Here is a 115,343-nt window from a genome sequence, read left to right on the forward strand (position 1 = left end):
ATACATATTAGCTTTAAACAACATTCAAGATGTTGTCGACTTTGAACGAAGCGTTATAGAAGTATCACCAAACAGTGGGAACCTAATCGTCCACCGATTGTTTCTAAGTCCAGAAAAAATATTAAATGTCCCTTTCCATAAACGGGTGGTGTATAGGGCTGAAGGAGCTGATACTGCAGTATTTTTTTCTCCAGAAATCTATGATTTGATTAGTAATGATTCAAGGTTTTCTCTAGTTAGGAAAATGAAGAAGAATACATCTACGCGTGCACCTAAGTTTTAGGAAAAAATAATGAAAGAAGACTATATTATTTTAACAAAGCAAAGCTTAACTAACTTCCCATTCCAACAAAGCCCTAAGCCAATAGTGCCAGTAGAGCCCGATTTGCTTTTGGAAATGACCTTTTCTCCAAAGCTATTTATCATCAGTGATATAGCGTCAAAAGTAGAGAAACTGGTCGTACATGGAGTAGAGTGGTTAGACGCTCGCGTGGATTGTTCTCCAAGCCAACCATCTGATGATGAAATTAAAGTTTACGAAGATTATCGTATGCCTTATATCTATCAAACTTATAAATTGACGGACAAAGAAAAACAATACGGCAAGTTAAACTGGCTAGACATTGAATCAACAGAGTTTGATTTCTCTAAATTAGAAAATATTCCCTTAGAAGAACGATTAATATTTAAGCTAGAAGAAGACTTTGGATTAGTTTTTATTCACCAGAGTGTGATTGACCTTCTTAAGAAAGACGTCAAAGACGTTTGGCTAAGGGATGTATAATTAATAGCGCCGAAAGGCGCTTTTTTCATTCAACACAAGATTTAATCTGTAGATCAAGTAAATGCAACGCTCCCAGATGTTTGTTTAACTAAGGTCGGCAAGCCGATCGTTCCTATCCCTTATGGCAACAATGCTAAATCAGCAGACCTTGCTGGTGGGACTACGACGGTCTCTATGGATGGCGGTAACAGTGTTGCTATCAAGGGCAGTACGTTCTCAAAAAGTACCGGCGATGCGGGCGGTGACAGAAAAGGCGTTGCCTCAGGCACGATAGAAGCCGAAGCAAAATTCATTTCAGCTTCACCAACGGTTAAGTTTGAAGGTAAGGGCGTATGTCGCCTGTCCGATCAAATGACCATGAATAAAGCCAATACCATGTGTCTTGGCGGCGCACAAAACCCATCGGTTTCTGTTACGGAAGACCAGGAAGGGACGTATACGCTGGATATAGAATGCAAATATCCAAATGGGCTCCCTTACTCTAATGCACAATTTTCTTTAGTCGAACCTTCAGGTGCTGTCATTGGGAGTGGAGTGCTGGATTCTAGCGGAAAAGCATCTGTTAATGGTCTCGCTCTAAAAGAATGTAAGTTAGTGCTCAGCGAAACTCAAGACTCTTACACTCCGAACCAATCTTTAGCTGAAAATATTGTGACGGAAACTTACCCTGATCCGAATGATTTTTGTACGTTTGTCGCAGGTCGCCGCTCGCCATTTTGGGAAGATCGTGTTGGGGTTGCTAATGACTGGGGCATATTGATGTCCCCATCCTTCAGTGATGATGACTTTAAAGATATTGTGTTAGAGCAAAGCCGTATATTGTCTCCTTATGCGATTAGTCAAAATCACTCTAAAGACTTTTCTGATGCTTATGTTTCGGCACTTTATCACATCCAAACTGATACAACTGCGCTAGAGAAATATGAACCTTTAGTTGAACTGCTCTTGGAGAAAGTGCACGAAAATGGCGATATATTGAGAGTCTTATATCAAGCTGATGTGTTTGAGCCTCCCTATGAATTATTAGCGAAGCTTCGCTTTTTAGGGACTGGGAACACTGTGAAGTATTTGCAGTTTGTTTTATGGACGTTGATAAACAATCAAATCTGTTCATACATCGATGAGCTAAACAGTGAAATCATCGGTCGTTTAGATTTCATACAAAGCCAAGCTTCTGCAAGATCGTTGAGTTCTGTTGAAGAGGGTATAAACGGTTATAAAAAAGCACTTAACCACTTCAAACAAGCACTTCCTGACGTCATTAGCCAAATTTTCGAGACCAAAAATGACACCCTAATCTCTATATCGGCAATGGCCCTTGGGAGTACCGTTAACATAGCGAGCCAATCTAGCTTTGCTACTAATTTAGGTAGGGTTAATGCGGTGGTGTACACGAAGTCAAACAATTTGAACCGCCCATCATTTGTCACTTTTGACGATAACTTTTCTGACTAGGACATTTAAATCATGGATGCAGTTTTTCCGATAGCGCAACGAGAAGGTGACGCTTACTACACGCTCAGTGATTTTACGAAATTGTTTGCTCAAGCTAAGAGTGGTCGTTATTTAATAGGACAAGGATATGGTTGGCATAGTGGTGTTCACTTAACATCAAAAATGTTACCGTGGGGGAAAGGGCTCAGACCTATTCAAGCGATGCTTGATGGAAGAATAGTGGCATTTCGCATAAATCCTGATTACTTAACATCAACGTACCAAGAGCAAGAGTTTAAATACAGTAATAACTTTGTGCTTATCGAGCATGAGGCTGTAAACCCCGAAGATAGTGAAGATGTATTTAAATTCTATACACTTTATATGCACCTTGCGCCACCTTCAGATATTGGCGCTAATTCATCAATAAACACGCGTTATCGCTTACAAGAAAGGCGTAATGTACGCATTTTCGAACATAGTGATGTGCCTACTAACTCTAGCGTAAAAGTAAAAAAACGGTCGATGTCTAAAGGGACATTACTTGAATACTTGTATGCTGAAGAGAAGGAAACCCACCCATACCAGATCGGCAAAAATACCTACAAAATGATAAAGTGCCGTGTGGTAGAGAATGGTGAATCGGCAAGTGGTAGCGAAAAAGCACTGTTAAACAAGATTGTTTGGTTTGCTTCGGGTCTCAATAGTGACTTTGACATTTTAGAAGATTCCTCTGCTGTCCTATCAGAACCAGTTTCAGAACCTAAATGGATGTCGGACAACGCGGCAATGATTAGGGACGGTAGTGTGGTTTGTTTACTCCCGATCTTATTTAGAGAGGGAATAAAAGTTTCAGCTGGGGAAGATATCGGCTACATGGGACTGCATGAGTACAGTAACGATGCAATTGGAACTAAGAAAGATGACAATCGCGTGCATATCGAGATGTTCTCTTATGAGGAGCCGCCCGAATTTTTCAAAAAACAGATTTCTCCCAAAAATGCGGAAGAAAATCCACTCGTTGTTATCGATGGGGCCGATAGTAGCGGTGCCGTTGATATGAGTAATTCGTTTATTCAGCAATTACTTGAATCTGTGACAGAAGATCAAGTAACGGACTTCTCCTCGTTCACTGCTCGCGACGCCAAAGTATACTTAGACGGTAAGCGTAAACACTTTGAGCGATTTATTGTGAAACACCCTACAGATTGGCATACAGAATCGTCACAAAGTCTTTATGAATCAATCCATCAGACCGCGAAGGAAGCTCTAGATATTAAGTGCTCCGCTGGTTTTGTGACTGAAGAAGACTACCGCAACTCCCCATGGCGCGATCAAGTGATGGATAGCTTTGATCTTTTCTCGCAATTCGAACTGGAAAGAGCAGATAAGTTCTCATGGATGCAGGATTTACAAGGTGATTTGCAACTAAGCGGTGACAAGAGTCTTTGGCATTATTGGCCTTTTGTTAATTCTTTTGTTTCGGGTTACTACGTGACTCAAAAGCAAATGAATCTGATGTTTCCAGATTCTTCCCTCAGTAAAAGAGAAGAAGTGCGTGACTTATTTAATAAATATGCCAGTAGCTTTGAAATAAATACCAATGAACGAGCAGCACAATTTTTTGCTCAGATAAGAGCTGAAGTTGGTTCGAAACTAGAAGGTAATGAAGAGGACTTATGGTATTCTGTCGATAGGTTAAAAGAAATGTTTAAGCGTTACTTCAATAAATACCCTGAAGAAGCAGCTAGTCTTGGCTACATACGAATTGATGAAAGTGAATACAAAGCACTTTCACAGGCGGATAAGAAAAAGTATGTGAGAAGAAGAAGCTATTATTATAGCCAGCTTCCTCAGGAAGATGAGATAGCGAAACGTGTTTATTCTTGTGACTCACCAGATGGCCATTTTGTACTCGTCAAGGGAGGAGACGTTTCTGGATTGAGGTATAAGGGGAAGGGGTTTATACAGTTAACTTGGAAATACAACTATGACGCTGTTCAAACTAGATTGGAAAATAAAATTCAAGACTTGGGTTTTAATATTTCAGATGACCCTTACTCGGTTTTGAAAACCAAAGAAGGGTTTTTAGCTGCTCTTGGCTTTTGGGATGTTAATAATTTGAATGAGAAAGTGTCCGGAAGTATAGCTAGTACAAATAGTATCACTAATGTTGTTAACTCACGCCTTCCACGTTCTCACAAAGAAAAAAGAACAAAGTATTTTTTGGATATATATGAGGTTTTATGTAATGAATAAATTTTTAGTAAGGTTGATCGTGTTTATATCCTCAGCTTTATTGAGCTTTAGTTCTTTTTCTCAAGTTGAAGATTTATTTTTAATAGATCTTAAAAATAAAAAAGTTGAAATTGAGGTAAATAAAATTGATGGAGATTATTACTTTTCAAAATCTGAGCAACGTTTTTTAGGTCAAGATATATTGCTTGGTGATAATCAAATATCAACGATTTCAGGCAATGAGAGTAATTATCCTGATGTGTTAGAAAATGATATTAATTACAAATTGATTATATCAAATACTCTAGTGAAGAAATTGGGTTATTCAGCCAACCAAAATGTTGGAAATAATATTATATTAACAACAACACAGGAAGATAATTCTAATTATAGTTTTATTTTGGTTTATTCTTACAAAAATAATAAAATTGTTCTAACCGATGTTTTATATCTCGAAGAGAATTTTGATAAAAGAGAAGGTGAAAACACGATATATAAAGTCAATGTACAGTCTCCAGAGAGTATTATTAATTTGGAAAATTATGATAGAAGAGCACTCTCTGATTTTATAGTTAACAATTTATATAAATCTGTACAAGATATGACGATCGACATTAACTTATGAACAGTATAGAAGACTAGAGTAGATGTTGAGGAATGTTTCATTTTTGGAATATCCGATGTATATTCGCGATCTCTATTTTGACAAGGCTCTGTATTGTCTTTATTTTTTAATCCAGTCGATACACTTAAGTTTAATATGGTTTATAAATTTATTAAGGTAGTGAGTTTTTTATTTATTTTGCCATTACCATTTTTTGTAAATGCATGCTGCGAACAAGACTCTGTTGTATTCACATGTGATTTAGAAAATAAAGGTGGCAGTTTGAAAGCTTGCTTTAATCAAGCCGAGAATTCGATGTATTTTTTTGTTGACGAAAATGGGTTGAAAACAGTTTATACTCCAAGACAAGGGAAGAGTTTAGATAACTATAAATGGATAGATATTTCTTTTGAAGAACCTGAATTCATTCCTTTGAAGTTTGAAGTAAATGAAAACAAGAATGCGTATTTTTCATTGACTAGAGGTGGTGGGCGGTTGAGTGTCGTTGCTAACTCCGTTGACATGATTGAAGATGAAAATGCTGTTGAGTACTACTGTGAATTGGAAACTGAAACAGCTCTGGATCCCAACGTTAGATTAAAAATAAAACACGTAAAGCCCAATGAGTTTGAAGCTTGGGATTAAATAGCAATAGATTCCAGTGAGAGCCTAAATAAAATTCATTTTAATAAAGAGTTAGCTTTTCTAGAAAATTTACTCGAGATGTTTGGATAAGAAATGTTCAGATAAAAAGCGCCGAAAGGCGCTTTTTATTTTCTTTAAAATAAAGTATGGTCTCCCTCCTTTTAAAATGGTAAGTGTTGAATAATTATACAGTGGTTAGGTAAATGAATAAAATAACTAAACTCGCTTTGGCTTTGTCCGTATTGACATCTGTTGTTGGGTGTCAACTGGTGTCAAATACGCCGATGCAATCGACAGCAACGAAGGAAATAATTGAAAAAGCAAAGGCAGAGTTTGATGGACAACGTTTTTATAAGTTGAATGAATATGATGAAGAAATCAACGTTTCAGATGACGGTGTCATTACCTTCAAGTCTTACTTACCACGCAGCGGCGGCTATGAATGGGTACCAATTGTGATACGCGATACTAGTTTTCGTGTTTCTTGCGATTATTTCAGTGAATATGTTGAAGCTGGAATGGTTGTTCAGGTTCAGTTTGTGGGTAAACGCGGGCGCATTGAAAATTACGACAAGCAACGTTGTGAAGAGTTTGGCGAGCCAACATGGCAATAAGATCTATGGATAATTAAAGCGCCGACAGGCGCTTTTTATTTACGCCTTAATTAACGTTAGAAGAGGTTTAGACCAATCTTCGGAAGATTAGGCAAGCAATGCGTAGTATCTGGTTAACGAAAAAATACGAAAGTTGCAACAATGTACGTGTCAGTAAAGTAGGAGCGATAAAGCCTCCGCGTACTGTACTCATCGTGTGTTACGTTAATTAGGAGTGTCTACCATGAAAAGCCAGAACGACAATCAAGCAAGTTACCAAGATGAACCTGATGAAGGTCGTCGCAATATGATGAAAATGACGGGTGCCAGCGTGGTTGCTATGGGAGTCGGATCGCTCTCAACGAGTTCTGTTCAAGCTGAGACGCAAATAAATCTTGGTGACACCTGGGATAAAACATTTACGAAAAGTAACCAAGTTCAACATCGCAAAGTGAGTTTTAAAAACCGTTATGGCATCATGTTGGCAGCGGATCTTTATCGACCTAAAAATAAAAGTGGCAAGCTTGCGGCTATCGTCATTAGTGGTCCATTTGGCGCTGTGAAAGAGCAGTCTTCAGGGTTATATGCTCAAACATTAGCCGATCGAGGCTTCATTACTTTAGCGTTTGATCCGTCGTATACCGGAGAGAGTGGTGGTGAACCAAGAAACGTTGCATCACCTGATATCAATACAGAGGACTTTAGCGCAGCTGTGGACTTTATTGGCCTACAGAAAGACGTTGATCGTCAGAAAATTGGTGTGATAGGCATATGTGGTTGGGGCGGCATGGCGTTAAACGCAGTTGCTGCAGATAAACGCGTCAAAGCAGTCGCAACCAGTACGATGTATGATATGACCCGTGTAATGTCTAAAGGCTATAACGACAGTACGACGTTTGAGCAGCGCACGCAAACGTTAGAGCAGCTAAGCCTGCAACGATGGGAAGACGCCGAAAATGGAACACCTACTTACGGGCCAGTATCGCTTGAGTTAGTTGGAGGTGAGCCCCAATTTGTTATTGAGTATGCAGCCTATTACAAGTCTCCTGAACGTGGCTTTCATCCACGAGCGATTAACTCAAATGCTGCATGGACACTCACAACGCCGCTGTCGTTTATGAATATGCCAATTCTGACCTACATTGAAGAGATATCTCCACGCCCAGTGTTGTTCATTCATGGCGAAAAGGCGCACTCTCGCTATTTCAGTGAAACGGCGTATGAAGCGGCGGCAGAGCCTAAAGAATTGATGATCATTCCAAATGCGAATCATACGGATCTCTACGATCAATTGGATGTGATCCCATTTGATAAATTAGAGAGCTTCTTTAAGGTTAATTTAGTTTAGATCGCCCTCTAGAAGACAACTGAGGAGCGGTTACTATTGTGCTCCTCAGTTCCTATTGATTGAAAAATTCTCTAGATTCTCGGTGAACCATTACGGAGAGTATTTCATTATTATACTCACAAGTCGGTATGAACTTGTTTTGTAGAAAACGCTAATAAAATTGCTAAACAGCTACATGCTAATAGAACGACACCTAAGTTTTGTACTGTTCCAGCCATCGCTAATCCCGTCCCGATCATGATGTAGTACATGAGCCCAAATAAAGCGCCTGCGCTACCTACCTGTTGTTTATAATCAACGAGTGCGTCACTGAGTATATTGGGTATCGCAATCCCATACGACATGACGACTAACATCATTGGAGCAACAAACCAGATTGATTGGCTCAGAATCAACACACCGACTGATCCCAAACTAAGCAATACTGCTGAGAGCCAAAGTAGTTGGTTTTTTCGTACATTTTTAGACACTAGGGATTTGTTTAAATAACTCCCAAGCAGAGTGCCTAACCCCAGTACTATGCCACTGTATCCAAATTGTTCGGAGCTATACCCAAGTGCTGAGAAAGTAAATGCGCCAAGCTGGTAATAAGAAAATAGAGCAATGTTATACAAAGCAACCAGTAATCCTGAGCGCCAAATTCGCGCGTCTCTTACCATTTTCCAGCTAAGTTGACGCAACCGTACTGGTGTGTGTTCCTTCTGTGTTTCAGGAAGCTTAATAACGTTATAAGCGAGCAATACTAGCGCGATTAAAAATAAGGCAAAAAACACATAACGATATCCACCAAGCCCTGTAAGCTGTCCGCCTAATAGCATGCCTACTACCGGGCTGATTGATATACCCATCCCCATTAAGCTGAAGACTTTACTCAGTTCTTGACCGTCAAACGCGTCACGAAGCATGGTCTGTGTGACAACGGAACCTACCGCGATACCAAATGCGCTCAGGGCTCGCGCAGCCATGACAACAGCAAAACTCTCGGTTTGAGTTGCGAGTAAAGACGCAAAACCATAGATAAAGAGCCCAATTAACATGGTAGGCCTTCTTCCCAGTTTATCTGCGAGCATTCCCCAAACAACGACGCCAATGGCAAACGCTAGGAAGTAAATCGACAGTGTTTGTGCTGCTTGTGCGTGGTTTACATCAAATGATAGAGCGATTGAGCTCAACGCTGGGCTATAGATGGTTTCTACAATTTGCGGAAACATCAACATAACCAGCATGAGCCATAAAGAGGGCTTAGTATTCATATTGTTACCCATTGTTAATGAAGTTGGCGGGCAGTATAAATGAGGCTACGATTGGGCCAATAACAACATAAAAACCAAATACATCAATATTCGGACAAAATGGCACTTATTGACGAAGAAACACAGTTTGACGCAGACAAAATTTCTAATTGTGTAGTGGGAATTGCTGCGGATATTGGCAAGCACGACTCGGGTATGCATCAGCACAAGAAAGGGCAATTGTTGTACGCACCTCAAGGTTGTATGAGTTTTGCTCTGAAGGACTCGATTTGTATTCTGCCCCCGACAAAGGCGGTTTGGATCCCACCTAATACGCCGCATCGCGCACTGATGACGAATGTGGTTGCGTATCGATCTTTGTATTTTGATTGTGAGGTGTTTTCGTGTCCGAGTAAGATCACGATGATAGAAGTGAATAATTTACTCCAAGCCCTCATTGATAAAATGTCATTTTGGGAGTGGGATAAGCCTAACAGCGAGATGCTAAATACGACAGCACTCTTCTGGGAGGAGTTTTATGCTGCGAAACGTTATTCGTTTCAGTTGCCTTTGCCATCACATCGGCGCTTAACAACATTTCGTCGAGAGTTGGTTGAACCTTCATTTCTAGCTCCTTCGCTTACTACTCTTGCAAGCAAAGTGGGGGCAAGCACCAAGACGGTAACACGATTATTTAAGTCGGAAACGGGTATGAATTATCAAGATTGGCGTCAACAGTGGAGGCTCTTAAAAGCAGTTGAATTGTTATCAACGGGAATGCAAGTCAGCGCCGTTGCTGATTGGCTGGCGTTTTCGTCAGACAGTGCTTTTATTGCATTTTTCAAAAAGCAAACTGGGCAAACACCGCTAATGTTTATGAAAACTAGACCTTAAAACATCACGATGCTTACGCATTTCTTTAGTACAAATTTGGGCTTTATAGATTCCGTATATATTGGTTCACATAGGGAAATGCTATCGTGCACGTTACTTGTGTTTACTCGGCAGCTGACGAAAATATCGAGTAGCAAAATCAACAAAGGCTCGGATGCGTTTTGGTTGATGTCGGTCGTGATGGTAAAGGAGTGAAAACTCCACACTCGGAATGCTCCAGTCGGTAAACACTTCTTTTAGCTTGCCTGTCTGGAGTTCTTGTTGGCAATAAAGTGCTGGTACACGGATGATACCATTTCCCGCCAACGCTGCTTTTATCATTACTCTGCCACTCTTACATCGTAACTGTCCACGTATCTGGTGTTCCGTTGACTGCTTTGTATTTGTGTTCTCGAATGCCCAGCGTGTCACACTACCTGTCAAACAAATGTGTTTTTCTAAGTCTTTTGGATGCGAAGGATAGCCATGTGTTTCTAAATAACTTGGGCTTGCGTACGTCCCCATTTCCACATCAATCAGTTTGCGAGCGATAAAGTTGGAGTCGTCTAACTTTCCCATTCGAAAAGCGATGTCGAATTCATCCGCGATTAAATCGACACGATGGCTGCTAAAATCTAAGTTAATGTTCACTTGTGGGTGTTGGATTAGAAACTGAGCAACGATATCTGCGACAACGTCTTCCCCTAAATAACCCCCCACGCAGTTGATACGAATTTCGCCTCTTAATTCTTCTACATCATCAACCACTGCCATAACAGCTTGATCAATATTGTGAAGGGCGGTTTCACACTGTTTATACAGAACCTTGCCTGCTTCGGTGAGCTTCAGTGTTCGAGTGGTTCTTTGTAGCAAAGTGGCACCAATCTGTTGTTCCAGATTTGTTATTTGACGTGAAACGTGTGAGCGAGAAACGCCAAGTTGCTCTGCTGCTTTCGTGAAGTTTCCTAGTTGAGCGATTAGGACGAAAGAGCGGATATCCGCAAGGTTGATGTGTGTTTGCATGATGACTTCTGCGTAATTCAAAAAAGTATTGTTGCAGTATAACAACAGTGTTTCAACTAGGTCGGTATATATCAACAAACAAAGTTTTCTTAAACTTATCGCCATTGAGGTAAACCGTTCTATTAAGGATTCAAAATGAAAAAGTTAATTGTTATTACAGGCGCTAGTTCAGGCATTGGTGAAGCGATTGCACGTCATTTCAGCGAACAGGGCCATGCTCTTCTTTTGTTAGCAAGACGTGTAGAACGTTTAGAAGCATTAAACTTACCAAATACGCTTTGTGAAAAGGTAGATGTGACCGATAAAGCTTCTTTTGAAGCGGCAATTGAGAAAGCAGAAGCGTTGTATGGTCCGGTAGATGCACTTGTAAATAACGCAGGCGTTATGCTTCTAGGCCAGATAGATACTCAGGACGCATCGGAGTGGAAGCGCATGTTTGATGTGAACGTACTTGGCTTGCTAAATGGCATGCAGTCCGTTTTAGCACCGATGAAAGCGCGTAACAGTGGTACGATCATTAATATCAGCTCTATTGCGGGCAAGAAAACATTTCCTGATCATGCCGCTTACTGTGGTACCAAATTTGCGGTTCATGCGATTTCTGAAAACGTACGTGAAGAAGTCGCATCATCGAATGTTCGTGTTACGACTATTGCACCTGGCGCAGTGGAAACTGAATTACTTTCACATACTACGTCTCAAGATATTAAAGATGGCTATGATGCTTGGAAAGAGGATATGGGGGGCGTGTTGGCAGCCGACGATATTGCACGAGCAGTGCTGTTTGCTTATCAGCAACCGCAAGGTGTATGTGTTCGCGAAATTGCTTTGGCACCAACAAAACAGCAACCTTAACATTAATTTACAGCGACTTCTGGATCATTAGGGCTGTGAATATTTGCACACTGATTCGTGATTGATATGGCATCTTTCAACTAAGTCGTATGAAAATTTAGGTTACCCATTTAAGTCCGTAGCCTAAGTGTGTTATTGCTTATACCCAAGTTACTCAAGGTGAGAAAAAACTTTGAGTAATTTGGGTTTTTATTTGGTCTCAATTTTTAGTATGTAGCTCTATTGGGGTCAGCGGGCCACAGTCGTAAAGAAAAGGAGAAGGTGACGTAAAGCAAAATGAAGCAATATCCATAGCTTAATGAGAATTGATTTCATCAACGTCACAAGCCGTTACAATTATCCGTTAGGTATTATACTTTGTGGGTGGTTAATATTTAACCAAACAAGGAGGTGTGTATGAAACGATTCGCGAACATACTTTTTGCAACACAAGGATTGCCTGGTCATAGTGAGGCGCTCGAACAAGCGATGAGGATCGCATCCAGCAACAAAGTGCCTGTTTCAGGGCTAATTGCGTGCCCCGACTTCCCCGCGGATATGCTCCAGTATCAGCAAAGTTATGAGCAATCGCTACAAGACTCCCTCAAACAAAGCATTCAGGAATACAGACAGAAGCTCGATCTTTCTGAAGATGATCTGGCATTTCCTCTTACTGTGAAAAGCAGTGAAAAACCCGCTGTCTGTATCATTAAAGAAGCATTAGCTGACAACAAAGATCTTATCATCAAAGAAGCTGAACCACTCGGTGAAGGCGCTGAAGGCTTCAAAGCCATTGATATGACACTGTTACGCAAATGTCCTTGTCCATTATGGTTACACCGACCGATTGATAAGCCGAGAGACAAACGCCGTGTGGCTGTTGCGATAGATCCGTTAACGGCGAGCGATGAACAGCACTCATTAGCGGTGCGTTTACTTGAATTATCTCGTTCAATAGCCGACACCTGTGACAGTCGTTTACATGTGATTTCTTGCTGGGAATATTACTTAGAGAATTACCTACATGACAATGCTTGGATTCAGGTCGACGATGCTGAGTTGAAACATGAACTCGACAAAGCAAAAGCCGATCATAAACAAGCTCTACAACAACTGCTGGAAGAGTCGGGGATTACGGGTGAAATTGTGATTCATCATTTACACGGAAAGCCTGATGAAAAAATCCCGGATTACGTAGAAAGCATAGAAGTGGACGTTCTAGTCATGGGTACCTTAGCGAGAACAGGGATATCTGGCTACGTCATTGGTAATACGGCTGAAAACATTTTGCAATCTATAAACTGTAGTTTGGTCGCTCTTAAGCCCGATGGTTTTGTATCGCCGATTCAGTAATTGGTGTGTAACAAACCTGGGTTTAAGTGGTTGTTTTAGGTAAAGGAGGGAGACGGAGTTCTAGAACATGGAATTATCAGTGTATCAATAAGTTATCAGAGGAGAGTGACATGAAAAACCTATGCCCGAAATGCCACACAGAAATGATAGAACGTTCGAACGTTTATGTTTGTCCGAGAAATGATATCGGTGACTGCACCTACGATGCGTTCGAGTTAACTGATGACGATAATCCATACACATTCAGTCGAGAACACGTAAGTAGTGATCTACGTTCTTACACCGTAGCGGACAGCAAGTAGCTGTTTGTATTAACGTTCCTTTAAGTAGCATTCAGTGATTGCTGTTTGCTACTTATCCCTTGGTTTTATGATCTTTTTTGAAATACTTGGGCTAAAACAATCAAGTGGAGCTTTTTATCTTTGCGCCAAATAGGGCGAACTTTCTTATAAAAATGAATGGGCTGCGATGTTGAATAGCATAACGGGTAAAGAAAACCTGCCGAAAAATCCCGATAATCAGTTGGTCTTACTGATTTTCCCTGTGCTGCCAATTTTAATCTTCTCTTTTCTTTTTTACATCTACACACCCGCAGGCGTAAGCTGGAATGCGGAATGGATACCTGGCCTCGATATTAACTTCAGCTTTAGGTTAGATGGTCTGTCATTCCTTTTTGCCGGGCTGATCAGCGGGATTGGCGCACTGATCCAAATATATGCTTTGGCTTACTTACGAGAGAGTGATAGCCGATTTTCCTTTCATTTATACCTAACCCTATTCATGCTTGCCATGCTAGGGATTGTGATGAGCGATAACATCCTATTGTTGTTCGTTTTCTGGGAACTCACCACCATCACTTCTTACTTACTGATTGGTTTTAATCACGAAAACAAAACGTCACGAAAAAATGCACTGCAGTCGTTGATCGTTACAGGTGCTGGTGGATTAGCGTTGTTAGCTGGCCTTATCTTGTTGGGAGCGATGGCAGGGAGTTATGAGTTACATACGATCATCGCTCAGGCGGACACGATTGCGCAGCACGAATGGTTTATGCCATCTCTAGTGCTCATACTACTTGGTGCATTTACTAAATCTGCGCAGTTCCCGTTTCATTTTTGGCTACCTAACGCGATGGCAGCGCCCACTCCAGTCAGTGCGTATTTACACTCGGCAACAATGGTAAAGGCGGGCATTTACTTGTTAGCGCGTTTATCGCCAGTTTATGCTCATAGCGAGGTTTGGTTTTATGCCTTAGTGATCACAGGGAGTATCACCGCCGTTTGGTGCACGTTTGTCGCATTAAAACAAACTGACTTGAAGCTGATGCTAGCCTACAGCACGAACGTGGCTTTGGGGAAACTAACATTATTGTTAGGTATGGGCACAGATTTGGCCGTGAGCGCAGTATTGATGTTTATTCTCGCTCACTCTTTCTATAAAGCAGCGCTGTTTATGGTGGTGGGCAATATCGACAAAGCGACAGGAACACGAGATATCGATCAACTGTACGGCTTGAAGTCAGTGCTCGTCATCAGCATGGTTGCGGGGAGTTTGGCTGCATTGTCTAAAGCGGGATTCCCGCCGTTGTTAGGCTTTTTGAGCAAAGAATACATGTACAAATCCGCCGTAGAGCTCAATAACTGGATCGCCTTTGTACTTTTAATCGTGAATATACTGATGGTTGCGCTAACTATTATGCTTATTGCGAGACCATTCTTTGCTCACCGTGATCTCGTGCCAATTGAAACGAAGCCGATTGAGGCCCAAAAGGCTATGTGGGTTTCACCTTTACTCTTGGCACTTGGCAGTCTCATCGTTCCTTTAGTCGGTTTAAATTGGTTAGATCGCAATATCATTTTTCCGGGCTCTGCTGACATTCTGCCCACAGCTGCTCTTAAAGCGACATCATTATGGCATGGTGTGAATGTACCGCTGGTCCTAAGCGTTATCACGCTAGTATTGGGGTATGTGGTGTACCGTGTTTATCCTACTGTGTCTGCATTTTTTCAGCGGTTACATCTGTTCGTACCTAAAGCGGAGAACGCTTTTGAACGACTATTAGATGGCATGATGACACTGGCGAAGTGGCAAACTGCGCTGTTGCAGCAAAAGCAGTTGAGTCGTTATGTTCTGCTATTTTTCACGGTACTCGCCGTCGCTTTGCTTGGTCAGGTAGCATTTATTCCTCTGCCTTTGTTTGAACAGCTTTCAAACGTGGCTTTCTATGAGATTGGCATTGCCTTATTGCTGATTGGTGCAGCGATCGTATGTACGTTGTCTCACTCAAGGCTTCTTGCGATTTCTGCGCTAGGTATGATTGGTTTTATGACCACGCTTGTTTTTATGATCTACAGTTCTCCGGACGTCGCGAAGACTTTACTGTTAGTGGAAACATTAATGGTGGTCTTTTTAGCATTGTTAATGCGTCATATGCCGCGTTTAACCACCGTGCCCAAGCATTCAATAAAACGCAAATTGGCGAATGTTTGTATAGCGGGCGTGATAGGTGTTTCGATTACTTTCCTCTTGTTAGGAATCACGTCCCAGCCGATGGATTCATCGGTGTCGGAATTCTTTGCGGAAAATAGTGTCCCAGGCGGGCATGGGCGCAATATTGTCAACGTCATTCTCGTCGACTTTCGTGCGTTCGATACATTGGGAGAGGTTGTCGTCGTTGTCATTGCTGGGATTGCAGCAGTGAGCTTGCTTAAGACAAGAGCGAAAAAGCAAAACCGTATTCAATCATTAATTTTTGCAACCACGGCACATATCGTCGCGGCGCTCATGCTCGTGTTCTCAGTGTATCTGTTATTACGTGGTCATAACGAACCGGGTGGTGGCTTCATTGGTGCATTGATTGCCGTTATTGGCTTATCGCTTCTCATGTTCGCGGAATCACCGAAATACGTTCGTTCTAGATTGTATTTCAAGCCGTTTTTCATTGCGTTATTTGGCATCGCATTGAGCTTGATATCAGGAGCTTTGAGCTTTGCGTTTGATAAACCGTTTTTAACCGGGTTGTGGTGGAAAGATGTGATACCGCTGGGTACGCCGTTGGTTTTTGATGTTGGTGTTTATCTTGCCGTTATAGGTGGCGTGATGGGGATGCTGCTTCGTATTAATGAGGAGCTAGAGTGATGGAAATAGTCTGGAGTGTTGTCGTTGGAGTATTTGTCGCCGCAGGCATTTACTTAATGCTAGAAAAACATATCTTGCGTCTTTTGTTCGGTATCATGTTACTCAGCAGTGCGGTTAACCTTGCTATTTTTACAGCGGGAAGGCTGACTCCTGGAGAGCCGCCATTGATTGGCGATAATGCACTTTTTCCACCAGATGGCGCGGCAAACCCATTACCTCAAGCGCTGATTTTAACCGCGATAGTCATCGGTTTTGGGCTACTTATTTTTGCTTTAATGTTGTTCTATCGAGCTTATAAAGATTCTGGAACCGCAGACGTCGATGAAATGCAACGTTCTGAGGAGGGTCAATGAGTTCGATTTTACTGACGTTACCTGTTGTTCTTTCATTGAGTACGGCGCTGACCATTTTCTTTGTACGTCGCTCAACAAAAAGTGCTGAGTGGTTAAGTGGCGCGAGTGCGATGTTGAACCTTGTTGTCGCAGGACTTCTCACAGAAAACATCATAAGTAATGGTATTCAAGCCGTTGCTTTTGGCCAGTGGCAAGCACCGTTTGGTATCGTTTTTGTCGCAGATTACTTCAGCGTTGCCATGGTGATGATTACGGCAGTGATTGGTGCGATATGTGTTTTCTATGCCATGGCGGACCTTCACCGAAAACCTTCCTATAGCAATTACCATGCGTTGACGCACGTGTTGCTTGCTGGTGTTTATGGCGCGTTCCTCACCGGAGATATTTTTAATCTGTATGTTTGGTTCGAGGTCATGCTCATCGCGTCATTTGGTTTAATGGTATTAGATGCAACGAAAACTCAAATTGATGGGGCAGTGAAGTATGTAATGTTGAACCTGATTTCGACGCTAGTGTTCTTACTTGCCATCGGTTTGTTGTATGGCGCAACGGGCACCTTGAACTTGGCAGACCTCTATACCAAAGCGGGAGAGAGCGAACTGAGCATCAACATGATGTTGTCCGCCTTGTTTTTGTTTGCCTTCTCTATTAAGGCAGCACTATTTCCTTTATTTGCTTGGTTGCCAGCTTCTTATCACACTTTACCAAGTGGTGTGGTTGCGCTGTTTGCTGCGTTGCTTACTAAAGTCGGCGTATACGCGTTAATACGAGTCTTCACATTAGTATTTCCGCTCGCCGAGAGTGGTTGGCAGCCGACGTTGATTTGGATTGCTGGCCTCACCATGTTAACGGGCGTTTTGGGGGCGGCAAGTCAATTCGACATTAAGAAAATTCTTTCTTTTCACATCATTAGCCAAATAGGTTACATGATCATGGGGTTGGCGATTTACACTCCCTTAGCTTTGGCTGGTGCCATTTTCTACATTGTCCATCACATCATTGTAAAAGCGAATTTGTTCTTAATCGGTGGCTTTATTGAGCGCAAATATGGCTCTAGTCAACTTGAACAGTTGGGCGGGGTATATAAAGCAATGCCTTGGTTAGCGTTCTTGTTTCTTGTCCCTGCGTTTTCTCTGGCAGGATTTCCGCCGCTCTCTGGTTTCTGGGGCAAATTTTTGGTGATCAAATCGAGTTTACAGGCTGAATATTACTGGTTAGCAGGTACCGCGCTATTGGTGGGGCTGCTTACCGTCTACTCGATGACGAAAATTTGGAGTGAGGCATTCTGGAAAAAGCCGGTTAGGGAGAAAACAGAACAGACTCTGCAAGTCAAAGTACATTGGTTGTATTGCGTTCCAATTGCCGTATTGACCATGTTCACGTTGATCATAGGCTTAGTGGCGGAGCCTTTTTATCAGTTTTCTGTTCAAGCCGCTGAACAACTGTTAAATCCAAATGAATACATTCGAGCGGTATTGGGAGGAAATCCATGATCTATCTATTCCTCAATCTTTTCTTAGCATTAGCATGGATGATGTTAAACGGAAGTTATTCGAGTTTGAATTTTATTGTCGGATTTACGGTCGGTTTTTTTGCCTTACGGTTGAGCCAACCATTTGGATTAAAAACCAGCTACTTTCGACGTTTTGCGTCGGCATTAAAGTTACTGGTGTACTTCGCTTATGAAATGATCATATCGGTTGCAAGAGTCGTGTGGGATGTCGTGACGCCAACGCATTTGAGCCAGCCAGATATCGTCTATGTCCCTTTGGACGTCGATTCAGACCTTGAAATCACCTTACTTGCGAATATGGTTTCTTTAACACCGGGCACGCTCAGTTTGGACGTTACGCCTGATAAAAAGCATCTTATCGTTCACGCCATGTTTGCACCTGAGCATGAAGAAGTTATTCGTGGAATTAAAAACGGATTAGAGCATCGAATTTTGGAGGTGACGCGTGGATAGTTGGCTGCAAATAAGTGTCACTTTTGCCTATGCAGGGCTATTACTCAGTTTTGTTATGGCTTTCTTCCGTTTAATTTTAGGACCAACGCTGGCTGACCGAGTTGTGGCGTTAGATTTGATTTCATTTATCACCATCGGCTTTATTACGGTTTACACCTTAGACAGTGGTGAGGATGCTTTGTTAGATATCGCCATTACATTAGGTTTGGTCGCATTTCTTGGCACAATCGCATTTGCGCGTTTGATCGTTAAAAGGAAGGAGAAAGAATAATGGATGTGTTGATTGGGCTGTTTTTATGTTTAGGGACGTTATTGATCCTAAGCGCTAGTTTAGGTGTGTTGCGGTTGCCAGATCTATATACCCGAATGCATGCCGCAACCAAAGCCGGTACCGTTGGAGTTAGTTGCTTACTACTAGCGGTTGCCTTCTCACTCCCTGAAGTTACTGTGATCTCTCGGGTTATCGGTACGATGTTGTTTATCGTTCTCACGGCGCCAGTTGCCTCCCACCTACTCGGAAGAGCAATGCGAGAGGTCGGATATAAGATTTGGCGCAATGATTAAGTTTTTTCTTGTTTAACCAATTGTCACTATTGATTAAGCTGGCTAATTTCTTCCAGCACTTCTGGGTTAGCAATGGCACCAATATTTTTTACAGCTTGCCCGTTCACCAGTTGTTTCACGGCTAGTTCAACCAGTTTTCCTGATCGCGTTTTAGGAATATCACTGATAGCAAAAATTTGGCGTGGCACATGGCGTGGTGAACATTTTGTTTTTAGTGTTTGGCGAATTGAATCGGTGAGTTGTTGGGTTAACTCGACGTCGTGAGCGAGTTTTACTAGTAACCAGATTTCTTCAGACTGCTGGTTTAACTTGCCGACGGCGATGGAATCTTCGACCTCGGGTAACGCGTTCACTTGCTGATAGATCTCAGCGGTGCCGATTCGTACGCCGCCGGGATTCAATGTCGCATCGCTACGGCCATAAAAAATAAAACCGCCATGTTCGGTTTGCATCACATCGTCGCCGTGGTGCCAGATATCGGTAAACTTGCTCCAATAAGCGTTGTGATAGCGTTCTCCGTTGTCGTGCCAAAACCCAATAGGGAAGTTAGGTAGTGAGTTATTGCAAGTCAGTTCGCCGCGTTGCTGTGTAATGGTTTTTCCCTCGTCGTCCAAAACACGCACGTCGATTCCAAGCCCCGAACCTTGGCATTCGCCTTTGTAAACTGGTGAGATAGGGTTTCCAAGTACAAAACACCCACAAATATCAGTGCCGCCAGCGATAGAAGCTAGATGTAAATCCTGCTTGATGTGCTGATAGACATAATTAAATTGTTCTGGGTAAAGCACTGAGCCAGTCGAACACAGGGTTGTGAGTGATTTCAGGTCATGTTCTGACTTGGGAGAGTAACTCACATGTTCCAGTGCCTCTAAGTATTTCGCTGACGTACCAAACAGTGACACGTTATGTTCTTCCGCTAAGCGCCATAAGACGGAGTGATCAGGGTAAACCGGACTACCATCGTAAATCACTAAGGTAGCACCACTCGCAAGTGCTGAAACATGCCAGTTCCACATCATCCAGCCACATGTTGTGTAGTAGAAAACCTTGTCTTGTGGTTTGATATCGCAATGTAGTTGATGTTCTTTGAGGTGATTGAGCAAGGTACCGCCCACGGAATGGACAATACACTTAGGTTGCCCCGTTGTGCCAGAAGAATACAAAATGAATAACGGGTTATTAAACAGTGTTGGTTGATATTGAATTGGTTGTGGAGAAAAGTGGTGAGTAATATCGGACCAATAAACAAAGTCAGAAGTGCTAGCACTCTTAGCGTTTTGTAAATATTCGATTTGGCATACGCTAATAGTAGCGTCTTCGGAGGTACTGCTTAACTTACTACTAAGAGTGGTGTTTTTGTCCGTCATATCGAAAGTTTTACCTCCGAACTGGTAGCCATCACAGCAAAAAAGAACTTTCGGTTTGACCTGACCAAAACGCTCTACGACGCTATCGATACCAAAATCAGGCGAGGTTGAAGTCCAAATGGCACCAAGGCTGGTGGTTGCCAGCATGGCAATAACGGTTTCTGGAAGGTAGGGCAAATAACCCGCAACGACGTCGCCTTTACCAACATCACAAGTGAGTAGCCATTGCTGAACGACGGAAACTTGTTCCAGCAATTGCTTACCCGTAAGTTGTCGGTGTTCTCCGCTTTCATTGCTAAAAACAATAAACTCACGCTCTGGTGTTTGTTCGGCCTGAGATAGGAGGTTCTCTGCGTAGTTAAGCGTGGCGTCAGCAAACCATACTGTGTCCCTATTTACATGGCTCTGAGTAGAATCTGTCTGTGTCCACTTGGGAGCACCAAGGCTTTTGACTTGCGAGCCAATATTTCCAATGACGTTACAGAAATGCCAGGTATGTCGCCAAAATTCGTCATGGTGGTCAATGGACCACTGGTGTAAAGACGTGTAATTATTGATTGAGATATCTTCGGTTTGGTGCGCATTAACCGTCTCGATAAATCGTAGCAAGTTGCTATTGCTGATGCGCTCAGCAGATGGTGACCAAATAGGTGCAGAATTTTGCATAGGTCCCTCTAATTTCAATTCTTTTTGAATATGACCAAAACAAAATAAAGGGGCGAACATAGCAGTGTTCGCCCCTTATCTGATTGTTTAAAGTTGTTCGGCAAGCTGAGGTAGTACCTCAAATAAATCACCAACCAATCCATAGTCGGCAACTTCAAAGATAGGAGATTCTGGATCTTTGTTGATCGCGACAATCACTTTGGATTCCTTCATTCCTGCAAGATGCTGGATGGCACCGGAAATCCCAACCGCTATATAAAGCTTAGGTGCAACGATTTTACCGGTTTGACCCACTTGCAAGTCGTTGGCAACAAACCCGGCATCAACTGCCGCACGAGAAGCGCCAATGGCAGCACCTAGTTTATCGGCAACTTGTTCGATCAACGCGAAGTTCTCTTTGCTACCGACCCCGCGTCCACCTGACACAACCACCTCTGCCGCGCTTAATTCAGGACGTTCTGACACGGTTTTATCGACAGAAACCAATTCAACCATTGGAGCTGAGATAGTGACCTGCTGATGCTTAATACCAGCTTGGTTGTGACAAGTAACCGGCTCAAACGCAGACGCGCGCACGGTGATGACGCGAACCTTGTCGCTGGTGGTCACTTTGGCAAATGCGTTTCCTGCGTAAATAGGGCGGATAAAAGTGTTTTCATCGATAACTTGGACAATATCAGAAATTTGCCCAACGCCGAACTTCGCTGCTACTCGCGGTGCAAGATCTTTCCCTTTTGATGATGAGCTCGCCCAGATTGCGTCAAAACCTTCAGCAATACTCACTACAGTAGGTGCGATACTCTCGGCAAATTGATGCTTAAGTTGCTCATCATCGATACAAATTACGTTTGATATACCATCAACGCGACAAGCTTGCTGAGCGACTTCTTCACACTGGTGGCCCACTACGATCAAAACATTGTCTTGGCTGACTTGTTTTGCTGCATTAACCACTTTGAGTGTGTCCGCATGCAATTGGTTATTGTCATGTTCTGCTATGATTAAGTTCTTCATGAAATCACCTTCGCTTCGTTACGTAGCTTATCGAGAAGCTCTGAGACAGATTCAACCTTGATGCCACCTTTTCTTTGCGCTGGAGGTGTGACTTCTTGAATGGTTTGGCTAAATACCACTTCAACACCCAGACTGTCAGGTGTGATTGTATCTAACGGCTTGCGCTTAGCTTTCATGATATTAGGCAAAGAGGCAAAACGCGGTTCATTCAGGCGTAAGTCAGTACTGATCACAGCAGGTAGGTTCATCGCGACCGTCATCAAGCCGCCATCCACTTCTCTCACGACCTGAACTTTTTGATCTTCTATCTTAACGTCGGAAGCGAAAGTTGCTTGAGGCCAGTCAAGTAGGGCTGCAAGCATCTGAGCCACTTGGTTGTTGTCCGTATCAATGGATTGTTTACCCGTAATCACAAGCTGTGCTTGTTCTTGCTCAACCAGAGCTTTGAGCAGCTTAGCGACAACTAATGGCTCTATTTTGTCTTCAGTATCGACATGGATAGCGCGATCGGCACCTAATGCAAGCGCAGTACGTAGTTGCTCCTGACATTGGCTACCGCCGGCACTGACAACGATGACTTCATCTGCAATACCTTGCTCTTTTAGTCGTACGGCTTCTTCAACGGCTATTTCGCAAAATGGATTAATCGTCATCTTGACGTTATTGGTTTCAACATCGCTATGGTCCGCTTTCACGCGAACTTTAATGTAGGGATCAATGACCCTTTTGATTGGCACTAGTATTTTCACGTTAGATTCCTTTTTACAGTGAAGACTATGTGTTTACAGGGAAGACGATGTGATGACGTCTTTAAAATGATGTTAATTTACCTTTACGTTTGCGTCAACTTTAAATATATTGTTGCTTAACAAGTTGGCAACATGCAAAGAAAAAGGAATGCAATCATGGAAAGAGACTGCATGGAATTTGATGTTCTGATTGTAGGCGCTGGTCCCGCAGGTTTGTCTGCGGCATGCCGAATCAAACAATTAGCAGCAGAAAAAGAACAAGACCTCTCTGTTTGCGTGGTAGAAAAAGGCTCTGAAGTTGGAGCGCATATTTTATCGGGTGCAGTGTTTGAAACGCGAAGTTTGGATGAACTGTTTCCTGATTGGCAGGAAAAAGGCGCACCGCTCAATACCAAAGTAAACCAAGATAAAACCTACTATCTAGGCAATGAAATTAATGGTCATGAACTGCCTTCTTGGGCGGTGCCTAATACGTTACATAACAAAGGTAATTACATAATAAGTTTGGGCAGTCTATGCCGATGGATGGCGTTGCAGGCTGAGAACTTAGGGGTGGAGATCTACCCAGGTTTTACCGCCAGTCAAGCCATCATTGATGAAGACAACCGTGTTTGTGGCGTTATCACTGGCGATATGGGGTTAGACAAAAATGGCGAACAAAAAGCCAATTTCGAACCCGGTATTGAACTGCGTGCGAAGTTTACCCTGTTTGCTGAAGGCGCGCGGGGTCATATTGGTAAGCAATTGATTAACCGATTTAATCTTGCTGAAGAGAAAACGCCTCAACATTACGCTATCGGTTTTAAAGAGCTGTGGGAAATACCACCAGAGCAGCATCAACAAGGGTTAGTGGTTCACGGCTTAGGCTGGCCGTTAGCGAACGAAGCCACAGGTGGCAGCTATCTCTACCATTTAGAGGGAAACCAAGTTGCCGTCGGGTTGATTGTTGACTTGAACTATAAGAATCCGCACTTGAGTCCATTCGATGAGTTTCAACGTTTTAAACATCACCCGTTGATTGAGCAATACCTCAAAAATGGTAAACGCATTAGTTATGGCGCAAGAGCGATCACCAAGGGCGGTTTCCATTCGCTTCCCACGCAACAGTTTGCTGGTGGTTTGTTGATTGGCTGTGATGCAGGAACGCTTAACGGCGCTAAAATTAAAGGCACGCACACCGCAATGAAATCAGGCATGCTTGCCGCCGAAGCAGTATGTGAAGCCCTTGAGAGTCAGTCAGTTACTGCTGATTATCAAAAGCATTTCAAACAGTCTTGGCTGTATGAAGAGCTTTATCAAGCACGTAACTTCTCAAGTGGCATTCACCGCTTTGGATCGTGGCTGGGCGGTGGCTTAGCGCTGCTGGAACATAACGTGTTAAAAGGCAAAGCTAAGTGGCATATCTGTTGTGATAAGCCCGACCATCAGTCTCTGCTATTGGCGGAAAACAGCAATGAAATTGTCTATCCAAAGCCTGACGGTGTGTTAAGTTTCGATCGCCTTTCTTCTGTCTATCTATCCAATATCTTCCATGAAGAGGATCAGCCGTGCCACTTACGTTTGGCGAACCAGCGCATTCCCATCGAGCAGAATCTTGAGTTATATGCAGAGCCAGCACAGCGCTATTGCCCGGCTGGCGTTTATGAAATCGTACAGGGGGATCAGCAGCCAGAGCTGCAAATAAATGCGGCGAACTGTATCCACTGTAAGACCTGCGACATCAAAGATCCAAGTCAAAATATTACCTGGACACCGCCGGAAGGTGGTGGTGGCCCTAACTATCCGAATATGTAGTCGTCTGAGAATAATTTTTATTAACAATTTATTTACTTAAAGTTTGCGTTAGTTCAAATCTTTCTCGATGAACTCGATTGCAACTTAATCTTTCAAGCACTATTCTGATTTTAAATTGACGTTTACGTAAACTGAATACAAAGTTGATGCATAGGTGTAAAAGCGGTTACCAGTATCAAAGTTAGGTTTGATCAAATAGTGCTCAATGGAACGCACTTAAATAACGAAAGGGAGATCAACTATGGTATCGGAATCGCCTCTGTTGCAGGTAAACGATATTTCATTGGCTTTTGGTGGGGTGAAAGCTCTAACTGACGTGAGCTTCCATGTGAATGAAAAGGAAATCTTTTCAATCATTGGTCCAAACGGTGCAGGTAAAACCTCAATGCTCAATTGCATCTCTGGTCGATACACACCAAACAAAGGCTCTGTAATCTTCGCTGGAGATGATGTAACCAAACGAACACCTAGCCAACGAGCTGAGTTAGGGTTGGGAAGGACCTTCCAGAACTTAGCTCTCTTTTCTCATATGTCGGTACTCGACAACATTATGGTTGGTCGACATCACCTACTGAAAAACAACTTCGTCACAGGACCACTTTACTGGTTCTCTAACGCGCAGAAAGAAGAAATGGCGCACCGTAAATACGTAGAAGACGTAATCGATTTTCTTGAAATTCAGCACATTCGTAAAGCCACCGCTGGCACACTTTCTTACGGTTTACGTAAACGTGTAGAGCTTGCTCGTGCCATTGCCTTAAAACCTAAGTTACTGCTGCTTGATGAACCAATGGCAGGCATGAACTTGGAAGAAAAGGAAGACATGGCGCGTTACATCATGGATTTAAACGAAGAGTTAGACATCACCATCATCATGATCGAGCACGATATGGGCGTGGTGATGGATATCTCTAATCGCGTATTGGTGTTGGATTTTGGTAAACACATTGCGATGGGCGAGCCAGAAGAAGTGATGGCCAACCCACATGTGAAACAAGCGTACTTAGGCGAAGAGCTACCGACATTAGAGGAGAGTGCATAATGGCACAGCAACATAATGATTGGGCAGATATAACCCGCTTAGATACCTTTCCAAAAGTATTGCAGCACAACGCCAAGCACTGGCCCGAGCAAGTCGCAATGCGTGAAAAGGAGTTTGGTATTTGGCGAGAGTTCACTTGGCAAGATTATGAAAACCGAGTGAAGTGGATGTCTCTGGCACTGCAAGATTTAGGTGTTGGTGAGCAAGACGTTGTTGGTTTGCTGGGTGATAACCGCCCGGAATGGGTATGGGGCGAGTTGGCCGCACATGCGATCAAAGGTTTCTCGCTGGGCATCTATCAAGATTCCATGCACGAAGAAGTGGCGTACCTCATCAACTATGCCAAAGCAAAAGTCGTGGTTGCGGAAGATGAAGAGCAATGCGATAAGCTACTTGAGCTCGGTGATGAGATCCCAAGCGTAGAATTCATTATCTATTGTGACCCGCGTGGAATGCGCAAGTACGACGACCCACGACTGATTGACGTTGAAAAGGTCTATAAAAAAGGTCAACTGATCGACAAAGCTGATCCCGATAAATATCTCAATATGGTTGCGGCAACCAAAGGCAGTGATCTTTCGATTCTTTGTACCACGTCGGGTACGACTTCCAAACCAAAGTTGGCTCAGCTACACAGCGGCACGTTCTTGGATCACTGTGCGGCTTATCTGCGTGCAGACCCGCGCTCCCCAGGCGACAACTACGTTTCTGTTCTGCCTTTGCCTTGGATTATGGAGCAAGTGTACGTGGTTGGTCAGGCGTTGATTTCTCGTCAAATCGTTAACTTCGTGGAAGAACAAGAAACCATGATGTCTGACTTGCGCGAAATTGGCCCGAACTTCGTGCTGCTTGCGCCGCGAGTGTGGGAAAACATTGTGGCAGACGTGTCTGCACGAATGATGGATTCCACACCGTTTAAGCAGAAGATGTACAAACTGGGCATGAGCTTAGCGAATAAAGCGTTGGAGCAGGGTAAACGTTCAAAACTCGCTGAATGGATTTTGCTACGTGCTCTGCGTGACCGCTTAGGTTTCTCGAATCTAGCATCTGCTGCGACGGGTGGTGCGGCGATGGGACCTGATACTTTCCGTTATCTGCAAGCGATCGGCGTACCACTCAAGCAGCTTTACGGTCAAACCGAAATGTGTGGTGCGTACACCGTCCACCAAGCCGATGACGTGGATTACGATTCCGTCGGCGTCGCGTTTGACAATGCAGAAGTGAAAGTCATCAACCCAGACAGCAATGGCGTGGGTGAGATCATCGCGAAAAGTACGGGCATGTTTACTGGCTACCTGAACAACCAGGAAGCGTATGACGAAGACGTACAAGACGGATGGATGCACACAGGCGATGCGGGCTATTTTAAAGACTCTGGCCACTTGGTGGTGATTGATCGTCTGAAAGATATGTCGGAAACCAGCCATGGCGACCGCTACTCTCCGCAGTTCATTGAAAACAAACTCAAGTTCTCGCCGTTTATTGCAGAAGCCGTAGTGGTGGGCAAAGGTCGACCTTGGCTATCCGCCATCATCTGTATTCGCTACGCGATTGTTGCGAAGTGGGCAGAGCAGCGCGGTTTGGCATTTACTAACTACACCAACTTATCCGCTCAACCAGAAGTGTATCAAGCGATTCGTGAAGAAGTGCTGAAAGTGAACGAATCCCTACCGGATGCACAGAAGATCAGCAAATTCATTCTACTTTACAAAGAGTTGGATGCCGACGATGGCGAGCTAACTCGTACGCGTAAAGTACGCCGTGGTGTGGTTGCAGAGAAATACGGAGACATCATCGAAACCATCTACAGCGACGATCCAAAAGTCGATGTCGATACAGTGATCACTTATCAGGATGGCACCAAAACACGCATTCAAACGTCGCTAGTTATTGAAACGCTTATTGAACATGAGCCAACACTGGTGGATAGCGAACAACGGAGGATCGCATAGTGAATACGGATTTATTACTGCAACTCGTCATTAATGGCGTGATCGTTGGCATGTTGTATGGCGTGGTCGCCATGTGCTTTGTACTGATATACAAATCGACCCAGGTGGTCAACTTCGCTCAGGGTGAGTTCTTGCTGATTGGCGCGTGGGTATGTTGGGCGGCGCTTGTTCATCTTCAACTGCCATTTTTTATCGGCTTTTTACTCACGCTCGCGTTCATGATGGTGTTCGGTATCGCCGTGCAAACCATTGTGCTTAGACCGTTAATTGGTGAACCGATTATCTCTGTGATCATGGTGACCATCGGTCTGTCTATGTTCTTCCAAGCATTGATGAAATGGATATTTGGTGTCTCGGCTGTGTCGTATCCGCAAGTGTTCGAAACAAATGTGGTGAATATCGGTGGTTTGAACGTTGAGTTCGCTTACATTCTGAGTTTGATCTTCTCAATGTTCATCATGGGGGCGTTCTACTGGTTCTTCAAATTCAGCAAAATGGGTTTGGCGATGCGCGCAACGGCATTTAACCAGCAAGTCGCCCAGAGTCTTGGCATTTCCATCAAGAAAGTGTTCGCCATCAGTTGGGCTATTTCGGCAATGGTATCCGCGACAGCAGGGATTGTTATCGGGATCGTAAACGGCGTATCTGACGCGCTATCCATCATCGGTATCAAAGTCTTCCCAGCCGTTATTTTGGGTGGTTTGGACTCGGTGGTCGGCGCGATTGTCGGTGGTATCACCATTGGGGTGCTAGAAAACTTGGCTGAGTTTTTTGATAGCCAATACCTGCAAGTGGGTAACTTATACAACATCGCACCATTCTATGTGCTGTTAATCATTCTCGCCTTCAAGCCATATGGCCTGTTTGGTACCAAAGATATTGAGCGTATTTAAGGAGAAATAACATGGTTCAACTTAGCATGCGCCCATGTGGGGATTTTCGAACCACATACAAAAGCGATACGCCAATTTTTGAAACCAAAACCATTAGAAGCCTAGCGATTGCAGGTGTGATCGCCATGTTGGCTGCGCCTTTGGTATTGGATATCTATTTTCTTAACCTGTTTATTCAGATTGCGTATCTCGGTATCGCGGCGCTGGGTTTAAACATTCTGGTTGGTTTTACCGGACAAATTTCCCTAGGTCACGGTGCGTTCTTTGGCTTTGGTGCCTTTGCATCGGCTTGGCTGAATAACCAGTTCAACATTCCAGTCGTGTTTGCGATTCCGCTCGCGGGTTACTTAACCATGATTGTGGGGATGCTGTTTGGTCTGCCGGCTGCGCGAATTAAAGGCTTATATCTCGCGATTGCGACTTTGGCTGCGCAGTTTATTTTAGAGGACTTCTTTGCTCGTGCAGACTGGTTCAGTGGCGGCTCATATGGTGCTGGTGCAAACCCTATCAGTCTGTTTGGCTTTGAGTTTACGACCGATGAAAGCTTCTTCTACATTGCTCTGTTTGCGTTGATCTTTATGTACATGTGGGCATCAAACTTGATCCGTTCTCGTGATGGTCGCGCGTTTGTCTCGGTACGAGATCACTACCTGTCGGCAGAAATCATGGGTATCAACCTAACCAAGTATCGTCTGCTCTCATTTGGAGTGTGCGCATTCTATGCGGGCATCGGGGGCGCACTCTACGGACATTATCTAGGTTTTGTATCAGCAGAAGGTTTCACCATCATGATGTCTATCCAGTTCTTGGCAATGATCATCATTGGTGGCTTGGGTTCAGTCAAAGGCACATTGATGGGTACGATATTTATCGTATTGCTGCCTGAAGTTTTGGAGTTTGGTGTGACGGGGTTGGCTGCGTTTAGCAATAACACTTCGTTCGTTGATGGGCTTGCTTACTTCAAAGAAATGGCGATCGGCTTGGTCATCATGCTGTTCCTTATTTTCGAACCTCAAGGGTTATCGCATCGCTGGCAACAGATTCGAGCATATTGGAAACACTATCCGTTTTCTTACTAGGGTCTGTTGACCTTTCGAGCTGATTTTTGCAGCAGTTTGTGGGTTCGTTATACAAGGCAGAGGCTTTGAAATGTAGTGCACTACCTGATAAGTCGATAACGCAGTAGAAGGGACCCACAAACGCTGCCCAAAGGGTTCGGCTAAAAGCGTTCTACTCTTTGTTGAGAGGTATTTTGCTTAGAATGACTAGGCTACAAACCTCTCGCCGCGATTATAACGCTTTTATCTCGAACAAAAATTAATCACGAAAGATAAACAGACCCTCCGGGTACTTAAGTGGAATATACCTCAATAACAAGGACAACGAGTTATGAACAAAGGACATTTAGCGACAACGTTGGTGCTATCTTCGGCACTGTTTACTACCGCCACTTGGGCAAAAGACTCTGTATTTGTCGGGCAATTGGTCGACTTTTCTGGACCAACAGCCTACGTGAGCAAGCCCTATGGTTCTGGCGTACGAGACGCATTGCGTTGGATTAACCAAAACGGTGGCATTAACGGTACCGAGCTTGAATTTGAAACAGTAGACATGGCGTACAAAGTACCAGTGGCGATTTCTAACTATAAACGTTGGGTGGCGCGTAAAGACATGGTTGCGCTACAAGGTTGGGGCACGGCAGATACCGAAGCACTCATCTCGTTTGTGACCAAAGACAAAGTGCCAGTGTTCTCTGCCTCTTATTCAGGTCACTTAACGGACCCAACCGGCAAGAACCCAAAAACCGCGAAACCAGCGCCTTATAACTTCTTCTATGGTGCGTCGTACTCAGATGCGTGTCGTGCACTAGTGAAGTGGGCGAAAGAAGATTGGGAATCAAAGGGCAAGCAAGGTGCGCCGAAATTTACCCATATTGGCGATAACCACCCATTCCCGAATGCGCCAAAAGAAGCGTGTGCAGAATATGCTGAAGAGCTTGGTTTTGAGGTGCAAAACCCAGTCGTTGTGTCACTAAAACCAGGGGACTTCAAAGCGCAATGTTTGTCGCTGAAAGAGTCAGGCACCAACTACGGTTACATTGCCAATATCGGTAGCTCGGTTATCTCACTAGTGAAGTCTTGTAACACGGTTGGGACAGAGTTCCAGTACATGGCAAACATCTGGGGAGGTGACAAGCCAGTGCTTGAAGCAGCAGGCGATGGCCTTAAAGATTACGTTTTCCCAGGTATGACGGCGTTTTGGGGAGATGATAATGAGGGCATGAAGCTGGTTCGTGAGATTTCTAAGCAGTCTGAATCAGAGCCTGGCGAGTTTAGAACTCACCACTACATTCGCGGCATTTGTTCTGCGTTCTACATGAAAGAAGCGATGGAGTGGGCGAAAGACAACGGTGGCATCACGGGTGAAAACATCAAGAAGGGCATGTATGTCCATGACAACTGGGTCCCACAAGGCTTAGAAGGTGTTTGTGTACCTGCGAACTGGAAACCGGAAGATCACCGTGGCACAACAACCGTGAACGTGTTTATGGGTAACAACAACGGCGGCGCAGTAGATATAAAGAAAGTGTCTCAAGTGACATTGTCACGTCGTGACGATTGGCTAGGTTACTAATCTACGACTTATTAATAACAAAGCTTACTGAAAATAAGGATGGGTGAGAGGACACTCTCACCCTAGCAAGGAGTAGCTTGATGGCTGAATTAGCAACGAATATCGAACCGGCAGAAATACTGCTTTCAGTGAACAACATTGAAGTCGTCTACGACGAAGTAATACTAGTACTTCGCGGTGTGAGCTTAGAAGTTCCAAAAGGGCAGATTGTGACCTTACTGGGCGCCAACGGTGCGGGTAAATCCACGACGTTAAAAGCTATTTCTGGTTTGTTGAAAACCGAAGATGGTGAAGTGACGCGCGGTGAAATCAACTTCATGGGCGAGCGCATAGACAACAAAAGCCCGGAAGAGATCGTCCGTTCGGGCATCTTCCAAGTTATGGAAGGGCGCCGAATTGTTGAAGATATGACGGTAATAGAAAATCTTCGCTTAGGCGCTTACACGCGCACGGACAACGAAGTCGAGCAAGACATCGAAATGGTGTTTGATTATTTCCCTCGCCTTAAAGAGCGCACTGGTCTAGCGGGTTATTTGTCAGGTGGTGAGCAGCAAATGCTAGCGATTGGTCGTGCACTGATGGCTCGTCCAAAAATGATCTTGTTGGATGAACCTTCGATGGGGCTTTCGCCGCTGTTGGTGAAGGAGGTGTTCAGCATTATTAACAAGATTAATAAAGATCAAGGCATTACCATGCTTTTGGTTGAGCAGAATGCCAACTTTGCCCTTCAAGCGGCCGATTACGGTTACATCATGGAATCAGGTAAAATCGTTCTGGATGGTAGCAAGCACGAACTGCTAAACAATGAAGATGTGAAAGAGTTCTACCTTGGCGGTGGCGATGAAGATCGCAAGAGCTTTAAGAACCTGAAATCTTACAAACGTCGTAAGCGTTGGTTGTAAGGAGCGATGATGAACGAACTATTTGATGCGAAAGAGTCTTTGTCTCCGCAGGCACGAGAAGAATCGCTGTTTCAACGTCTGCCGACACTGATTGAAAATGCAAAAGCCAACAGCGAACATTATGCGGCGCATTTTGCTGAGTTAGAGCCTACGTTGGCAAATAATCGTGAAGGGCTTACCCAGTTTCCAATTACGCGCAAATTCAATATGCCAAACCAGCAGCAACTTAAACCGCCGTTTGGTGGTTTAAATAGTGTTGCGATTGGTCAGATGGCGCGTGTATTCCAATCTCCGGGGCCGTTGTATGAGGCACAAACGGATGAGGCGGATTTCTGGCGTATGGGGCGCGCGTTCCATGCGGCTGGATTTTGTGCGGGCGACTTAGTGCATAACACGCTCTCTTACCATTTCTCGCCGGGTGGCTTTATTATGGACGGTGGTGCAAGAGCTTGTGGTTGCGCGGTATTTCCGGCCGGTGTCGGGAATACCGAGGCACAAATTGAAGCGATTAAACAGCTTCAGCCAACGGGTTATACGGGCACGCCTTCTTACTTGCTGACGTTGTTACAAAAGTACCAAGAACAATACGGTGAGTCGCCGAGTTTTACCAAAGCGCTGGTCTCTGGTGAAGCGGTCACCGCAGACATGCAACAGATGTTTGAGGACAAAGGCATTGCAGTCTCTCAAGCCTACGCAAGTGCTGAGCTTGGTTTGATTGCTTATCAAGTGTCTGGTGAGCAAGGCTTGGTGATTGCCGAAGATATTATCGTTGAAATCGTTAATCCTGATGGCATTCCTGTACAACCGGGAGAAGTCGGCGAAGTGGTCGTGACATCGCTCGATGAGAAGTTTCCGCTGATTCGCTACGCAACGGGAGATTTATCGGCATACCTAGAAACGGGCTCGGATTCGCCACGCACGAATGCGCGAATTAAAGGCTGGATGGGGCGTGCGGACTCAGCGGTGAAAGTGAAAGGCCTGTTTGTTTATCCGCATCAGATCCAAGAAGTCTGTCGTCGCCACGATATTAAAGGCTCCTTGAAAATTGAGCGTGATGGCTTCAACGATACCATTACTTTCTGCTGTCATGATGCTCACGTATCGGCAGAGGACATTCAAGCGACACTCCAGTCTGTCACCAAACTGAAAGGCAATATCCAGTTCGTGCCGAACCAGGCTGAGCAGCCGTTAATTAATGACCTGCGCAGTTAATCCGTCATTGTAAACCGCAGTTATAAAAAGCTAACAACGTAAAAATCAAAGGCTAGGAGAGGGGATACCACATTGTGCTGCGTATCCCTTTCTTTTTGTGCCAGTACAATCAAGAGGGCGATAAATGAAGCAGGCACCGACCATCAATCAACAGTTTTGGGATAATTTGTTTACCCAAGGCACCATGCCGTGGGATGCCAAAACCACACCTCAAGAGCTAAAAGCTTACCTAGAAAACGCGCTTCATAGCGGTCAGTCTGTATTTATCCCTGGCTGTGGTGCTGCTTATGAACTCAGCTCTTTTATTCAATATGGGCATGATGTGATCGCGATGGATTACAGCCAACAAGCAGTAAAAATGGCGCAATCGATGTTAGGCAAGCACAAAGATAAAGTCGTGCTGGGGGATGTATTTAACGCTGACTCTACGCACTCATTTGATGTGATTTACGAGCGTGCCTTTCTCGCTGCACTACCGAGAGACCAGTGGCCAGATTACTTTGCTATGGTGGATAAATTGCTGCCAAGAGGCGGTTTGTTAATTGGTTATTTCGTTATAGATGATGATTACCACTCTCGCTTCCCTCCATTTTGTTTGCGAAGTGGGGAGTTGGAGGGTTATCTAGAACCGGAGTTTAAGCTTGTGGAATCCTCAGTGGTGGCAAACAGTGTTGAGGTTTTTAAAGGTAGAGAGCACTGGATGGTGTGGCAGAAAAGTTGCCGTATTTAAACGCTATGGCATCAAATAATGAATACCAAATCAGCGTCACATAATGCATATTTTAAAGACAATTATTCTTGTGGTAACGATAAGTGTTGTGAATTGGCGAAGTTGTGAGAAATGTAGATCATGTCCTTTGAAAACATAAGGATATATAATATGGACAAATCATTTTCTCTCATCGATAAGCCTACCTTCTTAGGCTCACTCTTTCTTTTACTCAGCGTCGTTATACCTTTAATTTTATTTCCCACACAAGGTGCGGATTGGATAGCTTCGGCCAAATTTTTCATGACCGATAAGCTTGGTGTGTTATACCTCGCACTGGGTATCGCAGCAATGTGTTTTATGATTTACACCGTGTTCAGCGATCTTGGCCAAATCAAACTTGGTGAAGCCGACGAGCAACCAGAATTTGGTAACGCCTCATGGGCTGCAATGCTATTTTGTGGAGGTATTGGCGCAAGTATTCTGTATTGGGGGTGTATCGAGTGGGCATACTACTATCAATCACCACCATTTCAGTTGGAAGCTGGCAGTGAAGAAGCCATTCGCTGGGCCGCGACTTATGGTCTGTTTCACTGGGGACCGATCGCTTGGTCAATTTACCTTATTCCTGCTCTGCCTATCGCTTACTTCTTTTATGTACGCAAACAACCTGTTTTGAAAATCTCTAGTGCGTTAATGCCTGTATTAGGAGAAAAGCGCGCAAACGGTGGTATTGGCAAGTTTATTGATGTGCTGTTTATTTTTGGTATGTTGGGTGGCGCGGCGACTACGCTTGGCTTAGCAGCGCCTCTTATCAACGGTGGTCTATATCATATCTTCGGTCTTCCAAACAATACCTTCAGCCAAGTGGCTGTATTACTTCTCTGTACTGCGATTTTTGGTTACTCCGCGTATGCAGGGCTTGAGAAGGGGATCAAATTCCTTAGTAACATTAACTTCTGGGGTGCGATGGGCTTGTTACTCTTTGTACTCGCCGTTGGGCCAACCGTGTTCATGTTAGAGACAGGCTTAGATTCTATTGGTCGTATGTTGTCTAACTTCTTTGTTATGGCCACCTGGGCGGAGCCGTTTGGTGGTTATGGTGAGTTTACAGATACACACTTCCCGCAAGACTGGACTATTTTCTACTGGGCATGGTGGTTGGTCTTTGCTCCTTGCATGGGATTGTTTGTTGCGCGTATCTCGCGTGGAAGAACGATCAAACAGATGGTCGTAGGTTCGATATTTTACGGTTCTTTAGGTTGTTTCTTATTCTTCATTGTTTTAGGTAACTACGGGTTATCGTTGCAATTGACGGGTGAGCTTGATGTCATCGCAATCCTCAACGAATCAGGCGCACCAGCGGCTATTTTTGCAACGTTAGATACACTGCCGTTAGGGCCAATCGTTATTGGTGTTTTTACACTATTGTGTATCATTTTTACGGCGACGTCGTTTGACTCTATCTCGTACATTCTTGCGTCAGTGGTTCAAAATGATGTGACGGAAGAACCGATGCGCTGGAACCGTTTGTTCTGGGCGTTTACTTTGTCTTTTCTGCCAACCGTCCTAATGTTCATGGGAGGTTTATCGACATTACAAACCGCTGCGATCGTGGGCGGTTTACCGTTGTTAGTTATCTCGGTGATGTTGATGGTGTCCTTTGTTCGCGCGGCGAGCCTAGATATTAAACATCAAGCAGAATACGAAGAGCCAACCATTAACATTGAAGAACTGCCGGAAATTGACCCTTGGTCAACAGAGGGAATGGCTTTGGCGAAATTTGAGCGCTTTAAAGACTTAGCTCAACAGGCGGCTGAAGAAGAGCGCGAAGCAATGGCGGCCCTGATGAGCATGCGTAAGAGAATTCGCGCATTTGCCTTAGAGCACTGCTGTGAATCTGGGTTTTCGGACCATCATTTACCAGAAGAGATGCAAACAGAGCTACAGCAACTAACCGAAGCGCTTGAGTTGGCTCAACAGAAGAAGCAAGAACTGTCTGAACAAGCCCAAGAATCTCGAATGGAGTTTAATCATGTGTTATTAGGTGGCGCGTCGGCAGGTTTAGCAACGTCGCAGGCTTAAGAACAGACACACAAGAGCCGAGTACAAACTCGGCTCTTTTTTGGCGTAGATACCTTACAGTTAAAAATTCTGCTCAGTCAGTGTTAATGCTTATACTATTTTAGGTTGACCATCTGATGCGGTGGCACCGCCGTCTACAGGTAGGTTTACGCCATTAATGAAAGATGCGTCATCACTTGCCAAGAAAGTCACGACGGACGCAATTTCTTCAGGTTCTGCTGCTCGGCCAAGCGCAATGCGCTCATTGAATTTATCGCGGATTTCCTGCGGCCAGCCGTTCGTCATGTTGGTTTTTACTAAGCTTGGGCATACGGCGTTAATTCTTACGCCCTCCGCACCATGGTCCAATGCCATCGCTCTAGTAAGGTTGACCACAGCGCCCTTACTCGCGCAATAGAATGCGGCACCCCAGTCACCACCCAAACCAGAAACGGACGCGGTATTCACCATACAACCTTTCGTTTTTAATAGTTCAGGTAACGCAAACTTCGCGCAATAAACGACGCCGTCAATGTTTACACCAGAGATCTTCTTCCAGTCTTCCACACTACCTTCAATCACGGATCCTGGGACATGTACGCCAGCATTGTTTACTAAAATATCCAGTTTACCGAAACGGGTAACAACATCAGAAATCAGTGCTGCGACTTTGTCTGGATCAGAAACGTCAATGGAATGCGCAGACACGCGCTGTTTATCAAAGCCCTCAACAGCGTTTGCCAACTGCTCTTCATTCCAATCGGCAAGAGCGACGTTTGCGCCTTCTTCATACAAACGTTTTGCGATGGCCAAACCAATACCATTGGCAGAACCAGTGACGAGTGCGACTTTATTTTTTAATCCTCTCATGCGATTTCTCCTTCGAAACTTACAAAAACGGGATCTTGATTTTTCTCTGTGCGCGGCAACATCAGTTTGTCGTTGTCGCTGTAATCTACGGGGATAGCCACCACTGCTGGTCCTTCAACGTCCATGGCTTTATTCAATGTCGGTAGCAATTCGTGTTGACTAGTCACTGCGAAGCCTTTCGCGCCAAATGATTCGGCGTACGCCTTGAAATCAATTGGTCCAAATTTCACACCAGAGCAGCGCTGATATTTGTTGATCTCTTGCATTTCTACCATGTTGTAGGCGTTATCAACCCACACAATATGGACGATATTGCAGTTCAGTCTAACCGCGGTTTCTAACTCCATGCTCGATTGCATAAAACCGCCGTCTCCCGATATCGATACCACTTTGCTGCCAGGTTTCAGTAGGCTGGCACCAATGGCCCATGGCAGTGCAACGCCCATCGTTTGTTGGCCGTTAGACACCAGCATTTGGCGAGTTCGAAAACAACTTAAGTAACGAGCGATCCAGATGTGGAAGCTCCCCATATCAAGACATAACGTGGTATCTGGTGTGATGATAGATTGCATGGCTTTAATCAGTGCCAGTGGATGAAATCCTTGCTTGTTATAGACATTGGGATAGGTTTTGATCACTTGCCGTTGCAGTGCTACCTCTTCCAGTACTGAAAGTGCCGTTGGGGAAAGGCGAGCATATTCAGAGATGTAGCTGCCCATTTTGTCTAATGACTGCGCAATGTTTCCGACGATTTCAACACAAGGCTGATAATTAAGTTGGTATTCTGCCGGTTCAATATCGAGGTGAATCACTGGGTTGCGGTGGCTGTTCCAAAGCTCAGGGTCATACTCTATTGGGCTAAAGCCGATGGTGAGAATTAAATCGGCATCACGCAGTAAAACATCGCCGGGTTGGTTGTTAAATAAACCAACACGACCAGCAAAGTGGTGATAGTAGTTGATGTCTACCGTGCCGGCGGCTTGGTAAGTGCCGACAACGGGTAGCTGCGTATTTTGAAGAAATCGGGCGATAGCAGCAGCGTTTTGGCTGCGGCTCGCGTGAAGGCCAAGTAAAACCACACAACGCTTTGCTTTGCTGATTCGACTGACCGCTTCTTCGATTGCTGCGATGTCTGCGCAACCAGGCTGTGTGTAAGGCGAGGGGACAATAATGTCCGTTTGGGTTTGCTCGGATAAAACATCTTGGGGGAGACTCAAAAAGCAAGCCCCAGGACGACCTGACTCTGCGATACGAAATGCGTTCGCCATGATCTCGCTTGCGGCGTCCACATGCTGCACTTCAGCACTGAATTTGGTTATAGAGCGAAAAATACTGACGGTATCCATGCTCTGGTGTGTTTGTTTTTGCTGGTCAGTTCGTTTCACCGCACCACCGATAGCAATCAGCGGATCGCCTTCGGAGTTTGCTGTTGCCACCCCCGTAACTAGGTTTCCACAGCCTGGACCTGACGTAACCATTGTAACGCCTGCTTTGCCGGTTAGTCTTCCCATAACGCCCGCCATAAACGCGCCGTTAGCCTCGTGACGTACCGGAATCATTTGGATGTTAGTGTCTTCAATCGCATCGAACAGTCGATCGATTTTTGCACCGGGAATACCGAAAATGTACTTAATGCCGAGAGACTCTAGCTGTTGAGCGATCAACTGAGCTCCATTTTTATTTGAAGGTTTGGATTGCATTTGTTGTCCTTATTATTTGCCTGACTTTGTTACTTTTCCGCCTTTTCTATGGCGGTATTTATATCTTCCGGAGCCAAATTGGCACTGAGGAAGTCTGTCGATACCGGGGTATCAATTACTAGCCGCGAGACTTTGCCAATCTGGAGGAACCCTGACGAAATGCTGTAATCCTGAATATGACCACCTCCTTGGCGGTCATCGGTAATAAAATGTTCGTGATAGCCGGGTACATTGATGCCAGTCGTATATTTAGGACTGCGAAAGCCGGCGACCACGCCTTGCTTATGCGTGAAGCGGAATGTCGGTTGTTCTTTGACCACTTCAAGCATTGGCCGATAAGGGCGTGTTTGTTTAGGTACGGTGCGAGTACGAACTGAATCGAAAACGCCATCAATGCGCACTGCGCAAAATAGGTTGTCACTTGGAACCATGTCGTCTATGAGGCTATGGACTTCATGACGTGACATGCGCGATGTCAGTGGCAGCTCGATATCAGGCGTAAAAAAAGTCATGACAGCAAAGGGCGTTTTTTGCGCCAGGTCTGCCGGGTTTGCGGAGCCATCCGACTTGAGTTGAAAAACTTCCTTATCAAAAGCAATCAACTCACCATCCAATTCATTGAACGTACCTAAACCAAAATCCCCATGTTTCATCAGTTCTTCTATGGTTGTTGAGCCTTCGTAAACACCAGCGATCAAAGCACTCATCAACGAAGTCTGATAAATCTCACCATCTCCGGTAACGTGATGGTATTCAGAAAATTCTTTCGCTACTTCAAGCGAACAAGCACATAGAGGGTTATAAAATCCACGCATGAGTAAGACCAGTTATGCAATGAAGAGTATATTTAGATTGACTTCTACACGGTGCTAAATCCAATATAAAAAAGATTTATTTTGATATGGAAAATATATGGAATTTCGCTACCTGAAGTATTTTGTCGCGGTCGCCGAGACTCGTCACTTTACCCGAGCCGCTGAACAGTTAGGGATTGCGCAACCTCCTTTAAGTCAACAAATCAAAAAGTTAGAGCACGAGCTTGGTGTGGACCTATTTAAGCGCTTGTCTAGAGGGGTAGAACTGACCCATGCTGGGCAAGTCTTCTATACGGATGCGGTAAATATTCTTGCTGATGTGGAACGCGCTAAAGCAAAAGCCCGACAGATTGCCCGTGGTGAAAATACGCAGGTTAAAATCGGGTTCGCAACGTCAACATCAACCTGCATTAAGGTGTTAGAGAGGGTGGGGCGAATTCAAGAGGATGGGGTTCACTTACAGACGGCGGAACTGTCAATGCCAGAGCTTGCCGCTCAGTTAAAAAGCAAACAACTTGATCTCGCAATCATGCGGCTACCCTGCTACGCCAGTGAGCCTTTTGAGCACAAGGTGTTGTTTAACGACCCGTTTGTCGCGGTGATTCCGGCGGGGCACGAGCTGGCAAAGTATCCCTGTATCCAGATGAAACAGTTGAGAGACCATAAAATTTTACTGTTTCCACGAGAGACTGGACCTGCATTGTTTGATGGCATGAGCACACTTTTTGCCGACGCAGGAGTAAGACTCGAACCACAGTTTGCAGCACCGCAACTTCGTACGACGATCGCCATGGCGCAGGCTGGGTTAGGCATTGCTCTCGTTCCGCGCTCACTGGCTGAACATCTCGATGATTCTGCGACAGTCGCCGAGATTGATGATATCCCTCTCACTAGTCGTGTTGTCGTTGCTTGGGAGGCGTCTAATCTCAATAAGCTGGCGTTAAAAGTAGTCACGAACATCAGTCATGTTGAGGCTTAAAGATGAGTTATCGAACTGGCTCTGATAGCCACAGGCAAATGTGATACTCTCCCTCGTTATATGCAAAGCTATGCTTTGGTTGAATAGACAAATCTTACTCAACGAATAGAACTTACTGAGGATGTACCAATGATATACGCTGCGGTCTTTGATATGGACGGGTTGCTGATTGATTCAGAACCTTTGTGGAAGGAAGCGGAAAGGCAGGTGTTTTCATCAGTTGGCGTCCAAGTGACCGAAGTACTGTCAAAGCAGACTGCAACGATGACGACAGGTGAAGTAACAAGGTTTTGGTATGAACGTAATCCTTGGCAAGAAACGAGCCTAGACGAAGTAGAGAATGCTGTTGTTGATAAAGTGGAGGCATTAATAATTGAAAAAGGATGCGAATTAGAGGGTGTTACAGAAACACTCAAATTGCTTAAGGAAAAAGGGTTTAAGATAGGGTTGTCTACTAATTCACCTTATCAACTCATTCCCACCATTTTGAACAAACTCGGTATTGCCAGTTACTTTGACGCGATATCATCGTCAGACGATGTAGAACAGGGCAAGCCAGAGCCAGATGTCTACCTTTCAACAATCAATAAACTAGGTGTAGATTCAAGTAACTGTATTGCCTTTGAAGACTCTTATTCGGGTATGCTTGCGGCAACACGAGCAAACATAAAAACAGTCGTGATACCTCAACCTGATAAGTTCTACCAAGAGTTTAATGAAGCCAGTCTAAAGCTGCAAAAGCTATCAGAGTTTAATGAAAGCCATTTAGTGGATTTAATAGGATAAAGCTATTCATTACGATTGGTAATATTTATGACAGATGTCATACCATATGGAGAACTTTGATGAGATATTAGTTGCTTATTTGTAGGAGTGGTGAGGGATGAAATAAAGCTTAATGTCGTTGCATATTTGATCAAAGAAGGCTACGAAGAGGCCGATATAATCAACCCTAAGAAACAAGAAGAAAGGTGAAGTGCACTTGCCATCTTTTTCAAAAGTAAACCTGCGTCATCACAGTAGACGGTTACAAAACATGGGTTTACGGTTGAACTAGCCAAGATAGATGCATAAAAAGACTAACAAAGCATTTAAGAGGGACTCCCGAGGCTTGTCATTTTTAGGTTTCGTTTTTGCAGTGTAGTGGTTTCGGGTTAATGATAGCGTTGTTCACAACTTAGTGCGGCGTTAAACCGCAAGGATGGTGGATGATTAAAGCGCAAATATTTGATGTATTTTGTGATGAGTTGGCTCAAGGTAACCCTTGTGGCGTTGTCGAACTAAATCACTGGCTGAGTGATTCTGAGTTACTTCACATCACTCATCAGGTCGCTCAACCTGTCACATCATTTGTGGTTCAGTCTGGCAGTGACTACCACATTCGCTGGTTTAGCCTAGAAGGAGAGATCAACCTATGCGGACACGGAAGTTTGGGCGCAGGCGCTGCAATCATTTCCAACTATCATCAGAATGACGTCATTCTAAAAAGCCAATATGGTCATATTACCGTTACTGAACTGGATGGAATGTATCGGATAGTGATGCCAAGTTGGCAAGTAAAGCCTCATGTAATCCCCTTGGATATTTCAGGCTTTTCCAATCGCCCCGTAGATGCTTTTACAACGCGTGATTTGGTTGTTGTTCTCGAGTCCGAAGATGATGTTGCTCACTATAAGCCTAACTTTGATGAGCTGGTTAAAATTGATGAGTTTCATGCAGTCATCGTGACGGCTCAAAGCTCTGATAGTGGCTATGTGCTGCGTTACTTTGCACCTAAAATCGGTATTTCAGAGGATCTTGCCACAGGCTCAGCTCAGTGCTCATTGGCACCTTATTGGTTTGAAAAGCTGGGCAAAGAAAAACTGATGGCTCGCCAGCTATCTCGCGCTGGTGGCTATTTTGAAGTGGCTCGCGGTTCAGAATCTACTATCGTATTGTCTGCACACGTAAAAAGTCGGGCTTGAATGTAAACGCCTCTAGCTCTTACACAAGCTCTAGAGGCATCCATTTTTTATGACTTAAAAGTGCCGAGCTAAGATTTTAACCCTGCAGCGGTCATCATGACGCGAAACAGCATTGATACGAACCCCAGAGCTAGCACACTGGCCGCCCAGATCCCAACCATCCAAGCCCACTGGCGGCACCAATTTTTGATTTTCATACTCACTCCTTATCAACTCGTTAATGGTACGCTTCGCCTTCTTTCACTTTTCCGGAGAAAACGTAGTAACTCCAAAAGGTGTAAGCCAGAATGATCGGGATGATGATCACCGCTCCAACGAGCATAAAGCGCTGACTGCTTGCAGGAGCCGCTGCTTCCCATATCGATATGCTAGGAGGAATGATATTTGGCCAGATACTGATGCCAAGCCCAGCGAACCCGAGAATCACGATCACCAATGCCATCACGAAAGGGCTGCGCTCTTTTCGCTTTTTTACGGAGTCGGCAATCTTCAAACAGACCAGCCCAGTAATGACAGGTACCGGCAGTAAGTAGAACAAATTAGGCAGAGAAAACCATCTTTCCGCAATGGCAGGGTAAGCAATTGGGGTCCAAGCGCTCACAATGATTAATGCGGAGATCATCGCCAGTAGTGTTTTGTTAGTGAAGCGATACATCGTGTTTTGCAGTGCACCTTCCGTCTTCATGATGAGCCAAGTACTACCAAGCAGCGCGTACGTTGCGACTAAACCCAAACCACAAAAGATGGGAAAAGGGGTGAGCCAGTCTAATTGGCTACCTACGAAGACGCGGTTTTCCACCGCAAAGCCCTGAATTACCGCGCCAACGACGATGCCTTGGAAAAACGTGGTTAAAATCGAGCCGACCATAAAAGAGCGGTCCCAGAACTTTAAGTGGTTTTCCAATGCTTTAAAGCGAAACTCAAACGCTACGCCACGAAAGATCAAAGCAATCAACATCAACGTCAAAGGGATGGTTAGCGCTTCAATAATTACCGCGTAAGCCATCGGAAAAGCGCCAAATAGAGATGCGCCTCCAAGCACAATCCAAGTTTCGTTGCCGTCCCAAACTGGCGCGACACTGTTAACCATGACGTCTTTTTGTTTTTCATCCTTGATGAAGGGCATCAGTATTCCAATACCTAAATCGAAGCCATCCATGATGATGTACATCAAAGTGGCAAAAACGATAATCGCGAACCAAATCACGGATAAATCAAAATGCATATTCTTTACCTTCACTTTGTGACAAATTCTAAATGCGACCTGAAACGGTCGTCATGTCGTGCTCATCGTGCTCGATTGCATCGGGGCCTTTCTTGATTTGGTGGATCATGTAGTAATAACCAAAACCAAATACCAAGCTGTATACAACAAGGAAACACAGCAGGCTGATGCTCATTTGTAGGTCTCCATGTGCAGAAACCGCATCACGCGTTTTTTGTACGCCATACACGACCCAAGGTTGCCGACCAACCTCTGTCGTAAACCAGCCAGCAAGTATTGCGATAAGACCAGATGGCCCCATAAACAATGAAAACTTGAGGAACCAACGCGAGGTATAAAGCGTGTTCTTTTTTCGTAACCACATGCTGTAGAAGCTTTGAAAAATCATCAGAAGTCCTAGTCCGACCATGATTCGAAATGACCAAAAGACGATAGGTGAGTTCGGTCGTTCCTCTTTCGGGAAGTCTTTCAGCGCCGGGATTGGCTCAGTTAAACTGTGGCGTAGGATCAAACTTCCTAGAACAGGAACTTCTATGGCATAGTCTGTGCGTTCTTGTTCCATGTTTGGCATGCCGAACAATATCAATGGGGTTGGTTTGCCATCGCTGTTATCCCAATGTCCTTCGATGGCAGCGATTTTGGCGGGCTGGTGTTCGAGAGTGTTTAACCCGTGTACATCGCCAATCACGGCTTGGAGTGGCGCAAGGAACACTAAGATCCCGAGCGACATCGAAAACATCGTTTTTACCGCAGTCGTTTGATTGCCTCTCAATAAATGCCAAGCGGCTGACGCGCCTACAAAGAGTGCTGAACTGACGAAAGCCGCGACGCTCATGTGCGCCAAACGATAAGGAAATGAAGGATTGAAAACGATAGCAAACCAGTCGATTGGCACCACACGTCCGTCGACAATTTCATAGCCTTGTGGCGTTTGCATCCAACTGTTGGAGGCGAGAATCCAGAACGTCGAAATGATCGTGCCTAACGCCACCATCGAGGTTGCAAAAAAGTGCAGCTTTTCGCCGACGCGACGCCACCCAAACAGCATTACGCCAAGAAATCCGGCTTCGAGAAAGAAAGCCGTTAACACTTCATAAGTCAGCAATGGGCCCGTGATAGAGCCAGCAAAGTCGGAGAAACCACTCCAGTTGGTGCCGAATTGATAGGCCATGACAAGACCAGATACAACACCCATTCCAAAGTTAACCGCAAAAATTTTCGACCAGAAGTGATAGAGCTTTTGGTAATCGGGATTACGTGTTTTTAGCCATAAGCCTTCCAGCACGGCGAGATAGGTGGCCAAACCTATGGTGATAGCGGGGAAAATAATATGAAAGGATACCGTAAAGGCGAACTGTATCCGTGCAAGCATAAATGCGTCGAGGCCAAACATTAAACTTCCTTTGATCTTTTAAGTTTTATGAGAGAGCTATTTTAAAAGGAGCGGAGTAGGGGAAGTAGGTACAGACAGTGACTATAAACCTATAACAGATTAAATGTTGAAGTGTTATTATTTTGAGTTCAGCTTTATGGAGGGGGATTTGCGTTTGGCGAAGTATCAAGAGTTAGTGGAACAGCTTAAAAGGCAGATAAAATCGGGGATATGGCACCCGGGTGACAAACTGCCTTCTCTGCGTCGCCAATCTGAACACTCGGGTTTGAGCTTGATGACGGTATTGCACGCTTATCAAATTCTGGAATCTCAAGGCTGGGTGACGTCACAGCCGCGCTCTGGTTATCGAGTTGCTCCCTATATTAAGAGTTCAAATGAACCCCAAGCGCCAGCAGCGGTCTCGTGGACAGAGCAGGTAGACATCAATGAGTTTATCTTTGATGTTCTGCAGGCGAGTAAAAATCCATCCATGATCAATTTTGGCTTTGCCTATCCAGACCCAAGTTTGTACCCACGATATCACGTGAATCGGGCGATGAGCGCAGCCGCTCGCAATATGCCGATTTCCACCACCTTTGATAACTTACCGCCGGGAAACGAACAATTACGCACCATCATCGCGAAGCGTTATGCTGCGAAAGGCATTGAAATTTCACCCGATGAAATTGTCATTACGGCAGGCGCGCTGGAGGCGTTAACGCTCAGTTTGCAAGCTTGTACAAGACCGGGAGATTGGGTGGTTGTGGAGTCGCCTGCATTCTATGGCGCTTTGCAATCCTTAGAGCGGTTAGGTTTGAAAGCGCTCTCAGTAAGAACAGACCCAGTCACGGGCATTGACCTAGACTCATTGGAACGAGCGCTGCAAACGCACGATGTGAAAGCGTGCTGGCTGATGTCGAACTTCCAGAATCCACTGGGTTTTACGCTCTCCAACGAGAAAAAACAAAAGCTGATTGAACTGACACAGCGATATAACGTGCCAGTGATTGAAGATGATGTGTACAGCGAACTGCATGCCGAGAATGACTCGGTTTACCCACTAAGAATGTTTGATGACACGGGCAATACCATGTTGTGCTCCTCGTTTTCAAAATCATTAATCGCAGGGCTACGTATTGGTTGGGTTGCGGCGGGAAAGCGGGCGCTAGAGGTACAAAAGTTACAGTTAATGAGTACGTTAGCGACGAGTGCACCAGTACAAATGACATTGGTGCACTATTTAACAAGCCGCAATTATGAATCGCATTTGAAGCAGTTACGGAAAAAGCTGTTTGAACGTAAAAGTAAGATGACGGATCGGCTTAGTGAGCTGTTACCTGAAGAAGTCAAAGTGTTAAGCCAAAGCGGCGGGTACTTTATTTGGTTAGAGCTTCCCAAGCATATCGACGCCTTGCAGATATATCGAGAAGCGCTAAAAGACAATATCAGCATCGCACCAGGAAAGATGTTCAGCCTAACAGAACAATACGATCACTGTATTCGTCTTAACGCTTCTTTTGAGCTCAATGACAAATACGTCCATGCTCTCAATCTGCTTGCCAACATTATTCGCGATCATTTGGCGAAATAGCGACTTTCTTCAGTTTTTTGGTTTAATGGAGCGCGCCGGATTTCCAGCAACTCGATCGCCTGGCGCAACATCTTTGGTTACGACAGAGCCAGCGCCGACGACGGCCTCATCGCCAATGGTCACGCCTGGCAGTATGATTGCGCCCCCACCAATCCAAACGTTATTGCTGATTTTTACCGGTTTGGCGATCTCATCTCCGGCTAAGCGTCTTTGTGTATCCAGTGAATGAGCGGCTGTGTAAATTTGCACTCTAGGCCCAATCATGACGTTCGCGCCAATCTCAACCTGCCCATTGTCCAGAATAATGGCATCCCAGTTGATGTAGGTGTTTTCCCCGATGGACAAGTGGCAACCGTAGGTAAGTTGAAGCGGTGGCTCTATACAGGCGCTGTTTTCTAATTGGACGCCCATCTCCGCCAATAGTTGTCTACGGATACCTGGGTTTGGCTCGTGGTTAAATTGGAAGACAAGCTGCGCAGTTTTGGCGCGCATTAGCTTTAGTTCTTCATCCAGACAATTGTAGGTTTCTCCAGAGCGCATCCGAGTCAGTTCTGGCATAACAATCATTCCATTAATGGTTTGCAGTTGAGGCCACAATTATAAGTGAGTGTTTCAGTCAATAGGAGATTTTTATTATGAAATCAGATGTTTATCACTGATTTATATTCAATAGGTTAGTTTTGAGTAAGCACTCGTTAAGAGTCATTCAAATAGAGAAGTGAAGTGAATTGGGTAAGTTCCTTTTAGCAGGGGAGGAAAGTATAGATTGGATGTTGCTTTCCTCTCCACAGCTTGATTTGGAGCATTTATTGGCTGTCCCACATCACTTCGCATTCTTCTTTAATAGCCGATTTTAAAAGCTCAATAAGTGGAAATGCTCTGCGTCCTAAATTGACCGTTTGTTCCTCTTGCTCCTCATCTTCTTCCATTGCTTGACTGTTGTTCTGCTCTATCGCTTCTTGTGCTGCGAGAGCGGAGGTCAATCTAGATAGAGCATCAGGGATGTCTTGAGCGGAAATTGACCCTGGTACTGAGCCACTATGCCCCATCATTTTGATCATCTTTATCGCAATATCGCCAAACATAGTGACGTTCGAGTGGCTATGGCAACGAAATGTAATAAGCATTTACCTGCTCCTGTTTTAGGTGTTCATTTGAGTATAAATGGTATCTGAGACACGAGGCAATTTAATCCGATAATTCGCAATCTTTCAGATAGCTATCTATCTTTAACGAAAGACAAACATAAGGAGATGATTTTGTTGAACACCCAATTAAAGACGTTGATTTGGCGGCTTCACAAGCGAATATTTACGTTGCTTATGGTGTTATGCATATGGTCACCTTCTGTCGTTGCTCAACCTTCCATTGTTTTTGGTGTCGTACCGCAACAGTCGGCGACCAAACTAGTGCAACAATGGCAGCCATTACTGCAACGCTGGGGAGATCTTGCTGGCGTTGAGATTAAGTTTGCCACGGCACGTGATATTCCCACGTTCGAAGCACGCTTGATGGCTGGAGCCTACGACATTGCATACATGAACCCATATCACTTTACCTTGGTGAATCAAAACCCAGGTTATACGGCTTTAGCAAGAGCGAAAAATAAGCGCATTACAGGCATTATTGTAGCAAGGCGAGGGAAGCCGGTTTCCCTTGATGAGCTGCAAGAAAAGACCATCGCTTTTCCTGCCCCACGAGCATTTGCTGCTTCTATCATCACACAATCAGAGTTGGCGCAGAAAGGCATCAAGTTTACGCCTAAATACGTCGGTTCGCACGACTCAGTCTATTTGGGGGTACTTAAAGGTTTGTACATTGCTGGTGGTGGCGTGAAGCGTACCTTTGAGAGCTTACCGAGTGAAATAAAAGACCAACTTAGCATCATTTATACAACTGCTGGTTATACGCCTCATGCTATTGCGGTTTCAAATAATGTCGATGAAGAGATTACTCTTGCCTTACGAAAGGCAATTTCGCAACTTAATGATGATCCAAAAGCACAGGAGAGTTTCACTTTACTCAACATTGACGGGTTACAGCTTGCACAAGACCAAGATTGGCAAGATGTTGTTCAATTGGGAATCTCAAGATAAATGGTTGCCCTATGACGCTGCGTTCGAAAACGATACTTGGCATTGCTCTTATTGAGGCCCTTGCGCTCGGTGTACTCATCATTAGTGGGCTTAATTGGTTGGAAAGTTCCAACGAGACTAGCCTCGAGGTTGGGAGCCAACACTTGGTGAGTGTATTTGCTCAGGCGTCGAGAGATGCGGTGATTGCGACGGACTTAGCCTATCTAGACAGTTTTGCTCGTTCTGTCGTGAGTGAGCACGAGCTGGCTTATATTCGTATTGTTAATCAAGATGGCGTCGAGCTGACGCTACAGGGGGATTACAGCGGTGTTGATACTGGTGTGAGACCGTTTGATGTGACCGATGGAGTTTACGATGTTGCGCAAGAGATTACTCTGGGAGAGCAGACTTTCGGTAAGGTTGAAATGGGTGTGAATGTTGAACATGTACATCAAGTTCTTTCATTTGCGACTCATGCAAGTTTGGTTATCGCCTTTATTGAAATGTCGCTGGTGGCGATGTTTTCGTATGCTCTCGGTAGCTATTTGATGAAGCGGCTCGATCTTCTTCGTACTGGGGTAATCAAGGTTTCACAGCAAGGTCCGGGTTCGCAAATTTCGATTTCAGGCAATGATGAAGTTACACGTGTTGGCGAAGCGTTTAACCAAATGTCACGCTCTTTAGCGCAAGCGCAAACTAAACTTCAGCAAGAGCATCACACCCAGCAACAGTTATCGGCCAAAATATCGCAGCTTGCTGAGGTTGCTGAACATGCGCGTGATACCATCATCATTACTCACCCTGACGGCACTATTGCATGGGTAAACCCTGCGTTTGAACAGCTAACCGAATATACGTTGGAAGAAGTTATTGGCAAATCGCCGGGCGAGTTACTCCAAGGGCCAGACACAGACCCAAATACGGTGGCATTGCTCTCAAAAAGTGTCCGTAAGCACTCTCCTATTAGGGTTGAAATACTCAACTACACCAAGTCGAAGCACCCGTATTGGGTCGAGTTGGAGCTTTCTCCTGTGTTTGATGAAGATGGCGGGCTGTTACGTTTTATTGCGGTAGAGCGTGACATCACCGACAGGCGCAGGATGGAGAGGCGTCTGTCGTCTGCTTTAGATAAATCGAAAAAGGCGATGCAAGCCAAATCGGAATTTTTGGCGAACATGAGCCATGAGATTCGCACCCCAATGAACGCGATCATGGGGATCAGCGAGATATTGCTTGAGAACGAAAACCGTCGAGAGCCAAGGGAGTTATTACTCTTGCTGCACAAATCTGCCAACAACCTTGTGACGATCATTAACGACATCCTCGACTACAGCAAAGTAGAAGCGGGCAAGTTGACGTTAGTTGAAGAGGAGTTTGACTTGCGTTCACTCGTCGAGAGCTGCACCGCTTTATGTGCCTATCAGGCGGATAAAAAGAACCTCAAGTTGTTGGTTGATATGCCATTGGCCATGAATACGGTCGTGGTCGGTGATAAAGGTCGGATTAATCAAATCTTGCTTAACTTGATCGGTAATGCGGTGAAATTCACGGATGAAGGCCATGTGCTACTCAAAGTCAGAGAAAGTGAGCACGGTTTTGATTTTTCCGTGAGTGATACGGGCATTGGTATTCCCGAAGATCGATTGGCTCATATTATGGATAAGTTTGAGCAGGTCGATACCTCCGCGACAAGACGCCATGAAGGTACAGGCTTGGGGTTGGCAATCTCAAAACGTTTGATCAGCATGTATAACGGCGAGCTTTGTGTGCATTCGGATTTTGGCAAAGGGTCGTGTTTTAGCTTTAGTTTGCAGTTGCCTAAGCAAAGTCAGCTTCTTTCCGAACCGATAGAGCTGAGTGCAAATCGACTATTGTTGATTGATGATTATCAACCGCGCGTGCAACACTTGATACATTTAGCTCAAGAGATTGGCATTGAAGTTACTCATGCCAACGATTGGTCAACTGCGCAGTCTTTGGGTAAAAAATTGGATGGTTTTGATCGTATCCTCGCAAGTGTAAACAATGCTCAAGATAGAGATTCGCTCTATGAGCTTGATGCGACAGAATCAGCCGCCAAACGGGTAATGTTTCTTGCACCTTGCGTGATGGAGGAAGGGCAGGCATGGTCGTGCGAGCGGGATCGTTTATTGCCGCAACCGGTCACGCAGCATAAACTGCAAGCTCTGTTTTCTACTAAGACACAAAAGCGTCGAGAACTTTCCTCAGATGAGAATCCTGACTTTTCTAGCTTGCACCTATTAGTCGCAGAAGACAGCCATATCAATCGAATATTGATTGAAAAAATGTTGCAAGACACAGGTGTTAAACTGACGTTGGCGGAAGATGGTGTTGAAGCCGTTGAACTTTATAAACAGCTTTCTCCGGACTTGGTGATTACCGATATTTCTATGCCAAACAAAGATGGTTTTGGCGTGACAAAAGACATTCGTGAGTTACAGGAAAGTGGTGCGTTTCCTTGGTGTCCAATCGTTGCGTTTTCCGCACATGCGATGCAAGAAGAGCAGCAAAAAAGTATTGCATTAGGGATGAATGATTACCTGACGAAGCCAGTTCAGAAAAGCGATTTACTCGATATGATTGCGAAGTGGGGACGCCATACTCAAATGGCTGAAAAGCACGCCTCTGGTTAGTGCTTTTGTGAATCGTACTTTGCGCTAATAAAACGGGCATGTTGTTACGCATGCCCGTTTGTATTTATTGGTTGCTTATCGCGGATGGAGTCTTTTACAAGCTGTGCGGATCACCCAGAGCGAGTGCTACTTTGGAAGACGGACGTTTACCTAATGCATGGCAAATTTGCCAACCCGCTTCATTGATGATGTTGAGATCAATCTCCGTTTCAATCCCAAGTTGCTCACAAAGATAAAGCACATCTTCCGTTGCAACATTGCCACTGGCACCTTTCGCGTAAGGGCAGCCGCCCAAACCAGCAACCGCACTATCAATGGTGTTGATGCCCATTAACAAGGCTTGGTAAATATTGGCCAAAGCTTGTCCATAGGTGTCATGAAAATGTACCGCGAGCGCGTCTTTTGGCAGTTGTGTTAACAGCGAATCCAGCATGGCGATAACGCGATTGGGCGTTGCTTTACCGACAGTATCGCCCAGAGATATTTCATAGCATCCCATATCAAAAAGCGCATTCGCTACCGCTGTGGTTTGCTCTGGTTTTATTTCTCCCTCGTAGGGACAAACCATAGTGCAAGACAAGTACCCGCGCACAGGTATGTTGTGCTGGTTCGCTAGTTCGATAACGGGTTCAAAGCGGGCTAGGCTTTCCGCAATACTGCAGTTGATGTTTTTTTGGCTGAACGCCTCCGAAGCCGAACCAAACACCGCAATTTGCTTTACGCCACTTTCCAGCGCACGCTCTAACCCTGCGAGATTTGGTGTGAGCGCGCTGTAAACCACGTCAGGCTTTTGCGTGATACCAGCAAACACCTGATCAGAGTCTGCCATTTGTGGCACCCATTTCGGCGAGACGAAAGAGCCCGCTTCAATGTGCTTTAAGCCACTGGTGCTCAGTTGATTGATCAAACGGACTTTATCGACCAGCGTCACTGCCGTTTCATTTTGTAAGCCATCACGAGCTCCGACTTCGACGATATTAACCTTCGCTGGTAGCATATTCTCGCTCCTTATCGACACAATCACTCTCTGGCGCAGAAGCCAAATGCAGCAGTATTGAACCATGCTGAACTTGGTCTCCGTGTTGATAAAACACTTCATCAACGATCGCTGCTACTGGAGCGGTGATGGTGTATTCCATCTTCATCGCTTCGAGCACTAACAGCGGATCGCCAGCCGCTACTTCGTCTCCCTTATTCACCATGACCGCCGAGATCACACCGTTCAGTGGCGCGGTTGGGCTAAGTTCATCGTCTTGACCTTTTGCGGATTCAAAACTTGGTTGGTGAGCAAAGGTACGTTGCTGACCAAGATAAAACAGCGTCGTCTTTTGCTCGTTGTTGAGCGCGTTAAAGGTGTAACGCACACTATCGATATCGACGATAAACTGATTGCCACTTTCAAGCAGGATGACCTGATGTGAATCCTCACTACATCGGACAGTGAAGTGGTTCAGATACTGAGATCCTGTTTCCTGAGATGATTGCTGCAAACGTACCTGATGATTGGCATTAGCATCCGTAAAGTTAAATCGATAAACATTGTCAACCGACAGCCTAAAACCTTGTTTGGTCGGGGACGGTAATGCCGAATCGCTAGATTTCAAAGTGAGTTGGTTCCAGCGAGCAACCGCTGCCAACGTTAGCCAGATAGAATCTGACACATTTTGCTGCGCGCTAATGCCTTGCTGATGTTTAATCAGGAAGTCGGTATCAAGTTCGATATTGGCAAAGGCTGGCTGCGAAATAATGCTGTGCAGATAACCAATGTTTGTCGTGACTCCACGCACGTGATATTGAGTTAACGCCTTCTTAAGCTGCTTGAGCGCGATATCACGTGTTTGGCCCCAGACGATCAGTTTGCTGATCATCGGATCGTAGTATTCGCTAATGGTATCGCCCTGGGTAACACCGCTATCAACGCGCACGCACGCTAAGCGGACATTACTGTCTGATACGGGTTCTTTTAAATAATCAATGCGGCCAGTCGACGGCATAAAGTCGTTGTCGGCATCTTCGGCGTAAATTCGCAGCTCGATTGAATGGCCGTTATGAGTGATTTCGGATTGCGAGATCGGTAAACACTCACCAGCTGCGATTTTGAATTGCCATTCAACCAAATCAACGCCAGTGATCAACTCAGTGACAGGGTGTTCAACTTGCAGACGGGTATTCATCTCCATGAAGTAGAACTCACCGCGGCTATCGAGCAAAAACTCAACCGTGCCAGCACCCACATAGTCGATCGCTTGGGCGGCCTGAACCGCGGCTTCACCCATTTGTTTACGCAGTTCATCACTAAGACCGGGAGCTGGTGCTTCTTCGACTACTTTTTGGTGACGACGCTGAATGGAACAATCGCGATCAGATAGATAGACACAGTTGCCATGCTGGTCAGAAAAGACCTGAACTTCCACGTGGCGAGGCTGCAATATGCACTTTTCGATCAGAAGCTGCTTATCGCCAAAGCTTGAAAGTGCTTCACGCTGCGCACCGTCGATAGCCAGCGGCATCTCGACTGCGCTGTTGACCACTCGCATGCCTTTACCGCCGCCACCTTGTGTCGCTTTAAGCATCACTGGGTAGCCAATCTTTTCCGCTTCAGCTAATAAGTGCTCAACGCTGTTGTCTGTGCCGTGATAGCCCGGAACCAAGGGCACGTTCGCCTCTGACATGATGGCTTTGGCTTGCGACTTCGAGCCCATCGCCTCAATTGCGCTGGTGAGAGGGCCAATAAATACGATGCCATTTTCGCTGCACGCTTTAGCCAGTTTTGGGTTCTCGGAAAGAAAACCATACCCAGGGTGAATAGCGTCGGCTTGCCATTTTTTCGCTGCGTCGATAATCGCATCGATATCAAGATACGATTCACTCGCCGGAGCAGGGCCAATGAATTCAGCGAAATCCGCTTGTTTAACATGTAAGCTGTTGCGATCCGCTTCGGAATAGACGGCAACCGTCTCGATAGCCATACTTTTTGCGGTTTTAATGATTCGGCAGGCAATTTCGCCGCGATTTGCGATCAGTATTCTTTTAAACATGATTCCTCCAATTGGCGGCGCGCTTTTCGAAAAATGCACTCAGTCCTTCTTGTCCCTCTCCGGACACGCGAGCGGTTGCAATAGCTTGGCTGGTGTATTCAATTAATGAATGATCGATAGGTTGATTGTCACAACGTAAGCAGAGCGTTTTTGCTGCCTGCATGGCTTGTGGACCGTTGTTGAGCAGGTGATCAATGGTGCGATTGACGGCTTCTCGTGGCTGAGCATCTATCTGATGAAGAATATTCATCGATAGCGCGGTTTCGGCACCAATCAGTTCCGCGGTTAAAAAGTAGCGTCGGCTTTGTCGTTGTCCAATCGCTCGAATGACGTAGGGTCCGATTGTCGCGGGTAACAAACCGAGTTTCACTTCACTCAAACAGAAGCGGCTTTCAGGCGTACCGATAGCGATATCGCAGCAGCAGATAAGCCCGAGTGCGCCACCAAATGCTGCGCCGTGCACCATAGCAATGGCTGGTTTGCTAAAGGTATCCAGTTTGTGCAAGAGCAACGCTAACTGCTGTGCATCTTGCAGATTTTCACTCTCGGTTTTGGTGGCCATTGACTGCATCCAGCCAAGATCCGCACCCGCAGAAAAGTGTTTTCCCTGTGCAGTTAACACCAGTGCACGGAGAGAATCTTCCTTTTCGAGTTGTTCTAGTGTCTCAATCAGTGAGGCAATCAATTCGTCATTAAACGCGTTGTGTTTTTCTGGCCGATTCAGGCTCAACCAGGCAACGCCATTGCTGTCTTTTTCAAGCAGTAGTCCGGTCATGTGACTTCCTTTGTCTGACATTTCAGTCTCTATTCCAATGCTCGCTAACCGTTACTTGTATAAACATCGGTATTCGCGAGGAGTTAAGGTTTGCCTTGCATCCGGCTACATGCGGAAGATGCCAAATTTACTGTCTGGTATTGGTGCATTAAGCGCAGCAGACAGAGCAATGCCCACAACATCACGTGTTTTTGCAGGATCAATAATCCCGTCGTCCCACAGGCGAGCACTGGCGTAATACGCATGGCTTTGAGTCTGGTACTGCTGCGCGATAGGACGCTTAAACGATTCTTCTTCTTCAGTGCTCCAGCTTTCACCTTTGCGCGTTTTGATGTCGCGGGTCACTTGCGCCATCACGCCAGCCGCTTGCTCACCACCCATGACGGAAATACGCGCATTTGGCCACATCCACATCATGGTTGGATCATAAGCTCGGCCGCACATGCCGTAGTTACCTGCGCCATACGAGCCACCAATAACCACGGTAAACTTCGGAACGTCTGCACACGCAACAGCGGTTACCATTTTCGCGCCATGTTTGGCGATGCCTTCGGCTTCATACTTCTGGCCGACCATAAAGCCAGTGATGTTCTGCAAGAAAAGCAGAGGAATTTTGCGCTGTGCGCACAGCTCAATAAAATGCGCACCTTTTTGTGCGGATTCTGAAAATAGAATGCCGTTGTTAGCGACAATGCCAATCGGCATACCGTGAATATGGGCAAAGCCACAGACTAAGGTTTCACCAAATAGCGCTTTAAATTCATCGAACTGCGAATCATCAACAATTCGGGCAATGACCTCTTTAACATCAAACGGCTTTTTAAGATCGGTTCCGACGATGCCGTACAGCTCTTGCGCAGTAAAGCGTGGTTCCTGTGGCGCTTTTTGCTTGAGTTGGACGGGTTTCAAGTGGTTGATTTGAGAGACAGCTTGTCTTGCCAGTTCTAACGCGTGGTGATCGTTTTCTGCATAATAGTCGGCTACGCCAGACGTACGGCAGTGAACGTCTGCGCCACCAAGATCTTCAGCGCTGACTTCTTCTCCTGTTGCTGCTTTTACCAGAGGAGGGCCCGCTAAGAAGATCGTACCTTGTTCTTTGACGATGATGGAAACATCACACATGGCAGGAACATAAGCGCCGCCAGCGGTACAGAGCCCCATGACTACCGCAATTTGCGGAATGCCTTTGGCCGACATACGGGCTTGGTTGTAGAAAATACGGCCGAAGTGGTCTTTGTCTGGGAAGACTTCATCTTGGCGGGGGAGGTTTGCACCGCCAGAGTCGACTAAGTAAACACACGGCAGTTGGCATTTTTCTGCAATTTCCTGCGCGCGTAAGTGCTTTTTAACCGTAAGTGGGTAGTAACTGCCGCCTTTTACCGTCACGTCGTTGGCAACGATCATACACTCGGTGCCGTCTATTACACCCACGCCAGCAACCACGCCAGCGCATGGAACGTAATCTGGATACACATCCCAGCCAGCAAACTGACCGACTTCTAAAAAGGATGAGCCAGGGTCGAGTAGGGCAAGAATGCGCTCACGAACCGGGAGTTTACCTTTCTTCTGCTGATGCTCGCGGGCTTTCTTACCGCCACCATCTTCGATTTGGGCAGTCACGGTATAGAGTTGATCCACAAGAGACGCCATAGAGCGGTAGTTTTCCTGATACTGCTCTGAATGGGTATTAATATTGGTCGTCAAACAAGCCATAAATAGCCGATCTCCATTCGGTAGACGGGTGGTACCACCCGTCTTTATTTAGGTTGAGTAAGATTTAGGTTGATTAAGAAAATGTTTTTGATTCAGAACGCCTGGGCTGACTATTAGGCGCTTTCATTAAACAATTCGCGACCAATAAGCATACGTCGAATTTCTGAAGTGCCTGCACCAATTTCATACAGCTTGGCATCACGCAACAAACGACCCGTATCAAACTCGTTGATATATCCGTTACCGCCAAGTAGCTGGATTGCATCCAAAGCCATTTTCGTGGCCAGCTCAGCGCTGTAGAGGATCGCACCAGCAGAATCTTTACGTGTTGTTTCACCGCGATCACAAGCGGCTGCGACTGCGTAAACATAGGCTTTAGCTGCATTCATCTGTGTGTACATATCAGCGATTTTTGCTTGCACAAGCTGGAACTCACCGATGGATTTGCCGAATTGTTTGCGGTCATGAATGTAAGGCACAACGATGTCCATACACGCCTGCATGATGCCAAGCGGGCCGCCGGCAAGTACCACACGTTCGTAGTCCAAACCGCTCATTAGCACTTTCACGCCTTGGTTTTCTTCGCCGAGAATGTTTTCCGCAGGGACTTCGCAGTTTTGGAATACCAGTTCACACGTATTCGAGCCGCGCATACCGAGTTTGTCGAGCTTCTGTGCCTGAGTAAAGCCAGGGAATCCGCGCTCTATAATAAAGGCGGTAATGCCTTTCGCGTTTAGACTTGGCTCAGTCTTGGCGTACACAACATAGGTGTGAGCATCTGGGCCGTTCGTGATCCACATTTTGTTGCCGTTGAGCAGGAAAATGTCGCCTTTACGTTCAGCTTTGAGCTGCATGGATACTACATCTGAACCTGCACCGGGTTCGCTCATTGCAAGGGCACCGATATGCTCGCCGGAGATGAGTTTTGGTAGGTATTTCTCTTTTTGCGCTTGTGTGCCGTTGCGGTGGATTTGATTCACACAAAGGTTGGAGTGAGCGCCGTAACTTAACGCAACCGAGGCCGATGCTCGGCTGATTTCTTCCATAGCAATCACGTGGGCGAGATAGCCCATGTCTGCACCACCAAACTCTTCGCTGGTGGTCACACCTAAAAGACCCATGTCACCCAGTTTGGACCAAAGATGGTTTGGAAAGTCGTTAGATTGGTCGATAGATTGCGCTAAAGGCGCAATTTCTCTTGCAGCAAAACTATTGATTTGCTCGCGTAGCAAATCGGTATTTTCGTCATAAACAAAGTTCAGGGAAGAGTAGGTAGATTTCATTGCGTGTCCTTGCCTTTACGTCACCTACATCCCCGTACTGTTGATTACTAATAGGGGGATCAGGTAACTTTTTCGCCTTTCATGGAGCTCAGTGTATTTTCACATCGCAACTTGGCTGCATTTAACTCCATCATTACCGCTTGGATGTCATTCGCTTGCTGTTGCAATGTCGCCTTCTTCTCTTCGATCAACCGAATCATGTAGTTCAACTGCTCAGTACTTTGATCGGTATCGTAGAGTTCAAATAACTCTTTGATATCTGCAAGAGAAAAGCCCAATCGCTTACCTCGCAAAATCAGTTTTAGTCGAATTCGATCGCGACCATTGTAGATTCGAGTGTTGCCTTTACGTTCTGGAGTTAGGAGACCTAAATCTTCGTAGAAGCGAATACTTCGGGTAGTAATGTCGAACTCTTTCGCGAGCTCGCTGATCTTAAATGTGTTCATTCCTTAACCTTACGACTTTCGTATAACATTCATACGAATATACAATTCGTTAACGTTAAAGTAAATAAACAACATCCACTCTTGAGCCTTGATATCACTCGCATTTACTCGAAATAAAAGAATCACTCGAACAAACAATAACCGCAAACTTGACGTTAACGTAAATGTTAGTATAGTTATGACGTAAACGTCAACAAAAGGTTAATGGAATGAAAAATGAAACATGGATTGTTGCCGCCAAGCGAACGCCTATCGGCTCTTTTCAAGGTGCATTAGCTTCAACAGATGTCGCGGAACTCGGTGCGAAGGCCATCCAAGGGGCACTAGCCGAAAGCCAACTCGATGTGCAAAAAATAGACGAAGTGTTAATGGGATGCGTTTTACCTGCTGGCGTGGGGCAAGCGCCAGCAAGACAAGCAAGTCTTAAAGCAGAAATGCCACAATCGATCGGTTGTACGACACTGAATAAAGTCTGTGGTTCGGGTATGAAAACCGTCATGCTGGCACATGATCTTATTCAATCTGGTAACGCGCACGCGGTTATCGCTGGCGGTATGGAAAACATGTCCTCTTCTCCTTATCTACTTAAGAAAGCGCGTGATGGTTTCCGCTTAGGCCATGAGCAAGTGCTTGATCATATGTTTTATGACGGTTTGCAGGATGCCTACCAAGGCGAATTGATGGGTGTCTTTGCCGAACAAACCGCGCAAAAGTATCAGTTCAGCCGTGAAAGTATGGATATCTGGGCGCAGCAGTCGGTGACTCGTGCGCAGCAAGCGATTGAGCAAGGTTTGTTCAAAGAAGAGATCGTGCCTGTTAACGTAAAAAGTCGACGCGACGAAACCTTGGTGGTAGACGATGAGCAACCGAGCAAACTCGACGTCAATAAAATTCCCACCTTACGACCTGCGTTTGCCAAAGATGGCGGCGTAACGGCAGCAAATTCCAGTTCTATTTCTGATGGTGCATCGGCAATGGTATTGGTTGATAGTGAATTTGGCCGTCAGGAAAACCTTCAACCTCTAGCCAAAATTGTCGCGTACAGCACGCATGCAAGACAGCCTGATGAGTTCACCATCGCACCCGTATTCGCGATTGAAACGCTGCTGGAAAAAACGGGCTGGGACAAATCAGACGTGGACCTTTGGGAAATCAATGAAGCCTTTTCCGTTGTCGCTCAATACGCGGTGAAAGCACTCGAATTGGACGAGAGCAAAGTGAACCCTCGCGGCGGCGCTTGTGCGTTGGGGCATCCAATTGGTGCGAGTGGTAACCGAATCCTCGTGACTTTGATTCACGCTCTTAAACAAACAGGCGGTAAACGTGGCGTTGCATCGCTTTGTATTGGTGGCGGCGAGGCTACCGCCATCGCGATTGAAATCTGCTAATTCATTCTCAACAAAGTTTCACTTACATAACAGTAGTCAGTAACAAGCTGAAAAATACAAGGATGTCATCATGACAGAACAAGTAAAGCAGTATATCGGTGGTGAATTCGCCATCTCCGACTCAAAACAATGGCTAGATGTAACCAACCCGGCAACCAACGAAGTGATTGCGCAAGTGCCTTGTGCCACCGAATCGGAAATGAATGCGGCGATCGCCAGCGCAACAGAGACGTTTAGGCGTTGGAAAGAAGTTGCCGCTCCGGAGCGTGCGAGATTGATGCTACGCTACCAACACTTGCTAAAAGAGCAACACGATGAGTTGGCGATACTGCTTTCAAGTGAGACAGGCAAAACTCTTGCGGATGCAAAGGGTGACATTTGGCGCGGGATTGAAGTCGTAGAACAAGCGGCGAACATTTGTAGCTCAATGATGGGTGAAACGGTGGAAAACGTCGCAACCAATATTGATGGTTACTCTTACATTCAACCGCTCGGTGTTTGTGCGGGTATTACTCCGTTTAACTTCCCTGCGATGATCCCTCTATGGATGTTCCCAATGGCGATCGCTTGTGGCAACACCTTTATTTTGAAGCCGTCGGAACAAGTTCCGCTGACTGCAATGAAATTGGCGGAGCTGTTTGAACAAGCAGGCGCACCAAAAGGCGTGCTGCAAATTGTCCACGGCACCAAAGAGCAAGTCGACCGCATTCTGACTGATCCAGTCGTTCGTGCGATCTCTTTTGTTGGTTCTGTGCCAGTTGGTGAGTACATCTACAAAACGGGTACGGACAACTTAAAACGCGTGCAGTCATTTGCGGGTGCTAAGAACCACATGGTCATCATGCCAGATGCAAACAAACAGCAAGTCATCAATAACCTAGTTGGCGCGTCAGTCGGTGCCGCAGGCCAACGCTGTATGGCGATTTCGGTGGCAGTATTTGTCGGCGAAACCAAAGAATGGATTCCAGAGCTTAAAGAGGCGTTAGCTCAGGTTAAACCTGGCGCGTGGGATGATAAAACCGCCGGTTATGGTCCGCTGATTAGCCCGCAAGCGAAGCAGCGAGTGGTGAATCTGATTAATGAAGGCAAAGCGTCAGGCGCGAATTGTGTTCTGGACGGGACAGATTGCGAAGTATCTGGCTTCCCGAACGGTAACTGGGTCGGTCCAACACTGTTTACCAATGTGACGACAGACATGTCGATTTATCAGGAAGAGATTTTCGGGCCTGTACTGTTAACTATGGAAGTGGATGACCTAGATGAAGCGATTGAACTGATCAATGCAAACCGCTTTGGTAATGGTACGTCTATTTTCACGGCGAACGGCGCTGCCGCGAGAAAGTATCAGCACAATATCGAAGTGGGTAACGTAGGTATTAACGTGCCGATTCCAGTGCCATTGCCGTTCTTCTCATTCACGGGTTGGAAAGGCAGCTTCTACGGCGATCTGCATGCTTACGGTAAACAAGCGGTTCGCTTCTACACCGAAACGAAAACCGTCACTGCGCGTTGGTTTGAAGATGACATTCCAAGCGGTCCAAACATGACTATTCAACTTAGCTAATTACTGGATTAGCGATACCTCTAGCCAAGCCCTTCAACCCTTTAGAGGGCTTGGATCGGATAAAAATGCAACGAATTAGACCTTAGGACTTCAAGATGGATTTTGAATTAAACGAAGATCAACTCGCGTTTGCCGAAGTAGCAAAGCAGTTTGCAGACCAAATGTTAGCGCCGCACGCGGCCGAGTGGGATGAAAACCATCACTTCCCTAAAGATGTACTGCGTCAAGCAGGTGAACTTGGCTTTTTGAGCATCTATACGCCGCCAGAGCATGGTGGTTTGGGATTGTCTCGTTTGGATGCGGCGATCATTTTCGAGCAGTTGGCTATGGGTTGTACCGCGACGACGGCGTTCATGACCATTCACAACATGGCGACGTGGATGATCACCAGCTTTGCCAAAGCGGAAGTGGCGCAGCAATTTAGCGCGGATTTAATTTCGGGTGAAAAGCTCGCTTCCTACTGTTTAACCGAGCCCAATGCAGGCTCTGACGCCGCTTCACTGACGACCAGTGCAGTGCGTGACGGCGATGAGTTTGTCCTCAATGGCGCAAAAGTGTTTATCTCTGGCGCAGGTGATACAGATGTTCTCGTCGTGATGGCGCGTTCGTGCGGCGAAGGAGCGGGAGGCGTTTCTGCGTTCGTCGTTCCTGCTGATTGCGAAGGCATTAGCTACGGTAAGAAAGAAGCCAAAATGGGTTGGAACTGCCAACCAACGCGCATGATCACCTTCGAAAATGTCCGCGTTCCGGCTGACTATCTGTTGGGGGAAGAGGGAGAAGGCTTTAAGTTCGCCATGCTTGGCCTTGATGGTGGTCGAATCAATATCGCTACTTGTTCCGTCGGTACTGCGCAACAAGCACTGAACGAAGCCAAGCAATACATGAACGAACGCAAACAGTTCGGCCGTTCACTGGCGCAATTTCAAGCGTTGCAGTTCAAGCTTGCTGATATGGCGACTGAGCTGGTCGCTGCGCGTCAAATGGTGCGACTCGCTGCCGCTAAACTCGATGCCCAGCACGCAGAAAAAAGTGCGTACTGTGCCATGGCAAAACGCTTTGCTACTGATGTGGGCTTTAAAGTCTGCGATCAGGCGCTGCAAATTCACGGTGGCTATGGCTACATCAAAGAATATCCAGTCGAGCGCCATTTCCGAGACGTTCGTGTTCACCAAATCCTTGAAGGTACCAACGAAATCATGCGTCTGATCGTCGCAAGACGATTACTAACGGAAGGCGTTGAGCTGCTTTAGTCAGCGAGACACAGCCTTACCTAAAGAAATTAAAAAGGACTGAAAGATTATGACGGCACAAATCAAATTAGAGCGCGAAGCGCATATTGCCAAGCTCACGATTAGTAATCCGCCAGCGAACACTTGGACGCTTGAATCCCTAAATCAGCTCAAAGAGTTGGCGATTGAACTCAGCAATGATCGCTCTATTTATGCGTTGGTTTTAACAGGCGAAGGCGAGAAGTTCTTCTCTGCTGGAGCAGATCTTAATAACTTTGAATCGGGTGATAAATCACAAGCAGCAGACATGGCGTTCGCATTTGGTGAAGCGTTTGAAGCGCTTTCTGCATTCGATGGGGTTTCTATCGCAGCGATTAATGGCTATGCGATGGGCGGCGGTCTGGAAGTGGCGATGGCGTGTGACATTCGCATCGCAGAAGAACAAGTACAAATGGCACTTCCTGAAGCATCGGTCGGCTTGTTGCCTTGCGCGGGCGGGACGCAAAACCTGACCGCGTTGGTTGGTGAAGGTTGGGCGAAACGCATGATCTTGTGTGGTGAGCGTGTGACGGCCGAGCGAGCGGAAAAAATTGGTTTAGTCGAAGAAGTGGTTGCAAAAGGCAAAGCACTGGAAGCGGCTATGGAACTTGCACAGCGCGTCGCAGGTCAATCGCCGAAATCCGTGTCTGCATGCAAAACGCTTATTCAAGGTCGACGCAGCCAAACTCACGCGGCCGGATTGGTCTTGGAGCGTGAACTGTTCTTACAGCTGTTTAATACACAAGATCAGACTGAGGGTGTGAACGCCTTCTTGCAAAAGCGTAAGCCACAATGGACAAACAGCTAGTGGAGGCCAAATGACAGGTACAGTAAATGTTTCAAAACTGGAGTGCGCGGATGGCTCTGTTATTGGTGTGCTGGAGCTTGATAATCCAGCCGCCCTCAACGCGCTGAGTTACGTGATGATTGAGCAGTTGTACAAACAGCTTAATGAATGGCAAATGGACGACAGTATCGTCGCGGTCTTTTTGCATGCCAAGGGTGAAAAAGCGTTTTGTGCTGGCGGCGATATTCAAGCGATCTACCGTGCACTTGAAAACAAAGAGCAAGATTTTGATTCTGCGTTTTCAGCCATGGAGACCTTCTTTGACCTCGAATATCGCTGTGATCATCTTATTCACACTTATCCAAAACCGATCATCGCGTGGGGGCATGGTTATCTGATGGGCGGCGGTGTGGGCTTATTTATGGGCGCAAGTCATCGCGTAGCAGAAACCACCACACGCTTTGCGATGCCAGAGATTAAAATCGGCCTTTACCCAGACGTAGGCGCGACGTACTTCCTAAATCAGTTACCAAAACATTTGGCACTTTTCTTAAGTTTGACGGCTTGCCAAATTAACGCGACAGACATGAAAGCGTTGGGATTAAGCCAATGGATTGCAAAGCCAGAAAGCAAACAAGCACTGTTGGATCTGCTTACATCCATAAGTTGGAAAGGTGAAGCGAACATCAACGAAAAAATCGCCAATACGCTGCGTTCGGTACAAGTGGACGAGCCAAGCGAAGGGATGTTGATGCCATATGCGGGATTGATTGATCAGCTTTGTTCGGGGGATTTAGATTCGATTGTCCGCGCAATCAGCAGTGCTGACGTTGATGACAAGTGGTTCGTCAATGCGCAAAAAGCATTGAACTATGGCAGTCCGTTGTCGCTCAATATCACCTATCAGCAGTTAACGCAGTATCAAAATCTCTCTTTAAAAGAGTGTTTTGATATGGAATTTAACCTGACGCTACGTTGCGGCTTAGAAGGTGATTTTAGAGAAGGAGTTCGTGCGCTGATTATCGATAAAACCAATCAACCGACTTGGCAACATCGCACGGTTTCTGACGTAACGCCACAAGTTTTGGAACGCTTCTTCGCGCCAATTGATTCAGCAGAATACCCACTGACCGCATCCTCGGTTGCCACTGTGGCACTTTAGACAAGGAAGAAATACGACATGGATAAAATTGCATTTATTGGCCTTGGCAACATGGGCGCGCCTATGGCTAAGAACCTACTTACAGCGGGCTTGAACGTCGAAGTGTTTGATTTGAATCCAAACGCTGTGGCAGAACTTACCGCACTTGGTGCGTCGAGTGCAGATTCGGTAAAACAAGCCGTTCAAGGTGCGAGCGTGGTGGTCACCATGCTACCTGCTAGCCAACACGTTCAAAGTGTTTATCTTGGTCAAGACGGGATCTTAGATAGCGTAGATTCTGGAACGCTGCTAATCGACTCTTCGACCATCGATCCAGCGACCGCTCGTTTGGTTGGCGAAAAGGCGCTGCAGCTTGGCATCAGCTTTGTTGATGCACCGGTATCTGGTGGCGTTGCGGGCGCAGCGGCAGGTACGTTGACTTTCATTGTTGGCGGCTCACAAGAGAACTTTGTTCAAGCCAAGGTGGTGCTTAGCCACATGGGCAAAAACATTTTCCATGCAGGGGATGCCGGAGCCGGTCAGGTGGCGAAGATCTGCAATAACATGATGTTGGGCATTTTGATGAGCGGCACTTGTGAAGCACTCAATTTAGGCATGGAAAACGGACTCGATCCCAAAGTGCTGTCTGACATCATGCGGCAAAGTTCAGGCCGTAACTGGGCGCTAGAGCTTTACAACCCGTGCCCAGGTGTGATGGAAAACACGCCTGCAAGCAATGGTTATCAGGGCGGCTTTATGAGTCAGTTAATGGCGAAAGATCTCGGTCTTGCGATGGAAGCGGCGGTTGCCAGTCAAACATCAACGCCAATGGGCAGCTTGGCTCGTAACCTGTTTAACTTTCACAACGGTCAGGGCAACGGACAAAAAGATTTTTCAAGCTTGTTTGAGTTCTACCAAAAGCAAAATCAGGCCTAAGGAGTGCTTATGGATCTAGCAAATAAGGTTATTGCGATCACGGGGGCCGGGCAGGGGCTTGGTAAACAAATGGCGCTGTCGCTAGCGGAAAGCGGTGTTCACCTTGCGCTTATAGACCTCAATTCAGACCAACTGGCTGAAACGAAAGCGGAGTGTGAATCTTTCGGCGTCACTACTCGTTTTTATGTAGCGAACGTGACGGAAGAACAAGAAGTGTGCGCTGCTTTTGAGCAAATTGAAGCGGATTTCAAACAGCTCAATGGCGTGATCAATAACGCAGGCATTATGCGCGATGGCATGTTCATCAAAGTTAAAGATGGTCAGGTTAACGCGATGTCGCTGGAACAATTTCAGTCTGTTATGGATGTGAATGTGACAGGTACTTTTCTGTGTGGCCGCGAAGCGAGCAAGGTAATGCTGAACACCGATAGCAAAGGCGTTCTGATCAACATATCTAGCGTCGCGCGTGCGGGGAATATTGGTCAAACTAACTATTCTGCATCCAAAGCGGCGGTAGCCACCATGGCGACGGTGTGGGCGAAAGAGTTAGGGCGTTTCGGAATTCGCTCAGTAGCGATTGCTCCGGGTGTCATCAAGACTGCCATGACGGACCAAATAAAACCTGAAGCGATGGAGCGTTTAGTCAAAATGATTCCTGTCGGACGCTTAGGTCTTGCTGATGAAATTTCTTCGACCATCAAATACGTGTTAACCAATGAGTTCGTGACTGGAAGAGTATTCGAAGTCGATGGCGGAATGCGAATGTAGCCCCTCCTCATATTAAAAAGGGGAGCGAGCTTGATTGTCCGCTTCCTTCCTCCTTTCTTATATTGTTTCTATCGATAATTATTAATGGATGTTTTAGTAACGGCTGCTGTACCGATTACATTTACAACTCTTTTGTATTTTTGGTATGAATAAGTGCTCTCGTGTTAATTTTTATGTAAATGTATTAATTCACAATCAAGACAATTTTTTGTCTCATTGATGAGATTTTTCTTCTTGGGGTATGAAAAACACTCTTATTGATTATATTGTGACCGAAAACCATTTCGACATCTAAAGATGGTGATTTATTATTCAGCGCAAAATACATGGGAATATGAGGCTGGCTGAATAACCTTCAGCTACCTTAATAATAAAATAACCAGAATTCTCTATTACACTGAAGTAACTACCCATTAGGGAAGAGCAATAATGTCACTATTTCATTCGCTTAGGACGATGCCACTACTATTGGGGTGTCTGTGTCTTTCTATTCAGGCATCCGCAGAAAAGGTTGAACAAGAAGGTAAGTTTTTACAGTCGCTAGAAGGCATTGAAAATCAAATTTACGCATTACCTCAGAGCTCTTTGGCTTTGATTGAGGCGTTAGAAGAAGACTCTCTACTACAAAATCAACCAACAGAGCTACTGGTACGTTATTGGCTTGCAAAGTCCACGGTTCTAGAGCTACTTGGACGCGCGGAAGAGAGCCAAAACGTCGCACAAAAAGGGTTGGAACTTGTGCGTCCACAAAGCCATGAGTATCTCTTATTTAAGTTGATTCAGATGCGAACTATGGTCGGAAAGAGCGATATCGATACCGCGCTTTCTTCGTTGGATAGTTTGTTGGAAACATCGCGTGAAAATGGCGATAAGCAGCTCGAGTCGGAGATCCTGTTGCTAAAAGGACGTTACTACGATGAGCAGGGCGAGTTTAAAAAATCCTATGCCGCAATTATGTCGTCAATGGATGCGGCTGAGTCCTCTGGCGTTCAAGGATTGGTCGAACGGGCGGCGCTAGAGCTTGGTGACGTACTGGTCAAAATTCAGGGCTATGACCGTTCAGAAGCATTGTTGGAACAAGCGTACCGTTATTTTAGGGATAGACGCATGTCGTTCAATGAGCTGCTGAGCGTCTTAACGATAGCAAAGCTTCATAAGGCACAGTTCCAATACGAAGAGGCGATTGTATCGTATCAGAGAGCGCTAAAGCTCGCGCAAATCATCGGTGACGGGCGCTTTAGGTTTCGAGTTAACCTCGAGCTTGCTGCGTTATACCGTGAGACGAACCAAGAAAATAAGATGGTTCGCCACTTAAAGCTGGCGGAGAACTTACAATATAGAGAAACCTCTAGCGCCTACTTAGCTACATTTAAGCTGTTGCAAGCCGAATATATGCTAGAACAGAAGCAGTTTGAGACACTTCTAGCGATGATCGCGCCTATGTTGCCGGAAATTATCGAGAGCCGATATGTTAAGCAACAGCAAATGGAACTACTAAAAGTGGCTGCCATGGCCTACGCGGGAAGCAATGACTTTAAATTAGCGTATAAAACTTACGGCAACTATCACGATAAATTCATCCAATTTAGCAACCAAAGAGAAGTTGAAAATCTTGAGCGTCAACAGACGCTATTTGAGCTAGAAAGACTTGAATATGAGAACGAAGATCTCAACTGGAACAACGTGTTGCAGCGTATGGAACTGGAAAATAACCGTCGTACCTTTTATCTATTGGGTGAAGCGCTACTAGCACTCATTGGTGTTCTCTTTTTGATGGCAGTGGTATTCCTTGTTGTGAATCGATCACGTTTAAGAATGCGCCGCCTAGCAAAGACAGATACGTTGACAGGGTTATTCAATCGCCGTTTTTTAGAAGATTGGTTCACTAAACCCGTAGAGACGAAACGTGAACGCAAAGAAAAGCCGACGCCTCAATCTAAGCAAGAAAAGGTCCAGCATTTTGTGTCTGAACAAGTCGAGCAAGTTAAGTACGGCTACCTAGCTTTAAACAAATGGGTGGATAGCAAGCTCGATAAACAGAAAATGGTGCCAAAGAAGCCGCAGTCGGGGCCGGTAAGTTTAGCGCTAATCGATGTAGATTATTTTAAACAGGTAAATGATACCTATGGACATGTGTTCGGTGATGCCGTACTAACAGGCGTTGCCAAAGTGCTAGAAGAGACGGTGCGTGAAAATGACATTGTTGCACGCTTTGGTGGTGAGGAGTTTGTTGTTGTGATGCCCAATACCGATCATGAAGACTCTCTCATTACCGCTGAACGATTACGTAGCGCTTTATCCTTACATGGGTTCGTCACGGAACAGAATGAAGAAGTGAGAGTGACCTGTAGTTTTGGTGTTGTGACGACTGAAGATAGTGAGATGAATTTTAAATCACTCTGTGATCAGGCAGATAAATTACTTTATCAAGCTAAAGCGGATGGACGTAACTGCGTGAAAGGGCGCAAGCTGACCTAATAAAATCAAGAATGCAGGCTCATCAAACGGTGAGCCTGAACTTACCCTTCCTACTGATTACTTCAGAATCACTTAAGAGTATCGAATTACATACTCATAGCGTTCAGTATTACCTACTCGTTTTATCTCCCACATTTTCAAAGTACTAATGTCACTTGTGTATACGAAGCAATAACACACGAGTATGTCTGTTTTTTATACAAACAAAGCCGATACAGGTGAAATGATTAGTGGTCGATGTAAAATTTTTCTGGTGTGGATTTTTGTGGCACGAAAAACAATTCTCTGAAAGGTGTGTTAAAAATTGACACTTCAATAAGTTATTGGTTTATTTGTGTTTTTATTTGGGTTTTTAAACGCATCTTTGACTTTTACGACAAGTTATCGCATAGAAATTTTGCGTACACCATCAACTTTCCTTCCTTTGTTAATAACCTTTTTCTTAAAAAATGATTTGAGTTCGAACTAATTTTCAGGCATTTTATATTTAACTAACCGTTCAATTAAAAATAACAAGGACGCAAAATGCCAAAGGTGGGGATGCCTGAAATCAGAAAACCACAGCTGGTGAAAGCGACAATGTCAGTGATTGATAGAGTCGGTTTACACGCTGCGAGTATTTCGTTGATCAGTAAAGAAGCAGGTGTATCAACGGGAATTATCAATCACTATTTTGGTGGTAAGCATGGGTTGTTGGAGGAAACGATGCGAGAGATCTTGCGTCAGCTTTCGTCCACCATCACGCAGAAGTTGCGTGAGCTGCCAAGCGATGCTCATCATCAGAGAATTAATGCCATCATTGACGGTAACTTTGTCGGCTATCAGGCAGAAAACCAAGTTGCGAAGACTTGGCTGGCGTTTTGGTCGTACTCAATGCATGACGAGCAGCTTAAGCGTTTGCAGCGTGTCAATGAACGACGTTTATTGTCCCACCTAAGAAAAGAACTCAAAGCATTATTAAATGCAGAGCAGGCCGAACTGGTTGCTCATGGTATTGCGTCACTTATCGATGGTATTTGGCTGCGCGGAACGCTCAATCCGCAAGGTATTGATGCAGAAAGAGCGAGAATCATCATCAACGACTATCTCGACAAACAACTTACGTTTTATTCTGAAAAAATATAAAAGTCACAGGTCTTCAAAATGGAAATGAAAGCACACTATATCAATGGTGCGATGTACAACGGGTGTTCAGATGAGCACTTCACCACTTACAATCCGGCGAATGGTGAGCCATTGGCCAACATTAAACAAGCGAACCAAGACGATCTCGAAGCGGCGATTGAGTCGGCAAAGAAAGGTTTTGCTGCATGGTCAGCAATGACTGCGATCGAGCGTAGCCGTATTTTACACAAAGCCGTTGCCATTTTACGTGAGCGTAATGACGAGCTGGCTGCATTAGAAGTGGCAGATACTGGTAAGCCAATTCAAGAAGCTATCGCGGTTGATATAACAACAGGTGCCGATGTTCTTGAGTACTATGCGGGTCTTGCTCCAAGCTTGCAAGGTGAACAGCAGCCACTCAGCGAAGACCAGTTTTTCTACACACGTCGCGAGCCATTGGGCATTTGCGCAGGTATTGGCGCTTGGAATTATCCAATCCAAATAGCGATGTGGAAATCGGCGCCAGCACTGGCTGCGGGCAACGCTATGATCTTCAAACCATCAGAAGAAACACCATTAACAGCGCTTAAGCTAGCAGAAATTTATTCAGAAGCGGGCATGCCAGATGGCGTATTTAATGTCGTACAAGGGGATTACCGAGTAGGGCAGATGCTAACGGCGCATCCTGACATCGCAAAAGTATCCTTCACGGGCGAATCAGGCACCGGTAAAGTCGTCATGAGTGACAGCGCTAAGACACTAAAACAAGTAACGATGGAGCTGGGTGGTAAGTCTCCACTGATTATTTTTGATGATGCAAAGTTAAACGATGCCGTTTCTGCGGCCATGGTGGCGAACTTCTACACGCAAGGTGAAGTTTGTACGCACGGTACACGCGTGTTTGTTCATGAAGGTATTTATGATGACTTTATCGCACAACTTAAAGCTCGAACTGAGTTGTTAGTTGTCGGCGATCCGCTTGATGAGAACACGCAAATTGGCGCGCTGATCTCTAAAGATCATGAATCGAAAGTACTAGGAGCGATTGAAGCCGCGAAAGCGAGTGGCGCGACGTTACTGACTGGTGGTTACAAAGTAACAGAGAATGGCTTAGCCAATGGTAACTTTGTTGCTCCAACCGTATTTGTCGATTGCGATGATGACATGAGCCACGTTCAGCAAGAAATCTTTGGTCCGGTAATGTCAGTGCTGAAATTCCGCGATGAGTCGGAAGTGATTGCACGTGCAAATGGCACCGATTATGGCTTGGCTGCAGGCGTATTTACTCAAAACCTATCTCGTGCCCACCGCGTGATTCATCAAATTCAAGCTGGTATTTGTTGGGTGAATACATGGGGTGACTCACCTGCGGAAATGCCAGTTGGTGGCTACAAACAATCAGGTGTTGGCCGTGAAAACGGTGTCGAAACCCTTAAACATTACACGCAAACGAAGAGTGTTCTGGTTCAGCTAAGCGACTTCGAAAGCCCTTACAAATGATACCAATCGTAGTAGATAACTGACCACTTTAGCTTGTTAAAATGCTCGATAACTGCGTTGTCAATTTTGATTGTAGGCTAACTACTTATCGAAAATTTCCGCCTTGTTCTCAAGCATTTTTCCTACGCTAATTTCGTTCACTTACCTACTGTGATTGGTATTAACTCCTAGGAGAATCAAAATGCAACAACACTACGATTATATCATCGTCGGTGCGGGTTCGGCCGGCTGTGTGTTAGCGGATCGCTTAAGTGAAAGTGGTCAATATTCGGTCCTATTACTCGAAGCGGGTGGGTCGGATAAAAGTATTTTTATCCAAATGCCGACGGCGCTTTCTTACCCGATGAACACTGAAAAATACGCGTGGCAGTTTGAGACAGTTGAAGAGCAAGGGTTGGATGGCCGTCAACTTCATTGTCCTCGCGGGAAAGTTCTGGGCGGTAGTTCGTCGATCAACGGCATGGTTTACGTTCGTGGACACGCTTGTGACTTTGACCAGTGGGAAGAGGAAGGCGCGAAAGGCTGGAATTATCAATCGTGTTTGCCTTATTTCCGTAAGGCAGAGTCTTGGATTGGTGGTGCTGATGAATACCGAGGCGATAACGGTCCAGTCGGCACATGTAACGGCAACGATATGAAGCTCAATCCGCTGTATCAAGCTTTTATTGATGCAGGCAAAGAAGCGGGCTACCCAGAAACAAAAGATTACAACGGTTATCAGCAAGAAGGCTTTGGCCCAATGCATATGACCGTTGACAAAGGCGTACGCGCTTCAACCTCCAATGCATACTTAAGCCGTGCTAAAAAACGCAAAAACTTCACCCTAATGAAGCGAGTGACGGTTCATCGCGTTTTACTGGAAGAAACAGGCGCAGAAGGCAAGAAAGCGGTTGGTGTTGAATTCGAAAAGTCAGGTTCAGTTCAGCAATGTTTTGCGAACCATGAAGTGGTTTCGAGTGCCGGCTCGGTAGGCTCTGTGCAGCTACTTCAGCTTTCAGGCATTGGCCCTAAAGCAGTATTAGAGAGAGCTGGCATTGAGGTGAAACATCCGTTGGAAGGGGTAGGTAAAAACCTGCAAGATCACTTAGAAGTGTACTTCCAATATCACTGTAAGCAACCTATCACGCTCAACAGCAAATTAGGTTTGGTGAGCAAGGGCTTGATTGGCACTGAGTGGATATTAACTCGCAAAGGCCTTGGGGCTACTAACCACTTTGAATCATGCGCGTTTATCCGTTCTCGTGAGGGACTAAAGTGGCCAAATATTCAATATCACTTTTTGCCAGCGGCAATGCGTTATGATGGACAAGCTGCTTTTGACGGTCATGGTTTCCAAGTGCATGTTGGACCTAACAAGCCCGAAAGTCGCGGCTCGGTCGAAGTTGTATCTGCGAATCCGAATGATAAGCCGAAGATTGAGTTTAACTACATTTCCACTGAACAAGATAAGCAGGATTGGCGTGATTGTATTCGCCTTACTCGCGAGATCCTCAATCAGCCAGCCATGGATGAGTTTCGTGGTGATGAGATCCAGCCGGGTCTGAATATCACAACGGATGAGCAAATTGATGAATGGGTGAAGCAGAATGTCGAGAGTGCTTACCATCCATCTTGTACCTGCAAAATGGGCGCAGACAATGACCCATTAGCGGTTTTGAATGAGCGATGCCAAGTACGCGGTATTCAAGGCTTACGTGTGGTGGACTCTTCTATTTTCCCAACCATTCCGAACGGTAATTTAAATGCGCCAACTATTATGGTGGCAGAACGCGCCGCGGACATGATTTTGGATAACGCCCTGGAAACGTCGAACAACGCACCAGTTTGGATTGCACCGAACTGGCAAGAGATGCAACGAATGCATCCGCCAAAAAGAGATCTCGATTCGATCTCATAAAAACGAAAAAAGTCAGTAATCATTACAAGGAATTCAATATGTCTAAGATGACAAAAATCTTCTCAACAATCGCACTAAGTACTTTAGCAACAGGCGCTTATGCCAACCAATGTGAAACGGTACGTTTTGCAGATGTAGGTTGGACTGACATTACGGCGACCACCGCCGTGACATCTGAGCTGCTAAAAGGGTTGGGGTACAAAACGAAGACCGATCTTCTGTCAGTGCCTGTAACTTACTCCTCTATGGCCAATGGCGATATCGACATTTTCCTAGGTAACTGGATGCCAACAATGGAAGGTGACATCGCGAAATACCGTGATGCAGGTACCGTTGAAACCGTACGAGCGAACCTCGTCGGCGCAAAATACACACTCGCGGTTCCAAAGTACGTTTATGACGCAGGCGTGACCAACTTCGCTGACCTAGTAAAACATGCCGACAAATTTAAAGACCGCATTTACGGCATTGAACCAGGTAACGATGGTAACCGCTTAATTCAATCAATGATTGATAGCAACGCATTCGGCCTAAAAGACTTCAGCCTAGTTGAATCCAGTGAAGCCGGCATGGTGTCTCAAGTATCACGTGCTGCGCGCCGCAACCAATGGATTGTGTACCTAGGTTGGGCCCCGCACCCAATGAACAGCAACGTTGAAATGGAATACCTAGCGGGTGGTGACGACTTCTTCGGCCCTAACTACGGCGGCGCGAATGTCTACACAAACGTACGTAAAAACTACCTTGCTGAGTGTCCAAATGTAGGTCAGCTAGTGAAAAACCTAGAATTCAACCTAGAAATGGAAAACGAATTGATGGAAGCGATTCTCAACCAGAAGCAGAAACCGTCGAAAGCAGCGCAAGCATGGTTGAACGCAAACCAAGAACAAATTGAAGCGTGGCTAGAAGGCGTTAAGACGGTGGATGGTCAAGACGCAGTAACAGCAATTACAAACTATTTAAAAACTAACGCTTAATTAAGCAGTTTTTAAGCGAGTTTTTTTGAAAAAGAAAGTGGGCAGTTATGCCCGCTTCATTAACACAAAGGTTTTATTTTGAATTTTATTACGGACAACAAACTACCGTTGGGCCAATGGATGGAAACTGGCGTCGATTGGTTAACCATCAATGCATCGGGTTTCTTCGATGCAATCTCTATTACACTTGAAACGATCATTCTTTTCGTGGTGGACATTTTTAAATGGATGCCACCTGCAGCGCCAATCATTATGACGGCGGCAATTGCTTGGTTCTTACACCGCAGCATTCCGCTTGTCGTATTCATCGTGTTGGCCTTGCTCGCAATTCTCAACCTTGGTTACTGGCAAGAAATGCTGGAAACCTTTGTCCTTGTGTTTGCAGCGACAACGATTTCCGTATTAATTGGCGTGCCGTTGGGCATTATGGCGGCACACCGTCCTTGGTTATACACCTTGTTGCGACCAATCCTCGATTTGATGCAGACCGTACCGACATTCGTTTACCTAATTCCAACCTTGGTTCTGTTTGGCTTAGGTATTGTCCCTGGCCTAATCTCGACCATCATTTTCGCTATCGCTGCGCCAATTCGATTGACTTACCTCGGTATTATTAAAGTGCCGGAGGAGCTACTTGAAGCGGGCAAAGCATTTGGTGCAAGCCGCATGAAGCTGCTGTTTAAGGTAGAGTTACCTGCGGCATTACCAAGTATTATGGCCGGTGTTACGCAATGTATTATGTTGTCTCTCTCTATGGTGGTCATTGCGGCACTTGTTGGTGCTGATGGACTTGGTAAGCCAGTCGTGCGTGCACTGAATACCGTAAACATCTCGCAAGGTTTTGAAGCGGGTTTAGCGATTGTACTGGTCGCCATCATTCTTGACCGCTTGTGTAAAGCACCAAACCAGAAGGAGGCTTAATCATGGACGCAATTACTATTCAAAATCTTGATGTGGTTTTTGGTCAGCAGCAGTCACAAGCGTTAGCACTACTAGACCAAGGCAAGTCTCGACAAGAAATCATCGACGAAACTGGCCAAGTGGTTGGGGTTGATAATGTTTCGCTGAACGTGAAACAGGGTGAGATCTGTGTTTTGATGGGGCTTTCAGGCTCGGGTAAATCAAGTTTGCTGCGAACAGTTAACGGGTTGAACGAAATTTCTCGTGGCTCTCTGAAAATTAAAGACGGCGACGACATGGTTGAGCTCTCTAACTGTGACGAACAGAAGTTGCGCCACCTTCGTACTCACCGCGTATCCATGGTGTTTCAGAAGTTTGCATTGATGCCATGGTTAACGGTATTAGATAACGTTGCGTTTGGTCTAGAAATGCAAGGCATTGGCAAAGCAGAGCGCCGTAAAAAAGCGCGTGAACAGCTCGAAATGGTCGGTTTGTCTGAGTGGGAAACGAAATTCCCGCACGAGCTCTCTGGTGGTATGCAGCAGCGTGTTGGCCTAGCGCGAGCGTTCGCGATGGACACAGATATCTTGTTAATGGATGAGCCGTTTTCAGCGCTTGACCCATTGATTCGTGCTCAGCTTCAAGATGAATTGATTCTGCTTCAAGAAAAGCTAAACAAAACCATTCTTTTTGTGAGCCACGACTTGGATGAAGCGCTAAAAATCGGTAATAACATCGCCATTATGGAATCAGGAAAACTGATTCAACACGGCAAGCCCGAGCAGATCATTCTTGCTCCAGAAAACGATTATGTGGCTGACTTTGTAGCCCACACTAATCCATTGAACGTACTTAAGGGACGCTCTTTGATGCGTGACGACTTAGTTCGTGAAGATGAGCGTGTTCTGATTTGCCCTGACAAAGATATTTGGGTGACCCAAGAGAGCAAAGGCTTAAGCTTAGCGGATACAGATAAGTCGTTGGTTCAATGGAAGAGCGATTCTTCGAACCTTGATGAGGTAAACGAAAACTCTCTGGTTCAGGTTAGCCCGGAAATCAGTATGCGAGAAGCGATTGAGCTTAAGCAGCGCAGCAATCAGCCTCTGCTTATGGTGGAGGACAACCAGTTAGTTGGTGTGTTAAGCGACCACGAGCTTTACGATGCATTGCTTGGTAACTTTAAGTCCGAGCAAGTGGCATAAAGTTAGAGTAGAGTTGAAGCCAAGCTAAAAAAGAGCCGCACATTAGTGCGGCTCTTTTGGGTTTAAACAATGAGTTAAATAGTTAAGCTAAGGAAACGGTCGACTATAGCGTCGTAATTACATCATCCATCGCAAGGCGAGCTTTTGGTAGACCATGATTATAATCTTCCCCGTCTTTGTGGTAGCCAATCGCCAGTGCAACTTCACAGACATGGCCTTCTAATTCTTCTTTGAATACTTCTCCAATCAGTGTTGGATCTATCCCTTCCATCGGCGTTGAGTCAATACCCAGACGAGCCAAGGTGTGTAGTAGATTGCCTAGCGCTAAATAGACTTGTGCTTTTGTCCAGTTCCCGTTAAAGCCATTTTCATCCGTATTTGCATCGGCAAAAGCGTAGGCGCCCATAAAGTTGTTGTACATTTCCGCCGGTAGGTGACCAGACGTTACTTCGGCATCCACACGTTTCGCGAACTTCTCTTTGGTGAAGTTTGGATCGTACGCAAACAGAATCGTATGTGACGCGGCTTTCGCGTGTGGCTGGTTAAATTGGTGCATATTTGCAAATGTATCGTGGAAGCGTTGCTTGGCCTCATCACTTTCAATCACGATGAATTTCCACGGTTGCGAATTAATTGAAGACGCTGAAAGACGGAGTGCTTCTTTGATGATTGCCATATCTTCTTGAGAAACGCGTTTGGTTTCGTCGTATTTTTTAGCAGTGTAGCGGCTGTTTAGATCAGTAATGATTTGATGAGACACGTTTGTATCCTTTTTATTTTTGTGACAAATGAGGATGCGCTTAGCATCGACAACCATGCGTACCTCGAATATGGATTCATAATACGGGATATTTTTTCATTGATAAGAGGGCGTTTATTTGAATCACTTTTTACTTTTTATTGAAAATTGGTGTGCTTCATAGGGTTAGGCATCATCATTTAGATGCTTTTGATGATTATTAAATTACACTCATATTAAGAGAGTAATGGAGAGCAACATGAACGTGATTCAAGTTTTCAACGATAGTTATGAACGTTGTATCGCGAACCAAGGCTTTTTCGACTTGTTTTACAAGAATTTATGGTCAAAAAGTACAAGCTTCAGACAAAAGTTTGATGGTGTCGACATGCACCAACAGGTGCGAATGCTTAGAGGATCTATCGTGTTTTTTATGATGGCCGATACCTCTAACGAGGCGCACAAAATGGTGGAGAAATATGGTAAGAAGCATGCGAGTTCCGATATTGGCATTGAACCACAGGATATTGATGTTTGGTTTGAAAGCCTTATCGAAACGGTTCAAGAGTGTGATTTTGAATACGACGATGATGTCGAAACAGCGTGGAGAGCTTGTTTTAACACAGGTTTGTCGGTAATGAAGCGGGAGTGCTCCAAACACTAAAAGAGAAACTAAATGCTCTTCGAAAACAAGCAAGTTAAAGCAAGGAAGTAACGTGTAAACAGCTTACTTCCTTGAGTATGGCTTTTATTTGTCTTGTGTCTCTTTATTCTTTTTTACCGCTTCGGCGATATCACTGACGGCTTCGACAAGGTTGATCGGCATAGGGAAGATAATAGTCGATGTTTTGTCTGTCGTGATTTCCGTGAGTGTCTGCATGTAACGCAATTGCAGCGCATTCGGCGCTTCGTTGAGCATTTGAGCTGCCTCTTTTAATTTATTAGAAGCTTCTAACTCACCGGTAGCGTGAATTATTTTCGCACGACGGTTACGTTCTGCCTCAGCCTGACGCGCTAGCGCTCTGACCATGCTGTCATTTAAATCAACATGTTTGACTTCAACCGTGGCAATCTTGATGCCCCAGTCATCAGTCTGTTGATCGAGGATGGATTGTAAATCCTTATTGAGACGCTCGCGCTCTGATAGTAATTCATCCAGTTCATGTTGACCTAATACTGATCGCAGCGTGGTTTGCGCTAACTGACTGGTGGCATCGCTGTAACTTTCAATGTTGTTAATTGCCATTTGAGGATCGACTACGCGAAAATAAACAACCGCATTGACGCGCACAGACACGTTATCTTTCGTTATCAAGTCTTGTGTCGGCACATCCAAAACGACAGTACGTAAATCCACCCGTACCATTTGTTGGATAAATGGGATAAGAATGATTAAGCCAGGGCCTTTTACTTCTTGAAAGCGACCAAGAAAGAATACAACCCCACGTTCATACTCTCTCAAAACCTTAAACATTTGGGTCGCAAGTGCGAACAACAGCACCACGATCACCGCAACAGTATAGAGCATCATAAAGCGCCTCCTATTTATTTTGGCGGTCATCAGGCATCACGGTTAAGGTCAGCCCTTTCACATTCACAATGGTGACATGATCACCTTGTTTGAGTTGTTGATGGTCTTTGGTTTTGGCTCTCCATAGCGCACCGTCAAGTTGAACGCGCCCTTCGCCATCGATAAAGTCATCGCTCACGACAGCGATTTTCCCAGGGTAAGTTTCTAAACCTGTTGTCACACGTCGTCGGCGTATTTTGAGCAGCAGGCCGACCGTCAACACGATCAGCGCGACAGAAAAGATAGAAATACCGAAAATTAAAGGAAGGGCGATCTGAAATCCTGGTAACTCACTGTCCATGAGGAAGATGGAACCGAGCACAAAGGCGACAACGCCACCTAAGCCCAAAATGCCAAAGCTCGGACTGAATGCTTCTGCGATCATCAGTGCAATTCCGAGTAACAGCAGACCAAGCCCAGCGTAGTTCACAGGCATCATTTGTAATGCATACATGGCGAGGAGCAAACAAATACCACCCAACACGCCGGGTAAGCCAATGCCTGGGTTGTAAAACTCAAGAAGCAAACCGTAGATACCAATGAGCATCAGGATGTAGGCGACGTTTGGGTTTGTGATAACGGCTAGCATTTCTGCTCGCCAATCGGGTGTTCTTTCAATCCATACGGGATCTTTCAGTGACAATGTCACATCACGATTGTTAACTTTAACAGTTTGTCCATCAATGGCTTTGACTAAATCCTCTGGTGAGTTGGCTATATAATCAATAACGTTTAATTCCAATGCCTCTGTGGCGTCCAAACTCGCTGCTTCGCTCACTGCTTTCTCTGCCCACTCTGCATTTCGGCCATGAAGCTTTGCTAAGCCTTTAATATAGGCTCTAGCATCATTAATTACCTTTTTCTCCATCGCGGTTTTCGCAGGAACTTTCTCTGAACTTTCGTTGGTTCCTTCTGACGCTTCTTCCGCGTTTTGATCTTTGCCATCATCCGATGAAGGGGGCTGAGGGGCACCACCTAACGCGACGGGCGTTGCCGCGCCAAGGTTAGTGGCTTCAGCCATGGCAGCAACGTGGCTTGCGAGTAAAATGTATGTCCCTGCGCTAGCCGCTCTAGATCCTGACGGGCCAACCCAAGTCGCAACTGGAGTGGAGGAGGTGGTAATCGCGTGAATAATATCTCTCATTGCGCTGTCTAAGCCGCCAGGAGTGTCCATCTCTAAGATCACTAAACTGACACCGTTGAGTTGTGCCTCTTCTATCTCACGAGACAAATAGTCGCTGGTAGCAGGACCTATAGCGCCTTTGACGGGAACAATCCAGACAGTATTGGCCAGTGCTTGACTAGCAAACAATAGTAAAGGTAAGACCCATATCCATAGTCGTTTCATGCAGTCCTCCTTGTGCGGTCACAGGGACTTTTTGAAAACCTAATTCAAGTATATACGCAGTAATACTAGTGCAAATAAGTAATTGATCACTCGAATTAGCCATATCAGCATTTATCATGGCACATCTGGGGCTACGGGCCTTGATATGAATATCGGTAGCCACTAACCGTGGGGCGTCTGGTGTGAAGAGGCTCAACAAAAAGGCAAAGTGACGGGAAGCACTTTGCCTTCCTAATGTGTTTTAGAGGAGAGAGAGACTAACTGTTTACGTGGCGAGAAAATTGAACAAGTGCTTGCTCGGCAGGCATCGGTTTGTGGAAGTAAAACCCTTGCAACTCATCAATATTCCAAACTTTAAGCTTGCGTACTTGGCTCGCGGTTTCAACACCTTCGGCGACAATAGTTAACCCTAGTTCTTGAGACATGTTAGCAATGTTTCTTACCAGTGTTTTTGCTCTGTCATTGGTTTCAATCTCGTCGATATAAGATTTATCCAGCTTCACAATATCCAATGGAAAATTACATACGCTACTGAATGATGCGTATCCAGTACCAAAATCATCCAAAGCGAGTCCAACACCAAGTCGCTTGATGTCTTGAATGCTTTGGATTGATTCTATTTCTCCGCCCATCAACATACTTTCGGTAATTTCAAGCACAAGCTGGCCCGCAGAGAGGTTGTATTGAGCCATCACTTTTTTTAGGTAGGGCATCAGTCCGGAATGATAAAAGTGCTGCGCACTTAAGTTCACATGCACGCTTAACATCGACAGACCTTGCGCATGACGAACTCCGTTGAGCCGACTGATAAATTCGCACGATTGTTTGAGAATGGACTCTCCCAATTCGACGATAAGTTTTCCTTGTTCTGCCATCGGAATAAATACTTCTGGTGAAATCATCCCTAATGTTGGATGTTGCCAACGAGCAAGTGCTTCAAAGCTAATTACTTCAGTGGTTTTAGCATCCACGATAGGCTGGAAAAAAGGTTTAATCGCATCTTGTCTAATGGCATTTTCTAAATCGCGATTGATCACCATAGACGTTTCCGCTTGCTCTGATAGTTCTTCATCAATGACTAATACTTCGTGAGAGTGACGACCCTTAGCGGATTGTGATGAGAAACGTGCTGCAAGCAGCAAATGCTCGACAGATTGGTGAGTAATGTTTAGGTCCATCATCACCGCTTTACTGTCTAATGACATCATGATCCCAGAGAGCTGGACCTTATGTGACAAATGATTCAGTAATCGATTGGTAGCATCTATCGCTTTTTGGTGGTGCTCGATATCTGGAATCAAAACGATAAATTCATGCTCACTAATTCGGCCTATTTGGAATGCCCCTAATTGCTCGCGTATTGCGGATGCGATGTATTGAATCACTTCATCAAAAATGAGGTGACCGTATACTCCTGCAATTTGCTTGAGAGTTTTACTGTTAATGTACACAAACGAAAAATGGTTTGGCCGTGTCTCTACGAGCTCGTGCAGTGCATTGAGAATGACAGGACGATTACAGAAACCGGATACCGGATCAAAGTCGGTGAGTTTTTGGATCATTTCTGCTTGCTGCTTTGTCTCTCTCATATCCTGAAGCAACAACATCAGCGCACTTTGACCATGATGTTGAATGAGCGTGGCTTCTATCAAACAGTCGATTTCTTCTGTATTGCTATCGAGCACTTGCGCTTCGAATTGTGTTTTACCGTTTTTCAGCTCTCTGAACATGGCGTCAACTCGACATTCATCGTCCTCCGATGGGCACAAGGTGTCTAGAGGACGATCTATCAATTGCGATTTGCTGTAGCTCAACAGATCTAACGCTCTTTGGTTTACATCGACAATTTTACGATCAATAACAATTAGCATGCCTAGTGAGGAGCTATGGTACAGAGCACCAAACTTTTCCATCGAGTCTTTCAATTGCAGTTGGGTTAACGATGTATTTTCAGAGAGCTTTTGTACCAGTTTTGTCGCTAACTCTAATTCGTCTACTTTTACAGAATGCAGCCCTTCAAGTTGGTATTGAGAGGCGATTTCGCTTATTCCTTCAGCAAAATGATTAAAGCGAGTGGCGACCTTATTTTTAAACGTGATGTAGGTGCCGGTAGCGATGATTGATGCTACAACGCCAACCGTTGCAAACAGATACATAAATAGCGTATTACCTTTCGCATAATGCTCTCGCTGTGTTTTCGTTTTTAGCCATGCGATCGGTTCACCAGATAAATCAGAGAGTGAAGCCCATTTTGTGATTGACCGCGAGGTCTTCTCTATATCCCGCATCTCACTACTGTCTGATCCACTTATCATCTGCGTCTCTAATGAGTTTTCCGCGGTTAAAATGGATTTAAAGTCTCCAGGAAAGCGCAAAGATAGGTTTCTTCCCCAAAGCATCCATCCGTTAGAAGGGCGGTCGCCTTCACTATTCCTAACTGGGCTGAGGCTAAGACCCCAAATACTATCGTTGATTTTAAACAACCCTGAGATGCTCTCTCTATGGATATCAAGCTTGTGATTCATGGACTTGATGTAATCTTGAAGAGTAGGTTGATTCGCCATTTTAGCGGTGAGTTCTGAAGAAGTGTCGGGGTTATCCTCACGAGTCAAGGAGAGCAGGGTTTGTCCATTAGTCGTGATAAACGCCATCATATCGAGGTTTAACGCATCAATGCTCTCTGGGTAAAGGTTTCGCTCGGTATATTTAGCAATATCACGATCAACAAACAGATCGTATGTTTCGTCCCAGTACGCCCAATCGTATGAGGCGCTTTCTTGCTGGCTCACCATCATGTCGATGACAGCGAGTGCTTGCTGATTCGCATGGTTAATTTCCATGTCTTCGAGCTCATCTAAGCTATACAGGAAAAAATAACGGCTAATAAAAAGGAAGCTGATGACCATGCCCAGCAGTCCTAATGAAAAGTATAAGGCGGTTTTATAGCGAAGATTCAAGTTAAACAAGCGAAGTGTTTTCATTAAAAAATAGTTATAGATGTTAATTCACTGAAAGTGTACGACATGTTCTAACAGAAATTTTTGATATAGATTCAAATTATAGAGATAAAATGAAGGATTTGCTGAGCTGATATGGTAAGTGAAACGTTTGCTCTCATTACTAGATTTTCGTGTTTGCAATTAAAATGCTCAATAACGTACCGCGCATTCAAATTACGGTTTAATCGTGCAGCTAGTAAAGGTATAAATCTTTTTATAAAACAGTCTATTAGTTTAACTAGTGCTTTTCTTCTGTATCTAAACTTCTTTTGTAATAGTAAACTGCGAAAAAATGATGGGTAATTATGATGTTTATTGTTCAACGCTTGGTCAAACTGGCCATTATCTGTGCCATTTTCTTTACTATATTCGATCTCATCTCCTATGGTGAGATTACTTGGGTTCAAAGGTTGCTGGCTTCTATAAGCTAAATCTAGAATTCAATATGCACACATAACTCCACGAAGCGAGTCAATTCTTCGTTACTCGCCTTCGTCATTTGCTCCTTATCTGAGCTTTAAATAAAAGTCCCTCCACGTGCAGCTCTGGTAACCGTTTTCCATTAATGGAAAAAACCTAAAAATGCAACTAACTTCATACTAATGGCAAGTGTAAGGTATGCAGTTGATGAGGCAATTCAGCATAATCACATTAGTTGTTGTGACACTCATTTTGAGCCAAGCAACAATCGCAAGAAATGCTAAGGTGCTAGGTGATATTTCGTTAGTTCAGCCGATAGAAGGTGACCCTGTCGTAGATATTAAGCTGGCGAGAATTGGCTGGCATCTCTTTCGTGATCCTCAGCTATCTTCAAACGGTAGCGTCAGTTGTGCGACGTGCCACAACTTGCAAACCAATGGCGCTGAAAATACACCTGTCTCTACAGGGGTGAAAGGTGATGGAACTCGAAATTCCATCACAGTGTTTAATGCAGCGTTAAATTATCGTTTTTTATGGGATGGTACCGAAAACACCTTGATGGCTCAGATTGATGGGCCAATCCACAATCCAATAGAAATGGACTCAAACTGGCAAACAATAGAGCAGTACGTGAAAGGAAGCGAACGTTATCAAGCGCTATTTAGCCGTGATGGTGAGCTACCGATTAATATTCATAATATCAAGTCCGCCATTGTGGAGTTTGTCGAAGGGCTCCAAACTCCAGGTGCACCATTCGATGCCTACTTACTGGGTTACACCCATGTCCTCAGTGAGCAGCAAATTAGGGGGTGGAAAACATTTCAGTCTTCAGGTTGCGTACAGTGTCATCAGGGCAAAAATATTGGCGGAGCGATGATACAAAGGTTCGCCTATTTCAAAGATAAGCCAGTAGTAGAGGATTCGGGACGGCACCTGATTACGACGGAAAGTGAAGAACAATTCTATTTTAGAGTCGCCAGTTTACGTAATGTCGCCCTAACAAGCCCTTATTTTCATAACGGACGAGTTGACCAGTTATCTGAGGCGATACAGATTATGGCGAAAACGCAGCTCGGAATTACGATGAGCGATGAAAGTGTCGCTGATATTGAAGCGTTCTTACAGTCTTTGACAGCACCCAGACCCGTGATTTTAGAGGTGTTGGAAAATGAGTAAATTCAAACTGGTTAATCTCTGCTTTTTTATTGCCATGCTGACGTGTTGTGTATTGGCGTATATGTCACATGTGAATTCAAAAAGTGCACAAGAATTCCACGCGGAGTTGACGGATATTGGGCACAAGTTGATTGAAGAGCGCGATGTTATCGTGAATCGATATGCGGTTGAAGATAGGAAAAATTATGAACTGACGACATCTTTAGTGGATATAGAAGTCGCTGCTGAGAAATTGCTAAATTCATCAAGGGAGTCAGTTTGGTTCCCTGTGACGCCCAATCATAAAAAAGTTGAGGATACGCTCAATCTATTTAAAAACCGTGTGCTTGATACAACGCTGAAGCTCGATATGTTGATTGGCGTTCAGGTAGAGAATCAATACGCGTTATTAATGCTATTCAACTTATATCAGCAAGATATTTCTACCGATACCGGAAAGACGTTGAGTGGGCATCACTATTTTGAGTTTCTCAACCAACTACTTTTGACACAAAACGTAGTTGAGAGTGAAAGTGAAGCCAATTTCTTAGATCGGCTTCAAGCGAGCGATAAAAGGATAGAACTACTCACGAATGAACTGCTTGATCATGGATACTTTGTTTTTATCGAGGATGCGGAGCATCGGCTGCTCAATATTGCCCAAAGTGAAGCGCGTTTCACTTGGTTGTTTGTTTTTATTGCCGTGATGTTGTTAGTCAGCGCATTTTTGTATCAGTCGCAATATCGAATGTACAACTTGAAACAATTGAACCTCGAAATCGAGGAGGCGCGAAATAAAGCCGAGCGAGCAGCAAAAGCCAAATCAAGTTTTCTCGCCGCAATGAGTCACGAATTAAGAACGCCGATGAATGGTGTATTAGGCCTTTCTCAAATGATTGCAGAGGAAACCAAAGAGCCGACGACTAAAGAGTACGTGAAAGTCATTCTTGATTCTGGCCAACACTTGATGACGATTCTCAACGATATTTTGGATTTCTCCAAAGTTGAAGAAAACAAACTGGAATTTGAGCAGGCTAAGTTCAATTTAGACCAAGTCATTTCTCCTGTGTGTAGCGCAATAAAACCGCTCATCGATGAAAAAAATATCGAATTGATCGTGGAAAATGAAGTGCCTGAATACGTTGAATTTACCGGAGACTGCGCACGTTTACGACAGATTTTGTTTAATCTTGCTGGCAACGCGGTGAAGTTTACCAGTGAAGGGCATGTGTTAATCAGAACGGAACTTGATAAGGTAAATCATTGCTTGGTGATGATTGTGAGTGATACTGGTATTGGTATCGCGCTAGACAAGCAAGAACATGTTTTCAACTCGTTTGAGCAAGCCGATTCTTCAACTACCCGAAAATTTGGAGGTACAGGGCTTGGTTTGGCAATAGTTAAAAAATTAACTGGCTTGATGGATGGCAAGATTACATTGAAAAGTGTGGAGGGCGTCGGAAGTCAATTCATCGTCGAACTGCCCATTCCTTGGGTTGAATGCGAACTTCCAAAGGCACAAGAGCCCCCCAAAACACGCAAGAAAACACACAATTTGCAGATATTGCTTGCTGAAGATAACCGAGTGAACGCCATTGTGGCGAAAGGGTTTTGCGAAAAGTTGGGACATGAAGTGGATGTTGCTGAAAACGGATTGGTGGCGGTTAAAAAGGCGAGAGATAACGAATATGACCTGATTCTGATGGACAATCACATGCCTGAGATGAATGGTGTTGAAGCGACGCGTGTGATTCGACAAGAGTTAGGTATCAAAACATTACTCTTTGCGTATACGGCAGATGTATTTCGTGAGGCGCATGATAGCTTTATTGAAGCCGGAGCGGATCATGTGCTTACAAAACCGCTACAGCAAGAGAGCTTTTCGGACGCTCTTAAACAGTTTGCTGCGAGGCTCGAACCAAAAGAGAATTTACCATTAACGAATGACAACAACGTTCTCCAGTTGCAGCGCAAGCCAATAGAGAAGCTACGGCTGACAGAAGAAGAGTTATCCAGTTCAGAGATGCTCATTTCTTTGCAAGAAGCGCCGGAAGCGATAGATGAGCTACTAAAAAGTATTATTGTCGATTTTGAATCATCGGTTGATGAACTTATTGATTATTTTATGGCTGAAGATTTCGCGTCTCTAGAAGACACGTTGCATAAAACAAAAGGTATGGCATTGAACCTTGGTTTGCCGATTTTAGCTGGACAAACGGAGGCGCTAGAAAACACGCTCAAAGCGAAGCAAACTCCTGAAATTGAGCGGTTACAGATGCTAATCAACCGATTACAAGTTAACATCCATCAGGCTAATCGACTTCTGGATGACATACAGAAAAAAAACGTCGATCCTCAACAAATTTTGTAACCTCTCTGAGTTCATGCGTTCCTTACCTTGTTTCGTTATGGTTTACTATGACGTGAATGGATGTGTTGATTCGTCAATGAGAAAATCAGGGAGTTAGAATGAGTAAGCATTCCGCTTTAATCGAATGGCATCGCGAAGCTGACGAAGTATTCAGTGATAACCAGTATAGTCGGGCGCACATTTGGAAGTTTGATGGCGGGTTGCAAGTCCCTGCGTCACCATCTCCACACGTAGTGCCGTTGCCATTATCTGTAGAAGAAAACGTTGATCCGGAAGAAGCATTTGTTGCGGCACTTTCCAGTTGTCACATGCTTGTTTTTCTTTCTATTGCGGCGAAACGACGTTACGTTGTGGATCGCTACCTAGATGAAGCAGTAGGGGAGCTGAAAAAAGGTGAAAATGGAAAAGAATGGGTGTCTAAGGTAACACTAAACCCTAAGATAACATTTGCTGGTGATAATCAACCGACACGATCTCAATTAGAAAAAATGCACCACATGGCTCATGAGAATTGTTTTATCGCCAATTCGGTTAAAACTGAAGTGACGACGCTTATTGCAGATTAAATGAAGCTCTTTGTCAAAGCGCAGTGTATCGCCGAATAGTGTTAAGCCAGCAGTCAGGCTGCTGGCTATTGTGAACTAAACGATGCCTTGCTCGATCATCGCATCAGCGACTCTTCTAAAGCCGGCAATGTTTGCGCCTAAAACTAAATTACCAGGTTGACCAAACTCTCGACTGGTTTCGTTTGCATTAATAAAGATGTTTTTCATGATGGTCTGTAACTGGCTATCGACTTGCTCAAAGGTCCAGTTTTGCATGCTGGCATTTTGTGCCATTTCAAGCTGACTGGTTGCAACGCCGCCTGCATTGGCTGCTTTCGCTGGCCCATAAGCCATTTCGGAATCCACGATGATATTGGCCGCATCACGAGTGGTTGGCATGTTTGCGCCTTCACTAATCAAAACACACCCATTATCGATAAGAGCAAGAGCATCGTTTGACGTTAGTTCATTTTGGGTCGCGCAAGGGAATGCGGCGTCAGCTTGATATCGCCATACAGCATGCCCTTCATTAGGATAGTCACCCAACGGCGTATACTCTGCTTCAGGGTAAGTGTCTAAATACTCTTCTAAACTTGCTCTTTTCACTTCTTTAAGTTGCTTGAGGAGCTGCAGGTCAATACCGTGCTCATGATAGATCGTGCCTCTAGAATCGCTGCATGTTACTGGGGTTGCTCCCATGTGGTATAGCTTTTCAATTGCATAGATAGCGACGTTACCTGCGCCAGAAACGAGGCAAGTTTTGCCTTTGAGTGAATCATTACGGTCATTGAGCATGCATTCCGCAAAATATACGGTTCCATATCCCGTTGCTTCTTTCCTAACAAGTGAGCCCCCCCAAAGAAGGCTCTTGCCTGTAAGTACCCCTTCGTAGCGGCCCGTCAATCGCTTATATTGACCAAACATATAACCAATTTCACGCGCACCGACGCCGATATCGCCAGCAGGAACATCGGTAACAGGACCAATGTGGCGGTATAACTCGTTCATAAATGATTGGCAAAATCGCATGATTTCACCGTCAGATTTTCCTTTAGGATCGAAATTTGAACCGCCTTTTCCGCCACCAATTGGAAGGCCAGTAAGCGCGTTTTTAAAAATCTGTTCAAAGCCGAGGAACTTTATGATGCTCGCGTTCACTGAATGATGGAACCTCAGTCCGCCTTTGTATGGACCTAACGCGGAGTTAAACTCGACGCGGTAGCCTTTGTTTACTTGCACATTCCCTGCGTCATCGACCCAAGGAACTCGAAACATGATTTGACGTTCTGGTTCTACGATTCTTTGGATAATCGCTTGTTCTTTATATTTATTATTGCTTTCTATGACTGGAGCGAGAGAAGTTAATACTTCTTCTACGGCTTGGTAAAACTCTTTTTGAGCCGGGCTACTGTGTTGCAACGCAACAATAGTATCGTGTATGTGTGACATAGATCTCTTCCTTGATATGAATAAGCAATCAGTTTATATGAATTTATTCCCATTAAATAGTGATTTTGACCAATTCTCAATGGCGATAATGGTCTTTCCTGCGGATGAGAACGATCAATTTCCACCTTCTGTTAGTATTGATGAGGAAGATTAAGTGAGTGACATGAGTGGATAGTTGAGTGATCGGTTTCACATATAGCGAGCAGAAGCCAAATTAGTCGATATTGTTGTGCTGTCACGCAAACTGTTTTTGTTAACGTGGTGTTAACATCTGAGCGTGTTGACTCGAAAAAGATAAAAATATGCATGAGCTTAAGACTCTGGACTCGTTTATTCAGCAAAACGGTCTACCAGTGTTTGGCCATCTTGATGGGATTCCCACATCTTTACAGTTAGATAAGTTTACCTACCTTGATGCGATGGATAAGCCAGCGTCTAAGTGGCGCCGTTACTGTGACTATAAGCAGTTTCAGTTCGTTAATTTGGTCACACCTAACTACGTGATTGGGGTTGCGATTGCGGATATTAGGTATTTAGCATCTGGTTTTTGCTATCTGTTTGATATTCAAAATAATGAGTTAGTGGAGCAGCAGTGGTTAAAGCCTTTTAATATTGATTATCAAACTCAGCCTTCCAGTTGGTCTAGTCATGCCCATCTTGCTGACAAAAGTATTCAGTTTTCTATTCAGAATGGTATTTGGCACGTCCACTTTGTGACGAAATCTGTCAATGCTGATCTCTACTTACGTCCAGAAAGTATGAGTTTGCCATTAATGTTATGTACACCAACCGGTTATGCGGGTTGGACTTATACGCAGAAGCACAATGCGTTAACGGTAGATGGCAATTTATTCATATTAGGAAAGGAACAAGATCTCTCAGAAGTGGCTGCTGGTTACGACTTTTCCGCGGGGTACATGCGACGGGAGACAAGCTGGCGGTGGGCGAGTATTAATTGCTTTGAAAGCGGCAGAAGGTTGGGGCTGAACTTAGCTGCGGGTGTCAATGAAACGGGCTACTGTGAAAATGTATTCTGGATTAATAGTGAACGGCATTTTTTACAGCCTGTTCAGTTTCAATTTTCACGAAATGATGAAGGTCAAAGATGGCATATCATGTCGGAAGATAAACGGATTGACCTAGTATTCACGCCTTTAAATCGACGTTCAGAAAAGAAGAACTTTTGGTTTCTCAAAAGCAATTTTCGTCAATATATCGGCTATTTCTCTGGCTACATCGTTGATGGGAATGGTATCAAACATCAGTTAGAAGAAGTCATAGGTCTTACTGAAGATCACTATGCAAAATGGTAGAAACACAATGGATTGGACACAGTTGATGGAACGCCCTGAATTACTTCTGATGATTTTGGCGCCAGTTTTCTTTTTATGTATGGTTGCAGAGTACTGGTTTGGACAACGAAGGGGACGTTTGCCTGAAAGCGCGACGTATTATATTCCGGAAGTTGTATGTAATTTTGTACTTGCAGGCTTACACCAAGCGACAGACATACTCACGGGTTTACTGATTGCTCAGTTATATTTGTGGTGGTTTGATTGGCGATTGTTTGATATCGAAATGAGCGTTTCAGCGTTTTTGCTACTTGTCGTTCTGCAAGACTTTTTCTATTACTGGTTTCATCGAGCTAGCCACCGTATTCGTTGGATGTGGGCTGCGCACGTGGTCCATCACAGCTCGGAGAGAATGAATTTCAGCACCGCGTTTCGTCAAAGCTTGATGTATCCGTTAGCGGGAATGTGGATTTTCTGGTTGCCTTTGGTGATTATTGGCTTTGATCCTAAGTGGGTCGTCTTCGTTGTGCTGTTTAATCTGGGCTTACAGTTTTTTGTTCATACTCAATCAATTCGCTCGCTTGGACCGCTAGAGTGGGTATTTAATACGCCATCTCATCATCGTGTTCATCATGGTATAAACCGTCAGTACATCGACAAAAATTACGCGGGAGTGTTGATTATCTGGGATCGGATGTTTGGAACGTTTGAACCAGAAGTGGAAACCGTTAGGTATGGAATTTCTAAACCTGTAAACAGCTTTAATCCCATTCGTGTGACGTTTGCAGAATGGAAAGATATGTTTTATGACGTAACACGACCAAATTTAACGTGGAAACAACGTTGGCGCTGTCTATTTGCTCCGCCATCGGATTCTTTTGAGTAGATTGAGATAAAAGAGATTGGAGCGGGCAGCGGGAATCGAACCCGCATCATCAGCTTGGAAGGCTGAGGTAATAGCCATTATACGATGCCCGCGCATCGATAGGACGCAGTTAATATGCCACACTGAACGAAAAAGAAAAGTCTTTTCTCATCAATTGTTTGTCAGATGCCTAAAAAAGTAGCGTCTTGGTGTTAAAGTATTCATTGTCTCTGTTTTTCAGGAGGGTCAGAGATTCCGCTTCTAAAATCGATGGCTGCTAATTAGGGGCAAACACACTGTCTACTAGCGTTTAGGTATTGATGATATTCAAGATTGTCAGTGTAAAGGTTAATTGCGTTTATTGAACAGTCACGTTTCATGGTCAAGACTAGATATTGAAATGATTACTTTTTACTGCTGAAGCGTATGTATAGCACTAGCGTAATTCCGCTGAAACAGTCAGCTTAACCAAAGGAGATTTAACATGTGGAAAGGTTTGATATTAGGGACGGTGATGATGCTCGTGTCTGCTTGTACAACCGTAACGACGGATGTTGATAAGCAAGCCGATTTTTCAGCTTACAGAACGTTTGATTTCGGTGCCCAAGCAGAAGCCCCTACGAGTATTGATGGTCGACGTATTGAACAAGGATTGGCTGAACAGCTTGAAGACAAGGGCTTAATTAAAGTGAATAGTGGTGGGGACCTTTACGTTCATCATGATATCGTCGAAGAGTCCGAGCTTGTCTCTTCTGGGTCTTCGGTGAGTTTCGGTTATGGTTGGAATAGCTTTGGCGTGATCACTTCAAGCCCGGAAAGATACAAAGAACGTAAGTATGGCAAACTGGTGGTAGAGCTTGTTGATGCAAAGGCTAATCTGGTTGTGTGGAAAGGTGTTTCAAGCAGGAAACTATCTGAGTCTATGAGCTCTGAGAAAAGAGAGTCTCTGATTGAAGAAGAAATTGCGAAAATGTTTGAAAAATACCCTTACGGTGAAAAATAATTAGTATTCTTAACGATTAAGAATACTAATTGCCAATCGTTACGGACAGGGTTAAAAGAACTTATTATTTTGGTTTTGGTTACCTTTGTGCGTACGACTCTGATTGCTTTACTCGGACTACTTTTCTGCTTGTTGGCTCCGAGCATGAGTATGGCGCACTCATACCCAAATTTTCTTTCCTTTCATAACCAGAATATTGCTGTTGACGCTAAGTCGAAGCACTTTTCAGAACACCCTGCCTTTCCAATACAACAAGACTATCCGAGTTTAAACAGCCGGAATATATTGAGGGTTAGCCATTCTAAGGAAACGAGCTCGAACGACGATGTAGAACTCGAATGGTTTGAAACGCTTGCTGTAGTTTGGTGGACACATCGTTCGGCAATTCACTCGATGGGGCTGCTAAAACGCATCGGCAATGAGGCTTTAGGTCGTTGTGTTGAAAGTATTTTTACTCATTCTAAATACAGAATCGGTGCGAGGAAAGAATCGAATCTCATATACCGCTTTATACATGCTCGCTAACACATTCCATGTTTTTACAATTTTTGGTTAGTTATGCTTAGGAGCGGTTTATGTTTGATTCGATAATTCAGGTCTTGAGTGCCTTTTGGCATCAAGATTTTACGGCGTTAATGGCGCCAGGCGGTGCAGGATTGGTTTATTTTGTTGTTGCTGCGCTTATCTTTTTGGAAAGTGGTTTTATTCCTGCTGCGCCATTCCCATGCGACAGTGTCGTCGTATTATCCGGTACGCTGGCGGCGGTTGGCGTCCTTGATCCAATTATGATTATGTTGGTGATAGCTGTTAGTGCGGGGCTGGGAAGTTGGGCGGCTTACTTACAAGGCAAGTGGCTAAATTGCTTACCTAAGGTACGAGGCTGGGTGAGCGCGGTTCCTCAAAAGCGTTTGGAACAGGTCGACGTATTACTCAGTAAACATGGATTGATTGCGCTTTTTTGTGCGCGGTTTATTCCGGTTGTTCGTTCCCTATTGCCATTAATGATGGGGTTGCGAGTGAAAGGTATTAGTAAATTCCATTACTTTGCATGGCTGAGTGCGATTTTATGGACGCTGATATTATGCGGTTTTGGTTTATTGCTTCCTTTGCTACCAGAGAATATGAGCAAAGCGATCACAATGCTATTAATGGCGGCCCCAATAATTACTCTTATGATTGGGGTGCTTAGTTTCTTGTTTGTTAAAGCACGTCGAGCGTTCTGTAAATCCAAGGATGTGTCAGAGTTTTCTCAGTAAGTTTACTTTGATTTGCACTTTTAAGCTTGTATACAGATTAGACATCTAATCGGCTGGTTTTTATCAGTAAAAAGAAAGGCGCAATGTATGCGCCTTTCTTTATGAGTGTCGTTAGGGTTTTGAGTTTAATAGCCAATGCTATATAGATACTCGCCAACCTCTTTACACTGAGACTTGTAGATATTTTCTACTTCGGATTCATTCTTATCTGCTGCTTTAAATTCAAGCTCAGCAGAAGATAACTGGCTGAAACTATAGTTTCTTTCAGACATTAGGTAGTGTCTGAACATCGCTCTGTGTTCAGGAACCGCAATACGTGCATTAGAAACATTGGCACACTCTAGCAGAGTCTCATTGCTCATTTCTTCTGGCTTTGCTTCTGTGTTAGCGAAGGCAGAGCCCGTTGCAAATAGCAGTGCTAGTGCGATAGTCGTAGCGAATTTTGTCATTATATGGACCTCAAATTGGTTCTAGTAACAATGAGCGTATTGGTTCTCATCGTTACATTTCCGTGTTCTCTGTATGTCATAAAAAGTTAAACAACAGGGAAGGCGTTGCGACCATGAGTAAAGACGTACATCAAATTGGCTTCTTTTCTTCCTGAGAGTCGATAGAGAGAGCGTTTACTCATCAGCCCGCCATAACCATCAAGAGGTAAGCGAGATGCTTGTTTTGCCAATTCCAATAGTGGTGGGGAAGAGAAAGCAACAAGTAAAAAATAATCAGGAGTAAAATCTGATGATAAAACACCATCAGTGGCGGATGTTCGGCGGCAGGAAACCAGCGCTAACAACTCGCGCTTTATGTGCAGATAATAACCTTCTGAGCCCCAAGAACTTGGAGAGGCAAATGTATGGAATTCGCTGTGTGCTAGTTCAAAATCGTCTTGCTGCGCGAGTTTAAGTAAGCGTTCAGAGGTGTAATGTTTAGTGTGGTGATACGTATGCGCATATGAGGCAGCGATGAACCCTGAAAATAGGGACAATGAAAGCATCAATAATATACGGTGTAGATAACGCAAGAAGTAACCCTAAACATATAACGTCATAGACTATCACTATGACTACGGAATCTTAGTGACACTATGATAACAATGAAAATCGGTGTCTGACCAACTCAGCGTATACTAACGAGATGGAAGAGGGATGAACAGAGTTTTCTGATGTTATTTAGGTATAAGCTAATACCTAAATAATTTTAGCGTTGAAGCAAGCGAAAACTGGAGAAACAGGTAAAGAAAGAGAGTCATGAGGCCTGGAAGCTTGAGTCAATCCGATTATTTGTTGGGGAAGAAATAGAGCATTCTTCCCCACATGAGTTGCACCCGTGTTATGCGCTTGCATAAATAACACTGCCGCCTTTTATGGTGTCAATGATCTCACGAGACAACTTCTTTGGCAGTGCAGGGCAACCCCAACTGCGCCCAAGGTAACCATTCTTCTTGATAAAAGAAGGGTTAGCATAGTCGGCACCGTGCACAACGATATAACGCTCGCGAGCTTTATCGTTCAACCCTGAGCTTAGACCATCTAGTCGAAGTGAATAGCCATTTGAGCCGTAGTAGGTGGTGTCAGTCAAAAACGTACCCAGCGATGTTTTACGCGAGTTCACCACGTTTGAAAACTGCGTCGCTGTTTTCTTTCCACTGTTCACACCGTGAGAAACATAAGTATTGTAGATAAGCTTCTTTTTATCTAAATCAACCACATAAAAGCGTTTTTCAGTCGATGGTTTACTATAGTCGATGATGGTTAGTACTGATTTCTTTCTATCGGGTGTTTTTTGGTACGCGATGTAAGCGTCACGAAACAATTTAAAGTCTACTACGCCATCTAACTTTGCTTGTTTGAACACTTGTTCAATTTGATTCTGTGGTATGTGACTTTTGACTTCGTTATCTGCTTGTTTTGCAAAGGCAAAAGGAGAGGCAGACAGAAATGTCCATATAAATAATAAAATTAACTTTTTCATCTTGGCTAAATAAAACTCTATGGTGTTACAAATTTACCGATTGCTTCATGCATTCGTTAAAACAACATGCACATCAATATAATTCTATTCCCAATGTTTCTTATTGTACGCTTAGGTACTTAATATTGGGTTAACGATAAGTTTTCAAGTTAAAAACTAACTGTTTGAAACTCAAATAAATTATGAAGTTAATCGATTGTTTCGATAAACTTCGGCATAAATAATATCTGATATGCGTAATTAATAAAACTGTGTTTAAGGATATTTGTGAGATGGCGAATTTATAAAAACGACGTTTTATTTTTTCTAGATTAGAAACTCTTTTTATTTCAATGTGTTTGTCTTTTGTACGTCTATTCAGCCTACGTTTAGATTTGTGATTTGACTCGTAACAAATCGTAACGTCAACTCGTTATGTGTGTTAGTGCATTTTAAGTGAGTGGGTAAACAACAAGATGGATAAGAAAGGTAGATAAATACCGAGAAGAAGGGCACTTCCTGTTCACGAGTGATAAAGCTAAGTCTAAGTGGAGCCGACAAATGAGCTTCTACACGAATCATCTAAGCCGATGATTAGCAGTACAAAAGTAAGTTTTGTCAGCTTTTACTTATTTCCTCATTTTTTCAATTAAATACATAAAATCTGAACTAAACTTACCAAAAAGTAATTCTATCGTTTTGATTAAATATTTAAATAACTGAGAGATTTCATCGAAAAATAATAATACCAAAAATTAGCGTACGAACTTGTGTGGTTGCTTATATTATTGAAACTAAGGGTACAGTCTTGTTTTTATATTATATAAGTACAGCAGCCACATACATGGCTTCTGTACTTAATCTTTAATAAGATGTCCCTTGAACAGTAATTGAACCTACTATGGAACCATCGAAGCGGCTATCGTCATTTGCGGATTGCCACCACAAATTCAGTTGTTCCTTACTCATTGGCTTACCAAATAAATAGCCTTGCATATAGTCACAGCGGTAGGCCGATAACCATTCATGCATCACATTGTGCTCAATACCTTCTGCGGTGACCGTTTTATTTTGAGCGTGGCATAGATCGATGATGGGTTTGATCACATGACCGTTGTTGGTTTTCATCAATGTAACGAGGAACTCTCGGTCAAACTTGATCTTTTGAACTGGATATTGAACAAGTTGAGTCAGCGATGTATAGCCAGAGCCAAAGTCATCAATGGCGAGACGATAGCCACGCTTCGACAGCTCATCAAGTAATGCTGTACCTTGTTGTTCTGCGGCAAAGGTTTCTGTTATTTCTAATTCAATACATTCTGGTTTCACACCGTTTTTGCTTGCTTGGTCATGAATATAATTCGCCATTTCGATGGAGTTAAGCTCTGCTGAAGAGAGGTTGATCGAAAGGACAATGTCTTTGCCAAAAATATTTCTTAATTGGTGATATTCCGCTGTAGCGTTGGCGAAAACCCAGCGATCAATTTTATCAAATAAGCCCGCCTGTTCCGCGATTGGGATAAACTCTTTCGGAGGCACGGGACCAATGCCTTCCGCTTCCCAGCGCAATAATACCTCTAGTCCTTCAATCTCGTTGTTCCGATTATTCATATAGGGTTGAAAAACGAGATGGAACTCTTCTTCCACGTTGCTTTTTCTGAGCGCTCGCTCAAGCTGACTGCGTCTTTGAGACTCAACATTGAGAGCAGCTGAGTAATAAGCGTACTGGTTTTTCCCGGCTCGTTTGGCTTGATACATTGCCGCATCGGCACTGGAGAGTAATTTCGCGACGTCTGTACCGTCTTGAGGGTACTGAGCGATACCTACGCTCGCAGTCACGGGGAATGAATTACTCCAAGATGGACTGAGATTGCTAATCGGTTTTAGCAACTCTGAGGCCAGCAAGTCAGGTAGGCGTTGTGCATCCTGATTTGAGCTCAATAAAATAGCAAATTCGTCACCAGACAATCTTGCCGCAAAACAGGGACTATCGTAGTCGTGCGAGAATTTTTGACAGACATTTTTGATGTGTGATGAAAACACCTTTAATAAGTTGTCTCCCAGTTCATGCCCGTATTTGTCATTAACGTACTTAAAGTTATCGAGATCGACATAAATGACCCACAAATGCTGCGAAGGGGAGACGAGTTCACGAGTTGCAAGTTCATGGAAACGATGGCGATTAGCGAGTTGCGTTAGGTGATCCGTTTCAGCCAGGCGTTTTGTCTTCTTATATATGACGTTGAGCTCTTCATACATATCAAAAAAGCGTGAGGATAAGCGTCCTATTTCATCGTTTGTTTCTAGCTTTTCAATGTTGCCGCGTTGATTTGTTTCCAGCTCTTGTAGCTGTTTATCGAGGCGAGAAACGGGATGTAATACATAACGATACAAAACCAAAACAATTAAGGTGATGGTGCAAAACGCCGCCACACCAAAGGAAAGGGCCAGTTCTAGCCACACTTTATCGACTTTATTCCACATCAAATATTCAGCAGGGGATAGTACCGCATAAAAGTGTGGCAATAGTTCAATCGTCTGAGCGAGAGGAATATCGAGATAAATAGGCTTGTCGGCAAAAGTTATCACGCTATGCGTGTCGAACTCGATTTCGTGCTTGATCTCATTGAAGGCTTCGAGCGATACCGATACCACCACGAAAAAGACATTTTGCGGATCAAAACTTAGAGGTTGTGTCCCTGTTCGTTTGTCGATGAGTTCGTATTGCAGAAGAATACTTTGCCCGCTGGAATTGTAAATAAAGCCAGTATGGTTAAACGCTTCTCTCGTACTAAAGCTTCGCGAGATGTAATCCAATACCTTAGGGTCGACTACACCTGATGATTCGTAGTATTTATTTTCTGTGTAATAAAGAAGGTTTTGTTTCCCGTCGAGAATCGCCATGCTTGCATCGCCTGTATAGCCATGGCTTAACACATCTGCGGTTTCATCGAGTCGGTTAAATAACACGCGCTCACGATACGGATTGTTATGATTCACCAAGTAGTCTTGCAATACATCACTTTTGCTTAATGTGTATGCATAACTATTGAGGAATATGTTGGCTTGTCGGAACTGCCCTGCGAGCTTTTCCATTTGCAATTGGATATAGCTGTCTTCTCGCTTGATGAGCGTTACTTTTTGAATGCTGTAAATAATATAACTTGATACCAGCGCGCTTAATAAGATCACTGGCGCGACAAGCAAGATGACTCGATTGCTTAACTTCATTATGGCTTTTAGTTTCCGTTTGTGTCCCTACAAACGTCGCATACCATATAAGGTACTGAACGGATGATGTGTTTTGCAAATTGTAACCAGATTGTAAGGTGAGCGTTCTCCAAAATCAGACAACCATCCAAGAACTGTGATGATGTGTAAGGTTTCCATCTCATTAACTAGAGTGTTTCTCAGTAATGGGACGTATCTCTTTTTCAACTGTCTTTAAAAACCTCACTTCAAGTGTAGATTAAACCAGTCATCGAAACGTTTCGATGATAAAGTGTGACTCATGTACCTTTTTACTATTCGATGACCCGTTAATTACGGATCATTCTCACACCTTATCAATCTCACTCTGGTCAAATTACCACAACGAATTATTATTTCATCGAAACGTTTCGATGAGTTTTCTGTTAATAACGAAAACACTTTAAAACAGGCGCTCATGGTTGTATGAACGTGTAACCGAAAGGTCGATGAGATGAAAAAAAGTACCCTAATTAACTCAGATATTTCTTACTTGGTGGCGACGCTAGGCCACACCGATGAGATCACGATATGCGACGCTGGCCTGCCAATCCCTGAGCATGTACAGCGAATTGATTTGGCGCTAACGCATGGCGTACCAAGTTTTCTTGATACTGTTCGCGTGATTCTATCTGAGTCGCAAATCGAAGGGGTCATCATTGCGGAAGAGTTTTCTGATGTAAGCCCTGTTTTGCATCAAGCATTGCTTAACGAACTGAGCAAAGAGAGCGAAGAAACGGGTAAATCTATCGAGATCAGCTACGTGTCACATGAAGCATTTAAAGTACGCACGGCACAAAGCCGCGCTGTCGTTCGAACTGGCGAATGCTCGCCATACGCGAACGTTATCTTTCAAGCGGGCGTGGTTTTTTAAGCCAGAGATATTGAGGACAGATTATGACTCAAGCCATTCTACAACTGAGCGACATTGAGAAAGCGTTCCCGGGCGTAAAAGCACTGGACAAAGCGAGCCTGAATGTTTACCCAGGCCGTGTCATGGCGCTCATGGGAGAAAATGGAGCAGGCAAGTCAACATTGATGAAGGTGCTGACTGGCATCTATCACATGGATGCGGGTAGCATCCAATATCAAGGCCAACCTGCCGCGTTTAAAGGGCCGCGTGACTCACAGGAAGCGGGCATCAGCATCATTCACCAAGAATTGAACTTGATCCCTGAACTAACGATTGCTGAAAACATCTATCTAGGTCGTGAATTTACCGGCACGATGGGGCGTATTCAGTGGGGCAAGATGTATGAAGAAGCAGACAAGTTGCTTCAACGCCTTAACGTTAAACATTCATCAAAAACGTTGCTTGGTGATTTGAGCCTTGGTGAGCAACAAATGGTGGAGATTGCGAAAGCGCTTTCGTTTGAATCGAAAGTCATCATTATGGATGAGCCAACTGACGCGCTGACTGATACCGAGACGGAGTCACTATTTAAAGTGATCAACGAGCTTCGAGAGCAGGGCTGCGGCATTGTTTATATCTCACACCGTCTTAAAGAAATCTTTGAAATCTGTGACGATATTACGGTGCTTCGTGACGGTAAATTTATCGGTGAGTGCAAGGTGTCCGACACTGATGAAGACGGCCTGATCGAAATGATGGTTGGTCGTAAGTTAGAAGAGCAATACCCACGTATTGATGTGCGACATGGCGAAACTTGCCTTGAAGTGATTGGCCTGACTGGCTCTGGCGTTCACGATGTGAGCTTCACGCTGAAACGCGGTGAAATTTTGGGTATTTCTGGTTTGATGGGGGCAGGCCGCACCGAACTGATGAAAGTGATTTATGGCGCGTTGCCAAGTGAGCATGGTGTTATCAACCTTGATAACAAAACCATTAACCCAGTTAGCCCACAAGATGGCTTAGCAAATGGCATCGCTTATATCTCTGAAGATCGCAAAGGCGATGGCTTGGTGTTAGGTCTCTCGGTTAAGGAGAATATGTCACTTTGTTCTCTCAATCATTTGACTAAAGGCTTCCAAATCCAACATAGCGATGAAGTGATTGCCGTGGAAGATTTTATCAAGCTATTTAATATCAAAACCCCTACGCGCGACCAAATCATTGGTAACTTATCCGGCGGTAACCAGCAAAAAGTGGCGATCGCGAAAGGGTTAATGACCAAACCTAAAGTTCTGATTCTCGATGAGCCAACACGTGGCGTCGATGTCGGTGCGAAAAAAGAAATTTATCAACTCATCAACAAGTTCAAAGCCGAAGGCATGAGCATCATCTTGGTGTCTTCCGAGATGCCAGAAGTGCTCGGTATGAGTGACCGCATTCTGGTTATGCATGAAGGTCGTATTACTGGCGAATTCGATGCGAAAGACGCCGATCAAGAAAAATTACTCGCCTGTGCCGTAGGCAAAAAGATCAATGAGGAAGCAGCATGAGTACTAATACCATGAGCAAACCAACCGAAGCTAGCAACAAGAAGTTGTTCACAAAAGAGTGGTTGATTGAGCAAAAATCACTGATAGCACTGATTTTTTTGATTGTTGTTGTGTCATTTTTGAACCCGAACTTCTTTACGGTCGACAACATTCTCAACATTCTTCGTCAAACCTCAGTGAATGCCATTATCGCGGTAGGTATGACACTGGTTATTTTAACCGCAGGCATCGACTTGAGTGTTGGTTCCGTACTGGCGTTATGCGGTGCCTTTGCGGCAAGCATGATTGCGCTTGAAGTCCCGGTGCTGGTGGCGGTTCCGACTGCTTTAGTCGCAGGTGCAGCGTTAGGTGCAATTAGCGGCATCATCATTGCGAAGGGCAAAGTACAGGCTTTTATCGCTACGCTGGTTACCATGACGTTACTACGCGGTGTGACTATGGTGTACACCGAAGGTCGTCCAATCTCGACAGGTTTTACTGACACAGCTGATGCGTTTGCATGGTTTGGTACCGGCTACGCGCTAGGTATTCCAGTACCTGTTTGGTTGATGGTAGTTGTATTCGCTGCGGCTTGGTACCTACTTAACCACACTCGCTTTGGTCGCTATGTTTACGCACTAGGTGGCAACGAATCAGCGACTCGTCTATCTGGTATCAATGTAGACCGAGTGAAGATTGGTGTATACGCAATCTGCGGTATGCTGGCAGCGCTTGCAGGCATCATCGTGACTTCTCGTCTGTCTTCGGCGCAGCCAACAGCGGGTATGGGCTACGAGCTAGACGCTATCGCAGCGGTTGTTCTTGGCGGTACCAGCTTGATGGGCGGTAAAGGCCGTATCATGGGTACGCTAATTGGTGCGCTGATTATCGGTTTCTTAAACAACGCTCTTAACCTACTAGACGTTTCCTCATACTATCAAATGATTGCCAAAGCAGTGGTTATCTTGCTCGCAGTACTGGTAGACAACAAAAACAAATAATCCATAACCATTAAATCCTGAATACAAACCGAGCCAGTGGGCGTGTGCTGGCTCACCCTACACAAAGGACTAGAACGATGAAAAAACTTGCAACTCTTATCTCTGCTGCACTTCTTTCTTCCACTGTATCAGTAGCGGCACAAGCCCAAGATACGATGGCGATTGTGGTTTCGACGCTAAACAACCCGTTCTTCGTAACGATGAAAGACGGTGCGGAAGCTAAAGCGAAAGAATTGGGGTACGACTTAATTGTACTGGACTCGCAAAATGACCCGAGCAAAGAGCTGTCGAACATCGAGGATTTAAGTATTCGCGGTGTAAAAGCAATTCTTATCAACCCAACGGATTCTGATGCTGTGTCTAATGCGATTCGTATGGCGAACCGTTCTAAGATCCCTGTATTGACACTAGACCGTGGCGCAAGCCGTGGTGAAGTCGTGAGCCACATCGCGTCCGACAACGTGATCGGTGGTGAAATGGCAGGCCACTACATCATGGAAAAAGTTGGCGAAAAAGCAAAAGTAATTCAGCTTGAAGGTATTGCGGGCACATCGGCGGCGCGCGAGCGTGGTGAAGGTTTCATGAATGCCGTGAAGGGCAGCGATATGGATCTTCTTGCGAGCCAGCCAGCAGACTTTGACCGTACTAAAGGCCTAAACGTGATGGAAAACCTACTCGCGGCTAACCCTGATGTACAAGCGGTGTTCGCACAGAATGATGAAATGGCGCTAGGTGCACTTCGCGCCGTTCAAGCTTCTGGCAAAGACGTCGTTATCGTTGGTTTTGATGGCACGGAAGACGGCATTGCGGCAGTTAACCGTGGCAAACTAGCAGCAACCATCGCGCAGCAGCCAGATCTTATTGGCGCGTTAGGTGTCGAAACGGCTGACAAAGTCTTGAAAGGTGAAAAAGTAGAAGCATACATTCCGGTACCACTAAAAGTAGTGACTAAATAAGTTTGACGTTCAATAAAGCGTCCTAATTTTTGCTCTCTCCTCCGTTTATATCTGTCGTTTAGGAGGAGAGGGCAAACATACCCAAGTGACTTAAAAATGCAGGGTATAGATGCCTTTGGCTTTTTATCGTGACTCCTTCGCTAAGGAGAGAAGTTAAAGTCATCTAATGTATTTTCCAAATAGTTTTTCAAAAAAAGGGTTCATTCAGAACCGAGGATAACCGTATGAATAAGTTAGTGGTGTTAGGTAGTGTAAACGCTGACCATGTTCTTCAAGTGCCTTCTTTCCCTCGCCCTGGCGAAACGCTACATGGTCGCAACTATCAAGTTATCCCAGGTGGCAAAGGTGCCAACCAAGCTGTTGCTGCAGCTCGACTCAAGGCTGATATTGGCTTTATTGCTTGTGTAGGCGATGACTCGTTCGGCATCAATATTCGTGAAAACTTCAATATGGACGGCATCGACATCACTGGTGTGAAGATGCAACCAAACTGCCCAACTGGCATTGCGATGATTCAAGTGTCGGATAGTGGTGAAAACAGCATTTGTATTTCAGCAGAAGCGAATGCCAAATTGACAGCAGAAGCGATTGAGCCAGATTTAGAACGCATTCGCCAAGCGGATTACCTGCTGATGCAATTGGAAACGCCGATGTGCGGCATTGAGAAAGCCGCGCGAGTGGCGAAAGATGCAAAAACTAACGTCATTTTAAACCCAGCCCCTGCTCGTGAACTGTCAGACGAACTGCTTGCTTGTATTGATGTCATTACACCAAATGAAACCGAAGCTGAAGTGTTGACGGGGGTAACGGTAACGGATAATGACAGCGCGCAAGAAGCGGCGAATGTGCTTCATAGCAAAGGTATCGAAATTGTCATGATCACTCTCGGTGCGAAGGGTGTTTGGATAAGTCAAAATGGTAGAGGTGAGCTCATCCCGGGGTTCCGTGTTGACGCGACCGATACCACCGCAGCAGGGGATACGTTTAATGGGGCATTCGTCACTGGCCTGTTAGAGGGTTTACCTTTAGAATCAGCAATTAAGTTTGCACATGCGGCGGCTGCAATTTCTGTGACCCGCTTTGGCGCGCAGACGTCGATCCCAACTCGCGAAGAGGTGGACGCGTTTCTCGCAGCACAATAGGGCTTAAACGCCTCATTAATTAGGAGTAATAACATGGCGACGATGAAAGACATCGCAAAACTGGCAGGGGTTTCCACTTCAACAGTGAGCCATGTTATTAACAAGACGCGTTTTGTGAGTGAAGAGATCTCCGAACGCGTTAATAATGCCGCAAAAGAACTCAACTACTATGCGCCATCTGCTTTGGCGCGAAGCCTAAAAGTCAATCGTACCAAAACCATTGGTATGCTAGTGACAACCTCAACCAACCCATTCTTTGGCGAAGTCGTAAAAGGCGTCGAACGCAGCTGCTACCAAAAAGGTTACAGCCTCATTTTATGCAATACCGAAGGTGATAACGAACGTATGCGCCAATCCATTAATACTCTTTTGCAAAAGCGTGTCGATGGTTTGATCTTGATGTGCTCCTCGCTAGAAGGGGAGCGTATTGATGTATTTGAGCGTTACCCTGATATCCCTGTCGTGGTGATGGATTGGGGGCCGATGCTGTTTACGAGCGACAAAATTCAAGATAACTCGCTTCGTGGCGGTTACCTAGCGGCGAAATACCTGATTGATTGCGGCCACACAGAAATAGGATGTATCACCGGCCCTTTGATTAAACACCAAGCACAAATGCGATACGAAGGTTACAAACGTGCGATGAACGAAGCTGGCTTGGAATTTAATGCTAACTGGATAATTGAATCGGACTTCGAATGTGAAGGCGGATATCAAGCATTTATGAAAATGGCGCAGCGAGGCACCTTACCCAGCTCGATTTTCGTTTCCAATGATATGATGGCGATGGGTGTGATTAACGCCGCAAATGAGCTCAATATTAAAGTCCCGGAACAGATTTCAATCATCGGTTACGATGACATACATATCGCGAAGTTCATGTCACCATCACTCACCACAATTCACCAGCCTAAATACCGTCTTGGGCAAGCTGCCGTGGAAACGCTTGTCCGAAAATTGGATGATAAATCAACAGAAGCGCAAGTCGTGCAATTAGAACCTACCTTAGTTGAACGAAAAAGTGTCAAGATATTAAAGTCAAGCAGCACTAGATGACCTGTGATGTTGAGCTAAAAAATCAAAAAAGTCGTTTCTCTTTATACTATAAAGTCTTACTATCACCATTGATTATAAATAAAAATATTAATTGTTGTCTGGCGGATTAGTTAAATGTTATCAAAAGGTTACGCTAAGTTCTCCGTAAAGCATCCTTGGTTTCACCGAGTTAATGTTATTGCGGTCATACTGATTTTTTTTGTGAGCTGTTATCAGCTCTTGGTGAATGAAGCATTCGAGTACGCAATTGGGTTTGTTATTACACTTTTGGCGTCAGCTTTATTTGCATCAGCTTCCGCATTCAAAAAGCGCTATTTAGGTTTGGATTCTTAGGCGCGTTAATTTCCAAGCGGTTCAAGTGAGTCATTTATTGCTTTCAAGCAAATATTGAACTGAATTATGATCGAGTGCATCAAGAGGGGGACAAATGTCCTCCTTTTTGTTAGGTGTCACGCCCTAATATAGGCATATTCCCAAACAAAATAATAAAGGACATCGACATGGACCTACTTGCCTTACTCGATATAAACAACACCCTGGTTAACATTCCAATTGGCGGCGGTTACGCAATGAGTTGGATCGAAGCTTTCGGTACGGTTTTTGGATTGCTTTGCATTTGGTTTGCTAGCCAAGAAAAAACCATCAACTACTTATTCGGTTTGCTGAATGTCACTCTTTTTGCCGTTATCTTTTTCCAAATTCAGTTATACGGATTATTACTTCTTCAACTGTTTTTCTTCTGTGCGAACATTTACGGTTGGTATGCGTGGACTCGTCCAAACGCGGAAGGTGAAACGCTGGAAGTACGCTGGTTAAACAAACACAAACTCATCGCCACTGCTTCTATTGGCGTTGTGTCTATCGCGTTGTTAACCATCTACATCGACCCTTTTTTCTTTGCATTAGCAAACATTGCTGTTGATAGCTTGAATCTCTTTGGTGCAGGTTTGGCTGATCCGGTACTTGAACCTGATGCGTTCCCGTTTTGGGATGCAACCATGACAGTACTTTCTGTTGTTGCACAAATTCTGATGACACGTAAATATGTGGAAAACTGGATTCTTTGGGTTGTGATTAACATCATCAGTGTTGGTATCTACGCGACACAGGGTGTTTATGCGATGTCTGTTCAGTATGCGATTTTGATGTTCATTGCTGCCAATGGTACGCGTGAATGGGCCCGTAGCGCCAAGCGCAATGGCGATAAAACCTTAGCTCAAGCTGCAGCTTAAGGAACGAAAAATGGCGAAACAACCTCATATTGGTGTTGATGAAACACAAGTCGCTCCTCTCGTCATTGTATGTGGTGAGCCAGACCGAGCTAATCGTATTGCCGCATTATTGGATGATGCAGAAATGATCTCGGAAAATCGCGAGTACCGTGTTTTTACTGGCAAATACAAAGACCAGCCTGTTTCAGTATGCAGCACAGGTATCGGCGCCCCATCGATGATCATCGCAGTTGAAGAGCTAAAACAGTGCGGCGTAACTCATGTGGTACGTGTCGGATCGGCAGGTGCGATGCAATCTGGGATTCAGCTTGGCGAGCTAATCATTGCCGAAGGTGCGGTAAGAGATGAAGGCGGCTCCAAAGCGTATGTGGATTCGGCTTATCCGGCGTACGCAAGCTTTTCCTTATTAAAGGAAGTTGAGCGTTACCTGTCAGTACAAGAGGCGCGTTATCATTTCGGTGTGGTACGTTCTCACGACAGTTTCTATACCGATGACGAAGATGCGATATGCCAATACTGGAACAAGAAGGGCGTCTTAGGTGCCGATATGGAAACCTCAGCTTTGTTTGCCGTTGGCCGATTACGTGGCCTTCATGTGGCTTCGATCTTAAATAACGTCGTTTTGTATCAACAAGATGTGAAAGAAGGGGTTGGCCAGTACGTTGATGAAGCGAAAGTAATGATGCAAGGTGAGAAGCTTGCTGCAATGACGGCGCTAGAAGCGTTGATTGCTCAGAGATAGTCCGTACTAACTTCAGTAACTCTTATAAATCAATGAATGTAAAGCGACAGGCCACTGTCGCTTTTTTATTTGGTGTTACGGGGTACAATCCACCTGAGATAGTTATCAGTAACTTTTCTGAGAGAGCAGAGAATGAAAATCAGCCCGTATCCAACTGGCCGCTTCAAAACATACCTTGAAAAAAAGAGCGTTGCCTTTCGTGAGATGATCTATCAGTGTCAAATTAGTACGCGTTACTTTGATGCTGGGGAAGAAATTCTCCGTCAAGGTGAGCAACTTCAGTATTTATATGTTGTGCCGGTAGGTCGAGTGTCAATGAGTATATTGGCCGCGAATGGGCGACGCTTTCAATTAGGAGAGGCAAACTGCGACTACCATATCTATGGTGAAATGGAGTACTTCACTCAGACTCCTTGCCAATGGAATGTGATTGCAGATGAGCACATGCAGGTTGATGTCATCTGCATCCAAAAACTAACTGAAGCGCTACAAAAGCATCCAGAAATGATGGTGTTCTTTGCTTCAGCGTTGGCCGAAGATTATCAAGACTCTATGGATATCTATACCAATCGGTTATTGCATCCCATTACTTATAATATTGCGTATGATCTTTTCGTCCGTAATCAAACCAACACATTGCTCGGTGGCTTTGACAAAGTGAATCAAGAAGCTGAGCGATTTGGTACTTCTGGTCGTGTTTATCGACGTGCAGTTAAAGATTTGATTGAAAAGGGATTGATTGCAAAAACGGAAAACGGGTTGGAGATTATTGATGAGCCTGCACTCAAAGCATTTATCGAAGCGCATGAATGATACACCTAGATATTGCAATGAATGGTTTTTATAAGTCTTTGATATAGTTGAAGCTCGAATAAGCGTAACTAATGTAAAGTACCTTAAATTTTGTTGAATGCAGTAAAGAGTAACGTTATATTGCGAACGCGCATGATAATAGATCTCATTAAGGCTTAACAAAATGAAAAAATTCGTCGGTGCGGCTTTGCTGTCGCTATTTACTGTTTCTCCTTCTTTCGCTGCTAAGGTTGTGATTGACCATTACATGGGTCAAACCGAGCTAGAACAATCACCAGAACGCGTGGTTGTGATTGGCTTTGGACCGCTAGATGCGCTGGACAACTTTGGTATCGATCCTGTTGCAGTCTCTAACTCTTCTAATCTGCCTAGCTACCTTTCAAAATACAGCAAAGATAACTACACCTCTGCGGGTAGTTTGTTTGAACCTGACTTTGAAACCATTTACATGCAAAAACCGGATTTGATATTGGTTGGTCCGCGAGCGTCTGCGAAATATGAAGAGCTGAGTGAAATTGCTCCTACGGTCGTTTTTGCTGCGAAAGAGAATCAAGGTTACTGGGAAGGTACGCAAGCACAGTGGCGCAATATTGGTAAAATCTTCGATATCGAAGAAAAAGTAGAGCAGAAAATTGAAGCGCTAGATGCTCAATTCAAAGCAATCCGTGACTACAATCAATCAAATAACAATGATGCGTTAACGATTTTAAGCATGGGTGACAACATCAGTGCGTTTGGATCTCAATCGCGATTTGGTGTGATTTATAACGATTTCGGTTTCTTGGAAACGGTTGAACACGTGAAAACGGGCACTCACGGAGATGTTATTTCTTATGAATTTATTCGTGAAGCTAACCCGAAAAATATACTCGTAGTTGACCGCAATTCGCTAAAAGGCACGCCAGATAACGATATTCGTAAGTCCATGGATAACGACTTAGTCAAAGCAACCGCCGCATATAAGAATCACAAAATCACTTATTTAGATGTGGACGCGTGGTACTTGTCGATGTCTGGTGTGACTGCAACAGAAAAAATGGTAAGTGAGATCAAGCAAACCGTTGAACTGTAATCCAAGATAGCAGAGGTTAACTTTGAAAAAGTTATTGCTAACCCTTGTGGTTTTAAGCACGGTTTCGTTGTTTGTTGGGGTGGCAAACATGACGCCCCAACAGTTATTTTCGGGTGATGAGAAAGCGTTGGAGCTTTTCTTTACCAGCCGTATACCACGTTTATTTGCCATATTACTCGCTGGTGCTGGCTTGAGTATTGCAGGCCTTATTATGCAGCAAATCAGCCAGAACCGATTTGCTGCACCTTCTACAACCGGTACGATCGAATGTGCCATGCTGGGCTACGTACTGAGCGTGGTTTTCTTTGGTAACGACAATCACCTTTGGCTCGTATTCGGCATCTCGGTGTTTGGGACGCTAGCATTTATTTTCTTTATTCAACGCATTCAATTTAAGAGTGTGGTCTTTGTGCCACTTGTCGGAATTATTTTCGGCAATGTCATCCAATCAATGACTACATTTATTGCTTACAAATACGATGCGTTACAAAGTCTAAACGCGTGGACGGTAGCGAATTTTGCCAACATCTTACGTGGTGACTTTGAGCTACTGTACATCGCGGTACCAATGGCTATTCTCAGCTATCTTTTTGCCGCAAGGATTTCAGCCGTGGGTATCGGAAAAGATTTCGCGGTTAACTTGGGGTTAAATTATCAGCAGGTTGTCACGATTGGCGTGCTGTTGGTGTCCATCATGTCGGCAAGTGTCGTGATGATTGTTGGGCAGCTGCCATTCCTTGGTCTGATTGTGCCGAACCTCGTTAGTCACTTTTATGGTGATAACCTCAAAAAGAACATTCCGCTTACGGCCATGTATGGGGCGACTTTAGTGCTGTGTTGCGACTTGGTGAGTCGTTTGATTATCTTCCCTCATGAAATGCCAATCTCTATCGTGATCAGCATATTGGGTGGCGTGGTATTCATCGCGATGTTGTTGCGAGGTAAGCAACATGCGTGATTCAACGAAAATCCTACTGCTAGGTGGCATTGCGGTACTTTTTGCATGTTTGTTTATTGGTATTGGGCTAACGGCTGACAACTACCAGTATTTTTTATCTCGTAGAGTTCCTAAAGTAGTGGCGATAGTGCTAGCGGGTGTGGCTATTGCTCAGTCTTCACTTGTATTTCAAACCATTACGCACAACCGAATTTTAACGCCAAGTATCATGGGGTTTGATGCGTTGTATGTGTTGACGCAAATTTTGATCGTGCTGATTTTTGGTGGTTTGAGTACTTTAGTTCTTAACTTGTACGTCAATTTCGCGATTGCCGTAATTGTAATGGTGTCGTTTTCGTTATTGTTGTTTGGTTTTTACTTTTCTAAAGGAAGCAAGAACTTGATTACGTTGCTATTGGTCGGCTTGATCTTTGGTCAGCTATTTTCCAATGCGGCGTCATTTTTCTCTTTGCTGATGGACCCAAATACGTTTGCAATCGTTCAATCGAAACTTTACGCCAGCTTTAATAATGTCAAAGTGAATTTGGTTTACTTTAGTGCACCAGCTTTGATGTTTGCATGTTGGTTGCTATTTAGTATGCATCGCACTTTAGATGTGTTTTGGCTCGACCAAGACAATGCGAAAAGTTTGGGCGTCGACGTACCTAAGGTGACGCGAAATGTATTCATTATCTCGGCGGTTCTGATTGCTATTTCTACGGCTCTAGTGGGACCAATCATGTTCTTTGGTTTGCTGGTGACCAACTTAAGCCGAGAAATGTTCCGAAGTTACCAACACAAAACGCTATTGGTTGGTTGTTCGTTTCTCTCCATCAGCTCGTTACTGGCTGGGCAATGGATTATCGAGAACGTGTTCAGTTTTGAGACGACGTTGAGTGTCGTTATTAACTTTATTGGTGGTGCGTATTTCTTATACCTACTACTGAAAAACAAAGTTGTATAAATATGATAGTGATAGACAAATTAACGAAGGCCTTCGGTTCAAATAAAGTGGTTGATGAGGCCAATACTCAGTTTGAAAAGGGCAAAGTGACGTCCATTATTGGCCCGAATGGCGCGGGAAAGAGCACGCTGTTATCTATGGCTTCGCGCTTAACGGAGCGGGATGGTGGTAGTGTTATCATTGATTGTAAGGAAATTGCGGAATGGGACACTAAAGAGTTAGCGAAAAAGCTGGCGGTACTTCGTCAAGCCAACTCTATTACCATGCGATTTACCGTTAAAGAGTTGGTCTCTTTTGGCCGTTTCCCATACTCCAAAGGAAATCTGACCAAAGAAGATCATGCGGTGATTGAACAAGCGATCGACTATCTAGATTTACAAGGTATCCAAGATAAATATTTGGATGAATTAAGTGGTGGTCAGCGACAGCTTGCGTTTATTGCCATGGTGATTGCACAAGATACAGACTACGTTTTTCTTGATGAACCACTTAACAATCTAGACATCAAACACTCTCTTCAGATCATGAAAGTGGTCCAGCGGTTAGCTCATGACATGAACAAAGCCATGGTGGTGGTTATTCATGATATTAATTTCGCAGCGTGCTACTCGGATGTCATATTGGCGCTTAAGCAAGGCAAAGTTGTGGCAAGTGGTGCGGTGGAAGAGGTGATTCAGGCGTCTACGTTAGAGGATATCTACGAAACGCCGTTTAATATTATCGAATTAAACGGCAAGCGCATGTGTACTTACCACTAATCCAACCTCAGGGCTTAATGAAAGCGATTCCTCAATGAGGATAGATAGGCGAGTTTACTTGGTGAGCTCGTCTATGATTGGGCATCGGCTTTCAGCGTCTCCCGGACAAGAAGAAACCCAACCCTCAAGTTGCGTTTTGATCTCCATGAGGTGCGCGATTTTTTCTTCAACCTCTCTCAGCTTATCCATGGTTCTTGCTTTTACTTCGCTGCTTTTTCGGTTGGGATTATGGGCAAGTTGCACAAACTCTTTGCATTCTTGCAATGAAAAGCCTGCGTTTTTTGCGCGTGATACTAAGTTAAGCTCTTGAATATGATTATCTGAATATTCGCGATAGCCAGAGTCACTGCGCGCTGGTGGAGATATGATCCCTTTATCTTCATACAATCGAATCGACTTAGATGAAAGCCCAGTAAGCTTTGCGACAGCACCAATATTCATGTTTAACCTCCATAACGTTTAAGGCGAGTATATACCGATGTTGTGGATAAGACACTCCTAAATAACAGTCAGTTACCTGAGGCCTCTTTACTCTTTTATCACTTCATGCGGTGGTACACCAAATACCTTTTTGAAAGCGCAGGTGAAGTTGGAAGGGTAGTGGTATCCGGCTTCATAAGCCGCTTCCGTGATCGTCACTAGGCCACGTTCCAAGTGTTGCCTCGCAATCTCAAGGCGACGAAAGCGAATATAACCATTTACGGTCATATTCAGTGATTGTTTAAATCGGCGCTGCAGGTTTGAAACGCTCATTGAAAACACGCTTGCCAACTTTTCTAAGCCTAGTTCTTGCTCAAGGTGAGTTTCTATATAGCTAACAATATCCTCTATTCGACCATCTGTGTGCCGTTCATGGTTATTTTTGTTAGCACTGAAGTTCTTGGGGATTTGCTCAGTCGCTTGATGCAAAATTTGATAGATCAAGCTTTCAACTTCCAACTTATCTTGGAATTCTTGTGGTGTTTCTCGGCTTGTCAGCGTTTCAGCCAGTTCGCACAACGCCTGGTTAAGCTCTAGAGGATGAAACGCCTGATGAGAGTTAAAAAAGGACCAATGACGACAGGTTTGGTCAAGGCGAGCCTCTAGCCACTGGGGCTTAACCAATATGTTGATCTTATTAATGAGGTTATCTTTGAGCAGTGAACGACGAAAGTTTGCAGGTTTGAGTAGGTTTACCACGACACCTTTAGGGCCGTCGCTTGCGTCTAAATCAAATTGCAAATCGTCGTAGCCAAACGAGAGCTTACCTTCTAAAAGAATAGTGACCAACAGTGAGGCGTGTGCAGTAGAAACAATATGTGAATCAACAAGCTCTAGGCAACGTCCACCATGAACAAAGATTTGATCATTGTACTGATATGATAGGAATTTGCCTTCTGCCAGTTGAGTTTGACAAGGTTGACCTTGCGTGACGATCCACTGCTTTTCTGTGGCTTCCAGTTTTTGGGTTAAAGCGATCTTGGCAATTCTAGTTCGTTTTGGTGTGACTTCCTGCATTTGACACTTCCTCATAACACTTGTGCGATTTCGCATAATCAAATCGCCTTTGTATTTATAAAACTCATGCTTATTATACCTGAGAATTATTATCATTAATATTTAGGAGTGAAGTTATGGAAAGCCCTGCTTGTTCATCTATCAAGCTTTCAAGCCTTTGCCTTGCAGTGGGAATGGCGCTATCAAACCCTGTTTTAGCTCAAGATACCGAGTCACATTTTGAAGAAGTCGTTGTATGGGGAACAAAAGTTTCTAGCAATACCGAGTCGATGTTTGCAGACGATATGTCACTGAAGCAAGCGGATCATATGTCTGATTTACTGCGCGATATTCCCGGTGTGGATGTTGGTGGAACACACTCTGTGAATCAACGTATTACCATTCGTGGTTTGAGCGAAACCGATTTGGACATTCGTCTTGATGGTGCTTCTCAGCATGCGAGCATGTTCCATCACATTGGTAACTTGACGCTAAACCCTGACATTCTCAAATCTGCCGATATCCAGGTAGGTAATAACTCTGTGACTCAAAATGGCTTAGGCGGCTCGGTTTATTTTGAAACGAAAGACGCTCGTGACTTACTTCGTTACGATGAAACGTTTGGCGCTCGTGTTTATGGCGGTTATGCATCCAACGACAACCAACAAGGCTCGTTGACACTGTACGGGCTTTTGTCCGAAAACATTGATGCGATGGTTTATGGCCATTACGTTACGCGTGATGATTTTGAAGATGGTGATGGCAATAAAACCTATGGTGCTGCAGGTGATGTTTACAACATTCTGGCTAAGCTAGGGTATGAACTAAATGACATCCATCGTTTTGAGCTCTCTTATGACATGTACCGAGACAGTGGAGATTACAGTCCGCGTCCTGATATGTCTGGTAGTGCAAATAATAGCCTGTCGAGCAAGTTACTTATCCCTACGGATTATGACCGAGATACCGTTACCTTGAGTTACGAGCTGCGAGGCGAACAGCATAAAGGTAACGTCACACTTTATAATACCGAGACAGAAATTAAACGGGATGAGAGCGTTATGGCTCCTCGCTGGCCTTCGAACCGTTTATCGAAGAACACCGCTAAAAACCAAAACTTTGGTTTGAATGGTAAGTTCCAGTCGGATGTTATGTTAGGTGAGTTTGATAATCGAATCACCTATGGTTTCGACTACATGGATAAGACATCTTCAAGTTACTACGGTAGTCGTAAGTTCATGGATGAATCGGCCATTTCAACCGCATTGTTTGTAGAAGACCAGTTCTTCTTCTCTGATGCTTTCTTTGTTACCGCAGGTATGCGTTTTGATGATTACAAACGTGAAGCTGAAACGGGGACGAGTAACTATGATGATGTGACCTGGGCCCTAGCAGCAGAATGGGCAGTCACTCAGGATTGGACGTTGTTTGCGAGCGCACGCTCTCTATTCAAAGGCCCTGAGCTGATGGAAACCTTTATTGCTTACCAAGACGTTGCATTTTTAGAGGATGGACTAAAGCCAGAAACGGGGTTGAACACACAGGGTGGTGTCCGTTTTGATAAAACCTTTGATAAGCATTTCTTTGGAGCGAATATTACGGCATTCCAAACGGAAATTGATGATTACATTGCAGACCAGTACCAAAACGCGACTCAAACTTACCTGATTTACAACTTAGGTGATGTCGAGATTAAAGGCTTTGAGGCAAGTGCTTCTTATGGCTACGACAAGTTTAACAGCAAACTTTCTTACTCTAAGTCGGACACCAAAAACAAGAATACTGGTGGCCCTGTTGCTGGGGGTAATGGGCGTAGCATTGATATGGGTGATAGTATTGCTCTAACTTTGGATTACCAGTCAGACGCTTTAGAAACGATCTTCGGGTGGAACTCAATGTTTGTTCTAGAGGAAGACAACGTCTTTGATGGTCAGCCAAAGAAAGCAAGTTATGATGTACATAATCTATATGCTCAATGGGTGCCGTCTGATATTGATGGACTGTCGGTGACCTTTGGTATTGATAATGTATTTGACGAGTTGTACAGCTCTCATGCGTCTCGTTCGGGTACTGCACGTGGCTTCACGCTTGATGACTACGAGCCGGGTCGCAACTTCAAACTTTCTGCTGCTTATCAATTCTAATAGGGCTCCCGAGAGGGGGCGCTTCAAAACACGAGTAAATTCATGATTAAAGAAAGCACCCGAATAG

99 protein-coding genes, 1 tRNA gene and 2 pseudogenes (1 of these 102 running past the window's edge) are annotated in these 115,343 nt (G+C 44.7%); 71 read left to right on the forward strand and 31 right to left on the reverse strand.

Annotated elements, in window-relative coordinates; all coding sequences use genetic code 11:
• From L3V32_RS19390 to L3V32_RS19425, 8 genes and pseudogenes are all read left to right on the forward strand, one after another.
• Positions 1–283, forward strand: a pseudogene (locus tag L3V32_RS19390) (hypothetical protein); the annotation flags it as partial.
• A 9-nt stretch (positions 284–292) separates the two neighbouring features.
• Positions 293–784, forward strand: a complete 492-nt coding sequence (locus tag L3V32_RS19395) for a hypothetical protein (protein WP_237284962.1) — start codon at positions 293–295, stop codon at positions 782–784.
• A gap of 54 nt (positions 785–838) precedes the next feature.
• A pseudogene (locus tag L3V32_RS26335) lies at positions 839–1,262 on the forward strand (DUF4150 domain-containing protein); the annotation flags it as partial.
• 989 nt (positions 1,263–2,251) lie between these two features.
• A complete protein-coding gene (locus L3V32_RS19405; RefSeq protein WP_237284963.1) occupies positions 2,252–4,477 on the forward strand; it encodes a hypothetical protein in 2,226 nt (741 codons plus the stop codon).
• The gene (locus L3V32_RS19410; RefSeq protein WP_114323893.1) at positions 4,470–5,081 is read left to right on the forward strand and encodes a hypothetical protein; all 612 of its coding nucleotides are present in this window, start codon (positions 4,470–4,472) and stop codon (positions 5,079–5,081) included. Before L3V32_RS19405 ends, L3V32_RS19410 begins: the two co-directional genes overlap by 8 nt.
• 93 nt (positions 5,082–5,174) lie before the next feature.
• Entirely contained in the window at positions 5,175–5,705 is a 531-nt protein-coding gene (locus tag L3V32_RS19415; RefSeq protein ID WP_237284964.1) for a hypothetical protein, read from the forward strand.
• Between the two features lie 203 nt (positions 5,706–5,908).
• Positions 5,909–6,319, forward strand: a complete 411-nt coding sequence (locus L3V32_RS19420; RefSeq protein ID WP_006741077.1) for a hypothetical protein — start codon at positions 5,909–5,911, stop codon at positions 6,317–6,319.
• A 223-nt stretch (positions 6,320–6,542) separates the two neighbouring features.
• A complete protein-coding gene (locus tag L3V32_RS19425; protein ID WP_237284965.1) occupies positions 6,543–7,646 on the forward strand; it encodes an alpha/beta hydrolase in 1,104 nt (367 codons plus the stop codon).
• Positions 7,647–7,762: 116 nt separating this feature from the next.
• Here the strand turns inward: L3V32_RS19425 and L3V32_RS19430 are convergent, their stop codons facing one another.
• Positions 7,763–8,899, reverse strand: coding sequence for a multidrug effflux MFS transporter (locus L3V32_RS19430; RefSeq protein WP_237284966.1), 1,137 nt, complete (start codon positions 8,897–8,899; stop codon positions 7,763–7,765).
• Between the two features lie 99 nt (positions 8,900–8,998).
• Here L3V32_RS19430 and L3V32_RS19435 point away from each other — a divergent pair, with 99 nt between their 5' ends.
• Positions 8,999–9,772, forward strand: a complete 774-nt coding sequence (locus L3V32_RS19435) for a helix-turn-helix domain-containing protein (protein ID WP_237284967.1) — start codon at positions 8,999–9,001, stop codon at positions 9,770–9,772.
• Positions 9,773–9,865: 93 nt separating this feature from the next.
• Here L3V32_RS19435 and L3V32_RS19440 read toward each other — a convergent pair whose 3' ends face one another.
• Positions 9,866–10,774 carry a LysR family transcriptional regulator gene (locus L3V32_RS19440; RefSeq protein ID WP_237284968.1) on the reverse strand — a complete coding sequence of 303 codons (909 nt, stop codon included), beginning with the start codon at positions 10,772–10,774 and terminating at the stop codon, positions 9,866–9,868.
• A gap of 135 nt (positions 10,775–10,909) precedes the next feature.
• Between L3V32_RS19440 and L3V32_RS19445 the strand changes: the two genes are divergently transcribed.
• The 9 genes from L3V32_RS19445 to mnhG all read left to right on the forward strand — a co-directional run bounded on the left by L3V32_RS19445 (position 10,910) and on the right by mnhG (position 18,982).
• Positions 10,910–11,629 (forward strand): SDR family oxidoreductase, encoded by a 720-nt coding sequence (locus tag L3V32_RS19445; RefSeq protein ID WP_046875926.1) that lies wholly within the window; start codon positions 10,910–10,912, stop codon positions 11,627–11,629.
• Between the two features lie 396 nt (positions 11,630–12,025).
• Complete coding sequence (locus L3V32_RS19450) at positions 12,026–12,961, forward strand: universal stress protein (RefSeq protein WP_046875927.1); 936 nt, start codon at positions 12,026–12,028, stop codon at positions 12,959–12,961.
• A gap of 110 nt (positions 12,962–13,071) precedes the next feature.
• The gene (locus L3V32_RS19455) at positions 13,072–13,263 is read left to right on the forward strand and encodes a hypothetical protein (RefSeq protein ID WP_005392611.1); all 192 of its coding nucleotides are present in this window, start codon (positions 13,072–13,074) and stop codon (positions 13,261–13,263) included.
• A gap of 166 nt (positions 13,264–13,429) precedes the next feature.
• Positions 13,430–16,099: a hydrogen gas-evolving membrane-bound hydrogenase subunit E gene (gene mbhE, locus L3V32_RS19460; protein ID WP_237284969.1), complete on the forward strand. Its 2,670-nt coding sequence runs from the start codon at positions 13,430–13,432 to the stop codon at positions 16,097–16,099.
• Entirely contained in the window at positions 16,099–16,452 is a 354-nt protein-coding gene (locus L3V32_RS19465; protein WP_085343934.1) for a Na+/H+ antiporter subunit C, read from the forward strand. Before mbhE ends, L3V32_RS19465 begins: the two co-directional genes overlap by 1 nt.
• Complete coding sequence (locus L3V32_RS19470) at positions 16,449–17,945, forward strand: Na+/H+ antiporter subunit D (protein WP_237284970.1); 1,497 nt, start codon at positions 16,449–16,451, stop codon at positions 17,943–17,945. Before L3V32_RS19465 ends, L3V32_RS19470 begins: the two co-directional genes overlap by 4 nt.
• Positions 17,942–18,418: a Na+/H+ antiporter subunit E gene (locus L3V32_RS19475; protein ID WP_005392607.1), complete on the forward strand. Its 477-nt coding sequence runs from the start codon at positions 17,942–17,944 to the stop codon at positions 18,416–18,418. The genes L3V32_RS19470 and L3V32_RS19475 overlap by 4 nt, the downstream gene beginning before the upstream one ends.
• Positions 18,411–18,689 carry a cation:proton antiporter gene (locus tag L3V32_RS19480; protein ID WP_005392606.1) on the forward strand — a complete coding sequence of 93 codons (279 nt, stop codon included), beginning with the start codon at positions 18,411–18,413 and terminating at the stop codon, positions 18,687–18,689. Before L3V32_RS19475 ends, L3V32_RS19480 begins: the two co-directional genes overlap by 8 nt.
• Positions 18,689–18,982 (forward strand): monovalent cation/H(+) antiporter subunit G, encoded by a 294-nt coding sequence (mnhG, locus tag L3V32_RS19485; RefSeq protein ID WP_005392605.1) that lies wholly within the window; start codon positions 18,689–18,691, stop codon positions 18,980–18,982. Before L3V32_RS19480 ends, mnhG begins: the two co-directional genes overlap by 1 nt.
• 26 nt (positions 18,983–19,008) lie before the next feature.
• On the opposite strand, the gene L3V32_RS19490 is transcribed toward mnhG, so the two are convergent.
• The 3 genes from L3V32_RS19490 to L3V32_RS19500 form a co-directional block, all read right to left on the reverse strand.
• Positions 19,009–21,015 carry an acetoacetate--CoA ligase gene (locus L3V32_RS19490; RefSeq protein ID WP_237284971.1) on the reverse strand — a complete coding sequence of 669 codons (2,007 nt, stop codon included), beginning with the start codon at positions 21,013–21,015 and terminating at the stop codon, positions 19,009–19,011.
• Positions 21,016–21,102: 87 nt separating this feature from the next.
• Positions 21,103–22,029: an electron transfer flavoprotein subunit alpha/FixB family protein gene (locus tag L3V32_RS19495; RefSeq protein WP_237284972.1), complete on the reverse strand. Its 927-nt coding sequence runs from the start codon at positions 22,027–22,029 to the stop codon at positions 21,103–21,105.
• Positions 22,026–22,778 (reverse strand): electron transfer flavoprotein subunit beta/FixA family protein, encoded by a 753-nt coding sequence (locus L3V32_RS19500; protein WP_048624911.1) that lies wholly within the window; start codon positions 22,776–22,778, stop codon positions 22,026–22,028. The genes L3V32_RS19495 and L3V32_RS19500 overlap by 4 nt, the downstream gene beginning before the upstream one ends.
• Before the next feature lie 156 nt (positions 22,779–22,934).
• Here L3V32_RS19500 and L3V32_RS19505 point away from each other — a divergent pair, with 156 nt between their 5' ends.
• From L3V32_RS19505 to L3V32_RS19550, 10 genes are all read left to right on the forward strand, one after another.
• A complete protein-coding gene (locus tag L3V32_RS19505; RefSeq protein ID WP_237284973.1) occupies positions 22,935–24,572 on the forward strand; it encodes an electron transfer flavoprotein-ubiquinone oxidoreductase in 1,638 nt (545 codons plus the stop codon).
• 241 nt (positions 24,573–24,813) lie between these two features.
• On the forward strand, positions 24,814–25,614 hold the full coding sequence (locus L3V32_RS19510) for an ABC transporter ATP-binding protein (RefSeq protein WP_005392600.1): 801 nt from the start codon (positions 24,814–24,816) through the stop codon (positions 25,612–25,614).
• A complete protein-coding gene (locus L3V32_RS19515; RefSeq protein ID WP_237284974.1) occupies positions 25,614–27,566 on the forward strand; it encodes a long-chain fatty acid--CoA ligase in 1,953 nt (650 codons plus the stop codon). Before L3V32_RS19510 ends, L3V32_RS19515 begins: the two co-directional genes overlap by 1 nt.
• Positions 27,566–28,459 (forward strand): branched-chain amino acid ABC transporter permease, encoded by an 894-nt coding sequence (locus L3V32_RS19520; protein WP_006741061.1) that lies wholly within the window; start codon positions 27,566–27,568, stop codon positions 28,457–28,459. Before L3V32_RS19515 ends, L3V32_RS19520 begins: the two co-directional genes overlap by 1 nt.
• An 11-nt stretch (positions 28,460–28,470) precedes the next feature.
• Positions 28,471–29,538 carry a branched-chain amino acid ABC transporter permease gene (locus L3V32_RS19525; protein WP_237284975.1) on the forward strand — a complete coding sequence of 356 codons (1,068 nt, stop codon included), beginning with the start codon at positions 28,471–28,473 and terminating at the stop codon, positions 29,536–29,538.
• A 310-nt stretch (positions 29,539–29,848) separates the two neighbouring features.
• On the forward strand, positions 29,849–31,093 hold the full coding sequence (locus L3V32_RS19530; RefSeq protein WP_237284976.1) for an ABC transporter substrate-binding protein: 1,245 nt from the start codon (positions 29,849–29,851) through the stop codon (positions 31,091–31,093).
• Between the two features lie 80 nt (positions 31,094–31,173).
• Positions 31,174–31,995 (forward strand): ABC transporter ATP-binding protein, encoded by an 822-nt coding sequence (locus L3V32_RS19535; RefSeq protein WP_005392594.1) that lies wholly within the window; start codon positions 31,174–31,176, stop codon positions 31,993–31,995.
• A gap of 9 nt (positions 31,996–32,004) precedes the next feature.
• On the forward strand, positions 32,005–33,207 hold the full coding sequence (locus tag L3V32_RS19540) for an AMP-binding protein (RefSeq protein ID WP_308191689.1): 1,203 nt from the start codon (positions 32,005–32,007) through the stop codon (positions 33,205–33,207).
• A 124-nt stretch (positions 33,208–33,331) separates the two neighbouring features.
• The gene (locus tag L3V32_RS19545; RefSeq protein ID WP_237284978.1) at positions 33,332–33,937 is read left to right on the forward strand and encodes a methyltransferase domain-containing protein; all 606 of its coding nucleotides are present in this window, start codon (positions 33,332–33,334) and stop codon (positions 33,935–33,937) included.
• A 150-nt stretch (positions 33,938–34,087) separates the two neighbouring features.
• A complete protein-coding gene (locus tag L3V32_RS19550; protein WP_237284979.1) occupies positions 34,088–36,001 on the forward strand; it encodes a BCCT family transporter in 1,914 nt (637 codons plus the stop codon).
• 90 nt (positions 36,002–36,091) lie between these two features.
• Here L3V32_RS19550 and L3V32_RS19555 read toward each other — a convergent pair whose 3' ends face one another.
• Genes L3V32_RS19555 through budA form a run of 3 tightly spaced genes read right to left on the reverse strand, consistent with a single transcriptional unit; the run spans position 36,092 to position 39,365 of the window.
• Positions 36,092–36,850 (reverse strand): SDR family NAD(P)-dependent oxidoreductase, encoded by a 759-nt coding sequence (locus tag L3V32_RS19555; RefSeq protein ID WP_005392589.1) that lies wholly within the window; start codon positions 36,848–36,850, stop codon positions 36,092–36,094.
• Positions 36,847–38,550 carry an acetolactate synthase AlsS gene (gene alsS / locus L3V32_RS19560; protein ID WP_237284980.1) on the reverse strand — a complete coding sequence of 568 codons (1,704 nt, stop codon included), beginning with the start codon at positions 38,548–38,550 and terminating at the stop codon, positions 36,847–36,849. Before alsS ends, L3V32_RS19555 begins: the two co-directional genes overlap by 4 nt.
• Before the next feature lie 29 nt (positions 38,551–38,579).
• Positions 38,580–39,365, reverse strand: coding sequence for an acetolactate decarboxylase (gene budA / locus L3V32_RS19565; protein WP_237284981.1), 786 nt, complete (start codon positions 39,363–39,365; stop codon positions 38,580–38,582).
• A 97-nt stretch (positions 39,366–39,462) separates the two neighbouring features.
• Between budA and L3V32_RS19570 the strand changes: the two genes are divergently transcribed.
• The 3 genes from L3V32_RS19570 (at position 39,463) to L3V32_RS19580 (ending at position 42,308) form a co-directional block, all read left to right on the forward strand.
• On the forward strand, positions 39,463–40,344 hold the full coding sequence (locus tag L3V32_RS19570; RefSeq protein WP_237284982.1) for a LysR family transcriptional regulator: 882 nt from the start codon (positions 39,463–39,465) through the stop codon (positions 40,342–40,344).
• Between the two features lie 129 nt (positions 40,345–40,473).
• Positions 40,474–41,130, forward strand: coding sequence for a hexitol phosphatase HxpB (hxpB, locus tag L3V32_RS19575; protein ID WP_237284983.1), 657 nt, complete (start codon positions 40,474–40,476; stop codon positions 41,128–41,130).
• Between the two features lie 422 nt (positions 41,131–41,552).
• Positions 41,553–42,308 (forward strand): PhzF family phenazine biosynthesis protein, encoded by a 756-nt coding sequence (locus L3V32_RS19580; RefSeq protein ID WP_237284984.1) that lies wholly within the window; start codon positions 41,553–41,555, stop codon positions 42,306–42,308.
• Between the two features lie 68 nt (positions 42,309–42,376).
• On the opposite strand, the gene L3V32_RS19585 is transcribed toward L3V32_RS19580, so the two are convergent.
• The 3 genes from L3V32_RS19585 to L3V32_RS19595 are packed head-to-tail and all read right to left on the reverse strand — an operon-like array spanning position 42,377 to position 44,926.
• On the reverse strand, positions 42,377–42,505 hold the full coding sequence (locus tag L3V32_RS19585; RefSeq protein ID WP_015313385.1) for a DUF2474 domain-containing protein: 129 nt from the start codon (positions 42,503–42,505) through the stop codon (positions 42,377–42,379).
• Positions 42,506–42,525: 20 nt separating this feature from the next.
• Complete coding sequence (cydB, locus tag L3V32_RS19590) at positions 42,526–43,533, reverse strand: cytochrome d ubiquinol oxidase subunit II (protein ID WP_005499196.1); 1,008 nt, start codon at positions 43,531–43,533, stop codon at positions 42,526–42,528.
• Positions 43,534–43,561: 28 nt separating this feature from the next.
• On the reverse strand, positions 43,562–44,926 hold the full coding sequence (locus tag L3V32_RS19595) for a cytochrome ubiquinol oxidase subunit I (protein WP_237284985.1): 1,365 nt from the start codon (positions 44,924–44,926) through the stop codon (positions 43,562–43,564).
• A 136-nt stretch (positions 44,927–45,062) separates the two neighbouring features.
• Here L3V32_RS19595 and L3V32_RS19600 point away from each other — a divergent pair, with 136 nt between their 5' ends.
• The gene (locus L3V32_RS19600) at positions 45,063–46,496 is read left to right on the forward strand and encodes a PLP-dependent aminotransferase family protein (protein ID WP_276574084.1); all 1,434 of its coding nucleotides are present in this window, start codon (positions 45,063–45,065) and stop codon (positions 46,494–46,496) included.
• A 9-nt stretch (positions 46,497–46,505) separates the two neighbouring features.
• Here L3V32_RS19600 and L3V32_RS19605 read toward each other — a convergent pair whose 3' ends face one another.
• Positions 46,506–47,054, reverse strand: a complete 549-nt coding sequence (locus tag L3V32_RS19605; RefSeq protein ID WP_182018638.1) for a sugar O-acetyltransferase — start codon at positions 47,052–47,054, stop codon at positions 46,506–46,508.
• A 248-nt stretch (positions 47,055–47,302) separates the two neighbouring features.
• The gene (locus L3V32_RS19610) at positions 47,303–47,623 is read right to left on the reverse strand and encodes a DUF1840 domain-containing protein (RefSeq protein ID WP_237284986.1); all 321 of its coding nucleotides are present in this window, start codon (positions 47,621–47,623) and stop codon (positions 47,303–47,305) included.
• A gap of 132 nt (positions 47,624–47,755) precedes the next feature.
• Between L3V32_RS19610 and L3V32_RS19615 the strand changes: the two genes are divergently transcribed.
• Positions 47,756–48,592 (forward strand): phosphate/phosphite/phosphonate ABC transporter substrate-binding protein, encoded by an 837-nt coding sequence (locus L3V32_RS19615; protein ID WP_308191688.1) that lies wholly within the window; start codon positions 47,756–47,758, stop codon positions 48,590–48,592.
• 11 nt (positions 48,593–48,603) lie between these two features.
• Positions 48,604–51,225: an ATP-binding protein gene (locus L3V32_RS19620; protein ID WP_237284988.1), complete on the forward strand. Its 2,622-nt coding sequence runs from the start codon at positions 48,604–48,606 to the stop codon at positions 51,223–51,225.
• Between the two features lie 94 nt (positions 51,226–51,319).
• Here L3V32_RS19620 and L3V32_RS19625 read toward each other — a convergent pair whose 3' ends face one another.
• The 6 genes from L3V32_RS19625 to L3V32_RS19650 form a co-directional block, all read right to left on the reverse strand.
• Positions 51,320–52,222, reverse strand: a complete 903-nt coding sequence (locus tag L3V32_RS19625; RefSeq protein WP_237284989.1) for a hydroxymethylglutaryl-CoA lyase — start codon at positions 52,220–52,222, stop codon at positions 51,320–51,322.
• Positions 52,203–54,263: an acetyl/propionyl/methylcrotonyl-CoA carboxylase subunit alpha gene (locus L3V32_RS19630; protein ID WP_237284990.1), complete on the reverse strand. Its 2,061-nt coding sequence runs from the start codon at positions 54,261–54,263 to the stop codon at positions 52,203–52,205. Before L3V32_RS19630 ends, L3V32_RS19625 begins: the two co-directional genes overlap by 20 nt.
• Entirely contained in the window at positions 54,256–55,038 is a 783-nt protein-coding gene (locus L3V32_RS19635; protein WP_237284991.1) for an enoyl-CoA hydratase-related protein, read from the reverse strand. The genes L3V32_RS19630 and L3V32_RS19635 overlap by 8 nt, the downstream gene beginning before the upstream one ends.
• A gap of 105 nt (positions 55,039–55,143) precedes the next feature.
• On the reverse strand, positions 55,144–56,751 hold the full coding sequence (locus tag L3V32_RS19640) for a carboxyl transferase domain-containing protein (protein ID WP_237284992.1): 1,608 nt from the start codon (positions 56,749–56,751) through the stop codon (positions 55,144–55,146).
• A 113-nt stretch (positions 56,752–56,864) separates the two neighbouring features.
• Complete coding sequence (locus L3V32_RS19645) at positions 56,865–58,034, reverse strand: isovaleryl-CoA dehydrogenase (protein WP_237284993.1); 1,170 nt, start codon at positions 58,032–58,034, stop codon at positions 56,865–56,867.
• 59 nt (positions 58,035–58,093) lie between these two features.
• Complete coding sequence (locus L3V32_RS19650) at positions 58,094–58,480, reverse strand: MerR family DNA-binding transcriptional regulator (RefSeq protein WP_053394552.1); 387 nt, start codon at positions 58,478–58,480, stop codon at positions 58,094–58,096.
• Positions 58,481–58,689: 209 nt separating this feature from the next.
• On the opposite strand from L3V32_RS19650, the gene L3V32_RS19655 reads away from it, so the two are divergent.
• The 14 genes from L3V32_RS19655 to choV all read left to right on the forward strand — a co-directional run bounded on the left by L3V32_RS19655 (position 58,690) and on the right by choV (position 76,390).
• The gene (locus L3V32_RS19655; RefSeq protein WP_237284994.1) at positions 58,690–59,868 is read left to right on the forward strand and encodes a thiolase family protein; all 1,179 of its coding nucleotides are present in this window, start codon (positions 58,690–58,692) and stop codon (positions 59,866–59,868) included.
• Between the two features lie 70 nt (positions 59,869–59,938).
• Complete coding sequence (locus L3V32_RS19660; RefSeq protein WP_237284995.1) at positions 59,939–61,432, forward strand: CoA-acylating methylmalonate-semialdehyde dehydrogenase; 1,494 nt, start codon at positions 59,939–59,941, stop codon at positions 61,430–61,432.
• Between the two features lie 95 nt (positions 61,433–61,527).
• Positions 61,528–62,682: an acyl-CoA dehydrogenase family protein gene (locus L3V32_RS19665; RefSeq protein WP_237284996.1), complete on the forward strand. Its 1,155-nt coding sequence runs from the start codon at positions 61,528–61,530 to the stop codon at positions 62,680–62,682.
• A 49-nt stretch (positions 62,683–62,731) separates the two neighbouring features.
• Positions 62,732–63,508 carry an enoyl-CoA hydratase gene (locus L3V32_RS19670; protein WP_237284997.1) on the forward strand — a complete coding sequence of 259 codons (777 nt, stop codon included), beginning with the start codon at positions 62,732–62,734 and terminating at the stop codon, positions 63,506–63,508.
• Positions 63,509–63,518: 10 nt separating this feature from the next.
• Positions 63,519–64,649 carry an enoyl-CoA hydratase/isomerase family protein gene (locus L3V32_RS19675; RefSeq protein ID WP_237284998.1) on the forward strand — a complete coding sequence of 377 codons (1,131 nt, stop codon included), beginning with the start codon at positions 63,519–63,521 and terminating at the stop codon, positions 64,647–64,649.
• An 18-nt stretch (positions 64,650–64,667) separates the two neighbouring features.
• Positions 64,668–65,564 (forward strand): 3-hydroxyisobutyrate dehydrogenase, encoded by an 897-nt coding sequence (mmsB, locus tag L3V32_RS19680; RefSeq protein WP_237284999.1) that lies wholly within the window; start codon positions 64,668–64,670, stop codon positions 65,562–65,564.
• A gap of 9 nt (positions 65,565–65,573) precedes the next feature.
• Positions 65,574–66,332 (forward strand): SDR family oxidoreductase, encoded by a 759-nt coding sequence (locus L3V32_RS19685; protein ID WP_006741033.1) that lies wholly within the window; start codon positions 65,574–65,576, stop codon positions 66,330–66,332.
• A 456-nt stretch (positions 66,333–66,788) separates the two neighbouring features.
• Complete coding sequence (locus L3V32_RS19690) at positions 66,789–68,810, forward strand: tetratricopeptide repeat-containing diguanylate cyclase (RefSeq protein WP_012842340.1); 2,022 nt, start codon at positions 66,789–66,791, stop codon at positions 68,808–68,810.
• Between the two features lie 525 nt (positions 68,811–69,335).
• Positions 69,336–69,935, forward strand: coding sequence for a transcriptional regulator BetI (gene betI, locus L3V32_RS19695; protein WP_005392557.1), 600 nt, complete (start codon positions 69,336–69,338; stop codon positions 69,933–69,935).
• An 18-nt stretch (positions 69,936–69,953) separates the two neighbouring features.
• Entirely contained in the window at positions 69,954–71,414 is a 1,461-nt protein-coding gene (gene betB, locus L3V32_RS19700) for a betaine-aldehyde dehydrogenase (protein WP_170892909.1), read from the forward strand.
• A 181-nt stretch (positions 71,415–71,595) separates the two neighbouring features.
• Positions 71,596–73,311, forward strand: coding sequence for a choline dehydrogenase (betA, locus tag L3V32_RS19705; RefSeq protein WP_237285000.1), 1,716 nt, complete (start codon positions 71,596–71,598; stop codon positions 73,309–73,311).
• A gap of 38 nt (positions 73,312–73,349) precedes the next feature.
• Positions 73,350–74,288 carry a choline ABC transporter substrate-binding protein gene (locus L3V32_RS19710; RefSeq protein WP_005392553.1) on the forward strand — a complete coding sequence of 313 codons (939 nt, stop codon included), beginning with the start codon at positions 73,350–73,352 and terminating at the stop codon, positions 74,286–74,288.
• 78 nt (positions 74,289–74,366) lie between these two features.
• The gene (choW, locus tag L3V32_RS19715) at positions 74,367–75,209 is read left to right on the forward strand and encodes a choline ABC transporter permease subunit (RefSeq protein ID WP_005392552.1); all 843 of its coding nucleotides are present in this window, start codon (positions 74,367–74,369) and stop codon (positions 75,207–75,209) included.
• 2 nt (positions 75,210–75,211) lie between these two features.
• The gene (choV, locus tag L3V32_RS19720; protein ID WP_104970601.1) at positions 75,212–76,390 is read left to right on the forward strand and encodes a choline ABC transporter ATP-binding protein; all 1,179 of its coding nucleotides are present in this window, start codon (positions 75,212–75,214) and stop codon (positions 76,388–76,390) included.
• Positions 76,391–76,493: 103 nt separating this feature from the next.
• On the opposite strand, the gene L3V32_RS19725 is transcribed toward choV, so the two are convergent.
• Positions 76,494–77,150 carry an NAD(P)H-dependent oxidoreductase gene (locus L3V32_RS19725; protein ID WP_237285001.1) on the reverse strand — a complete coding sequence of 219 codons (657 nt, stop codon included), beginning with the start codon at positions 77,148–77,150 and terminating at the stop codon, positions 76,494–76,496.
• A gap of 238 nt (positions 77,151–77,388) precedes the next feature.
• Between L3V32_RS19725 and L3V32_RS19730 the strand changes: the two genes are divergently transcribed.
• A complete protein-coding gene (locus tag L3V32_RS19730; RefSeq protein ID WP_005392547.1) occupies positions 77,389–77,793 on the forward strand; it encodes a globin in 405 nt (134 codons plus the stop codon).
• 84 nt (positions 77,794–77,877) lie between these two features.
• Here L3V32_RS19730 and L3V32_RS19735 read toward each other — a convergent pair whose 3' ends face one another.
• The 3 genes from L3V32_RS19735 to L3V32_RS19745 form a co-directional block, all read right to left on the reverse strand.
• The gene (locus tag L3V32_RS19735; RefSeq protein ID WP_005373196.1) at positions 77,878–78,660 is read right to left on the reverse strand and encodes a slipin family protein; all 783 of its coding nucleotides are present in this window, start codon (positions 78,658–78,660) and stop codon (positions 77,878–77,880) included.
• 10 nt (positions 78,661–78,670) lie between these two features.
• Positions 78,671–80,047, reverse strand: a complete 1,377-nt coding sequence (locus L3V32_RS19740) for a nodulation protein NfeD (RefSeq protein ID WP_237285002.1) — start codon at positions 80,045–80,047, stop codon at positions 78,671–78,673.
• 257 nt (positions 80,048–80,304) lie between these two features.
• Positions 80,305–83,028, reverse strand: coding sequence for an EAL domain-containing protein (locus L3V32_RS19745; protein WP_374270161.1), 2,724 nt, complete (start codon positions 83,026–83,028; stop codon positions 80,305–80,307).
• 645 nt (positions 83,029–83,673) lie between these two features.
• Between L3V32_RS19745 and L3V32_RS19750 the strand changes: the two genes are divergently transcribed.
• From L3V32_RS19750 to L3V32_RS19760, 3 genes are all read left to right on the forward strand, one after another.
• Entirely contained in the window at positions 83,674–84,642 is a 969-nt protein-coding gene (locus L3V32_RS19750; RefSeq protein ID WP_237285004.1) for a cytochrome-c peroxidase, read from the forward strand.
• Positions 84,635–86,992, forward strand: coding sequence for an ATP-binding protein (locus L3V32_RS19755; protein WP_237285005.1), 2,358 nt, complete (start codon positions 84,635–84,637; stop codon positions 86,990–86,992). The genes L3V32_RS19750 and L3V32_RS19755 overlap by 8 nt, the downstream gene beginning before the upstream one ends.
• Before the next feature lie 98 nt (positions 86,993–87,090).
• Positions 87,091–87,558 (forward strand): OsmC family protein, encoded by a 468-nt coding sequence (locus tag L3V32_RS19760; RefSeq protein WP_005392541.1) that lies wholly within the window; start codon positions 87,091–87,093, stop codon positions 87,556–87,558.
• A gap of 75 nt (positions 87,559–87,633) precedes the next feature.
• Here L3V32_RS19760 and gdhA read toward each other — a convergent pair whose 3' ends face one another.
• Positions 87,634–88,986, reverse strand: a complete 1,353-nt coding sequence (gene gdhA, locus L3V32_RS19765; protein ID WP_039437518.1) for an NADP-specific glutamate dehydrogenase — start codon at positions 88,984–88,986, stop codon at positions 87,634–87,636.
• A gap of 302 nt (positions 88,987–89,288) precedes the next feature.
• Here gdhA and L3V32_RS19770 point away from each other — a divergent pair, with 302 nt between their 5' ends.
• Together L3V32_RS19770 and L3V32_RS19775 are read left to right on the forward strand one after the other, a co-directional pair.
• The gene (locus L3V32_RS19770; RefSeq protein WP_237285006.1) at positions 89,289–90,299 is read left to right on the forward strand and encodes a DUF2804 domain-containing protein; all 1,011 of its coding nucleotides are present in this window, start codon (positions 89,289–89,291) and stop codon (positions 90,297–90,299) included.
• A gap of 7 nt (positions 90,300–90,306) precedes the next feature.
• A complete protein-coding gene (locus L3V32_RS19775; protein ID WP_005397136.1) occupies positions 90,307–91,164 on the forward strand; it encodes a sterol desaturase family protein in 858 nt (285 codons plus the stop codon).
• A gap of 17 nt (positions 91,165–91,181) precedes the next feature.
• Here the strand turns inward: L3V32_RS19775 and L3V32_RS19780 are convergent.
• Positions 91,182–91,256: transfer RNA gene (locus L3V32_RS19780), tRNA-Gly, on the reverse strand.
• Positions 91,257–91,627: 371 nt separating this feature from the next.
• On the opposite strand from L3V32_RS19780, the gene L3V32_RS19785 reads away from it, so the two are divergent.
• Positions 91,628–92,146, forward strand: a complete 519-nt coding sequence (locus L3V32_RS19785) for a DUF4136 domain-containing protein (RefSeq protein WP_237285007.1) — start codon at positions 91,628–91,630, stop codon at positions 92,144–92,146.
• A gap of 575 nt (positions 92,147–92,721) precedes the next feature.
• Positions 92,722–93,402: a DedA family protein gene (locus L3V32_RS19790; RefSeq protein ID WP_237285008.1), complete on the forward strand. Its 681-nt coding sequence runs from the start codon at positions 92,722–92,724 to the stop codon at positions 93,400–93,402.
• A gap of 125 nt (positions 93,403–93,527) precedes the next feature.
• On the opposite strand, the gene L3V32_RS19795 is transcribed toward L3V32_RS19790, so the two are convergent.
• The 4 genes from L3V32_RS19795 to L3V32_RS19810 form a co-directional block, all read right to left on the reverse strand.
• Positions 93,528–93,851: a hypothetical protein gene (locus tag L3V32_RS19795; protein ID WP_047008249.1), complete on the reverse strand. Its 324-nt coding sequence runs from the start codon at positions 93,849–93,851 to the stop codon at positions 93,528–93,530.
• Positions 93,852–93,937: 86 nt separating this feature from the next.
• On the reverse strand, positions 93,938–94,396 hold the full coding sequence (locus L3V32_RS19800) for a hypothetical protein (protein WP_005397143.1): 459 nt from the start codon (positions 94,394–94,396) through the stop codon (positions 93,938–93,940).
• A gap of 335 nt (positions 94,397–94,731) precedes the next feature.
• Positions 94,732–95,373, reverse strand: a complete 642-nt coding sequence (locus L3V32_RS19805; RefSeq protein WP_006741014.1) for a murein L,D-transpeptidase catalytic domain family protein — start codon at positions 95,371–95,373, stop codon at positions 94,732–94,734.
• An 843-nt stretch (positions 95,374–96,216) separates the two neighbouring features.
• Positions 96,217–98,583, reverse strand: coding sequence for an EAL domain-containing protein (locus L3V32_RS19810; RefSeq protein WP_237285009.1), 2,367 nt, complete (start codon positions 98,581–98,583; stop codon positions 96,217–96,219).
• Positions 98,584–99,055: 472 nt separating this feature from the next.
• Between L3V32_RS19810 and rbsD the strand changes: the two genes are divergently transcribed.
• The 13 genes from rbsD (at position 99,056) to vctC (ending at position 111,656) form a co-directional block, all read left to right on the forward strand.
• The gene (gene rbsD / locus L3V32_RS19815; RefSeq protein WP_237285010.1) at positions 99,056–99,475 is read left to right on the forward strand and encodes a D-ribose pyranase; all 420 of its coding nucleotides are present in this window, start codon (positions 99,056–99,058) and stop codon (positions 99,473–99,475) included.
• A 23-nt stretch (positions 99,476–99,498) separates the two neighbouring features.
• Entirely contained in the window at positions 99,499–101,004 is a 1,506-nt protein-coding gene (gene rbsA, locus L3V32_RS19820) for a ribose ABC transporter ATP-binding protein RbsA (protein ID WP_065645898.1), read from the forward strand.
• Positions 101,001–101,984 carry a ribose ABC transporter permease gene (rbsC, locus tag L3V32_RS19825; protein WP_006741011.1) on the forward strand — a complete coding sequence of 328 codons (984 nt, stop codon included), beginning with the start codon at positions 101,001–101,003 and terminating at the stop codon, positions 101,982–101,984. The genes rbsA and rbsC overlap by 4 nt, the downstream gene beginning before the upstream one ends.
• Before the next feature lie 77 nt (positions 101,985–102,061).
• A complete protein-coding gene (gene rbsB, locus L3V32_RS19830) occupies positions 102,062–102,940 on the forward strand; it encodes a ribose ABC transporter substrate-binding protein RbsB (protein ID WP_006741010.1) in 879 nt (292 codons plus the stop codon).
• Positions 102,941–103,164: 224 nt separating this feature from the next.
• Positions 103,165–104,082, forward strand: a complete 918-nt coding sequence (rbsK, locus tag L3V32_RS19835) for a ribokinase (RefSeq protein WP_237285011.1) — start codon at positions 103,165–103,167, stop codon at positions 104,080–104,082.
• 33 nt (positions 104,083–104,115) lie between these two features.
• The gene (locus tag L3V32_RS19840) at positions 104,116–105,138 is read left to right on the forward strand and encodes a substrate-binding domain-containing protein (protein WP_006741009.1); all 1,023 of its coding nucleotides are present in this window, start codon (positions 104,116–104,118) and stop codon (positions 105,136–105,138) included.
• A gap of 500 nt (positions 105,139–105,638) precedes the next feature.
• Positions 105,639–106,370 carry a nicotinamide riboside transporter PnuC gene (pnuC, locus tag L3V32_RS19845; RefSeq protein WP_237285012.1) on the forward strand — a complete coding sequence of 244 codons (732 nt, stop codon included), beginning with the start codon at positions 105,639–105,641 and terminating at the stop codon, positions 106,368–106,370.
• 10 nt (positions 106,371–106,380) lie between these two features.
• Positions 106,381–107,112 (forward strand): nucleoside phosphorylase, encoded by a 732-nt coding sequence (locus tag L3V32_RS19850; protein ID WP_046875984.1) that lies wholly within the window; start codon positions 106,381–106,383, stop codon positions 107,110–107,112.
• 132 nt (positions 107,113–107,244) lie between these two features.
• Positions 107,245–107,925, forward strand: a complete 681-nt coding sequence (locus L3V32_RS19855; protein ID WP_005397172.1) for a Crp/Fnr family transcriptional regulator — start codon at positions 107,245–107,247, stop codon at positions 107,923–107,925.
• 163 nt (positions 107,926–108,088) lie between these two features.
• Positions 108,089–108,997 carry a siderophore ABC transporter substrate-binding protein gene (locus L3V32_RS19860; RefSeq protein ID WP_237285013.1) on the forward strand — a complete coding sequence of 303 codons (909 nt, stop codon included), beginning with the start codon at positions 108,089–108,091 and terminating at the stop codon, positions 108,995–108,997.
• 22 nt (positions 108,998–109,019) lie between these two features.
• Positions 109,020–109,955 (forward strand): iron chelate uptake ABC transporter permease subunit VctD, encoded by a 936-nt coding sequence (vctD, locus tag L3V32_RS19865; RefSeq protein ID WP_041853077.1) that lies wholly within the window; start codon positions 109,020–109,022, stop codon positions 109,953–109,955.
• On the forward strand, positions 109,948–110,898 hold the full coding sequence (vctG, locus tag L3V32_RS19870) for an iron chelate uptake ABC transporter permease subunit VctG (protein ID WP_237285014.1): 951 nt from the start codon (positions 109,948–109,950) through the stop codon (positions 110,896–110,898). Before vctD ends, vctG begins: the two co-directional genes overlap by 8 nt.
• 2 nt (positions 110,899–110,900) lie before the next feature.
• Entirely contained in the window at positions 110,901–111,656 is a 756-nt protein-coding gene (vctC, locus tag L3V32_RS19875; protein ID WP_005397181.1) for an iron chelate ABC transporter ATP-binding protein VctC, read from the forward strand.
• 54 nt (positions 111,657–111,710) lie between these two features.
• On the opposite strand, the gene cueR is transcribed toward vctC, so the two are convergent.
• A complete protein-coding gene (gene cueR / locus L3V32_RS19880) occupies positions 111,711–112,097 on the reverse strand; it encodes a Cu(I)-responsive transcriptional regulator (protein ID WP_012842332.1) in 387 nt (128 codons plus the stop codon).
• 87 nt (positions 112,098–112,184) lie between these two features.
• On the reverse strand, positions 112,185–113,153 hold the full coding sequence (locus tag L3V32_RS19885) for a helix-turn-helix domain-containing protein (RefSeq protein WP_237285015.1): 969 nt from the start codon (positions 113,151–113,153) through the stop codon (positions 112,185–112,187).
• Positions 113,154–113,269: 116 nt separating this feature from the next.
• On the opposite strand from L3V32_RS19885, the gene L3V32_RS19890 reads away from it, so the two are divergent.
• Positions 113,270–115,276: a TonB-dependent siderophore receptor gene (locus L3V32_RS19890; protein ID WP_237285016.1), complete on the forward strand. Its 2,007-nt coding sequence runs from the start codon at positions 113,270–113,272 to the stop codon at positions 115,274–115,276.
• A 42-nt stretch (positions 115,277–115,318) separates the two neighbouring features.
• Positions 115,319–115,343, forward strand: the start of a protein-coding gene (locus L3V32_RS19895; RefSeq protein WP_046875989.1) for a DUF2218 domain-containing protein. 257 nt of this gene lie beyond the right edge of the window; 25 of the gene's 282 nt are visible here — the first part of the coding sequence; its start codon is at positions 115,319–115,321; the stop codon falls past the right edge of the window.

The sequence above is a fragment of the Vibrio sp. J2-4 genome (assembly GCF_021728155.1).
Taxonomy (GTDB): domain Bacteria; phylum Pseudomonadota; class Gammaproteobacteria; order Enterobacterales; family Vibrionaceae; genus Vibrio; species Vibrio diabolicus.

Bases quoted from the DNA above. Each gene is read 5' to 3' on its own strand.
- L3V32_RS19395 (WP_237284962.1), top strand. From the start codon at position 293: ATGAAAGAAGACTATATTATTTTAACAAAGCAAAGCTTAACTAACTTC.
- L3V32_RS19405 (WP_237284963.1), top strand. From the start codon at position 2,252: ATGGATGCAGTTTTTCCGATAGCGCAACGAGAAGGTGACGCTTACTAC.
- L3V32_RS19410 (WP_114323893.1), top strand. From the start codon at position 4,470: ATGAATAAATTTTTAGTAAGGTTGATCGTGTTTATATCCTCAGCTTTA.
- L3V32_RS19420 (WP_006741077.1), top strand. From the start codon at position 5,909: ATGAATAAAATAACTAAACTCGCTTTGGCTTTGTCCGTATTGACATCT.
- L3V32_RS19425 (WP_237284965.1), top strand. From the start codon at position 6,543: ATGAAAAGCCAGAACGACAATCAAGCAAGTTACCAAGATGAACCTGAT.
- L3V32_RS19430 (WP_237284966.1), bottom strand. From the start codon at position 8,899: ATGAATACTAAGCCCTCTTTATGGCTCATGCTGGTTATGTTGATGTTT.
- L3V32_RS19435 (WP_237284967.1), top strand. From the start codon at position 8,999: ATGGCACTTATTGACGAAGAAACACAGTTTGACGCAGACAAAATTTCT.
- L3V32_RS19440 (WP_237284968.1), bottom strand. From the start codon at position 10,774: ATGCAAACACACATCAACCTTGCGGATATCCGCTCTTTCGTCCTAATC.
- L3V32_RS19445 (WP_046875926.1), top strand. From the start codon at position 10,910: ATGAAAAAGTTAATTGTTATTACAGGCGCTAGTTCAGGCATTGGTGAA.
- L3V32_RS19450 (WP_046875927.1), top strand. From the start codon at position 12,026: ATGAAACGATTCGCGAACATACTTTTTGCAACACAAGGATTGCCTGGT.
- L3V32_RS19455 (WP_005392611.1), top strand. From the start codon at position 13,072: ATGAAAAACCTATGCCCGAAATGCCACACAGAAATGATAGAACGTTCG.
- mbhE (WP_237284969.1), top strand. From the start codon at position 13,430: ATGTTGAATAGCATAACGGGTAAAGAAAACCTGCCGAAAAATCCCGAT.
- L3V32_RS19465 (WP_085343934.1), top strand. From the start codon at position 16,099: ATGGAAATAGTCTGGAGTGTTGTCGTTGGAGTATTTGTCGCCGCAGGC.
- L3V32_RS19470 (WP_237284970.1), top strand. From the start codon at position 16,449: ATGAGTTCGATTTTACTGACGTTACCTGTTGTTCTTTCATTGAGTACG.
- L3V32_RS19475 (WP_005392607.1), top strand. From the start codon at position 17,942: ATGATCTATCTATTCCTCAATCTTTTCTTAGCATTAGCATGGATGATG.
- mnhG (WP_005392605.1), top strand. From the start codon at position 18,689: ATGGATGTGTTGATTGGGCTGTTTTTATGTTTAGGGACGTTATTGATC.
- L3V32_RS19490 (WP_237284971.1), bottom strand. From the start codon at position 21,015: ATGCAAAATTCTGCACCTATTTGGTCACCATCTGCTGAGCGCATCAGC.
- L3V32_RS19495 (WP_237284972.1), bottom strand. From the start codon at position 22,029: ATGAAGAACTTAATCATAGCAGAACATGACAATAACCAATTGCATGCG.
- L3V32_RS19505 (WP_237284973.1), top strand. From the start codon at position 22,935: ATGGAAAGAGACTGCATGGAATTTGATGTTCTGATTGTAGGCGCTGGT.
- L3V32_RS19510 (WP_005392600.1), top strand. From the start codon at position 24,814: ATGGTATCGGAATCGCCTCTGTTGCAGGTAAACGATATTTCATTGGCT.
- L3V32_RS19515 (WP_237284974.1), top strand. From the start codon at position 25,614: ATGGCACAGCAACATAATGATTGGGCAGATATAACCCGCTTAGATACC.
- L3V32_RS19525 (WP_237284975.1), top strand. From the start codon at position 28,471: ATGGTTCAACTTAGCATGCGCCCATGTGGGGATTTTCGAACCACATAC.
- L3V32_RS19530 (WP_237284976.1), top strand. From the start codon at position 29,849: ATGAACAAAGGACATTTAGCGACAACGTTGGTGCTATCTTCGGCACTG.
- L3V32_RS19535 (WP_005392594.1), top strand. From the start codon at position 31,174: ATGGCTGAATTAGCAACGAATATCGAACCGGCAGAAATACTGCTTTCA.
- L3V32_RS19540 (WP_308191689.1), top strand. From the start codon at position 32,005: ATGAACGAACTATTTGATGCGAAAGAGTCTTTGTCTCCGCAGGCACGA.
- L3V32_RS19545 (WP_237284978.1), top strand. From the start codon at position 33,332: ATGAAGCAGGCACCGACCATCAATCAACAGTTTTGGGATAATTTGTTT.
- L3V32_RS19550 (WP_237284979.1), top strand. From the start codon at position 34,088: ATGGACAAATCATTTTCTCTCATCGATAAGCCTACCTTCTTAGGCTCA.
- L3V32_RS19555 (WP_005392589.1), bottom strand. From the start codon at position 36,850: ATGAGAGGATTAAAAAATAAAGTCGCACTCGTCACTGGTTCTGCCAAT.
- alsS (WP_237284980.1), bottom strand. From the start codon at position 38,550: ATGCAATCCAAACCTTCAAATAAAAATGGAGCTCAGTTGATCGCTCAA.
- budA (WP_237284981.1), bottom strand. From the start codon at position 39,365: ATGCGTGGATTTTATAACCCTCTATGTGCTTGTTCGCTTGAAGTAGCG.
- L3V32_RS19570 (WP_237284982.1), top strand. From the start codon at position 39,463: ATGGAATTTCGCTACCTGAAGTATTTTGTCGCGGTCGCCGAGACTCGT.
- hxpB (WP_237284983.1), top strand. From the start codon at position 40,474: ATGATATACGCTGCGGTCTTTGATATGGACGGGTTGCTGATTGATTCA.
- L3V32_RS19580 (WP_237284984.1), top strand. From the start codon at position 41,553: ATGATTAAAGCGCAAATATTTGATGTATTTTGTGATGAGTTGGCTCAA.
- L3V32_RS19585 (WP_015313385.1), bottom strand. From the start codon at position 42,505: ATGAAAATCAAAAATTGGTGCCGCCAGTGGGCTTGGATGGTTGGGATC.
- cydB (WP_005499196.1), bottom strand. From the start codon at position 43,533: ATGCATTTTGATTTATCCGTGATTTGGTTCGCGATTATCGTTTTTGCC.
- L3V32_RS19595 (WP_237284985.1), bottom strand. From the start codon at position 44,926: ATGTTTGGCCTCGACGCATTTATGCTTGCACGGATACAGTTCGCCTTT.
- L3V32_RS19600 (WP_276574084.1), top strand. From the start codon at position 45,063: ATGGAGGGGGATTTGCGTTTGGCGAAGTATCAAGAGTTAGTGGAACAG.
- L3V32_RS19605 (WP_182018638.1), bottom strand. From the start codon at position 47,054: ATGCCAGAACTGACTCGGATGCGCTCTGGAGAAACCTACAATTGTCTG.
- L3V32_RS19610 (WP_237284986.1), bottom strand. From the start codon at position 47,623: ATGCTTATTACATTTCGTTGCCATAGCCACTCGAACGTCACTATGTTT.
- L3V32_RS19620 (WP_237284988.1), top strand. From the start codon at position 48,604: ATGACGCTGCGTTCGAAAACGATACTTGGCATTGCTCTTATTGAGGCC.
- L3V32_RS19625 (WP_237284989.1), bottom strand. From the start codon at position 52,222: ATGCTACCAGCGAAGGTTAATATCGTCGAAGTCGGAGCTCGTGATGGC.
- L3V32_RS19630 (WP_237284990.1), bottom strand. From the start codon at position 54,263: ATGTTTAAAAGAATACTGATCGCAAATCGCGGCGAAATTGCCTGCCGA.
- L3V32_RS19635 (WP_237284991.1), bottom strand. From the start codon at position 55,038: ATGACCGGACTACTGCTTGAAAAAGACAGCAATGGCGTTGCCTGGTTG.
- L3V32_RS19640 (WP_237284992.1), bottom strand. From the start codon at position 56,751: ATGGCTTGTTTGACGACCAATATTAATACCCATTCAGAGCAGTATCAG.
- L3V32_RS19645 (WP_237284993.1), bottom strand. From the start codon at position 58,034: ATGAAATCTACCTACTCTTCCCTGAACTTTGTTTATGACGAAAATACC.
- L3V32_RS19650 (WP_053394552.1), bottom strand. From the start codon at position 58,480: ATGAACACATTTAAGATCAGCGAGCTCGCGAAAGAGTTCGACATTACT.
- L3V32_RS19655 (WP_237284994.1), top strand. From the start codon at position 58,690: ATGAAAAATGAAACATGGATTGTTGCCGCCAAGCGAACGCCTATCGGC.
- L3V32_RS19660 (WP_237284995.1), top strand. From the start codon at position 59,939: ATGACAGAACAAGTAAAGCAGTATATCGGTGGTGAATTCGCCATCTCC.
- L3V32_RS19665 (WP_237284996.1), top strand. From the start codon at position 61,528: ATGGATTTTGAATTAAACGAAGATCAACTCGCGTTTGCCGAAGTAGCA.
- L3V32_RS19670 (WP_237284997.1), top strand. From the start codon at position 62,732: ATGACGGCACAAATCAAATTAGAGCGCGAAGCGCATATTGCCAAGCTC.
- L3V32_RS19675 (WP_237284998.1), top strand. From the start codon at position 63,519: ATGACAGGTACAGTAAATGTTTCAAAACTGGAGTGCGCGGATGGCTCT.
- mmsB (WP_237284999.1), top strand. From the start codon at position 64,668: ATGGATAAAATTGCATTTATTGGCCTTGGCAACATGGGCGCGCCTATG.
- L3V32_RS19685 (WP_006741033.1), top strand. From the start codon at position 65,574: ATGGATCTAGCAAATAAGGTTATTGCGATCACGGGGGCCGGGCAGGGG.
- L3V32_RS19690 (WP_012842340.1), top strand. From the start codon at position 66,789: ATGCCACTACTATTGGGGTGTCTGTGTCTTTCTATTCAGGCATCCGCA.
- betI (WP_005392557.1), top strand. From the start codon at position 69,336: ATGCCAAAGGTGGGGATGCCTGAAATCAGAAAACCACAGCTGGTGAAA.
- betB (WP_170892909.1), top strand. From the start codon at position 69,954: ATGGAAATGAAAGCACACTATATCAATGGTGCGATGTACAACGGGTGT.
- betA (WP_237285000.1), top strand. From the start codon at position 71,596: ATGCAACAACACTACGATTATATCATCGTCGGTGCGGGTTCGGCCGGC.
- L3V32_RS19710 (WP_005392553.1), top strand. From the start codon at position 73,350: ATGTCTAAGATGACAAAAATCTTCTCAACAATCGCACTAAGTACTTTA.
- choV (WP_104970601.1), top strand. From the start codon at position 75,212: ATGGACGCAATTACTATTCAAAATCTTGATGTGGTTTTTGGTCAGCAG.
- L3V32_RS19730 (WP_005392547.1), top strand. From the start codon at position 77,389: ATGAACGTGATTCAAGTTTTCAACGATAGTTATGAACGTTGTATCGCG.
- L3V32_RS19735 (WP_005373196.1), bottom strand. From the start codon at position 78,660: ATGATGCTCTATACTGTTGCGGTGATCGTGGTGCTGTTGTTCGCACTT.
- L3V32_RS19740 (WP_237285002.1), bottom strand. From the start codon at position 80,047: ATGAAACGACTATGGATATGGGTCTTACCTTTACTATTGTTTGCTAGT.
- L3V32_RS19745 (WP_374270161.1), bottom strand. From the start codon at position 83,028: ATGAAAACACTTCGCTTGTTTAACTTGAATCTTCGCTATAAAACCGCC.
- L3V32_RS19750 (WP_237285004.1), top strand. From the start codon at position 83,674: ATGAGGCAATTCAGCATAATCACATTAGTTGTTGTGACACTCATTTTG.
- L3V32_RS19755 (WP_237285005.1), top strand. From the start codon at position 84,635: ATGAGTAAATTCAAACTGGTTAATCTCTGCTTTTTTATTGCCATGCTG.
- L3V32_RS19760 (WP_005392541.1), top strand. From the start codon at position 87,091: ATGAGTAAGCATTCCGCTTTAATCGAATGGCATCGCGAAGCTGACGAA.
- gdhA (WP_039437518.1), bottom strand. From the start codon at position 88,986: ATGTCACACATACACGATACTATTGTTGCGTTGCAACACAGTAGCCCG.
- L3V32_RS19770 (WP_237285006.1), top strand. From the start codon at position 89,289: ATGCATGAGCTTAAGACTCTGGACTCGTTTATTCAGCAAAACGGTCTA.
- L3V32_RS19775 (WP_005397136.1), top strand. From the start codon at position 90,307: ATGGATTGGACACAGTTGATGGAACGCCCTGAATTACTTCTGATGATT.
- L3V32_RS19785 (WP_237285007.1), top strand. From the start codon at position 91,628: ATGTGGAAAGGTTTGATATTAGGGACGGTGATGATGCTCGTGTCTGCT.
- L3V32_RS19790 (WP_237285008.1), top strand. From the start codon at position 92,722: ATGTTTGATTCGATAATTCAGGTCTTGAGTGCCTTTTGGCATCAAGAT.
- L3V32_RS19795 (WP_047008249.1), bottom strand. From the start codon at position 93,851: ATGACAAAATTCGCTACGACTATCGCACTAGCACTGCTATTTGCAACG.
- L3V32_RS19800 (WP_005397143.1), bottom strand. From the start codon at position 94,396: ATGCTTTCATTGTCCCTATTTTCAGGGTTCATCGCTGCCTCATATGCG.
- L3V32_RS19805 (WP_006741014.1), bottom strand. From the start codon at position 95,373: ATGAAAAAGTTAATTTTATTATTTATATGGACATTTCTGTCTGCCTCT.
- L3V32_RS19810 (WP_237285009.1), bottom strand. From the start codon at position 98,583: ATGAAGTTAAGCAATCGAGTCATCTTGCTTGTCGCGCCAGTGATCTTA.
- rbsD (WP_237285010.1), top strand. From the start codon at position 99,056: ATGAAAAAAAGTACCCTAATTAACTCAGATATTTCTTACTTGGTGGCG.
- rbsA (WP_065645898.1), top strand. From the start codon at position 99,499: ATGACTCAAGCCATTCTACAACTGAGCGACATTGAGAAAGCGTTCCCG.
- rbsC (WP_006741011.1), top strand. From the start codon at position 101,001: ATGAGTACTAATACCATGAGCAAACCAACCGAAGCTAGCAACAAGAAG.
- rbsB (WP_006741010.1), top strand. From the start codon at position 102,062: ATGAAAAAACTTGCAACTCTTATCTCTGCTGCACTTCTTTCTTCCACT.
- rbsK (WP_237285011.1), top strand. From the start codon at position 103,165: ATGAATAAGTTAGTGGTGTTAGGTAGTGTAAACGCTGACCATGTTCTT.
- L3V32_RS19840 (WP_006741009.1), top strand. From the start codon at position 104,116: ATGGCGACGATGAAAGACATCGCAAAACTGGCAGGGGTTTCCACTTCA.
- pnuC (WP_237285012.1), top strand. From the start codon at position 105,639: ATGGACCTACTTGCCTTACTCGATATAAACAACACCCTGGTTAACATT.
- L3V32_RS19850 (WP_046875984.1), top strand. From the start codon at position 106,381: ATGGCGAAACAACCTCATATTGGTGTTGATGAAACACAAGTCGCTCCT.
- L3V32_RS19855 (WP_005397172.1), top strand. From the start codon at position 107,245: ATGAAAATCAGCCCGTATCCAACTGGCCGCTTCAAAACATACCTTGAA.
- L3V32_RS19860 (WP_237285013.1), top strand. From the start codon at position 108,089: ATGAAAAAATTCGTCGGTGCGGCTTTGCTGTCGCTATTTACTGTTTCT.
- vctG (WP_237285014.1), top strand. From the start codon at position 109,948: ATGCGTGATTCAACGAAAATCCTACTGCTAGGTGGCATTGCGGTACTT.
- vctC (WP_005397181.1), top strand. From the start codon at position 110,901: ATGATAGTGATAGACAAATTAACGAAGGCCTTCGGTTCAAATAAAGTG.
- cueR (WP_012842332.1), bottom strand. From the start codon at position 112,097: ATGAATATTGGTGCTGTCGCAAAGCTTACTGGGCTTTCATCTAAGTCG.
- L3V32_RS19885 (WP_237285015.1), bottom strand. From the start codon at position 113,153: ATGCAGGAAGTCACACCAAAACGAACTAGAATTGCCAAGATCGCTTTA.
- L3V32_RS19890 (WP_237285016.1), top strand. From the start codon at position 113,270: ATGGAAAGCCCTGCTTGTTCATCTATCAAGCTTTCAAGCCTTTGCCTT.